Origin of the sequence: Hafnia alvei (assembly GCF_900095695.1) — a bacterium.
Taxonomy (GTDB): Bacteria; Pseudomonadota; Gammaproteobacteria; order Enterobacterales; family Enterobacteriaceae; genus Hafnia; species Hafnia alvei_B.
Genome location: NZ_FMIQ01000072.1, coordinates 1 through 82,372, shown reverse-complemented (window position 1 = coordinate 82,372; position 82,372 = coordinate 1). Strand labels below are relative to the sequence as shown.

Annotated in this window: 76 protein-coding genes and 4 tRNA genes; 21 read left to right on the top strand and 59 right to left on the bottom strand. The window is 47.1% G+C overall.

The features are described from left to right. The first annotated feature begins 476 nt into the window (after positions 1 to 476). Genes fliL through fliR form a run of 7 tightly spaced genes read left to right on the top strand, consistent with a single transcriptional unit; the run spans position 477 to position 4,629 of the window. Entirely contained in the window at positions 477 to 956 is a 480-nt protein-coding gene (gene fliL / locus BN1044_RS20005; RefSeq protein ID WP_072310149.1) for a flagellar basal body-associated protein FliL, read from the top strand. 5 nt (positions 957 to 961) lie between these two features. Then, positions 962 to 1,975, top strand: coding sequence for a flagellar motor switch protein FliM (gene fliM, locus BN1044_RS20000; protein WP_072310148.1), 1,014 nt, complete (start codon positions 962 to 964; stop codon positions 1,973 to 1,975). Further along, entirely contained in the window at positions 1,968 to 2,393 is a 426-nt protein-coding gene (gene fliN, locus BN1044_RS19995) for a flagellar motor switch protein FliN (RefSeq protein WP_025802268.1), read from the top strand. The genes fliM and fliN overlap by 8 nt, the downstream gene beginning before the upstream one ends. After that, a complete protein-coding gene (gene fliO, locus BN1044_RS19990; RefSeq protein ID WP_072310147.1) occupies positions 2,393 to 2,794 on the top strand; it encodes a flagellar biosynthetic protein FliO in 402 nt (133 codons plus the stop codon). Before fliN ends, fliO begins: the two co-directional genes overlap by 1 nt. Next, positions 2,794 to 3,540, top strand: coding sequence for a flagellar type III secretion system pore protein FliP (fliP, locus tag BN1044_RS19985; protein ID WP_072310146.1), 747 nt, complete (start codon positions 2,794 to 2,796; stop codon positions 3,538 to 3,540). Before fliO ends, fliP begins: the two co-directional genes overlap by 1 nt. 25 nt (positions 3,541 to 3,565) lie before the next feature. Then, positions 3,566 to 3,835: a flagellar biosynthesis protein FliQ gene (gene fliQ / locus BN1044_RS19980; RefSeq protein ID WP_008813840.1), complete on the top strand. Its 270-nt coding sequence runs from the start codon at positions 3,566 to 3,568 to the stop codon at positions 3,833 to 3,835. A gap of 8 nt (positions 3,836 to 3,843) precedes the next feature. Beyond that, positions 3,844 to 4,629 carry a flagellar biosynthetic protein FliR gene (fliR, locus tag BN1044_RS19975; RefSeq protein WP_072310145.1) on the top strand — a complete coding sequence of 262 codons (786 nt, stop codon included), beginning with the start codon at positions 3,844 to 3,846 and terminating at the stop codon, positions 4,627 to 4,629. A 304-nt stretch (positions 4,630 to 4,933) separates the two neighbouring features. On the opposite strand, the gene flgL is transcribed toward fliR, so the two are convergent. From flgL to flgB, 11 genes are all read right to left on the bottom strand, one after another. Continuing rightward, a complete protein-coding gene (gene flgL / locus BN1044_RS19970) occupies positions 4,934 to 5,914 on the bottom strand; it encodes a flagellar hook-associated protein FlgL (protein ID WP_072310144.1) in 981 nt (326 codons plus the stop codon). Positions 5,915 to 5,929: 15 nt separating this feature from the next. Continuing rightward, positions 5,930 to 7,615, bottom strand: a complete 1,686-nt coding sequence (gene flgK, locus BN1044_RS19965) for a flagellar hook-associated protein FlgK (protein WP_072310143.1) — start codon at positions 7,613 to 7,615, stop codon at positions 5,930 to 5,932. Between the two features lie 636 nt (positions 7,616 to 8,251). Then, positions 8,252 to 9,190 carry a flagellar assembly peptidoglycan hydrolase FlgJ gene (gene flgJ, locus BN1044_RS19955; protein ID WP_040044572.1) on the bottom strand — a complete coding sequence of 313 codons (939 nt, stop codon included), beginning with the start codon at positions 9,188 to 9,190 and terminating at the stop codon, positions 8,252 to 8,254. Beyond that, positions 9,190 to 10,311: a flagellar basal body P-ring protein FlgI gene (locus BN1044_RS19950; RefSeq protein ID WP_072310152.1), complete on the bottom strand. Its 1,122-nt coding sequence runs from the start codon at positions 10,309 to 10,311 to the stop codon at positions 9,190 to 9,192. The genes flgJ and BN1044_RS19950 overlap by 1 nt, the downstream gene beginning before the upstream one ends. Positions 10,312 to 10,376: 65 nt before the next feature. Next, positions 10,377 to 11,180 (bottom strand): flagellar basal body L-ring protein FlgH, encoded by an 804-nt coding sequence (gene flgH / locus BN1044_RS19945; protein ID WP_247650303.1) that lies wholly within the window; start codon positions 11,178 to 11,180, stop codon positions 10,377 to 10,379. 14 nt (positions 11,181 to 11,194) lie between these two features. Beyond that, positions 11,195 to 11,977, bottom strand: a complete 783-nt coding sequence (gene flgG / locus BN1044_RS19940) for a flagellar basal-body rod protein FlgG (protein WP_004092136.1) — start codon at positions 11,975 to 11,977, stop codon at positions 11,195 to 11,197. A gap of 39 nt (positions 11,978 to 12,016) precedes the next feature. Continuing rightward, a complete protein-coding gene (locus BN1044_RS19935) occupies positions 12,017 to 12,772 on the bottom strand; it encodes a flagellar basal body rod protein FlgF (protein ID WP_072310142.1) in 756 nt (251 codons plus the stop codon). Positions 12,773 to 12,840: 68 nt separating this feature from the next. Then, complete coding sequence (flgE, locus tag BN1044_RS19930; protein ID WP_072310141.1) at positions 12,841 to 14,085, bottom strand: flagellar hook protein FlgE; 1,245 nt, start codon at positions 14,083 to 14,085, stop codon at positions 12,841 to 12,843. A gap of 53 nt (positions 14,086 to 14,138) precedes the next feature. Further along, positions 14,139 to 14,840 carry a flagellar hook assembly protein FlgD gene (gene flgD, locus BN1044_RS19925; protein ID WP_025802292.1) on the bottom strand — a complete coding sequence of 234 codons (702 nt, stop codon included), beginning with the start codon at positions 14,838 to 14,840 and terminating at the stop codon, positions 14,139 to 14,141. A gap of 11 nt (positions 14,841 to 14,851) precedes the next feature. Beyond that, positions 14,852 to 15,256 carry a flagellar basal body rod protein FlgC gene (flgC, locus tag BN1044_RS19920; RefSeq protein WP_025802294.1) on the bottom strand — a complete coding sequence of 135 codons (405 nt, stop codon included), beginning with the start codon at positions 15,254 to 15,256 and terminating at the stop codon, positions 14,852 to 14,854. Between the two features lie 5 nt (positions 15,257 to 15,261). Next, entirely contained in the window at positions 15,262 to 15,675 is a 414-nt protein-coding gene (gene flgB / locus BN1044_RS19915) for a flagellar basal body rod protein FlgB (RefSeq protein WP_025802296.1), read from the bottom strand. Positions 15,676 to 15,902: 227 nt separating this feature from the next. On the opposite strand from flgB, the gene flgA reads away from it, so the two are divergent. From flgA to BN1044_RS19900, 3 genes are all read left to right on the top strand, one after another. Next, positions 15,903 to 16,583: a flagellar basal body P-ring formation chaperone FlgA gene (flgA, locus tag BN1044_RS19910; RefSeq protein WP_072310140.1), complete on the top strand. Its 681-nt coding sequence runs from the start codon at positions 15,903 to 15,905 to the stop codon at positions 16,581 to 16,583. Positions 16,584 to 16,770: 187 nt separating this feature from the next. Next, positions 16,771 to 17,070, top strand: a complete 300-nt coding sequence (gene flgM / locus BN1044_RS19905; RefSeq protein ID WP_072310139.1) for a flagellar biosynthesis anti-sigma factor FlgM — start codon at positions 16,771 to 16,773, stop codon at positions 17,068 to 17,070. A 13-nt stretch (positions 17,071 to 17,083) separates the two neighbouring features. After that, positions 17,084 to 17,509, top strand: a complete 426-nt coding sequence (locus BN1044_RS19900) for a flagella synthesis protein FlgN (RefSeq protein ID WP_072310138.1) — start codon at positions 17,084 to 17,086, stop codon at positions 17,507 to 17,509. Between the two features lie 249 nt (positions 17,510 to 17,758). Here BN1044_RS19900 and BN1044_RS19895 read toward each other — a convergent pair whose 3' ends face one another. The 9 genes from BN1044_RS19895 to efeU all read right to left on the bottom strand — a co-directional run bounded on the left by BN1044_RS19895 (position 17,759) and on the right by efeU (position 28,075). Next, a complete protein-coding gene (locus BN1044_RS19895; RefSeq protein ID WP_072310137.1) occupies positions 17,759 to 18,163 on the bottom strand; it encodes a flagellar protein FlhE in 405 nt (134 codons plus the stop codon). Then, positions 18,163 to 20,238 carry a flagellar biosynthesis protein FlhA gene (gene flhA, locus BN1044_RS19890; protein WP_046458506.1) on the bottom strand — a complete coding sequence of 692 codons (2,076 nt, stop codon included), beginning with the start codon at positions 20,236 to 20,238 and terminating at the stop codon, positions 18,163 to 18,165. The genes BN1044_RS19895 and flhA overlap by 1 nt, the downstream gene beginning before the upstream one ends. Beyond that, positions 20,231 to 21,382, bottom strand: a complete 1,152-nt coding sequence (flhB, locus tag BN1044_RS19885; RefSeq protein ID WP_072310136.1) for a flagellar biosynthesis protein FlhB — start codon at positions 21,380 to 21,382, stop codon at positions 20,231 to 20,233. The genes flhA and flhB overlap by 8 nt, the downstream gene beginning before the upstream one ends. A gap of 179 nt (positions 21,383 to 21,561) precedes the next feature. After that, positions 21,562 to 21,906, bottom strand: a complete 345-nt coding sequence (locus BN1044_RS19880) for a TehB family protein (protein ID WP_072310135.1) — start codon at positions 21,904 to 21,906, stop codon at positions 21,562 to 21,564. An 18-nt stretch (positions 21,907 to 21,924) separates the two neighbouring features. Beyond that, entirely contained in the window at positions 21,925 to 23,067 is a 1,143-nt protein-coding gene (norW, locus tag BN1044_RS19875) for an NADH:flavorubredoxin reductase NorW (RefSeq protein WP_072310134.1), read from the bottom strand. Between the two features lie 10 nt (positions 23,068 to 23,077). Next, on the bottom strand, positions 23,078 to 24,475 hold the full coding sequence (gene norV, locus BN1044_RS19870) for an anaerobic nitric oxide reductase flavorubredoxin (protein WP_072310133.1): 1,398 nt from the start codon (positions 24,473 to 24,475) through the stop codon (positions 23,078 to 23,080). Positions 24,476 to 24,696: 221 nt separating this feature from the next. Continuing rightward, complete coding sequence (gene efeB / locus BN1044_RS19865) at positions 24,697 to 25,995, bottom strand: iron uptake transporter deferrochelatase/peroxidase subunit (protein WP_072310132.1); 1,299 nt, start codon at positions 25,993 to 25,995, stop codon at positions 24,697 to 24,699. A gap of 65 nt (positions 25,996 to 26,060) precedes the next feature. Continuing rightward, positions 26,061 to 27,185 (bottom strand): iron uptake system protein EfeO, encoded by a 1,125-nt coding sequence (gene efeO / locus BN1044_RS19860; protein WP_072310131.1) that lies wholly within the window; start codon positions 27,183 to 27,185, stop codon positions 26,061 to 26,063. A gap of 44 nt (positions 27,186 to 27,229) precedes the next feature. Next, complete coding sequence (efeU, locus tag BN1044_RS19855; RefSeq protein WP_072310130.1) at positions 27,230 to 28,075, bottom strand: iron uptake transporter permease EfeU; 846 nt, start codon at positions 28,073 to 28,075, stop codon at positions 27,230 to 27,232. A gap of 443 nt (positions 28,076 to 28,518) precedes the next feature. On the opposite strand from efeU, the gene BN1044_RS19850 reads away from it, so the two are divergent. From BN1044_RS19850 to mtfA, 4 genes are all read left to right on the top strand, one after another. After that, a complete protein-coding gene (locus BN1044_RS19850; protein ID WP_072310129.1) occupies positions 28,519 to 28,701 on the top strand; it encodes a YodC family protein in 183 nt (60 codons plus the stop codon). A gap of 281 nt (positions 28,702 to 28,982) precedes the next feature. Further along, positions 28,983 to 30,617 carry a phosphoethanolamine transferase gene (locus tag BN1044_RS19845; RefSeq protein ID WP_072310128.1) on the top strand — a complete coding sequence of 545 codons (1,635 nt, stop codon included), beginning with the start codon at positions 28,983 to 28,985 and terminating at the stop codon, positions 30,615 to 30,617. A 455-nt stretch (positions 30,618 to 31,072) separates the two neighbouring features. Further along, positions 31,073 to 33,241: a sensor domain-containing phosphodiesterase gene (locus BN1044_RS19840; protein ID WP_168780260.1), complete on the top strand. Its 2,169-nt coding sequence runs from the start codon at positions 31,073 to 31,075 to the stop codon at positions 33,239 to 33,241. Between the two features lie 162 nt (positions 33,242 to 33,403). Continuing rightward, positions 33,404 to 34,198, top strand: coding sequence for a DgsA anti-repressor MtfA (gene mtfA / locus BN1044_RS19835; protein WP_072310126.1), 795 nt, complete (start codon positions 33,404 to 33,406; stop codon positions 34,196 to 34,198). Here mtfA and BN1044_RS19830 read toward each other — a convergent pair. The 5 genes from BN1044_RS19830 to BN1044_RS19810 all read right to left on the bottom strand — a co-directional run bounded on the left by BN1044_RS19830 (position 34,191) and on the right by BN1044_RS19810 (position 37,366). Further along, entirely contained in the window at positions 34,191 to 34,844 is a 654-nt protein-coding gene (locus BN1044_RS19830) for an ABC transporter ATP-binding protein (RefSeq protein ID WP_072310125.1), read from the bottom strand. The genes mtfA and BN1044_RS19830 overlap by 8 nt on opposite strands. Next, positions 34,838 to 35,650 (bottom strand): energy-coupling factor ABC transporter ATP-binding protein, encoded by an 813-nt coding sequence (locus BN1044_RS19825; RefSeq protein WP_247650302.1) that lies wholly within the window; start codon positions 35,648 to 35,650, stop codon positions 34,838 to 34,840. The genes BN1044_RS19830 and BN1044_RS19825 overlap by 7 nt, the downstream gene beginning before the upstream one ends. Beyond that, a complete protein-coding gene (locus BN1044_RS19820) occupies positions 35,620 to 36,246 on the bottom strand; it encodes an energy-coupling factor transporter transmembrane component T (RefSeq protein ID WP_254663942.1) in 627 nt (208 codons plus the stop codon). The genes BN1044_RS19825 and BN1044_RS19820 overlap by 31 nt, the downstream gene beginning before the upstream one ends. A gap of 95 nt (positions 36,247 to 36,341) precedes the next feature. Then, positions 36,342 to 36,923: an ECF transporter S component gene (locus BN1044_RS19815; RefSeq protein ID WP_072310123.1), complete on the bottom strand. Its 582-nt coding sequence runs from the start codon at positions 36,921 to 36,923 to the stop codon at positions 36,342 to 36,344. Next, on the bottom strand, positions 36,920 to 37,366 hold the full coding sequence (locus BN1044_RS19810; RefSeq protein ID WP_072310122.1) for a PPC domain-containing DNA-binding protein: 447 nt from the start codon (positions 37,364 to 37,366) through the stop codon (positions 36,920 to 36,922). The genes BN1044_RS19815 and BN1044_RS19810 overlap by 4 nt, the downstream gene beginning before the upstream one ends. 175 nt (positions 37,367 to 37,541) lie before the next feature. On the opposite strand from BN1044_RS19810, the gene BN1044_RS19805 reads away from it, so the two are divergent. The 4 genes from BN1044_RS19805 to BN1044_RS19790 all read left to right on the top strand — a co-directional run bounded on the left by BN1044_RS19805 (position 37,542) and on the right by BN1044_RS19790 (position 39,299). Next, positions 37,542 to 37,617: transfer RNA gene (locus BN1044_RS19805), tRNA-Asn, on the top strand. A 594-nt stretch (positions 37,618 to 38,211) separates the two neighbouring features. Continuing rightward, positions 38,212 to 38,287, top strand: a tRNA-Asn gene (locus tag BN1044_RS19800). A 286-nt stretch (positions 38,288 to 38,573) separates the two neighbouring features. Next, positions 38,574 to 38,649, top strand: a tRNA-Asn gene (locus BN1044_RS19795). 574 nt (positions 38,650 to 39,223) lie between these two features. Further along, positions 39,224 to 39,299: transfer RNA gene (locus BN1044_RS19790), tRNA-Asn, on the top strand. A gap of 190 nt (positions 39,300 to 39,489) precedes the next feature. Here the strand turns inward: BN1044_RS19790 and tmaR are convergent. The 18 genes from tmaR to rfbA form a co-directional block, all read right to left on the bottom strand. Then, complete coding sequence (gene tmaR, locus BN1044_RS19785) at positions 39,490 to 39,813, bottom strand: PTS system regulator TmaR (RefSeq protein WP_025798203.1); 324 nt, start codon at positions 39,811 to 39,813, stop codon at positions 39,490 to 39,492. A 252-nt stretch (positions 39,814 to 40,065) separates the two neighbouring features. Further along, positions 40,066 to 41,478 carry an NADP-dependent phosphogluconate dehydrogenase gene (gndA, locus tag BN1044_RS19780; RefSeq protein WP_072310121.1) on the bottom strand — a complete coding sequence of 471 codons (1,413 nt, stop codon included), beginning with the start codon at positions 41,476 to 41,478 and terminating at the stop codon, positions 40,066 to 40,068. Positions 41,479 to 41,709: 231 nt separating this feature from the next. Further along, entirely contained in the window at positions 41,710 to 42,876 is a 1,167-nt protein-coding gene (gene ugd / locus BN1044_RS19775; protein ID WP_072310120.1) for a UDP-glucose 6-dehydrogenase, read from the bottom strand. A gap of 124 nt (positions 42,877 to 43,000) precedes the next feature. Continuing rightward, complete coding sequence (locus tag BN1044_RS19770) at positions 43,001 to 43,903, bottom strand: sugar phosphate nucleotidyltransferase (protein ID WP_072310119.1); 903 nt, start codon at positions 43,901 to 43,903, stop codon at positions 43,001 to 43,003. 35 nt (positions 43,904 to 43,938) lie between these two features. Further along, entirely contained in the window at positions 43,939 to 45,369 is a 1,431-nt protein-coding gene (locus BN1044_RS19765; RefSeq protein WP_072310118.1) for a phosphomannomutase, read from the bottom strand. After that, entirely contained in the window at positions 45,366 to 46,781 is a 1,416-nt protein-coding gene (locus BN1044_RS19760; RefSeq protein WP_072310117.1) for a mannose-1-phosphate guanylyltransferase/mannose-6-phosphate isomerase, read from the bottom strand. The genes BN1044_RS19765 and BN1044_RS19760 overlap by 4 nt, the downstream gene beginning before the upstream one ends. Positions 46,782 to 46,846: 65 nt before the next feature. After that, positions 46,847 to 47,335 (bottom strand): glycosyltransferase, encoded by a 489-nt coding sequence (locus tag BN1044_RS24025; RefSeq protein WP_254663943.1) that lies wholly within the window; start codon positions 47,333 to 47,335, stop codon positions 46,847 to 46,849. Positions 47,336 to 47,382: 47 nt separating this feature from the next. Beyond that, entirely contained in the window at positions 47,383 to 47,967 is a 585-nt protein-coding gene (locus BN1044_RS24020) for a glycosyltransferase (protein ID WP_254663941.1), read from the bottom strand. 4 nt (positions 47,968 to 47,971) lie between these two features. Beyond that, a complete protein-coding gene (locus BN1044_RS19750) occupies positions 47,972 to 49,042 on the bottom strand; it encodes a glycosyltransferase family 4 protein (RefSeq protein ID WP_072310116.1) in 1,071 nt (356 codons plus the stop codon). A gap of 31 nt (positions 49,043 to 49,073) precedes the next feature. Then, a complete protein-coding gene (locus BN1044_RS19745) occupies positions 49,074 to 50,123 on the bottom strand; it encodes a glycosyltransferase family 4 protein (RefSeq protein WP_072310115.1) in 1,050 nt (349 codons plus the stop codon). Positions 50,124 to 50,150: 27 nt separating this feature from the next. Beyond that, positions 50,151 to 51,290, bottom strand: a complete 1,140-nt coding sequence (locus BN1044_RS19740; protein WP_072310114.1) for a glycosyltransferase — start codon at positions 51,288 to 51,290, stop codon at positions 50,151 to 50,153. Positions 51,291 to 51,302: 12 nt separating this feature from the next. Continuing rightward, positions 51,303 to 52,550, bottom strand: coding sequence for a hypothetical protein (locus BN1044_RS19735; RefSeq protein WP_072310113.1), 1,248 nt, complete (start codon positions 52,548 to 52,550; stop codon positions 51,303 to 51,305). Positions 52,551 to 52,580: 30 nt separating this feature from the next. Then, positions 52,581 to 53,510, bottom strand: a complete 930-nt coding sequence (locus BN1044_RS19730; RefSeq protein WP_072310112.1) for a glycosyltransferase family 2 protein — start codon at positions 53,508 to 53,510, stop codon at positions 52,581 to 52,583. A gap of 49 nt (positions 53,511 to 53,559) precedes the next feature. Then, entirely contained in the window at positions 53,560 to 54,810 is a 1,251-nt protein-coding gene (locus BN1044_RS19725; RefSeq protein WP_072310111.1) for an O-antigen translocase, read from the bottom strand. After that, a complete protein-coding gene (locus BN1044_RS19720) occupies positions 54,807 to 55,910 on the bottom strand; it encodes a DegT/DnrJ/EryC1/StrS family aminotransferase (RefSeq protein WP_072310110.1) in 1,104 nt (367 codons plus the stop codon). Before BN1044_RS19720 ends, BN1044_RS19725 begins: the two co-directional genes overlap by 4 nt. Continuing rightward, entirely contained in the window at positions 55,907 to 57,103 is a 1,197-nt protein-coding gene (locus BN1044_RS19715; RefSeq protein WP_072310109.1) for a formyltransferase family protein, read from the bottom strand. Before BN1044_RS19715 ends, BN1044_RS19720 begins: the two co-directional genes overlap by 4 nt. After that, positions 57,100 to 57,498 carry a sugar 3,4-ketoisomerase gene (locus tag BN1044_RS19710; protein WP_072310108.1) on the bottom strand — a complete coding sequence of 133 codons (399 nt, stop codon included), beginning with the start codon at positions 57,496 to 57,498 and terminating at the stop codon, positions 57,100 to 57,102. The genes BN1044_RS19715 and BN1044_RS19710 overlap by 4 nt, the downstream gene beginning before the upstream one ends. A 25-nt stretch (positions 57,499 to 57,523) precedes the next feature. Next, positions 57,524 to 58,402: a glucose-1-phosphate thymidylyltransferase RfbA gene (rfbA, locus tag BN1044_RS19705; RefSeq protein ID WP_072310107.1), complete on the bottom strand. Its 879-nt coding sequence runs from the start codon at positions 58,400 to 58,402 to the stop codon at positions 57,524 to 57,526. A gap of 639 nt (positions 58,403 to 59,041) precedes the next feature. Here rfbA and BN1044_RS19700 point away from each other — a divergent pair. Next, positions 59,042 to 60,625: a TerC family protein gene (locus BN1044_RS19700; protein ID WP_072310106.1), complete on the top strand. Its 1,584-nt coding sequence runs from the start codon at positions 59,042 to 59,044 to the stop codon at positions 60,623 to 60,625. Positions 60,626 to 60,703: 78 nt separating this feature from the next. On the opposite strand, the gene dcuC is transcribed toward BN1044_RS19700, so the two are convergent. The 5 genes from dcuC to apbC all read right to left on the bottom strand — a co-directional run bounded on the left by dcuC (position 60,704) and on the right by apbC (position 67,071). Next, the gene (dcuC, locus tag BN1044_RS19695; RefSeq protein ID WP_025798173.1) at positions 60,704 to 62,062 is read right to left on the bottom strand and encodes an anaerobic C4-dicarboxylate transporter DcuC; all 1,359 of its coding nucleotides are present in this window, start codon (positions 62,060 to 62,062) and stop codon (positions 60,704 to 60,706) included. A 322-nt stretch (positions 62,063 to 62,384) separates the two neighbouring features. Further along, the gene (gene asmA / locus BN1044_RS19690; protein WP_072310105.1) at positions 62,385 to 64,250 is read right to left on the bottom strand and encodes an outer membrane assembly protein AsmA; all 1,866 of its coding nucleotides are present in this window, start codon (positions 64,248 to 64,250) and stop codon (positions 62,385 to 62,387) included. 95 nt (positions 64,251 to 64,345) lie between these two features. Beyond that, the gene (gene dcd, locus BN1044_RS19685) at positions 64,346 to 64,927 is read right to left on the bottom strand and encodes a dCTP deaminase (RefSeq protein WP_025798169.1); all 582 of its coding nucleotides are present in this window, start codon (positions 64,925 to 64,927) and stop codon (positions 64,346 to 64,348) included. A gap of 199 nt (positions 64,928 to 65,126) precedes the next feature. Further along, a complete protein-coding gene (udk, locus tag BN1044_RS19680) occupies positions 65,127 to 65,768 on the bottom strand; it encodes a uridine kinase (RefSeq protein WP_072310104.1) in 642 nt (213 codons plus the stop codon). Positions 65,769 to 65,958: 190 nt separating this feature from the next. Continuing rightward, on the bottom strand, positions 65,959 to 67,071 hold the full coding sequence (gene apbC / locus BN1044_RS19675) for an iron-sulfur cluster carrier protein ApbC (protein WP_072310103.1): 1,113 nt from the start codon (positions 67,069 to 67,071) through the stop codon (positions 65,959 to 65,961). Between the two features lie 340 nt (positions 67,072 to 67,411). Here apbC and metG point away from each other — a divergent pair, with 340 nt between their 5' ends. Beyond that, positions 67,412 to 69,466, top strand: coding sequence for a methionine--tRNA ligase (metG, locus tag BN1044_RS19670; protein ID WP_072310102.1), 2,055 nt, complete (start codon positions 67,412 to 67,414; stop codon positions 69,464 to 69,466). Between the two features lie 145 nt (positions 69,467 to 69,611). Here metG and cirA read toward each other — a convergent pair whose 3' ends face one another. The 11 genes from cirA to BN1044_RS19615 form a co-directional block, all read right to left on the bottom strand. Continuing rightward, the gene (gene cirA / locus BN1044_RS19665; RefSeq protein WP_072310101.1) at positions 69,612 to 71,576 is read right to left on the bottom strand and encodes a catecholate siderophore receptor CirA; all 1,965 of its coding nucleotides are present in this window, start codon (positions 71,574 to 71,576) and stop codon (positions 69,612 to 69,614) included. A gap of 240 nt (positions 71,577 to 71,816) precedes the next feature. Then, the gene (locus BN1044_RS19660; RefSeq protein WP_072310100.1) at positions 71,817 to 72,605 is read right to left on the bottom strand and encodes an ABC transporter ATP-binding protein; all 789 of its coding nucleotides are present in this window, start codon (positions 72,603 to 72,605) and stop codon (positions 71,817 to 71,819) included. Next, complete coding sequence (locus BN1044_RS19655; protein WP_072310099.1) at positions 72,602 to 73,684, bottom strand: FecCD family ABC transporter permease; 1,083 nt, start codon at positions 73,682 to 73,684, stop codon at positions 72,602 to 72,604. Before BN1044_RS19655 ends, BN1044_RS19660 begins: the two co-directional genes overlap by 4 nt. A 56-nt stretch (positions 73,685 to 73,740) precedes the next feature. Further along, positions 73,741 to 74,886: an ABC transporter substrate-binding protein gene (locus tag BN1044_RS19650; RefSeq protein WP_302622583.1), complete on the bottom strand. Its 1,146-nt coding sequence runs from the start codon at positions 74,884 to 74,886 to the stop codon at positions 73,741 to 73,743. A gap of 255 nt (positions 74,887 to 75,141) precedes the next feature. Continuing rightward, positions 75,142 to 76,626, bottom strand: coding sequence for an amino acid permease (locus tag BN1044_RS19645; protein ID WP_072310098.1), 1,485 nt, complete (start codon positions 76,624 to 76,626; stop codon positions 75,142 to 75,144). 199 nt (positions 76,627 to 76,825) lie between these two features. After that, positions 76,826 to 77,689 carry a DNA-binding transcriptional regulator YeiE gene (gene yieE / locus BN1044_RS19640; RefSeq protein ID WP_072310097.1) on the bottom strand — a complete coding sequence of 288 codons (864 nt, stop codon included), beginning with the start codon at positions 77,687 to 77,689 and terminating at the stop codon, positions 76,826 to 76,828. A 318-nt stretch (positions 77,690 to 78,007) separates the two neighbouring features. Next, positions 78,008 to 78,448, bottom strand: a complete 441-nt coding sequence (locus tag BN1044_RS19635; RefSeq protein WP_072310096.1) for a universal stress protein — start codon at positions 78,446 to 78,448, stop codon at positions 78,008 to 78,010. Positions 78,449 to 79,027: 579 nt separating this feature from the next. Beyond that, a complete protein-coding gene (locus tag BN1044_RS23465; protein WP_072310095.1) occupies positions 79,028 to 79,480 on the bottom strand; it encodes a lysis protein in 453 nt (150 codons plus the stop codon). After that, positions 79,477 to 79,917, bottom strand: a complete 441-nt coding sequence (locus tag BN1044_RS19625; protein ID WP_072310094.1) for a lysozyme — start codon at positions 79,915 to 79,917, stop codon at positions 79,477 to 79,479. The genes BN1044_RS23465 and BN1044_RS19625 overlap by 4 nt, the downstream gene beginning before the upstream one ends. Beyond that, positions 79,904 to 80,197, bottom strand: coding sequence for a phage holin family protein (locus BN1044_RS19620; protein ID WP_072310093.1), 294 nt, complete (start codon positions 80,195 to 80,197; stop codon positions 79,904 to 79,906). Before BN1044_RS19620 ends, BN1044_RS19625 begins: the two co-directional genes overlap by 14 nt. Further along, positions 80,194 to 80,556 (bottom strand): putative holin, encoded by a 363-nt coding sequence (locus BN1044_RS19615; protein WP_072310092.1) that lies wholly within the window; start codon positions 80,554 to 80,556, stop codon positions 80,194 to 80,196. Before BN1044_RS19615 ends, BN1044_RS19620 begins: the two co-directional genes overlap by 4 nt. 362 nt (positions 80,557 to 80,918) lie before the next feature. Here BN1044_RS19615 and BN1044_RS19610 point away from each other — a divergent pair, with 362 nt between their 5' ends. Next, a complete protein-coding gene (locus BN1044_RS19610) occupies positions 80,919 to 82,007 on the top strand; it encodes a YeiH family protein (protein WP_072310091.1) in 1,089 nt (362 codons plus the stop codon). Positions 82,008 to 82,372: the final 365 nt, after the last annotated feature.

The following is an 82,372-nucleotide window of genomic DNA, read 5'->3' as shown; positions in this document are numbered from 1 at the left end:
GTAAAGGTCAAACCCAACAGACAACAGACAACAGACAACAGACAACAGACAACAACTCTATCTGTTTTTTAGTTTAAGTCTTGGTAGGGAGAGCCGCCGGTACAGGGATGTACCGGCGGAGTTTGGGGCGCCCTGGATGGGCGATACCAAACCGGAGCGGAGATGGCATCTCGGATAAAAGCGCGCGAGTTGAGAGCCCCCGCGCAACGGGGCTCTCATCGGACGCCTTCGACTGGGCTACATATGAAAGCGGTTATTGATAGGCGGTCGAAACCTTACACCGCACTCCCCTATCTCCACCGTCGAGCAAATACCCAAGATTGCACAACAACTGCCCAAGGCATTAGCTATCCACCACAATTAACCCCATTTTCACCCTCTATTCCCCCCATTGAACACCCGCGAGGCAAGGATAATAGACAGCACAAGCAAAATTCATGTGCGCTTCTTCGCACCGTAACAGGAATCATCCCCTTATGTCTGAAACCACACTCCCCAAGAACACTAAGCGGCGTGCCAAATGGGTATGGATACTGTTAATTCTTATTGCTGCGGGTGCGGGGGGCGGTTTTTATGGCTGGAAATATTATCAGCACCAAGAAACCCTCGCCGAAAGCAAACCGGTTCCACCGCCGATGCCGGTATTTATGCCTCTCGATACCTTCACCGTTAACCTGATCAGCGACGGCGAAGATGCCGATCGTGTGCTTTACATCGGCTTAACCCTGCGTTTGCCCGATGAAGCCACACGTAAACGTATGAACGATTATCTGCCTGAAATGCGCAGCCGTTTACTGATGCTGCTTTCGCGCCAACACGCCGCCACACTAGCCAGTGAACAGGGTAAAACTCAGTTAATGACTGATATTAAAGCCGTGCTCATGCCGCCAATTGCTCCCGGTCAGCCAAAGCAGATCGTTAGCGACGTGTTGTTTACAGCCTTTATCCTGCGGTAATCACTATGTCTGATAGCATTCTGTCACAGGCCGAAATTGACGCGTTGCTGAACGGCGATAGCGACAATGGAAAGCCTGACAACGAAGTTCCGCTCGCGGGAAGCGAAAGCGACGTTCGCCCCTACGACCCGACCACTCAGCGTCGGGTGGTACGTGAACGTCTGCAAGCACTGGAAATTATCAACGAGCGCTTTGCCCGTCAGTTTCGTATGGGGCTGTTTAACCTGCTGCGCCGTAGCCCTGATATCACGGTCGGTGCGGTTAAAATTCAGCCCTATCATGAGTTCGCCCGTAACCTTCCGGTGCCAACCAACCTCAACCTTATTCACCTCAACCCGTTACGCGGCACCGCGCTCATGGTGTTTGCGCCAAGCTTAGTGTTTATGGCGGTGGATAACCTGTTTGGTGGCGATGGTCGTTTCCCAACTAAAGTCGATGGCCGTGAGTTCACCCATACCGAACAGCGCGTGATTAAACGCATGCTGCGCTTGGCGCTGGATGCCTATCGCGATGCGTGGAGCGCCATTTATAAACTGGAAGTGGAATACGTTCGCTCTGAAATTCAGGTGAAATTCACCAATATCACCACCTCACCTAACGATATCGTGGTCACAACGCCTTTCACGATTGAAGTGGGTGCGCTGAGCGGCGAGTTTAATATCTGTATTCCTTTCTCGATGATTGAGCCGCTGCGCGAGCTGCTGGTTAACCCACCGTTAGAGAACTCGAAACAAGAAGATCAGCACTGGCGCGATACGCTCAGCACACAGGTTCAGCACTCTGAGCTGGAGCTGGTGGCCAACTTTGTTGATATTCCTTTACGCCTGTCGGAAGTGCTTAAGCTTCAGCCTGGCGATGTATTACCGATTGAAAAACCTGAAAAACTTATCGCCAATGTGGATGGTGTGCCGGTTTTAACCTGCCAATACGGCAGCCAAAACGGCCAATATGCACTGCGCGTAGAACGATTAATCAACCCTATTTTAAATGCTCTGAGCGAGGATCAGCCCAATGAGTGACGTCAACAAGCCGTCTGCCGAAGGTCATGACGACGCCGCCGACCTGTGGGCGGAAGCGATGAACGAACAGCAAACCACCGAAAATACCTCGGCGGGAAATGCTGCGGATGAGATTTTCCAAAATCTTGATAATCCATCACCGTTGGCCGGCAATCTGCACGATATCGATTTGATTTTAGATATTCCGGTCAAACTGACGGTGGAACTAGGCCGTACCAAGATGACGATCAAAGAGCTGCTGCGTTTGTCGCAGGGTTCAGTGGTGGCGCTTGACGGTCTGGCCGGCGAACCGTTGGATATTCTGATTAACGGTTATCTGATTGCCCAAGGTGAAGTGGTAGTGGTTGCCGATAAGTTTGGCGTCCGTATCACCGACATCATTACGCCGTCTGAACGCATGCGTCGCCTGAGCCGCTGATGATCCCCGCCACTTCAACGTCCACCAGCGCTCCCGCGGCACCCGCCGTGGCAACGGGCAGCGTGCTGACACAGGTTGGCAGTACGCTGGGCGCCATACTGCTGCTGATTTTGATAATCGGTTGGCTGGTTAAACGCTTAGGTTTCGCGCCTAAAAACAGCCGCAGCAGCATGCTCAACGTACGTGCAAGCTGTTCGCTCGGCGCACGTGAACGCGTGGTGGTGGTTGAAGTGGATAATCAATGCTTGGTGCTCGGCGTCACCAGCCAGAGCGTCACGCATCTGCATACTTTCACCGCTCCCCTTGCTGAAGATGAATCCGTTGAGAAAAAACAGGACTTCAGCCAGATCTTCAAGCAGGTGATACAGCAACAATTTGGTAAGCGCGGAGATAAGTCTTAATGCGCACTCAGCGTTTAATCCTTGGCCTTGGTGCCGTAACATTACTTCTGGCTAGCCCACTGGCGCTGGCACAGCTGCCCGGCATTATTTCACAGCCGCTGGCAAACGGCGGACAAAACTGGTCGTTGCCGGTTCAAACGCTGGTTTTCCTCACCTCGTTAACGTTTTTGCCCGCCGCATTGCTGATGATGACCAGCTTTACCCGCATCATCATCGTGTTGGGATTATTACGCAGCGCATTAGGCACACCGTCGGCGCCACCCAATCAGGTGATGCTAGGGCTGGCGCTGTTTCTCACCTTTTTCGTGATGTCTCCGGTGTTTGATAAAATATATCAGGATGCCTATCAGCCTTTTAGCCAAGACAAAATCACCATGGACGTCGCCATGGATCGCGGTGCCCAGCCGCTGCGCGAATTCATGCTGCGCCAAACCCGTGAAACCGATCTGGCGCTGTACGCTAAATTAGCCAATTTGCCACAGATGTCGGGGCCAGAAGACGTACCGATGCGCATTCTGCTGCCCGCTTATGTCACCAGCGAGTTAAAAACGGCCTTTCAGATTGGCTTCACTATTTTCATTCCTTTTTTGATTATCGACCTGGTGGTTGCCAGCGTGTTGATGGCGCTCGGGATGATGATGGTTCCACCGGCCACCATTTCGCTGCCGTTCAAATTAATGCTGTTTGTCTTAGTCGATGGTTGGCAGCTGTTATTGGGCTCGCTAGCGCAGAGTTTTTACAGTTAACCGCCCCACTCACTGAGTAAAAAATATGACTCCAGAATCCGTAATGGCGCTCGGTTATCAGGCAATGAAAGTGGGGTTGGCTTTGGCAACGCCGTTGCTGTTGGCTGCATTAATCAGTGGTTTGGTGATCAGCTTGCTGCAGGCTGCCACTCAGATTAACGAAATGACGCTGTCGTTTATTCCTAAAATTCTGGCCGTATTCGCGACCATGGTCATTGCTGGGCCGTGGATGCTCAGCCTGTTACTTGATTACATGCGCACCCTTTTCACCAGTATTCCCTCCATCATCGGCTAACGCGCACGATGATCTCATTTGATACCTCCCAACTGGCCTTATGGCTGGGGCAATATTTCTGGCCGTTTGTGCGTATGCTGGCGTTGATCAGCACCGCACCGCTGCTGAGTGAAAAAGCCATCACTAAAAAGACCAAGGTTGGTTTGGCGATGGCAATTACTTTTCTGCTGGTGCCTAATTTAGGCAGCAATCCAACGCCGGTAGTCAGCATTAGTGGTCTATGGCTGGTTACCCAGCAAATATTGATTGGTGCCGCGCTCGGCTTAACCATGCAGTTTGCGTTTGCCGCCGTTCGCCTCGCGGGTGAAGTGATTGGTTTGCAAATGGGGCTTTCATTTGCCACGTTCTTTGACCCTTCCGGCGGCCCCAACATGCCGATTTTGGCGCGCCTGCTTAACCTGCTGACCATGCTGTTATTTCTTAGTTTTAACGGTCATCTGTGGATGATTTCAATTCTGGCAGACAGTTTTCAAACCCTGCCCATCAGCGAACAACCGCTTAACGGCAACGGTTTTTTGATGCTTGCTCAGGCCGGTAGCCTGATTTTCATTAATGGGCTGATGTTGGCGCTTCCCCTTATTACCCTACTTCTGGCGCTCAACACCGCGCTGGGGCTGCTCAATCGCATGACGCCACAGCTCTCTATTTTTGTGGTGGGTTTCCCCCTCACGCTCACCATCGGCATGCTTTCGCTTAGCCTGATGATGCCGATGCTGGTGCCCTTCAGTGAGCATCTCTTTAGCGAAATTTTCGAGCGCTTAACCCAAGTGATCGGCGGCATGCAGGGGTTGTAATTTCACCGCTGCGCGTAACTCGCTTGCATAAAAAAGCCCCGCTATTGTTAGCGTAATGACGTTCGTTTAAGCGTTCGAGATACACGGGGCTAGCACACCGCGGGGCGCTCCGGCAGCTAAAGCTGCTACGACCCCATCGGTGTACTTCCCCTAAAATCACGCTTAAGTGAACAGCATTACACTATTGCCAGCGGGGGCTTTTTGTTTATACCAAGCAGGAGGGATACCGTCTAAATCATTGGCGCTGCGGCAAGGCAGCAAGAGTACACAGCCAACACAGGCGCTGCGCCAAGTATGACGGAGATTAGCGAATCATCTGGAACAGAGACATACCCTGCATATCCGTAAACGCTTTATACGAAGCCTGCAGCGAAACCTGACGCAGGCTGTAGTCTGAAATCGCTTGATACCAATCTACGTCCTGCGTTTGGCTAATACGACCGGTGTAGGTCATCGCCCGCTCGCTGCCGACCGCATCCAGGGAATCCAGTTCTTTGAGGTTAGTTCCGAGCTCGGCACGCACCTGCGAGACGTTATTCAAGGAGTTACGCAGACCGCGGTTGGCTGAGTCAAGCGCATCGCTCACGCCCTTTTTCACCGTTTCATCCGCACCGGCGATAGGCGTTTTCAGCGCATCAATCGCCTTTTGTAGGGTGCTAAAGATATCGCTATTCACCGAGCCATCGGGTTCTTTTACCGGATTGCTGGAAGCCTGTTGGAAAACATCTGAACCGGTGTGGCTGATGGTCATATCGCGCGCCGCATCAACTTTTTGCGTCACGGCGGTATCACCGCCCTTATAAGTCACGGTCACGCTACCGGTCACCGGATCGGTCACTTTCTCGAAAGGCGCAGTATCATTTTTGAAACCAGCAAACACGTAGCGGCCATTGCCGTCGGTGCTGTTGGCCAGATTCAGTAGCTGATCGCGGATACCTTCCAGCTGTTTGGCAATAGAAGCGCGGTCATCGTCGCTTTTGCTGCCTGAAGAGGCACCGTCGACCAACACCGGCGTGGCGTCTTGCAGGGAGGAGGTCACCTGCTGCAATACGCTCTCTTCTAGCGACACACCCTGACGCGCATAGCCGCGCGCCATTGTATACTGGTCGTTTTGAGCCTGAGCTTGCTTTAAACCCACCAGTTGCGATGCCGCTAGCGGATCGTCTGACGGGTTGATCACCCGCTTGCCGCTGGAAAGCTGTTGGCCAACGCGCTGCCATTCAGACTGTGCATCGGTGATACCACCCATATTCTGTTGGTACATCATGCTGGTGCTAAGACGCATGGAATAACATCCTTCTTATCGAATATTAAGCAGAGCGCTAAATAGCGTCGTCGCCGTCTGAATAACCTGCGCATTTGCCTGATAATACTGCTGGAAACGCATCAGATTGCCGTACTCTTCATCAAGATTCACACCTGAAACCGACTGCTGTTGCAGAGTCAGCTGTTTCACCACGTTGCCCTGTGCGGTGCTATCCACTTTTGCACTGTTGGTTTGATTACCCACCGTACCAACTAAACCCGCATAGGCTTCGTTGAAGGTTGATTTGCCCCCCACGGTTTGCGCTTTTTGCAGATCCAGCATTTTCTGGGCGTTGGTGTTATCACCTTTGCCGGTGGAATCAATCACCAAGTTGCCGCCTGCATCATACTTCGGCGTACCCGCACCGATTTTAGCGGCATCTGTGATCGCCACACCAAAACCCTGTACGGCGCTCGAGGTGGTTTTCAACGTGAAGCTATCGCTTTTTGACGCGGCTGGCGCAACCGTCACTTCCAAACCATCAAATTTCAATTTGCCATTCGCATCAGGCGCTAAATTGGTGATTTTGCTGTTGTCGGAAAGGCGCGTTATCTGCCACTGGCCATTTTTGTCATATTCCAAACGGTAGTCCGTTGCCTTGGTTTGGCTAATGTCTGTATAGGTGGCCGAAATGGATGCACCTGCCGCTTGGTTATTATTGCTGTTCGCGTAAGAAGAAGGCTGACCGATGGTGAAGAAAGGCTCGTTGGTCGTGAGATCGCCATTCAGATCGACACCGGCCTGCTGAACTTTATTAAAGCTATCGGCCATAGAGAGCGCGATTTGCCCAAGCTGGTTACGCGCGTTATCCAGCGCGCCGCTGCGGAACTGCAATATGCCGCTCAGACTACCGCCGGTGATGCGGCCTTCAGGCACTTCGCTGGCCGCTCCTGACCCGCGGTTATAGCCAACCGTCAGGCGCTGAGGGTTGGCGCTCGACGGAATAGCTTCTAGCTTGTAGCTAGTTCCACCCTGTACCAGCGATAAACCACCGGCAAACGAGACGCTCATTGAGCCCTCTTGCATGGTGATTTCTACATTCGCAATCTGATTGAGCTCAGTAGCCATCTGATCGCGCAGGTCGAGAAGATCGTTTGGCGCGTTGCCACCGCTTGCGCCGGTAAGGCGTGAGATTTGATCGTTAAGGCTGGCAATCTGTTTGGTGTAATTATTGATCTGTTCAACGCTGTTACGGACGGTCAGGTTGGCGTTGCTTTCAAGATTCTTCAGATATTCATCTGTGGTTTTAAACTGATTCACCAAGCCGTTAGCTTTGGCTAATACGGTTTGGCGCGCGGCCGGATCGCTAGGGTTGCTGACTAAATTTTGCAGGTTAGAGAAGAAGTCCTGCATATTCGCCGACAGGCTGTTGTTGCTATCCGCCAACAGGTTATCAATTTGCGATACCTGCTGGTAATACGCGGTGGTTGAGGCGTAATCGCTCTGCCCTTGGCGCAGTTGGTTAACGATAAACGAGTTATATTCGCGGTTAATCCCGCTCACGTTAACCCCGTTACCGATAAAGCCCGTTGGCGTGCTGGTTCCGCCGCTCTGTGCAAAGCTGACGGTTTGGCGGTTATAGCCTTGGGTGTAAACATTGCTCAAGTTATTACTCGCGACGCTCAGCGCGGTCTGTGCGGCGCTTAGTCCACTCATTGCGCTGTTGATTAAGTTAGCCATTCGGGTTCCTTTAAACTTAAAAAAGCCTCACGTCATCACGCGGCAAGGCTCTTGTTGTTGAAGTTGTTATCGGCGGGGTGGAGGGAAACTTGAGGGGAAAATCATCGCCTCTAACGATTTTTCCTCCCACCGATGGTGATCAATAACGGTGTGATATTCCGCCGCCTTCGTGTATGCAACGGCGGTGTAAGGTTTCGTTCGCCGGTCAGTATTTGTGTTTGCATAAAAGCGCTGGCGTAGGCGACCGAGTCGGGTGCGCCAGCGCGCGCACCCAACACCCGCGCGCTTTATTCGAAACGCCATTTCCGCTCCGGTTTGGTATCGCCCATCCAGGGCGTCCCAAACTCCGCCACGACATCCCTGTCGTGTCGGCTCTCCCTACCAAGACTTAAGCTTTACAAATTGTTCGTCTTTTTGTGTTCAATGAAATTCATTTTAGAACTGCCAACAGGGATGTTGGCGGTAGGTTGAGGGCGCACGGGACGTGCGCTCCGAGACCGGTCGGTCAAACCACTCGGTAAAAAGCGCGAGAGTCGAGAGGTTGCGCGCTGGCACCCTCTCGTCGGACGCCTACACCAACGGCTCCACGGGAACTCAAATGCTGACCGGGGTACGAAATCCATCACCTCTCAGCCCCTAAAACAACTTCTCCAAATCCGTGGTATAAGCCTTCACCGCCTGTGCGCCGGCGTTTTTAATCTGCCCTATCACCTGCACCAGTTTGCTGGCGTAGTTCGGGTCAGTGGCGTAGCCCGCTTTTTGCAAAGCGTGCGCGGCCTGCTCTGGCGTATTGGCATTGGCGACGTTGGCATAGCGTGGATTATTGGTAATCAGCTGAACGTAATCGCTGATCGCCTCCAGATACGATCCATAAACACGGAACTTGGCCTTCACTTTGTGCGCCGCCCCGTTCTCATATTCGGTGGTGGCGATCTCCGTGGTTGGGCCGTCCCAGCTTTTCCCTGCTTTAATCCCAAACAGGTTGTAGCTGCGCGAGCCATCCGGCGTAGGAATTTCACGCTGCCCCCAGCCGGACTCCAGCGCGGCCTGCGCCACAATCAGCTGATGTGGTATCCCGCTTTGCTGGCTGGCGACCCGTGCCGCACCGCTTAACTGGGTGACAAACTCCCCGTTGTTGGTTGGCATCGGTGAACCATTCTGCGGAATACGCGGCATCGCTCGGCGCATCACCTGCTCGAGCGCCCGAACCGGCATACTTTGGATAGTCTCGCCATCCAGCGCCATCGGGGTGCTTCCCACGCTGTCTGGAATAGTTGTTTTACTGCCGGAAAGCTGCTGAACCAGCATATCGGCAATGCCTAAGCTGCCCGACATCTCCTGCGCGATCTGCTGGTCATACATCGACGTATACAGCTTGGTTTGTTCGGTGCTTAGCTCCCCATCCTGAGGCAAGGCCGCACGCATGCTTTTCAGCATCATTTGCACGAACATCCCTTCCATCTGCTTAGCGGTTTCACGAATCGCTTGATCCGACCCCGCAGCCGTATGGCGTTTGAGCTGGTTTAGCGCCTGCGCGTCATACGCCGCACTTCCTAGAGAGAAGCTATCATTCATCAGATAATTTCCAATTTGGCACGTAAACAACCGGCACTTTGCATGGCTTGCAAAATCGACATCAGATCGTTAGGCGTTGCGCCCAACGCGTTCAATGTGCGAACCACGCTGTTGAGGTTGGCGCTAGAGCGAACCTGCTGAAGCGAGCCCTGTCCCTGCTGAACCGAAATCTGCGTATTTGGCGTTACCACGGTTTGCCCACCGCCAAACGGAGTATTGGGCTGGCTGACGGTGTTTTGACGATCCACCACCACCGACAAATTCCCCTGCGCAACGGCACAGGAATCCAGCTCAACGTTACGGTTCATGACCACCGAACCGGTACGCGAGTTAACGATAACCTTGGCGTCAAAGCTGCCGACAGAAACTTCAATGTTCTGAATATTCGCCAGCGCCCGCACCTGATTACTGCTGCCCTGCGGCACCAAAACCTGCACGGTACGGGCATCTAACGGCGTAGCCGACCCCATTCCGCCAAAACGGTTAATCGAATCGCTGATCCGCTGTGCCAGACTGAAATCTTCGTCATTAAGCTGAAGATTGATGATATTGCTGTTACCAAAGGTGCTGGCAATTTCACGTTCAATAGTGGCACCACCGGTAATACGCCCCCCCGCCAGCTGGTTCACCTGTACGCTGCTGCCGCCCGCCGAGGCTCCGGCTCCGCCAACTAAGACGTTGCCCTGCGCAAGCGCATAAACCTGATTATCAACCCCTTTCATCGGCGTCATCAGCAACGTACCGCCGCGCAGGCTTTTCGCATTACCCATCGAAGAAACGACGACGTCAATGTTTTGCCCCGCACGCGAAAACGCGGGCAGCTTGGCGGTCACCATCACCGCCGCCACGTTTTTGAGCTGCATGTTGGTCCCCGCCGGCACGGTAATTCCCAGCTGTGACAGCATGTTATTCAGGCTTTGGGTAGTAAACGGAGTTTGCATGGTTTGGTCACCCGAACCATCTAACCCAACGACCAACCCATAGCCGATAAGGGCGTTATCACGTACGCCCTGAACGGTCGTGAGATCACGAATACGCTCGGCGCTCGCGCTTTGTGCGGCGAGGCCAAGACACACTATCAACCCAACCAATAGCGTTTTTGTCTGGTATGCCGCACGCATAGAGCCATATTTCAGTAAGCTCATTTTTATAAAACCATTCCTTATCAACATAGGGTCAGACCTTATTAATACGGTGAAAGGTTGAGGAAGAACCGCTGCAACCAACCCATGTTTTGCGCTTCGTTGATATACCCGCTGCCGACATATTCGATGCGAGCATCAGCCACCTGCGTGGAAACCACGGTATTGCTGCCGCTGATGGTGCGAGGATTCACAACGCCGGAGAAACGAATAAATTCGGTGCCTTGGTTAATCGCTATCTGTTTTTCGCCCACCACTTTCAGGTTGCCGTTGGCTAAAACTTCCGCCACGGTCACGGTAATAGTGCCGTTAAAGGTGTTGTTGGCGTTGGCTCCGCCCTTGCCGCCAAACTGGTTGTCGCCCGACATATTCATATCGGCACGCGCATTGCCGAACAGCCCTTCCAGATAGCGCGGCGTGGTCGCCACTTCAAAGCTGGATTTGCCGTTACGGCTGGCGTTCGCCGAAGAGCTTTTGCTCGCGCTGACGTTCTCTTGCAGCGCGATGGTGAGCGTATCGCCAACGTTGCGCGGGCGGCGATCTTCAAACAGCGGCTGGTAGCCGTAGTTCATCGGCTGCACGCTTTGGAAAATAGAACCATTGGCAATTGGCGGTGCCGCCGGTGCCGGTGAGGCCGTGGTGGTTCCCTTCACGATTTGATCGTGTGGAATGTAGGCACAGCCGGAAAGCAGTAAAGCCGCACTCAATGCGGCACTGATAATAAGTTTGCTTGAAACCCCCTCCCAGCCTCCCCCTTTACAGGGGAAGGAGCCGATCGCGTTCCTACCGTCCCCTGACATACGGGGTAAGGTGGGGTTATAGCGTACGTCTGATGTCTCAATAAACATGCGGCTATCAGTCCTTAGAGCTGCGTTAAGCGCTGCAGCATCTGGTCAGACGTTGTCACGGCTTTACTGTTGATCTCATAGGCGCGCTGAGTTTGGATCATATTGACCAACTCTTCGGCCACATTGACGTTCGAGGTTTCAACATAGCCTTGATACAGCATGCCAGCACCGTTCAGGCCAGGCGTGCTTTCGGTCGGTGCGCCGGAGCTTTCTGTTTCTTGATACAGATTTTCACCCACGCTTTCCAAACCCGCATCGTTGATAAAGGTGGTTAGCGTCAGCTGCCCAACCTGCGTGGTCGCGGTTTGGCCTTGCTGATTCACGCTCACAATACCGTCACGGCCGATGGTCAGCTTGGTGGCGTTAGCAGGGATAGTGATCGCGGGAACCACTTGGAAACCACTCGAGGTTACCAACTGACCATTTTGGTCAACCTGAAATGATCCATCACGGGTATAGGCCAGCGTGCCGTCCGGCTGCTGGACTTGGAAGAAACCTTGGCCTTTGATTGCAACGTCGCGGCTGTTGTCGGTTTGCGACAGGTTGCCTTGGCTATGCAAGCGCTCGGTGGCAACAGGACGCACACCGGTACCAATCTGTAAACCCGATGGCAGCGTAGTTTGCTCGGAAGATTGTGCTCCCGGCTGACGCAGCGTTTGGTACATCAGATCTTCAAATACCGCACGTTGGCGTTTAAAGCCGTTGGTGCTGACGTTCGCCAAGTTGTTGGCGATAACGTCCATGTTAGTTTGCTGGGCTTCAAGCCCGGTTTTTGCGATGTACAGTGAACGGATCATTCAAACACTCCTACAGTTATTCAAATCGCGCAGCGGCTATTAACTCAATGACAACAGCTGGTTGGCTTTTTGTTCGTTGTCATCCACGCTGCGAATGACCTTCATCTGCATTTCAAAACGACGGGCGTTGGCGATCATATCGACCATGGTATCCACCGGTTTAACGTTGCTTCCTTCCAACACGCCGGGCATCAGACGAACCTCAGGGTCGAGCGTCAGCGTGGCACCGCGTTGCTGCTGTGCTTCAGCCGTGAGATGAAACAGGCCGTCGTCACCGTGCTGAACTTCCTGCGCCGTGGCTTTCACCAGCTTCAAACGCCCGACCTGAGTCGTGGTGTTGGGCTGGTCGCCCGCGCCGAGCGCGGTGATGGTGCCGTCTGCCGCAATAGTGACTTCCGCGCGATCGGGGATTGCGATCGGGCCGTTATCGCCTATCACTAAGTTGCCCTGCGAGGTCAGCTGCCCTGCGGTGTTAATCTGTAAACTACCGTTGCGGGTATAGGCTTCCGTACCGTCAGCATTACGCACCGCCAGCCAGCCATCCTGCTGCAAAGCCACGTCCAGAGGGCGCTCGGTGTAGTCCAGCTTGCCCATGCTCATGTCGTGCATCGGCGTTGACGCAGCGACCAGCGTGCGGGTTTCAATGCTATCGCCTTCTACCGGCACCGCGCGTAGCGCTGCCAACTGAGCACGAAAGCCGGGCGTGCTGGCGTTCGCCATGTTGTTGGCGGTAATTGACTGCTGTTCGAGGGTTTGGCTTGCGGCCCCCATCGCGGTATAAATCGCGTGATCCATAGCATCTGCCTGTTACCTCTGAGCGCAGCGAGTTTCCTCTGCGCCCAGAAGATGTGGGTAAGTGATAATTAACGCAGGTTAACCAGCGTTTGCAGGATCTGATCCTGCGTTTTGATGGTCTGCGCGTTGGACTGGTAGTTACGCTGGGCAACAATCATGTTGACCAGTTCTTTACTCAGATCGACGTTTGACGCCTCTACCGCCCCGCTGGTCAATGCGCCCAAGCCGCTTGCGCCGGGAACACCCACAATCGCCTGACCGGAAGTCGCGCTCTCTTTCCACATGTTGTTGCCCTCAGACTGTAGGCCTTCTGGGTTGGCAAAGTTGGCCATCACAATCTGGGCAAGCAGCTGAGTTTGCTGGTTGGAGTAGGTACCGGTGATGGTGCCGTCGTCGTTAATCTGATAGCCGGTCATCTCACCAGCGGCATAGCCGTCTTGGCTCTTGGCGGTCACACCGTCTTTACCGGTGTTTTGCTGCATGGAGCCGGTGAAGGTCAGATTGAAGTTTTGCGCTGGCGCACCGTTATTAGCCGCCATGTTCAGCGCTAAAGGCGTGCCAGAATTTTGCAGCGTACCGTTTTGGTCAAACTCTAACTTACCTGCATTTTGTGGTGCCGCACCCGTTGCAGCCGCGCTGTCCACGCTGTACACCGTCCACGGCGTGACGGTGCCCGTTGCAGGTGGCGTCGCTGCTGTAGGTGTGCCCTTCACAAAATAGAGATTCATGTTGTGGGAGTTACCCAGCGAATCGTAGGTGGTGATGGAGGTGGCGTAGGTATAGGAATCAACGTCATCCACTTTGAACGGGGTATTCTTAGGTGCGTCATGCGCCGAATTCAGGTTCATGCTCATGTTGCCTGAGCTACTGGCCTTGGCGGGCATCATGCCGGTTGGGATCTGAATCGCTGAAGGCTGCGCACCCTGCTGAATGGTTGGCGGTGAGCCCGCAGCCGGATAGCCGGTCAGGAATACGCCCTGCGCATTGGTCAGGAAGTTGTCCTGGTTTTTGGTGAACTGTCCATTACGTGAGTAATACACGCCACCGTTGGCATCTTGCATGCGGAAGAAACCGTTACCGCTGATAGCCACATCCAAACCACGGTTAGTGGTGGTGGTGATACCGTCGGTGAAGTCCTGCTGCACGCTGGCGACTTTTACGCCTAGACCCACTTTAGAGCCGGCAAACATATCGGCAAAGGTCACCGAGCCGGATTTAAACCCTACGGTTTGCGAGTTGGCGATGTTGTTGCCGATAACGTCGAGGTTACTGGCGGCGGCGTTTAATCCGCTGACTGCTTGGTTGAATCCCATGTGAGGTCCTGTATCTGAAGGTCAAAATAAGCGATTAGAAAAATCCGTCAGCGCTACAAAATCTGGCGCACGTCATCAAGCGAAGCCGTGCCCGCCATACCAAGCTCCAGCAACGCGCCATTGCCGTTTTTGGTTACGCCGTTAACCATGCCAAAGTGCAGCGGCTGAACCACCATCGGCTGGCCTTGATTGGTTGCGCTAACGCTGAAGGTGTACGCACCGTTTGGCACATTGGTGCCGTCGGTTTGGGTACCATCCCAGGTGTAGCTGTGAACCCCAGCGGTTTGGGTGCCCAAATCAATTTGCTTAACGACCACGCCGTTGGCATCGCTGATGCTAACCACAACGCTTTGCGCGCCACTTTCTAGCTCAAACCCAAACGGTGTGGTGCTGGTGGTGGTATCGCCTTCGTTTTTGCCAGCCAAAATATTTTTGCCTGGGATCATCACGCCATGACCAATCAGGCTGCTGGCCTGTAAAGACTGGTTGCTATTGATCTGGCCGGAAATAGAACCCAGCGTGGTATTGAGTTTTTCAATGCCGCTGACGGTGTTGATCTGCGCCAGTTGGCTGGTTAGCTCATTGTTTTGTAGCGGATTGGTAGGGTCCTGATTCTTTAGCTGCGCAACCAAAAGCGTCAGGAAGCTGTTGCTTAAGTCCTGACTGTTTTGGCTGGTTAGCCCATTGCTGCTGTTGGTTTTGTTGGTTGCGCTGGAAATATCAACCGGATCATTTAGCGAGACAGAAACTGCCATAGCGCCTCCTGTTATTGACCAAGCGTTAATGTTTTCATCATTAACGATTTGGTGGTGTTGAGGACTTCGACGTTGGCCTGATAGCTGCGTGAGGCGGCGATGGAGTTCACCATTTCCCCCACCACGTCGACGTTAGGCATCCGCACATACCCTTTGGCATCGGCTAACGGATTACCCGGTTGGTACACCAAACGCTCTGGCGACGGATCGTCCACCAGCTGCGAGACTTTCACTCCGCCGGTTTCCTGCCCTGGCGCAGCCTGAACTTCAAATACCACCTGCTTGGCGCGGTAGGGTTCGCCGTCAGGTCCGGTAACGCTGTCGGCGTTAGCCATGTTGCTGGCCGCCACGTTCATACGCTGCGACTGAGCCGCTAGCGCCGAACCGGAAATATTAAAAATGTTGAGCATCGACATGGTCGTTATCCTTGTTGCAACACAGACATCATGCTTTTGATCTGCCCGCTGATAACGGTGAGATCGGTTTGGTAACGCAGACTGTTATCAGCAAACTCGGTACGTTCACGATCCATATCTACGGTATTGCCATCCAGCGAAGGCTGATCGGGCACGCGGTAAAGCATGTCCAGCTCAGGTGGCTGGAAATTCTGGGCTGGGATATGACGGCTGGAGGTGGTGGTGAGGGAAACACCACTGCCGTTCACTCGGCCTTGTTCAATGGCTCGCGTGAGCTGTGATGAAAAATCAATATCTCTGGCTTGAAAACCAGGGGTATCAGCATTGGCGATATTGGCAGCCAGGATTTCCTGACGCTGTGCGCGTAGGTTTAAAGCTTCTTGCTGAAAACGTAACGCAGCATCCAGTTTATCGAGCATACCTTCTCCGCTAAGTGGTTTAGGACGCGCTGCCGCCGCATACAACGGGCCAGCAGATCGTCAAGAATGACAATTTGGAGTGGATAGCATAGACGTGGGTGAATACAGACGATGGGAGGAATAAGCGCATAATGCGGCGCTATTTGTGGCCTTTATTTTGCGATGAAGACGTTAGACTAAGGAACTTAAGTTATCCGAATGCCGTCATCATCGCCCGCGGAGGCCATATGCGTTTTGGCTCATTGAAGCCGCTGTTCATTCTGAATGCAGCCCTATTAGGGGGTTTATTCTTGCCAGCCGCTCAGGCGGCATCGGCGCTTGAAGAGGGGTTACACCAATTTTTTAGCCAGCAATACAGCGCTGAGAATCAGCAGGTCAACGTTAATATTCGATCCCCGCAGTCACAGTGGCCAAAGTGTGAAATACCACAGTTTTCCATGCCCTCTTCGGCGCGTCGTTGGGGAGTCGTGAGCGTGCTTGCCCAATGTCCGCAGGATAAACGCTATTTGCAGGTTGAGGTTCAAGTCACGGGAGAATACCCCGTTGCTCAGTCGCCGCTCACTCGCGGTCAGCATATCAGCCCGGCTGATTTCAAAATGACACAGGGCCGTTTGGATAAGCTCCCAGCTGGCAGCATTATGGAAATAAGCCAGCTCGATAGCGCGGTATTAACGCGTGATTTAGCCGCAGGTCAAACGGTCACCGCGTCAATGATACGCCGTTCGTGGATAATCAAAGCGGGCCAGTCGGTGCAGATTTTAGCGCAGGGAGACGGCTTCAACGTCACCAGCGAAGGGAAAGCACTCAACAATGCGGCCATCGCCGACAGCGTTCGAGTACGCTTAGCATCAGGGCAAATTATCACCGGCAAGGCCACCGAGCAGGGTTCAATAACGCTGCTAATGTGATTATTTCAGCCAATGGCCGCGTTTTTTTGGTGTTTTTTGAAAAAAAAGTGCAATAAATCGATCGAAACAAGCAATTATGACTAAAGTTATTGGCTGCCGGGCCGATGGTACAAACAGAGAAAAACACGTTGTCGCTGTGTTTAATGACAGAACAGGCTAGCGCCAACTAACCAGTGAGATAATGACAATGAGCATAGATCGCACCCATTCGCTGAGCGGTGTAACTCCGATTCAGCCAAGAGAAGCATCCGAAATTCAGCAACAAAAACGCAAAGAGGCGACCAGCCAACCTGCGGTTGACGGCGCACAGGTTAAATTAAGCGATGCGCAATCACGCTTGATGCAGCCTAACGGCCAAGATATCAACGTGGAACGCGTTGAAGCATTGAAGCTGGCTATCCGTAACGGCGAGTTGAGCATGGATACCGGTAAAATTGCCGACGCGCTGTTGCAGGACACCCACGATTTACTGAAATCAAACGACTGACAGGTAGTCATCTATGCCCGGAACGTTAGACGTGCTGCAACACATGTTGGACACCCTGAAAACGCTTGAAGTTGAGCTTGAAAACGAACAGTCACTATTGTGTGCCGGTCGTGTAGACGCAGTGCGTTTGCAGGCCGCCACCTTAGAAAAAGAGAATCTGCTCGCCACGCTTCGCCATCAGGAACAGCATCGTCATAATACCGGCGATCAAGCCCCCTATTCAGAAGATGCCGAACTTTCAACGCTGTGGCAAAGCATCATGGATCTCACTAAGAGATTACACGATATGAACCAGCACAACGGCATGCTGCTCAACCAACATCTCACCCGCAATCAAGGCGCACTCGATACGCTGAAAAGCCGCCATGGGCAATCGCTGTATGGCCCCGATGGACAGGCGCAAAGCGGGATGATTACGGGCAGGAAGTTGAGTATTTAGTTCGTATTTTCAGCAATACCCCCTCCCAACCTCCCCCTTCGCAGGGGGAGGAGCAGATCGAGATATTCTTATATTTCAAAGACAGCATTTGTACTTCTCTACCTACGGCGTGGATAGCCTCCCTTTTTAGAAAGAAAAGTAGATCGAGCTTCCTAGATATCTACACGGTTTGGTTCCCTCCCCCATTAAAGGGAGGGTTGGGATGGGTATTAGTGCTCGTCTATGTTTAAAAAGGTGAGATGGTTCGCCTCAGCGATAATTCACAATCACCTGCTGACTCACCACGCGCACCGGTGGGTAAATTACGCCCTTACCGGGGATCTGTAGCGTCATCGTTAGCGGGGATGCGGCGGATTCGCCTTGCAGCGCAGGGCTTTGCCCATTGGCACTGTCTAGCCAAAAGCAGCGTTGCGGGGAGCAAAGCTGTACCGCCAATCCTGCTGGCGCAGGATTGAGCAGTTGATAGCGCCAAACCACATCTTGGATCGTTGCTCCGGCTGGAATTCCCACCGTAGGACTTAACGGGCGTGACGTGACGCTCACGCCTTTATGGCTAAGCGTTGCACCCGTGCTGTCCGCCGACCAACTGCCGCCAGCGGCGCTGGCAGAGCAGGAAATTGTCATCAGAAGTGTGAGTGAAATGGCGCGTTTCATTAGGCAGAACCAATGGTTGAGGTCATACGTATCTGGCGGTTGTCACTGATTTCCATGTTCGACAATACCACCAGCTGCGGCAACGAGCGGTGTAGGAAGCGCGCTAGCAGCGGGCGCAGCGCGTGGTTGACCAGCAACACCGGCGGTGCGCCGAGCAATTCCTGACGCTGTAATGCCTGCTGCGCCTGCTCTAACAGGCGATCGGCTAAACCAGGTTCTAAGCCGCCACCGCCTTGTAGTGCCTGCAATAACAAGCGCTCAAGCGGTGTGTCCAGACCAATGACCTGAATCTCGCCTTCGCCGGGGAACCACTGTTGGGTAATCGCACGGCCAAGCGCCACGCGGATCACCGACGTCAACTCATACGGATCGCTTTGCGTCGGCGCATGTTCAGACAGCGTTTCAATGATCGTGCGCATATCGCGAATCGAGACTTTTTCCGCCAGCAGATTTTGCAGAACTTTGTGCAACGTCGTGAGGGTGACGGTGCCCGGAATCAGATCGTCGGTCAGCTTAGGCATTTCCTGCGTAACACGTTCCAACAGCTGCTGGGCTTCTTGGCGACCAAACAGCTCGCTGGCGTGATTTCCAACCAAGTGGTTGAGGTGGGTTGCCACCACCGTGCTGGCTTCGACCACGGTGAAACCTTGAATCTGCGCCTGTTCACGCAGGGCGTTATCAATCCAAATAGCAGGAAGCCCAAACGCCGGATCGACCGTGGCTTCGCCTTCTAAGGTTCCCGCCGCGCTGCCCGGATTAATCGCCAACCAGCGGCCCGGGTGTGCCTCACCGCGTCCCGCTTCAATCCCTTTGAGCAAAATACGGTAACCAGACGGGCTTAGCTCCAGATTGTCACGGATATGTACCACCGGCGGTAAAAAGCCCATGGTTTGCGCAAACTTCTTACGAATGCTGCGGATGCGCCCGAGCAACTCGCCGTTTTGTTGGAAATCGACCATTGGAATCAGGCGATAACCCACCTCCAGACCCAGCGGATCTTCAAGCTGAACGTCTTCCCACGTGGCTTCAACCACCGGTGGCGCTTCAGGAATAGCTTGTTCAGCCTGCGAAGGTGCCGCGCGCCCTTCTCGCTTGCTGATCCAATAGGCAATACCCAGCAATGCGGCGGTGAACAGCAGAAACACCAGATTTGGCATTCCCGGAACGAGGCCAAGTAGACCCAACACCGAAGCACTTAAAATCATAACGCGCGGATTGCTAAACAGCTGGGTGACCATCTGCTCGCCAACGTCTTGGTCGGTACTGACGCGGGTCACGATAACACCCGCTGCGGTGGAGATGACCAGCGCAGGGATCTGCGCAACCAGCCCGTCACCGATAGTCAGCAAGGTGTAGGTTTCAGCCGCTTGCCCAACCGGCATACCGTGCTGAATAACCCCCACCAGCAGCCCGCCGACCACGTTGAGCGCCATGATCATCAAGCCTGCAACGGCATCACCGCGCACAAATTTACTCGCACCGTCCATGGAGCCGTAGAAGTCGGCTTCCTGCGTCACTTCGGAGCGGCGTTTTTTCGCTTCATCTTCACCAATCAAACCGGCGTTGAGATCGGCGTCAATCGCCATCTGTTTACCCGGCATACCGTCTAAAACGAAGCGAGCCCCAACTTCAGCAATACGCCCAGCACCCTTGGTGATAACCATGAAGTTGATCAGCACCAAAATGATGAAGACCACGATACCAATGGCAAAGTTGCCGCCCACTAAGAAGTGACCAAAAGCTTCGATAACCCGCCCCGCCGCGGCACCACCGGTATGCCCATCCAGCAAGATAACGCGCGTTGATGCCACGTTCAGCGAGAGTCGCAGTAAGGTGGAAAACAGCAGGATGGTGGGGAACGCCGCAAACTCCAGCGTACGCTGGGTAAACATGGCTACCAACAGCACCATGATCGACAGCGCGATATTGAAGGTAAACAATAAATCTAGAATGAATGGCGGCAGCGGTAGCACCATCATGGACAGGATCATCAGGATCAGGATCGGGCCAGCCAGCACCTTCCACTGCGATCCATTCATTCCCTGTATGCGTAACAACGCAGCCAAATTACTCATCGGTGGTCTTCTCTCCGGCAAAATCCAGTGCTTCCGGCACTGGCAAGTTTTGTGGTTTCTTCGGTGCTAAGCCGCCCTCTTTCTGCCAACGTTTTAGCTGGTAGACCCACGCTAAAACCTCGGCAACCGCGGCGTAAAGCGTGGCGGGAATATGGTGTCCAATCTCGCTGTGTTTATAGAGCGCACGGGCGAGCGGCGGTGCTTCTAGCTGAGGAATTCGATGTTGATTGCCCAATTCTTTAATGCGTAGCGCAATCTCTCCGGCCCCTTTCGCTAATACTTTGGGCGCGCTCATTTTGTTTTCCTGATACTGCAAGGCCACCGCATAGTGCGTCGGGTTGGTCACAATCACATCGGCCTTAGGCACATCGCTCATCATGCGGCGACGCGCGGCAGCACGTTGCTGCTGGCGAATGCGTCCCTTGACGTGGGGATCGCCTTCTTGTTCTTTAAACTCGTCTTTGATTTCCTGCTTGGTCATTTTGAGTTTGCTGATGTTGCTCCAAATCTGGTAGAAGACGTCGAACGCCACCATCGGCACCAAGCCCAATACAATCAACAACCCGCACATGCCAATCAGATGCAGCGCATCGCCCATCGCATCAAGGGGCGACTCTGCAATGAGCGCCAGCATTTGCCCCCAGTAATGCCAGATAAACCAGCCGGCAACCCAGCTAACCAGCACCACCTTCAGCACGCCTTTCAATAGCTCCGCTAAGGCCTGACTGGAAAACAAGCGCTTTAACCCTGACAGCAGGCTCATCTTGCTTAAATCAAACTTGATCGATCCCGGATTAAAGAAAAAGCCGCCGATCAACATCGGCGCGGCCCAGCCGACCATCATCAGGCCGAGCAAAACAGGCATGAGCGCCGTTACGGCCTGCTGCAATAAATTACCAAGCTGGCGCAGCATCTGTTTGTCATTGCTAATGAGTAACTGGTCAAACTGTAAACCCTGCGAAATCATCGCCGAAAGCTGGCGAGCCAAATGCTCTCCGCCGATCAACAGAATAGAAATACCCGCCGCCAGCATCAGCATCGAGGTGAGCTCACGCGAACGCGGTACTTGTCCCTTCTCACGCGCTTTTTCAAGCTTATGGGATGTGGGGTCTTCTGTTTTTTCTAGATCGCTATCTTCTGACACCGCGCAATCCCAAGGCTTTTGCTAAAGATGAAAATTAGTCAGTGCATAGGATGACAGATGAGAAAAAAAGCCATGGCGAGAATAAAGGGGGGAAATTTAGGTTTATTGCGGGATCGTTTGGGGTTACTCCTCCCCTTGTTCGGGGAGGAGATAAAACGCAGGAGGCACCGTGCGAGAGGTTAGCAATCAACCACTTTGGTTAAATCGCTCTTATCTGCATCTGCGCTATCTTGAGCAAAGAAATCCAAGTTGAAATAGGTGTCTTCGGTCAGCAGTTCGACTTTATGCCAGTACTGCGGCGGCGAAACGCCGAACTGTCCAGCATTGATAGTGACTTCAATCTCTGGAGTTTGTGCCTGTTCGTTGGCAAAACCATAATATTTGACCGCGCCCTGCATCACGGAGAGTCGGCCATACACACCGGCTTTGGTGTTGTGATGGCTTAGCAACGCCGCAGGTACAGTCTGGCGATTGAAGAACGGTGTGCTACGAGTTACATGATAGTTTGCTGGGATCTTGAACATAGTCTTCACCTTTTCACTTTATATTGAGAGCTGACGCAGCAGCGCCAAGCCTTGCATTTGTGCGGTGCCGCCCGCGATATAACCCACTAATTTTTCGTCGCGATAAGCTTTTGCCAATAGGCTGTTGGCATCCTGTTCTATCTGCCAATCAACGTCGGCAGCCCGTGTTTCCCCCGCTAGCTGTAGCGGGTAACGCGGCGTTTTTACATTAACCGGCATCACCGGCAGCGTGACGTGAGTCGGTTCACCCGCGATCGTTTTTGCCAACGCCGCGGCACACTGCGAAATCGGCTGTAAGAACGGCCATAAGCGACCCTCGATCTGCGCCACATCACCCAAGGCGTAAATATAGGGATCGGAGGTGCGAAGCTGGTTATCAACCACGATGCCTCGTTCGACGTTCAGCCCCGCCTGTGCAGCAAGCTCGCTGTTAGGGCGTAGCCCCGCGGCGCAAATAACATGGTCGAATTCGCGAGCTTCTCCGTGGGTGAAAGTAGCCCGCACGCCGTGAGGCAGACGCTGTAGCATCTCCAACGTATTGTTTAGCAACAGCTCACAAGATAGCGCCTGTAACGTTTCTGCCAGTCGCTGCTCGGCAAACTCTGGCAAAAGGCTCGCCAGAAGCTGTGCGGAAGGATCGCATACACTGACCTGTTTACCCGCCACGGCAAGATCGTGCGCAATTTCAGTGCCGATCAAACCGCCGCCGAGCACCAAAACTCGCTCGCCCTGCATCATTCGTTCACGCAGGTGGCGATACTCTTGCAGGCTGTTGAGCGTTTTGATGTCATCACTTGCATCTCCCGCTACCGGAGGAACAAAAGCGCGAGCCCCCGTGGCTAAGACCAGTTTGCTGTAGGCTAAAGTGCGTCCATTGACCACAATCGTTTGTTCTACGGGGTGGATCGCCTCTACGCGCTGTTCAGTGAGCAGCATCATTTTCAGTTCTTGGCGCAGTTCCTGAGCCGTTTTACGCGTCAGCTGCTCTGCGCTTTGTTGCTGGCTAAAGGCATGGCTTAGCTGTGGTTTGGCGTAATCCACGCCGTCATCGGCGCAGATCATCACTAACCCTGAGGTCGGCTGCAGACGGCGCAGGTTACGCGCCAGCTGCAGCCCGGCATGACCACTGCCAACAATAATGACAGGATGATTCTCAGCCATAATATGTTCCTCAGTCGGCAGGATAGAAGTCGTCTTTGCCCATCAGGCACACCGGGCAGAGGAAGCTGTCTGGCACGTCTTCCCATGCGGTACCTGCCGGAACCCCCTGATTTGGCTCACCGAGTTCAGGATCGTAAACCCATGAACAGGTGCGGCAGATCCATTTACCTGAAGAGGATTTTTCTGCGCCTGCACAGCCGCTGTCACAACATGCCGGAGCGCCAAGCTGACGGGCAAATTCAGCGCCGAAGGCTTCGCACTGAGCAACCGCATCCTCGGTCGGTTTCCACTCTGCTTTGATGCCGCGCATCATCATGAATCCACAATCTTGCAGACGTGAAGAGATACGGTCGACGGCACCACCGCTCCAGCCGTGGCTACCAAACGCCGCCGCGGCTTTGCCGGTAAAGCGCAAGCCCTGCATCTCTTCTAATAACCCTGCCACCTGCGGCAGCATTACGTTATTGACCGTTGGAGAACCGACTAAAATGCCCTTGGATTTGAACACTTCGGTCAGTACGTCATTCTTATCTGAGTTTGCCAGATTGAACTGTTTGACCACCACGCTAGGATCGGCCAGATGGATACCGCGAGCAATCGCCTCCGACATGGTGCGCGTGCCGTTCCACATGGTGTCGTAGATCAGGGTAATTTGGTTTTCCTGATAGCTGTCTGCCCATTTGAGATAGTTTTCAACGATCTGCGCCGGACTATCGCGCCAGATAATGCCGTGCGAAGTGCAGATCATATCGAGCGGCAAATTCAGTGATAATACTTCTTCAATCTTTTTCGTGACCAGTTTGCTGAACGGCGTCAGGATGTTGGCGTAGTACTTGATGCATTCGTTATACAGTTCGTTTTGGTCAATTTCGTCGTTGAACAAACAGGCGCTGGCAAGATGCTGACCAAAAGCGTCGTTGCTAAACAGCAGCGCATCTTCCGTCATGTACGTCATCATGCTGTCTGGCCAATGCGGCATTGGCGCTTCAACGAACACTAATTTTTTGCCGTTGCCGATATCAATAGAGTCACCGGTTTTTACCACGCGGAAATTCCAATCTTGGTGGTAATGACCTTTGATGGAGTTCACCCCATTGGCGGTGCAGTAAATTGGGGTGTTCGGAATTTTGGCCATCAGCGCAGGCAATGCGCCGCTGTGGTCGCTTTCTGCGTGGTTGGCAATGATGAAATCAATTTTGTCTAAATCGATTTCGCGCTCTAAATTCGCCACAAACTCGGCGGCGTAAGGCGTCCAGACGGTATCGATCAGAACGTTCTTTTCTTCTTTAATCAGATAGCTGTTGTAGCTAGAGCCTTTGTGAGTCGAGTATTCGCTGCCGTGAAATTCGCGCAGTTCCCAGTCTTGTTTACCCACCCAGTAGACGTTGTTTTTTACCTGAATAGCCATGACCCACTCCTGATTCTTGTTCTTTTTTAAATATGCATTTCAAATGCGCCTTTGCAATTATAGTATTTAATATGCATTTCAAATGCAACTTAAAGGGTGCACTTTTTCTTGGGGTAACCCTTGAGGAGTATCCGCGAGTTTTAGCGGTGAAAACAAAAAACGCCAGCAAGATGCTGGCGTTCGAGTTGTGAGTTTAGGCTCTTATCTCATTAATATTTAAACTAAACCTTCTGGAACAGTCCCTCACCTAGATAGTGGTTTTTATCTTTCACTCCCGGCAGAACAAAGAAGTATCCACCGCCGATCGGTTTGATGTACTCCTCTAACGCTTCGCCGTTCAGGCGTTTTTGCACGGTAATAAAGCCTTTATCCAGATCGTGTTGATAGCACACAAACAACAATCCCATATCCAGTTGACCGGAGTTAGATACGCCCTGCGAATAGCTGTAGCCACGACGCATCATTAAGCTACTGTGCGTTTCTTTTGTTCGAGGGTTAGCCAGACGAATATGTGCATCCAGAGGGATCACTTTTCCTTCAGGATCCTGCGTGTAATCAGGTTCATCGTGTTCATGCGCCATGCCGAGTGGTGCACCGCTGGCTTTATCACGACCAAAAATGGTTTGCTGCTCTTGCAGCGGTGTGCGATCCCAAAACTCCACGCGGAAACGAATAATACGTACCGCCTGATAGCTGCCGCCCACCGCCCATGCGGGCTCTTTTTGATCGGCGGTGGCCCACACGATGTCGTTCATCAGAGGCTTGTCATCGGCGTTTGGGTTCGCCGTTCCATCTTTAAAACCCAGAAGATTGATCGGCGTTTCTTTGCCATGGCTTTGCGCCGCATGGGTTGAGATAAAACCTTCTCGCCGCCAGCGCACGCTGAGTAAGTCGGGCGTGTATTTGATAATATCTCGTAGCGCGTGGATCACGCTGTCGTTGCTGTTGCTGCAAATTTGTAGCAACAGGTCGCCGTGGCAGATCGCCGCGTCCAGCGAGTCATTAGGGAAACGCGTCATTTTTTGCAACTGAAGCGGCTTCAGCGCAGCCAAGCCGAAACGCTGATCGAACAGCGAATCCCCGACTGACACGGTAATCGTCAAATTATCAGGATAAATTTCTGGCCCCATAATGCCGGAGTCCATCGGTGGCAATTTGGCATCTGCGTGCGGCGCTTCTCCGCCGTGCGTCAAAAAGGCAATCCGCTCGGTGAGCAATTTCATTAAGCGCTGTAAATCTTCAGCATTCGTCGCGAGCACGTCAAAGGCCACCAGCATGGCCGAAGCCTGCTGCGGCGTCAGTACGCCGGACTGATGTTCCCCATAGAAGGGCTGTTTCTGCCAGCGCGCATTCTCGGGGGATTTATCCGTCGCCAGCGGTTTGGTGCCGGTATCTGCTTTTACTGCTCCACCTAATACCAAGGCGCCGCTTAACGCGCCGGCGCCTAACAGTAAACGGCGGCGGGAAGGCATTTCTGCCTCCCCTGTCAGCCCGGTGATCGGGCATCCTTTACCACTCATTTCTCTAACCCCAGTATTTCGAATTCCAGTTTTGTGCAACTAGCGTTCTAAGCGCATCGAGGATCTTAATCGAGCCCTAACACACCGCGCAGCTGTGCCAAATCTTCTGCCAGCGCAGTGATCGGCCCTTTCATCGCATTGCGATCTGCGGTGGTGAGTTTTTCGTAAGACTCATAGCCGTCTTTGGTGCGGTATTTGTCTAAAATGGAATCGACTGTTTTAAAGTTGGCGTCAATTTTGGCGAGCAGCTGAGGATTCGCTTTTTCCAACATCGGACGCAGCAGATTCACAATCTTTTGCGCACCATCGACGTTGGCACGGAAATCCCACAGATCGGTGCGGCTGTAGCGATCTTCTTCACCGCTAATTTTGCTTGCCGCCACTTCTTCGATTAGACCTGCCGCGCCACCGACAACTTTGCTTGGGGCAAAGGTGAGCGTCGTCACGCGGTTTTGTAGTTCGAGCACGTCCTTCATCAGACGATCCGCATAACCGTCCATTCCTTTGGTGGTTTTGTCACCAAACAACACTTTTTCTAGACGGTGGAAGCCGGTGAAATTAGGATCTTGAGCCTTTTGTTCGTAGTCGTCTTCACGCGCATCGATGCTGCCATCGAGATCGGAGAACAATTCTGCGATCGGTTCGATGCGCTCATAATGCTGACGCGTTGGGGCATAAAGTTTTTGTGCCGTTGCCAGATCGCCTTTTTTCACCGCATCGGTGAAGGCTTTAGTCTGCTCAACCAGCTGTTTAACTTCTTGTATGACATAAATTTTGTATTCTGCAATCGGTCCTACCAGCGCCATTGCGTCAGTCTTCGCCGCGGCTGCACCGTCAGCGGCTTGAACAATAATTTTTCCTTTCGGATTGCTGAGCAGCCCGCAGGTCATATCGTATTCACCCGCTTCAAGGGTTGCCGTCATTTTTTGGGTAAATCCAGGGGCGATGTTTTCACGCTCTTCTACCACCATGACGCCTTTAAGGATTTCCCATTCCAGACCTTTTTGGCTGTTGTTATGCACGATGAACTGGGTTTTTCCGGCAGGAATAGTGAGCGTCATCGGCTCACACTGTTTGTCATTGACCGCGATTTTCACCTGCGGCAATGCGTCGGCGGCAAGCGCCGCGGTCGCAGGTAAAGTCAGTAAAGCCAAAGACAGCGCGGTGCGGCGAAAAGTCGTGCTAGACATAGAAATAACTCCCTGAAAAATAGGATAATAGTATTGAAAACTCATTAACGTGAATGACCCGCTTTACCGTTCACCGCCGCAACATCTGCGCGCTGTGGCATGAAGAAGAAAATCAGTGCGGGGATCAGATACAGGAAATAGACCAACACTTCGCTCACCGAAGGAGCTTCTTGATAGCCTAAAATGCCTTCTAAAAAGGTTCCTAACAGTGAATGGGTTGAAAGCACGTCGGTGAGATTGAAGGCGATATCTTGCAGATAATTCCATAGCCCAGCCTCATGGAAAGCGCGGATAGCGCCTGCGGCGAGGCCTGCAGCAACAAACAGAATGAAGAGGCTGGTCCATTTAAAGAACTTAGCCAAGTGCAGTTTCACTCCACCCCAATAGATCATCATGCCAACGAGAATGGCGCAGACCAGCCCCAACACCGCGCCGATGGGCGCCTGAATGCCAACGTCTTGCTGGAATGCCGCCAATAGGAAGAAGACCGACTCTAGCCCCTCTCGCGCCACGGCAAAAAACACCATCGCCACCAGCGCCCAACCCTGCCCTTTACCTGCGCTGAGTGCGTTATCAATCGCCCCTTCGAGATGTGTTTTTACCGAGCGGGAAACTTTGCGCATCCAGAACACCATGTAGGTCAGAATGCATACCGCGACCACGGCAACCAGTCCTTCGAACAGTTCTTGCTGCTTTTGCGGGAATTCGCCGGTAGTTTCATTGATGAAGATACCCAATCCCAAACAGAGCGCAGCGGCGAGGATTACACCAATCCAGACAACGCCCAACCACTGCGAACGCTGAGTTCTCTTTAAATAACTGGCGATAAGGCTGACGATCAGCGCTGCCTCAAGGCCTTCGCGGAACATGATGAGGAATGGAACAAACATGTTTTTCTCTCTTGCCTGCGCAGGTTGCGCATGTAAAGAACCGTAAGAATAATGATACCGATTATCATTACGGTTAATAAAAAAACAAGCGTTCACCTCATATTATTTGTGAATTAAAGTGTGGCCAGTTGTTACTTTCTGGTATTTGAAATGAAAATAACTCTTAAAAACAAAGCAATGAGTTTTTAAAGTAAAATTTTTTGTGGCATCAGAAAAATTATTCGAGTGAAGAAATAGGCATCCACACTATCGGAGAGTTATTCACGGAGAGTTATTCACGAAGAGTTATTCAATTTTTATCACCATAGGCATCGGTTCTTTTCACTATTTATCTGGGCTAGCTTGGTCTATTTTATAAAGCATACTTTATTTGAATATCTGAACATTCAATAAGATAAACGGATTCTGTTTGTTATTTAACCCGATTTATTGAGGAGAGAAGCATGAGTTTTTCAGTGGGTGATAGCGTACAAAAAACCAGCGGCGGCCCGCGTATGACGGTTGTCGCGGTGAGTGGCGATGATATTACCTGTTCTTGGAATGAACTAGGAAACGAAAAACAGGAAAATATAGCGGCTTCCCATCTGGCGCTCTACCAAGAAGACGGTGATTTTGGCGTTTGCTAAATATCGCTGATATCTTCATCTCACCACACCACACCAATGATTTAACGCCGCATTGATAATCAAAGCGGCGTTTTTTTATCAAAAAATATTATTCACTTTGGTGGCATTCCGCGATTTTTACTCACTGAGCTTTCATCATTTTAAGCCTTGATGGCTTAAGGCTATCTTAAGTTTGGCTCGCTAATCTGCCCCACAATAAAGCGGTTTTATTTATTACGCTTAATTCTTGGCCACTATTTCATCAAACATGGTCATTTAACGGTTTTTGGGGAGCGTTTACCTTGCAGCGAAAGGCGTTGAGAGTCAGTTTTTTATCACTGACCATTATTTTGGCAGTTTACTTCACTCTCGTAGTTAACCTACCGATTCTACTGCATTTTTATCGGATACTGACTTCGTTAGATAACTATAAGCTCGGCTTTGCATTTTCAATTCCACTGGTGCTGATTGCCGCGCTGAACTTTGTTTTTACACCGTTCACGTTTAAGCCAATTTTCAAGCCTTTCTTTTGCCTCATTCTGGTGGTTAGCGCCTTTGCTAGCTATGCGCAATTGAAATACGAGATCATTTTCGATCGTTCAATGATTGAAAATATTTTTGAAACCAACCCCGCTGAAGCCTCGTCTTACTATAATTTCTCGGTGGTATTGTGGGTGCTGTTCACCGGCATTCTGCCCTGCGTGATATTAATGCGAACACAGATTATCTATGCGCACGGTTTTCTCGCCCGCTTTGGGCTGCGTTTAGTTTCTATGCTGGTCTCGCTTTTAATTATTGCCTTGGTCGCTAGCCTCTATTACCAAGACTACGCCTCCGTTGGGCGTAATAACCGCACGCTAAATTTGGAGATTGTGCCAACTAACTATCTCTATAGCGCTTCGCAATACATAAATCGCCGCTATATGACCAAGCCGATTCCGTTCCGTAAGATCGGTGACGATGCAAAACTAGTGCAAAAAACGGGCAGCAAACCAACGCTGGTCTTTTTAATCGTGGGTGAAACCGCTCGCCATCAAAACCAGCAGCTTCAGGGATATGCGCGCCCAACCAATCCCTATACCAGCCAAGAACCCGATCTGATTTATTTCTCTAAGGTCAGCTCATGCGGCACAGCGACCGCCGTTTCGGTGCCTTGTATGTTCTCGAATATGCCACGTACGCACTTTGACAATAACATTGCGCGCAACAGCGAAGGATTGATGGATATCCTGCAAAAAGCAGGCGTGTCTACTTACTGGAAAGACAATGATGAAGGCTGCAAAGGCGCCTGCGATCGCATTCCGACACAGATAGTGCCAACGAATAGCGACAAAAATCTTTGCGATGGAGAAACCTGCTACGACGCCGTGCTATTAAACGATTTGGATAAACTTATTCCGAATGACGGGAAAAATAAAACGCTAGCCTTTCATCTTATCGGCAGCCATGGTCCAACCTACTACAAACGCTATCCTAAAGAGTTTCGTTTCTTTGTACCGGACTGCCAGCGCAGCGATATTGAAAACTGCACCCAACAGGAATTAGTCAATACCTATGATAACACCATCAGGTATACCGATTATGTTGTCAGCCAGTTCATTCAACGGCTTAAGGGATATGAAAAAGACTATAACGTCGCACTGTATTATGTGTCTGATCACGGTGAATCGTTAGGCGAAGACGGTCTGTATTTGCATGGCACGCCTTATAAGTTTGCACCCGATGAGCAAACAAAAGTCCCAATGGAAATGTGGCTATCGGATGGTTTTGTTCAGGCCAATGGGATAGATCGTGATTGTGTCGCCAAGCTTGCCAAGACGAACGACTATTCACACGACAACCTGTTCCATACCATGCTGGCAATGATGAATGTTCAAACCAAGGAATACGATCCTAGTTTGGATATCCTTAAAACCTGCCGGACAGTCAAACCGTGATGACACCATGAATAAGATGATTGTTATCACAATTTGAGCCATTAGCAGAGCCACGGATACATCGTGGCTTTTCTATTTGAATTAAATTACTCATAACAAATACACCACATCTCTGCTGTTAAATGAGCAGAGAAAAATCCGGCAATAAAACTTCCGCCATAATACCCTCGCCACTATAAGCAATTAATCTCCAGCGGAATAATTTCTTCCGCTGAATACCAGAGTGAATGAATACTCCCTCACTTCAAATTTGTTTTTATATTGTAAATTATTAGTTTAATTGAAAAAATAGATAATAAATGTAACAATTAAGGCATTCAGAGAATATACAGCTCTACTGTAATCTACAGATATCATTCTCCCACACGTTTTAATGTATGCGGTGAAATTATATTCTTACATTAACTCTAACCGACTAATGCGAACTCGCGATGGCTTTTAAATTCAGATCAGACTTGAGAAAACAAATAACGGCGTTTATTGTCACTCTGCTTTTTTTCCCCATCGCTCGCAGTATCTCTCCGCATGCCGTTATCTATTACGAGAATGTTCATTTAGCCTATTTACCCGTCAGTTTGGCGACGGCAATGATCCTGCTGTTTGGGCGAAACGTATTAATTCCGCTGACGGCCGCGTACTGTATCAGCTATCTGATGATCCCCTTCTTCACGCCCTCATCGGCAGTGGTGATGACCTTGAGTATCGTCATCCCTCTGGCTGGCTGTTCATGGATCGTTGAGATGATTTTGGGCAAACGCTGGCGCTATAACATCGGCAATAAAGGGATCGGCGTCCGTCTATTTTGGTTGGGATTAATAGCCCCCTTCTGGATGAAAGTCATGATTGTGGCTTCCGGCACGCTCATTGATGCACCCCCAACGCTCGAGCGCTACTTTAGTCTGAGTGCTGATATCTATACGCTAATTAATATTCAAAATCTGATCATCGCAGCGGTTATTTTTAGCGTTATATTCTATTACGGCATAAGAATGTTGCTAAATTGGCGCTATGCCCGAACCTTTTTCTTATTTGACCTAAAGTCGGCCGTGAGCAATGAAGGTCGCCTAATCAATATCTGTTGGTTCGCGTTACTTGCTCTATTCTTGATTATATTTTGCCTACCCTTCAACACCGTATTGTTTTCAGGGTTTGTTGCCCCAGCCATATTTGTTCATTTCAACTACGGCATCAAACGTTTGAGCACCCGTTTGATTATTATGCTGTGGTCGTTTACCGCCCTTATGCTACTGACCTACAGCAAAAGCTTTTTACACATCGCCAATAATGCCTTTGAGCTGACCTTTATCTCCTCGGTATTTATCGCCTTCACCGTTTCTATTTTTTATCTGTCGATGATGTTTAAGAAAAGTGACTGGATGCAGAAAGTCTACGCGCTAATGGCATTAACCGATCCCATGACGAAGCTACCCAATTTGCGTGCGCTTGAGCACCATGTCCGCGCTCATCCGAAGGGCGTGCTATGTCATCTACATCTTTCAAGTCTTGAGCTACTGAGTCGCCATTATGGACTTCGCATGCGGATCCATTGTAAACAAAGCATTGCTACCATAATCAATAACCATCTGGGCAGCGGTGAGCATGTATATCAATTGCCTAGCTGCGATTTGCTCATTTTTCTGTGCGGTAGCGAATACGAGAATATTCCCCGCTTAAATGCACTCCGCCAGAAGCTTAAGGAATATCCGCTAAGCTGGAACAATATTCAGGTCGAACTGCACTATGGTTTATCTTATGGCGAATTCAATCGAGAGGCAGATAACCTTCACCGCTGTATTGGCCAGCTAAGTTATCTGTGTGAAAAAGCCTGCCAAGAGGATCGCCTGCTATGCCTCAATGAGGGGAATCAGGTCGTCGCGAGTCAGGTGTCAGACCGGGTCGTATTGCTGCAAAAAATCAAAAATGCCCTTAATGAAAATAACATCGTGCTGCATGCTCAGCCGATTGAGCATAAAAATGGTACCCGCTATTACGAGATTTTAGCGCGCCTAAAAGATAACAATGACATTATTACGCCAGATAAATTTATTCCTTTGATCGCAGAATTTAACCTTAGCCCACGCTTCGATCTGCTGATGGTAGAGAACGTAGTCAAATACATACGAGCGCAAAACCTAGATACGGAAGAAATATGTTTCTCCGTTAATCTGATGCCTCTATCGTTAATGCAGCACGGGATTGCCGAGCGCATTATTGCTATATTTGAGCAGCACCAAGTCCCCCCTTCCGCCGTTGTTTTTGAAGTAACCGAAGAGCAAGGCTTCATCAATGCGGCCGCTGCCCACCACTGCATCAGCACGCTACGCGACTATCATTTTCAAATTGCCATTGACGACTTTGGCACTGGATTTGCCAACTACGAACGATTAAAAAAGTTGAATGCCGACATCATCAAAATCGATGGTTACTTCGTCAAAAACATTACTAGTAACCGCGTTGATCAGATGATCATTAAATCTATCTGCGAAATTGCCGGTGAGATGAAGCTAAAAGTCGTCGCGGAATATGTGGAAACACCAGAACAGCGCGATGTATTAATTACATTGGGCGTAGAGTATCTGCAGGGATACCTTTTAGGTAAACCGGAGCCTTTAGTTCTCGCGTAGCCAACGTATTGATTTATTTATGCAAGCGAGCAACAAGCGTGGGCTTAATCACAGACTCATTGGAAAAAAAATGATTATCTACGCGCTGAGTTTACTGTTTTATCCTTACGCTTTTTCATGATAAAACAGTGGTGAATAACCCATCATGTTGCGAGCATTCTAATGATTAAGTGGCCTTGGAACGCAGGTGAGAATCGCCCTCTTGCCAATTATCCCTGGGAAGACGCGTTAGCTATTCCTCTGCTTGCAACGCTCACACCCGCCGAATCGCATAAACTCACGCTGATTGCCTCGAAGTTCTTGCAGGTGAAACGCATCGTCCCATTACAAGACCTGTGCCTTTCTCCTCTGTTTGAGGCTCGTATCGCTTTACTCTTTTCACTGCCGGTACTCGAACTTGGCATTGACTGGCTTGATGGGTTTCATGAAATTCTGCTCTATCCAGAGCCTTTTATTTTTCATGAAGAATGGCAAGATGACATCGGCTTAGTTCATACCGGCCCAATGGTGCAAGCAGGACAATGTTCGGCGCAGGGACCGGTTATCTTGAATTTGATGGATGTGAAAGACTCTTTCGACCTGTCTGGCTACAACCTTATCATTCATGAGACGGCACATAAGCTCGACATGCGTAACGCCGGCGTCGCTACCGGCATTCCGCCGATTGCGCTTAAAGATGTTGCGCAGTGGGAATATGACCTACAGGCGGCCATGAACTCCATTCAAGATGAAGTCGACGTTGTCGGTGAGGCGGCCACCAGCCTTGATGCTTATGCAGCAAGCGAACCGGCAGAATGCTTTGCCGTGCTTTCTGAATACTTTTTTAGCGCACCTGAACTGCTCTACGGGCGTTTTCCCGCCATGTATGCGCATTTTGTTAAATTCTATCAACAAGATCCACTTGCTCGGCAGCAGCACGCGCAGGCAAGCGATCTGTCTGCCATGAATGCTAGATAGCGATTCGCGCGGTTCCCTCATTGACCAAAATAGTGCGTTTGAAGTGTCGTTGGGAAAATTCAGGATCGTGACTTATCGCTAACACAGTTGTTCCTTGCTCACGCCGTTTCTTCAACCAAGCGTCAAAAACCCCCATCCAATACGGATCAAAATCTCGGCTCGGCTCGTCTAAAAGTAGTAAGGGCGACTGCATAGCACATAGGCACGCAACGGCGACCATACGGCGCTGTCCACTGTGTAAATCGAGCGGGTGTTTATTCGCAACGGCAATTAGCCCACATGTCTCGAGGGCATTCTGTGCTCGCGCCTCAATCAGTGCCGATGGCAAACGCTGTAATCGTAGCCCAAACCGGATTTCATCGAGTACTGAACTATGGAACAACTGGCGTTCAACTTCCTGAAACAGAAAACCAATCTGGGCGGCTTTTTCTAGCGATTTCATCTGTGCAAGATCTACGCCGTCCAAATAGACACTCCCACGACTCGGTTTGAGCAAACCCGCTGCCAGTCGCAGAAGCGTCGATTTTCCGGCACCGTTTTCTCCGGTAATCACCCATTGCTCACCACGTTTGATATGCAGATTTACGCCTTGAAGGCAGTCCTTTTCTGCCTCCCAGCTAAACCCCATATTTTCTATGTTTAGCATGGCTGACAGCCTCGCATAAAAGGAGAAAACACCAGTGTGACATCATTAAGATTCTGAGTTTCTTGCAGCAGCGCCGTTTTCAATTGTTCAGGTAATACGACTTGTTGCACTAATGACGACGGAAGGATCTCATCAAAAAAGCTCGTACTTCCTTCTTTCAGCAGTACACGCTGCGGGCAATAATCTGCCGCAGGGAAAAGACGATGTTCAAGCATAACCACCGAGCACTGCAGCTCTTGCGTATAGCATTGAATAGCATCAAGCGCTTGATAGGTCGCCTCTTGGCTTAATCGCCCCAACGCCTGATCCAGTACTAATAATTTTGGATGCATGACCAGAGCACAGGCGAGTAATACCCGCTGCGCTTCACCTCCCGATAGCGTCTGGGGGTTGCGTAAGCGCAGGTGCAGGCAATTGAAACGCGTCAGGGCAGTTTCAACTCGCGTCATTATTTCAGCGGCAGGCAGCGCTAAATTCTGTGGCCCAAATGCAATTTCGTCTTCAACGGTAAAACAACAACCGGAAAACTGTAAATAGGGCGACTGCTGAACCCATTGGCGGGTATATTTCACTTCATGCTCGTGCAAAATGTTGCAACCCAACACCTCGCCCTGGCCTTGAATATGCCGCAATGCGTTTTCTTCAAGGGCTCCAACCAAAAATTTAGCCAGCAGGCTTTTTCCTGAACCATTCCCACCGAGAATGGCAAGCCAGTGCCCTTCTTCCAGCGTCAGGATTATTGGCCCTAGCTGAAAAACGCCATGCACATCCACCACTAACCGATCGATATCGAGTGATAAAGCCAAAACGCACCTCCTTCAACCAGCAAACAACAGAGTAAAACAGCGCGCAAAAATGGCTCCCAGCGATGTTCGAAGATGGGTTTAAGAACGGTGCGATGTGGATAGAGACGAAATGCCCGCGCATCTAACCCAGCACTTCGCGTGGTTAAATCATTGAGACTTTGCAGTAGTAGAGGTGAAAGCAACGGTACGATCGTTTTCAATCGCTGAATAAGGGTGCCATCAAAACTCACGCCACGCGCGCTTTGTGCTTCTTTAATCGCGGCTAATTGCTGTTTAAGTTGCTCTTTTAGCAGTAGAGGGCCAGCGCACAAATAAGCGATGCCGACAGGTAAGCGACTAGATAATAAAGCAGCAACAAAGCGCTGAGTTGAGACTGTTTGCAGCCACAGTTGAGCGGCTGCAAAGAAAACGAGCAGACGTAACCACAGTGCAATGGCAAATATGGGAACGGTAAAACTGATTTTGTCACTATGAGAAAACAGCGACTGGAGCCAGTGGCTGTGAACGAGCCACAGCCCTATTCCCATGGGGATCATAAAGGCCATCACCACTTTGATACGCCAGCGTGCCGCAGGCCAGATTATAATAATTGCCACAGGCAACAAGCCCCATCCAACAAGAATTGGCAGAGGTAAAAATAGCGCGCTGACGGAATACCAAAACCAGAGCGCTAGCCATGTAAAAGGATGCATTAACGAATCGGTGCCATATGCGGGAAATTATGGCGCGTGCGCTCAGGCATGCGACGCAGAAGCCCCCATACAATCAGCACCGTTAGAATTTTATCTATAAGATTAACGCCGACAACGGTGAAAGCCACGGACTCTTGCAACCCTTCACCGACAGCATGTAAATAGGCCACCACGAAGTCAGCGCCACTTCCTGTCGCACCGCCAAACAGATAAGTCCGAATAGGCACCGCCACTACCGTTAAGCACAGCGTGATTACCACGCCGGTAATCACGACGCGGCCAAACGATTTAAACCACCCCGCTCGCGCCATCACACCAGCTACGCAGCCAATGACCATGGAAACAGGCGCAAAAGCAGCTGCAATCGGACCGGTTAGAAGTCCCCAGAGCAAATTAGTCACTAGCCCCGTAAATAACGCAACCCAAGGTCCCGCCAGCACTGCGCATAGTACGGTGCCAATCGAATCTAAAAAAAGGGGGAGTTTAAGCATAGAAATCATCTGCCCTGCGATCATATTAATCGCAACACAAATGACGATCAGAACTAAGCTACGACTAGAAAACTGGTATTTCTCTTTCATTTATTCTCGTCCTTAAGAGCGCTGCGGGGCGTGATAGCTAATTCTTCGTAGCCGGATAAAACACAATCCTGACGTGAAAAATCGACATCACACAACTCACCAATGATGAGCTCTAGCGTGGTTCTAACAATATTTCCAGGCATAACATGGCCACCGAACATCCGACCGGTTTCATCGGCAACCGACATATGCAGATGTTCGAATTGGCTATCCAGAGTCCCGCCTAGGGCGATAACTTCAAATGTTCCTTCAATTAAGCTAGTGCGTTCGCACCCGGCGTATCGAAGCGAAACGGTTGAAAGGCTTCCAACCACGGAGGCGATCCAGCCTGCTTTGATGTGATGTGTGGCAATAAACTGCCTTAACTCGGCAATTAACTCTGTTCCCGGCAGAAGTCTGAGGGGGTAGAACTGGCTCGATGAGACTAAATCCTTAGCACGCATAAGTATTCCAGTATGTGATTCAACCGCACAATAGTAAGAAAAATAAAAGGGTTACTTTGCGATAAAGAACAAAGTTTTAGCTTTTTGTGCACTTAATCAGCAATCAGTCTCACTATTTTAATTAGCCGTTGACAGTCACCTCCACGCTCGCTAATATCTGCCCCGTTCAAACGATTCCTCTGTAGTTCAGTCGGTAGAACGGCGGACTGTTAATCCGTATGTCACTGGTTCGAGTCCAGTCAGAGGAGCCATATTTAAGAAGCCTGCTTAGGAAACTAAGCGGGCTTTTTGCTTTTCTGCGTATGCCGTCTGCGTATACCGAAAGAATTTGGTGGTCAGATTTGGGGTCAATCAGGTTCGATAACAGGTTCAGGCAATCTTCAAGGCAGTAACACAGCGCCTACCTTTCACCCAGAAAATAGCATTCCATTAGCGAAGCGCTCGCAGTAGTCGGCTAATGCGGTGAAATCGGTTTGGGCATTAAATGAAAGTGTGAATGGAAAGCTTTCGGACGAATATGCTTGGGTGAGGATAGTAGCCATTTGGCAACCTTCAGTCGGATTTCATGCTTGAACGTTACCGTTGAATTATTTCTTGCAATGCTTGTGCGCTATTCACCTCGCTGACGTAACTTAATCAAAGTGATGTTGAGAACGCCTGAGAAGGCATTTCCCGCAGAGAGGGCTATTTGTGCGAACAAAGGATCGTGCTCTGCAACAAAACTAAAATGAGATTAAGACAAAAACTCATCATTATGCTTAGAAGATAAGCGAACAGTGCAAAAATAGTAATTTAGGCTTTACAGCCTCGTGAGAGGCCGCTATTATCTGCCTCGTTCAAACGATTCCTCTGTAGTTCAGTCGGTAGAACGGCGGACTGTTAATCCGTATGTCACTGGTTCGAGTCCAGTCAGAGGAGCCAAATTTGAGAAGCCTGCTTAAGGAAACTTAAGCGGGCTTTTTGCTGTTTGCATTCAGCTATGCAATCTATTGATATTTGTTGAGCTACTCGTTTTTTCATCCTGTATGCTTCTACTTTCGTCGGTTTTACGTCTCAGATACTTACAAACTCACAAATGGTGGTAAATCATCCATGTAATCCTAAAAAATCAACATGATGACGATAAATCAATCAAACAAATCACATTTTATGTTTAACACTTTACAGTGGAATACTCCCTCGCTATTATGCGCCTCGTTCACACGATTCCTCTGTAGTTCAGTCGGTAGAACGGCGGACTGTTAATCCGTATGTCACTGGTTCGAGTCCAGTCAGAGGAGCCAAATTCAACGCCTTGCACTTCGAAAGAAATGCGAGGCGTTTTTCATTTCTAGACTTTAAATCTCATTGTGCATAAGACATAGAGTGTCGATTCACTATTGCCTACTCATTGAAGAGATGGGCAATGCTAACTCGCTCTAGTGAGCAAAGACTCCCACAGCCAGCGAGTGGCGAAATCTATCAGTTAGCGACGAGATAATTTTCTTATCCCACTAGAGATTGAGCAACTTGCCAGCCTCGCACATGTCGGGCTCCCCCAGCCATCACTATTTCAGTAAGATCGCTTCTTTTAGCCCTGCCCTTTAGTTTAAAGCGCCGGTGCTTGCATGAAGCTCAGCGGTTGATGTTGGGTGAACATGTTGAGGCACTATCGCTGCATGGCGTCTACTAGATACCAGCGGCAGGCATATTGAATAGTTCAACCATGCTATAACCAGAACCACAGAGTGGATGTTTTTGCGATAACTTGTTAAAAAAGCGGCATTTTGCTGATTTGCTAAGCAATCAACTCGGATAATCGCTTTTGGGCTTTACAAGATTGGGTAAGCTCGCTAATATTCGCCTCGTTCAAACGATTCCTCTGTAGTTCAGTCGGTAGAACGGCGGACTGTTAATCCGTATGTCACTGGTTCGAGTCCAGTCAGAGGAGCCAAATTTGAGAAACCTGCTTAGGAAACTAAGCGGGTTTTTTGCTTTTTATCCCTTGGGTTTTTCGAGCTGCCCCATACGCATATTAAGATTTAACCGCTAGCGAAATTTGTTTAACTTGATTGGAAGGTGAAGCAAGAATTTGCATTTGAAGTGCAGGCAGAGCGAGATGCCCTGCCTGTGGGATAGGGATCTTACTTAGCTTCGCCTTCGCCCAGCGCTTTAAGCTTTTTAGAAAGCTCACGACGCTCTTTAGACAGATCGGCGTTCTTGATGATGTAGTCATCAACACGATCTTCGTAGTTGCCACGCATGTCGGCAATAATCGCCTGAATCGCTTCAACACTCATACCTGGCTTGATGTATTCGCTCAGGTTGTCTAACAGCAATACGCGTTTCTGGTTATCACGGATTTTTTTCTCGTTATCCACGATTTCGCGCTGCAGCTTGTTTTTACGGCGGAACATACGCACAAATTCCAGAACGTTTTGGAAAGTCGGCTTATTCACATTTTCCATCTTGATACCTTTGCTTAAGTAGAAAACTTCAAATCAGGCTGTGACTAACAAGATACCGTTTCACGGCTTCGAGGTATAGCCTCTCACTATTCTTATATTACCCAGTTTAGCCATCCGGCAACATGATAAAAACACCTCAAATAGTGAATAAAGATGACTAAATGCTGAAATTTCGCGCAAACGAGTCAATTTGGGGCGAAAAAAATCCGGGCAAGCCCGGATCTTGATTTCTACGTTCAATGACGCCGAATGTTAGTCTTGCAGCCACTCAGTGTGGAATACACCTTCTTTATCAGTGCGCTTATAGGTGTGCGCTCCAAAGTAATCACGCTGAGCCTGAATCAGGTTAGCCGGCAACACTGCTGAGCGATAGCTATCGTAGTAGGAAATCGCCGCAGAGAACGTAGGCGTTGGGATACCATTCTGTACAGCGTAAGACACCACGTCACGCAGCGCTTGCTGGTACTCATCAGCAATTTTCTTGAAGTACGGAGCCAGCAGCAGGTTTGCAATTGAGGCATCCTGAGCATAAGCGTCAGTGATTTTCTGCAGGAACTGTGCACGAATAATACAGCCGGCGCGGAAAATCTTAGCAATCTCGCCGTAGTTCAGATCCCAGCTGTATTCCTCTGATGCAGCACGCAGCTGAGAGAAGCCCTGCGCGTAAGAAACGATTTTGCCGAGGTACAGCGCACGACGAACTTTCTCAACGAATTCTGCTTTGTCACCGCTAAAGACCTGAGCCTTCGGACCAGACAACACTTTAGATGCCGCAACGCGCTGATCTTTCAGTGAAGAGATATAGCGTGCAAACACGGATTCCGTAATCAGAGACAGTGGTTCGCCCAAATCCAGAGAGCTCTGGCTGGTCCATTTACCGGTGCCTTTGTTAGCCGCTTCGTCCAAGATCACATCTACCAGATATTTACCCTCTTCATCTTTTTTGGTGAAGATATCTTTAGTGATGTCGATCAGGTAGCTGTTCAGTTCGCCTTTATTCCATTCGGTAAAGGTCGTTGCCAGCTCGTCATTAGACAGATTCAGGCCATGTTTCAGCAGAGAATAGGCTTCAGCAATCAGCTGCATATCACCGTATTCGATACCGTTGTGGACCATTTTCACATAGTGACCAGCACCATCAGAACCGATGTAGGTTACGCACGCCTCGCCGTCTTCTGCAACCGCAGCAATTTTCTTCAGGATAGGAGCAACCAGTTCATAGGCATGTTTCTGGCCACCAGGCATGATAGATGGGCCTTTCAGCGCGCCTTCTTCACCACCGGAAACACCGGTACCAATGAAGTTAAAACCTTCAGCAGACAGTTCGCGGTTACGGCGAATAGTGTCTTGGAAGAAGGTATTGCCGCCATCGATCAGAATATCGCCTTTTTCCAGATAAGGCTTCAGGGAATCGATAGTCTTATCAGTAGCTTCACCAGCCTTCACCATCAACAGGATACGACGAGGCTTCTCAAGGGATTCAACGAATTCCTGTACCGTGTAATAAGGTACTAAATTCTTGCCCGGGTTCTCAGCAACGACTTCGTCGGTCTTGTCCGTGGAACGGTTAAAGATGGATACGGTATAACCGCGGCTTTCGATGTTGAGCGCGAGGTTACGCCCCATCACTGCCATACCGACAACGCCGATCTGTTGTTTGGACATTGGAAACTCCTGTCTAAGGGATGATACCTGCGAGGACTCTCCTCACAGCACATGTGTGGCAGCTATGTTAACTCAGCTTGCAGTTAATGGGATAGCGATTGATGCGATAGATGTTTCAAGCGTTCAGAAGGTGTACGCATACGTTTGCTAAAACTGGGAGTTTAAAATATAAAAAAAGCCCGCAAGCGGGCTTTTACATTTAGTTTACGAACTCACTGTGCTCACAACGGATTAATCACCACCGAAAAGATCACGGGTATAGACTTTACTTGCAACATCCGCCAGCTGTTCATCCATGCGGTTAGAGATAATAATGTCAGAACGTGCTTTAAATGCATCCAGATCGTTCATCACTGGCGAGTTAAAGAAGCTATCTTCTTCCATCACCGGCTCATAGATCACCACCTCAACGCCTTTCGCCTTGATGCGCTTCATAATGCCCTGAATCGATGATGCTCTGAAATTATCTGAGCCACTCTTCATAATCAAACGATAGATACCCACCGTTTTAGGCTGGTGCGACAAAATAGATTCGGCAATGAAGTCTTTACGCGTGCGGTTCGCATCAACGATAGCGCCGATGAGATTATTCGGTACCGATGAATAGTTTGCGAGCAGTTGCTTGGTATCTTTCGGCAAGCAATAGCCACCATAGCCAAATGACGGATTATTGTAGTGATTACCAATGCGCGGATCTAAACAAACCCCGTCAATAATCTGACGCGTGTTCAATCCGAGGGCTTCAGCGTAGCTATCCAGCTCATTAAAGTAAGCCACACGCATCGCCAGATAGGTATTGGCAAATAACTTAATGGCTTCCGCTTCAGTTGAGTCAGTGAAAAGAACCTGGATATCTTCTTTGATTGCACCTTCAACTAACAACGCGGCAAATTTTTCTGCACGTTCTGAACGCTCACCAATCACAATCCGTGATGGATAAAGATTATCGTAAAGCGCCCGCCCTTCGCGTAAGAATTCTGGCGAGAAGAAAATATTCTCAACACCTAGCTCTTCACGAATGCTCTGTGTATAGCCAACCGGCACCGTTGATTTGATCACCATCACCGCATTAGGGTTGATAGCCATCACATCTTTAATCACAGACTCAACCGACGAGGTATTAAAGTAGTTAGTTTTGGGGTCGTAATCAGTTGGCGTTGCAATGATGACAAAGTCTGCATTTTGATAGGCGTCTTCTTTGTCGATCGTTGCACGGAAGTTGAGGGGTTTATGGGTTAAATAATGCTCGATTTCTTTATCAACGATAGGCGATTTTTTTTGATTTAATAACTCTACCTTTGATTCAACGATATCTAACGCAACAACTTCATGATTTTGAGCGATCAAGAGACCATTAGATAACCCAACATAACCCGTACCACTAATTGCAATTTTCATGAAAATTTCTCTGAAAAAATGAATTGTTAAGGTATCGAATAATATATTAAAAAATCAGTAATATATCTAACGAACTCTAAATCGCGAGAGCCTTTTAACAAATCATTTCATTCTTAATTAATACCTAAAGTGATTTCTGCAGTTGTTTTAACCAATTTTTGAATGCAGTCCCCTGTGATGGATGATTCAGACCATAAGCGACAAACGCCTCAGCATAGCCAAGTTTCTCACCACAGTTATAAGCTTTGCCCACCATGCGATAGGCTTCAACAGGCAGATGCTGCAACATTGTTGCAATAGCATCAGAAAGTTGAATACGCTCCCAAGCGCCATAGCCCGTAGTTTCCAGAATAGGCCAAATAGCACCAGACAGAACGTAGCGCCCCACCGCAGATAGATCTGAGTTATACATTTCTGCATTTTCAGGTTTCTCTACGATAGACGTCATACGAGCGGTTTGCCCTTGCTCAAGAACTTCGTTGTCACAGTTAATCACCGAGTACTCTGACAGCTCTTCAATTGGTGTTGATTGCACAAGTACCTGACTGCGGCCAGTTTCACTGAAACGCTGTACCATCGATGCTAAATTCTCTCTCGAAGCATCATAGGTAGAGTCGTCCAAAAGGATATCCGGCAGCACCACCACAAACGGGTTGTCACCGACTAATGGTTTGGCGCAAAGAATTGCGTGGCCCAAACCAAGTTGTTTGTGCTGACGTACGCTGTTGATAGTGACGCCCTTCGGACAGATCGACTGTACTTCAGCCAATAACTGACGTTTCACACGTGCCTCAAGCAAAGCTTCAAGCTCGTAAGAAGTATCGAAGTGGTTTTCAATAGCATTTTTAGATGAGTTAGTGACCAAAATAATTTCTTTGATACCCGCAGCTACGCATTCATTCACGATCTTCTGAATAAGCGGAATATCAACGATTGGTAGAAGCTCTTTAGGAATTGCTTTGGTAGCCGGCAGCATTTTCATGCCAAGGCCAGCGACGGGGATGACGGCTTTTAGGTTAGTATTCATGCAAATCGCCTTCTGATAAAAATAAAAATCTCTTTCTAGATAGATTGCACATTCTTAAGGCATACAGAGACATATTCTTTTGATACTTCAGCCGAATCAGATTCTGCATAACAACGTAATTCCGGGGCATTACCTGATGGCCGTAAATGAATTATATTACCATTCTCGAATGTAACTCGCAGTCCATCAGTATTATCTACACAGCTGACTTTACAGTCATTAAAACCTATTTTCTCAATAAGTAACTGTGGTGATTTTATGCCAAGCTCAATAATTGACTTACTACGTTGTATTGGGAAATTTTGAATTCGGTCAGAGTCTGTATAGCGTTTCGGCAGTTCATTAACCAGAGACGATATGCTACTTTTTTTAGCTAAAGCAAGAAGCATTAGTGCCGGAAGAAGAGCATCGCGAGTTGGCAAGGCAGCCAATGGTTTTCCATTGATCTCAGTAGAGCTACCCAGTAAAAAACCACCATTGGCTTCAAACCCAGCTACTGAATTGTACTTATCTAATAACATTGAGCACTTTTCAATAACGTAAGGGGAACCAATTTTAGTTCTTTCAACGCACGTAAACTTATAACTAAGTTCTATCGCCGTATTACAACTAACAGGAACCGCAAGCGCCTCAATACTCAATGCCTCAGCACAAAGCAATCCTAATATATCACCACGCAGCCAGTTTCCCTTTTCATCCGCAACCAAGGGGCGATCTCCATCACCGTCAGTTGAAAAAATAAAATCCAAGCTATACAAAGAGGACCACTGCTTCGCTTTTTCAATATCCGCGTGAGAAACGGCTTCTGTATCAATTGGGACAAATTCATCACTTCGATCAAGCGAAATAACTGTTGCACCAAGCTGTTCAAATAATGGTTTATATAGGTCTCGGCCAGCACTGGAGTGTTCATAGATGCCCACACGCTTCCCTGCTAATAAATCAGGGGTGAATAAAGACCGGTAGCGCGAACAATACGTTTCACTTGCGCGAGTACTGACAATTAATTGTGGAAGAGGTGGTAATTCATGGAATTTAGCCTCTATTGCAAGAATGGCTAACTCATCGGTCTTAGTAATTTCTCCATCTGGCCGATAGAATTTTAGGCCATTTCGATCAAAAGGAATATGACTCCCAGTAACCATAATGCACGGCATATTATCCTGCATAGCTTGATAGGCCAGCGCCGGCGTGGGAATTACTCCATAATAGATCGCCTCAATGCCAACTTGTTGTAAGGCAGCAGCGCAAGCTTGCGCTATGGCATAGCTGCTTGGGCGATTATCAATTGCAAGAGCCAACTGAGTTACAGCAAATTCATCGCGTAGCACAGCGACAAAAGCATGAGTAAAGGCCGCGCATACTTGAGGTGTAAAATCCACCACTAAGCCGCGGGCGCCGCTAGTGCCAAAAGAGATACTACTACTATTAATCACATCTCTAGAAACTAGTTTTTGGACAATCATTTCTGTTCCTTACTCATGCCATTACTTACAAATCGGACGATATCGTCTTCATTCAAATATGTGCCTGATTGAATTTCAATTAATTCAAGTGGAATTTTCCCTGGATTTTCTAATGAGTGTAATGCCCCAACAGGAATATACGTAGATTCATTTTCAGTAACTAAGAATGTCTTATCCCCATTAGTAATTTTAGCAGTGCCCGATACGATAATCCAATGTTCGGCTCTATGATAATGGACCTGAGTATCTATTTTTTTCCCGGGTTGTACAATTACATATTTGACATGATAACGACTTCCATTGGCTATCTCTTCATGCATCCCCCATGGCCGATAAACTTCTTTATGCTGTATATATTCGTGTCGATTAAGGCGCTTTAATTCGTTCACTACAGATTTAACTTCTTGCACAGAGTTCTTATTAGCAACTAGAACAGCATCTTTTGTTTCAACAATAATCGTGTTATCTAGGCCAATCGCAGCTACAAGACGGCTCTGTGAGTGCACATAGCTATTAGATGTTTCGAACAATAAATTGTCGCCACGAGAACTATTTCCATTTAAATCCTTATCGCTTATATCCCACAAAGCAGACCAAGATCCAACGTCATTCCAATTGGCATTTAATGGCACAACTACCGCGTTTTCTGTATGCTCCATCACTGCGTAATCAACCGACTCATCGCTGCACTCTCTGAATTCAGATTCATCCAAGCGGATAAAGTCGAGATCTTCTTTGCTATTATCAAACGATCGCTGACATGCTAACAGAATGTCTGGTCTGAACTTACCTAGTTCTCTCAAAAAGACTGATGCCTTGAACATAAACAACCCGCTATTCCAAAAATAATCGCCTGAATCAATATAGTTTTGAGCAATAGCCAGATTTGGTTTTTCCACAAATTTGTCGACAGCAAAGGAATAATCAGATACAGGCTTACCTTTTTTGATATATCCATATCCTGTTTCTGGCGAAGTTGGAGAAATACCAAAAGTAACTAGATTACCTTCGGAGGCTTCATTAATAGCTTGATTAACAGAGAGGTTAAATGCATCAATATCAGTTATAGAATGGTCGGCAGCTAGAATAAATAAAATTGGGTCATTACCAGAGGCAATGGCATGTAATGCACCTAAAGCTACAGCCGGAGCAGTATTCCTTCCCACAGGCTCCAATATAATCCCATTGTGCCTATAATTCTTCGCCCTAAGCTGCTCGGCAACAATAAATCGATGATCTTCGTTGCATATAATTATAGGATCATCATGAGCAACACCGTCTAACCTTGAAACGGTGTCTTGCAGCATCGTGTTAGTGCTAATTAACGATAAAAATTGTTTGGGATGGAGCGTTCTAGAAAGAGGCCAAAGGCGACTACCAGTACCTCCTGCCATTATTATAGGTTGTATCATAATACTTTCCAATAAGTCAGCATAAAACAAGTGTTAGGAGTTTATATTGCGCTATTTAAAAAAGCTCATTTAGATAGGGAATCATAAAGCTCCTTTATTTTTTCAAACATCACTTCTCGTTTGAATATGTTATTAAATCTTGCTTTTGATGCTAAACTATACTTCGAATAAACTTCTTCATTTTTTGTAATAGCGCATATTGCTTGGGAAAGTTCTATTGGATCGCGTATTTCAACATTCAAACCACTAACTCCATGTTGATTAACCCAACTAGTACCTGAGCCTTTAATGTTAGTTGCTACAATAGGCTTTCCGAAGCTCATAGCTTCAATTTGAACAACACCAAACGCTTCAGATTTAAGTATTGATGGCAAACAAAATATGTCGCAAGCTTCGAAATAACTACCTAATTCATGATTAGGTATTTTACCAACTAAATAAACCTTACTTTCCAAACCCTCTGCATTTATTTGCTTTTGCAACTCCGACCGCAAAGGTCCGTCTCCGCCAATTAACACGACAAAGCCTTCATCCAATAGACTTGCCGCTGAAATTAGGTATTCAAACCCTTTGTAATAAACATGTCGTCCAAGAGAGAGGATTATTTTTTATTTTTATACTTTTCTTTAATATTTTTCACAATATCTGGATCAGATTGCAATCGTGAATCATCTATTCCTATTGGGATAGGAATACATTTTTCACTATAAGGCTTAATTTCTTCTGACTCGCTAATATATTTTTCAGATGTGCCGATTATGGCATCAGCACGCTTAAGAAGCCAAGTTTGCAGAGGCCTATAAAGCTTTAATAATTTTTTTTGTTTAATAATATCACTATGCCAATGCAGGACAACTTTTTTTCCTTCCAACTTCGATGCTAATAATGCAATATTAGCTAGTGGATTGGGTAAATGAATATGTATTATATCATATTTCTCTATTATATTCCTAAGTATAAAAATATACTCTAATGATATTGAGGTTGAAAAAATATTTGTTAACGAAGCAGCACGATAGATATTGTAGCCATTGAATGACTCTACGCTACTTTTCCTACCTATATCAGTACACAAAACATCGCACGTAACCCCATTACGATTAAGCATCTCTGTAATATCAAATGCTACGGTTTCAACACCACCGATAATGGGATAATAGAATTTCCCGACTTGAAGAACTTTCACTGTATCACCCAATAAGATTTTTAATAACGTTTATTGTATTTTGTGCGCAATTTTTCCAAGTAAATTTAGACATAATATGTTCATAGCTGGCGATATCACATTGCGCATTGCCACGAACAACTTCAAGTATTTTTTTACTTATATCCGATATATCTTCAGGGTTGATGTAAACTATCGCATCCCCTCCAACTTCAGGAATTGAAGCCCTATCAGAGGCAATAATTGGAAGATTAAATGCCATTGCCTCTAAGATAGGCAACCCAAACCCCTCATATAAAGATGGAAAAAGAAGAACTGATGCACCGGCGTAATACTCTTTAAGTTCTTCAAATGAAACAAAGCCAGTAAATACGACTCTGTCAGAATTTTTTAATATATCGCTTAAACCAACTTCTGGTGAATAGAAGCCTTCAGACTTTCCAACTAAAATAAGTTTATAATCTGGAATATTATCCATAACATCCAAGAACGAGATAATAGCGCGCTTAAGATTTTTATGCGGTTTAATATTCCCGACACACAGGATATATTTGCTATTTTTTTGTGATTGAACGCTATCCAAGGTAAAACCCGGATCTACACCCAATGGGAATGAGTGTATTTTTTCAGCGTTTATGTTCAAATATTTAATTATTTCATTTTTAGAGAAGTTTGATACTGTAAATATTTTGTCACTTAACAAGCATGTCATTTTAATAAGTGCGTGTATATAAAACCGCTTAAAAAATGAGAAATTATTTCCATATGCAAAAGGAAACATATCATGTATTGTTGCGACTCTTGCTTTGTATTTTCTTGGAGGTAAAAACATTGGACTATTAAAATGAGGAGTCCAGAAAACATCGCCTTTTGGTAATCTAAAAATATATTCGATCTGTTCAAGAGGTGAGAAATACTTAGATTTAAAAATAGTATATTCTGTTACACCTAAGCTTAAAATTAATGCACGGTCCTCATTACTAATTATGCAATGAATTTTAGCATCACCTGACTCTATGATTTCTCTAATCAAATTTTTAATATAAGTTCCAATTCCTGATGCACATATCATCCTAGCATCAATAACAATTAACATGGTCCTATCCTATTTAGACGCAATAACATACTTACTGCGAATTTATTTTTTCAATTAATTTATTAACGATTATTTCGACAGAATATTCAGATAAGACTTTTTGGTAACCAAAAAAACCTAGTTTTTTTGCTAGTTCATTATCTGACAAAATATTGTCTATGGTTAATGCAAGCTCTTCTACATTTCCTTCGGATACAAGAAAACCATTTATGCCGTTGTCAATTAGATAGCTTGGCCCACCACAGTCAAATGAAACAACTGGCTTTGAGAAAGCCCACCCTTCAATAATCGTTCGACCAAATGTTTCAGGTCCGCCAAAATCAGAAATTGATGAGTTCACAACTAAAGTACATTGACTATAGTATGAATCGATGTTTTTTGAATATGCTAAGAAGAGGACTCTTTTATTTAGATCGAGTTGTTCGACAAGAAGTTTAAGCTCACTTAGATAGGCTCCATCAACATGGTTACCAATAACAATCAACTGACAGTCATTTTTTGTAAGCGAAAGCGATCTAATTAACAAATCAATACCTTTCCATCTAGATATCATCGCAGGACATAATATAATCGGAGGATGTGATTTTTGATTTGGCTCTAAATGAGAAGGTAAATTTACCGGGTTAGATATAATATCAGAATGGATACCCTGATTGAGTAAATACTCAAAGGCAGCCTTTGTAGTGACACAATAACTGGCATTATTCCCTAAGGCGAATCGTATAAAACGTAAAAAACGCCACTGAAAATCTCTAACAAAAATCAAAGTCCTTTTCCGTCGCATAAAAGGAAACAGACAATTCATTATAGCAATGTAAAAACCAGCTTTATTAGTATTCCCTATGACGCAATCACTCTCTAATAATTTTTTTCTCATAAAATATAAATTGCTAATCATTCCAAGAATACCAGATTTAGTGGTATCAACGCTTAGACCATGCCCCAACAAAACTTTAAAGTGATTCTTATTCTCGGCATATATATGAACATTATGCTGCTCAGCGATTTTTTTTGCTATAATTTCTATAGTTCGCTCGCTCCCACCATAACCAGAAGCATTGGACAAAATAACAATATTCATAATAATAACTCAGCTATCTGACGTATTTTATTTAGATTCAAATATCGACTTCCATTTCCGAAGAATTTTCTGCGAACTAAAGCGCTCTCGCTCAGCCAAGCAGTTTTGTGCCATTCTATTTAGAATATCATCATATTTCATCAATGTTGTCAGTTTATCTACAAATGCTGCTTTGTCTCCATTTTTAACTAAATAGCCAGTCTCACCATCCTTTATTATTTCTGAAGGCCCAGAGGGTATATCGTAAGAAACTGCTGGTAGACAAAATGATTGGCCTTCAACCAACACCATAGACAACCCCTCGAAATATGAAGTTAAGACTTGTATTTTTGACTCCTGGTATAAATTCGCCACATCTTTTTTAAATGGTAAGATTGAAACGTTCTTCATTTTTTTATCATCAACAATATTTTTAAGATGTTTTTCTAAAGGCCCCTCACCCACTATTTCCAAAGTATAATCATAGCAATTATTCTTTTCAATCTCATACCATATATCTAATAACCGTTCAAAACCTTTGACCTCTACAAATCTGCCAAGAGCGATGATTTTTCTCTTTTTAATCTCTGGATTAAATAATATCCTATGATGCTCACCGGCATAAGGTGAAGGATTGTAGATCACTGACACCTTTCTGCAGCGCCAAGACTCAGCATCTTGATAAGTCAATACGACGATATTATCCGCAAAAATCCTAGACAAAAAACGGCCACGGACTGCCCAACTCTCTTTCCTAAGAAAACTAGTGTGATCACAACAGATGTATTTGCAAGGTAAACGAAGTTGCGCTAGACAAGACCAAACAACCGTGCCCATGCCGATGCTGAGAAATACGCTGATATTATTTTTTTGAATATACTCTCTGATACTTTTTATTATTAAAGGATAGTTTTTAATTTTATTGAAAATAAAAAATTTTTCGTAAGAACAGACTTCGGAAACTAAGATGTTTTCCTTTTCAAACTCATAAGGTATGTCAATATAGCCACTTGAATTTGGGAATGTCAAAATATGTACTTCATAGTCAGTCTGCATGCTATTGGCTAATTCAACAACTACTCGCTGCATTCCACCTTTTTCGACCATATCCAATGCAAAGAAACATATTTTTTTCTTGGTATTTATATTTCCATTTTTCTTATCACTCAAATATGAAATTTTGTCCACTTCACGACCTCATTAATCAAGCTCTCTAGTCAACAAAGAGAAAAACAGTTGCATAGATATAACAATCAAAACGATATAATTTGTGACTATAAACTCGCCTTTATACTGTAATAAAAGAGATAGCATAAATAAAAAAATAAAATAATACTTACTTTTTTCAGCGCGTGCGATTCTTTTCAACCAAAAGAACCAAACTAGAAGCATAGCTACCATAAGACCAATCCCGCTAAATAGCGTTGGTCGCATATAACCAGCATCAGTATCTAGGTAATATGATCCTTGCGATAGACCGGCATAACGGCCATCACCAAAAATAAGAGTTGACTCACTCAGTGGAAAATACATTTGGCTTAATTGATCAGTTGAGGCTGTAGAAATACTCCCATTCTCTTGGTACCGATAGATAAACTCGAATGCCCATGGCAATACTTTTTCAGTAATTATAATCATTTTGTCTGGTACTATTAACAAAGCCATTAATAGGGTGCATACAAAAAACAAAGAGTAAACAAGCAGTAAAATACATGACCGCCTCTTACTAAACCCGGCTAATGGATTTAATAAATAAGCCCAAAATATCAAGACACCCAAAAGGCTAGTTCGACTGACAAAAATTGCTGAAATACTCAACAATATTAATAGAATAGATGTATTTCTAATTGAAACTTTATTGTTTACAAAATCATTTGCCAAAAAAACGAGAACCAAGCAATAAAAACATGCTAAACCATAGTACTGCATGCTAGAAAGAGCAATCCCTCGTAATCCTTCGCTAACCAAAGATGAAGAATTAGAGTCATTATTCTGAAAAATTTTTACAATTTCCCCAACACTAGGAAAAAGAACGGCGCAGATAATTATTAATGATTGAACTGCAGCGGCAATATAAATATATTTGTTAAAAATAAATATATCGTTACATTTATATTTTGAGCAAAAAATTGCTAGAGGAATCGAAAGTGTCAGAATACAGAAAATAAAAGATTTTATCATTAAAAAAACATAGCTAGAGTCTACTCCACCTGTAGCAATGGTTCTTATCGAAATGATAAAAATCAAAAAAATGAACGGGATGAGGAAATAAACTAAATAACAGCGCAGTGCATTAAGAACTGTACTTCTATTTTCTATGAGTTTATTTACCCGAATAAAAAGATAGGTACAACTTATGAACACTGATATATATAAAGCAGGACCAACATTAGGTATATAAAAATTAAAAACTGCCATAAAAAGCATCAAAGCAAGCAGGGAATTCATAATATTGCTCCATAAAGATTACTGTTATTATTATTTTTTTGATAACCTATCAGCTAACCAATATGGCTTAATTAATAATCCAAGTCTATATATAAACCTCGATAGGATGCTTGGTTTTGCATCAAAGAAAACATAGACACATAATACCGCCATTGTGTATATATACTTCCTTATTTTATTTAAGATAGATATTTTTTTATTTGTTAGCATTAGCTCAATTGTCAGATGCTGCAAAAAATGTCTAATATTAAATAATAAGGAGGTCGATTGTGATACCGAGTCTCCTTTTCTATATTTAACTGTAATTTCATTTAAAAAATAAAACTTCTGACCACTCTCAATTATTTTTATCCAGAGGGGGTAGTCCTCGATCATTGGAAATCGCTCATCTGCAAAACCAACTTTGGCAAGTAATTCGCGATTGATAAAAGAGGAAGGAGTTACAGCTAGGCCACCTGCGTTAATCAGATAATTATACAGCCTTTTACTGTCGCTTTGTAAAATGTTCTGTTGAAAAGTCGAAGGGTATACCTCAAGATTATGATGTGTGCCATCAGCATTGCAACTAAACGCTTGCATTTTCGAAAAAATAACACTTTCAATATTATTTTCGTACATGAAATCGATATTTTTCTTTAAACATGCTGGCGTCAATATATCATCTGCAGCAATACTTTTTACCCAACGCTGCGATGCTGCTTTCCATAAAGAGTTAAAGTTTTTGGTGACACCAACATTATATTTATGTTTTATGAAAATTAAACGCTTGAATTTTGATTCATGCTCACGAATCCATTCATCAACAACACTTACTGTATGATCTGTTGATGCATCGTCTGAAATCAGTAGTTCGATATACTCAGCGCCATACGTTTGGGCTAGTATACTTTCAAGCGTTTCCAATATTGTAGACGCGGAGTTATATGAGGCTACGCAAACTGATATTAATTCTTTTTCCATTTTTTCCTACTAATACATAGAGCATTTAAATATGTTCAAATCACATTAATCATCGAGCAAACTTTTTAATATTAAATATAACAAATAAAAGATATAGTATATAGTTTACGCAATACGCAATATTCGCACCTTGAACACCATAATTTCTGACAAACAACCAGCACAATAATGTTAAACTTACAGCAAAAATTATTTCTGAGGGTACAAACCATTTTACCGCCCCGCGAGAAAGCATAGGGTAAGCATATAACCAAGAGAATATTTTTATTACATCACCAATAAGTTGAATTGCAAATAAATCACGAGCGGCTTTAAACTTCTCAGTAAACAACAATGATATTGCCACATCTCTAAATAAGTAGATACCTACGGCCATAAAAAGCACTATCGGCATAATAACTTTGGCCGTGGAATTGATTTCTTTTTTTATTTCAGCATAGGTATGAAGTTTTGATAATTGTGGGAAGTAATATGTTGATAGTGATAGAGTCACAATAGCAAGATATGCTTCAGATATTTTCCATACTGATTGCCAATATCCAGTAACTTCCCAACCGACATATGCGACTAATATTTTCCTAATATATATCATTGCCATTGGCATGGTAATAGCAGAGGCAACTGCCATCAATATATATCCACTAATTATTTTAACTCGATGCCGGTCTACAGCACCAAACCAATATTTAATTTTGAACCACGGCTGTCTCAGCGCAAATACTAATATTGCAATCCCAATCAAGCCATTTTGAATAGCAGCAGCCAAGAGGGCCCCCACTAATCCTTTTGATATTACTAAAAACAACATAACTGATGATGATATAAGCACTGACAACATGCCTAAACATACAAATTGCTTATATTTCTGCTGCCCATTTATGACAGAAGTAACTAAAGTGCCTATAGCTGTAAATGGTAAAGTAAAAACTGTGACCATTACAAGCCAACTGAATTCAGCATCGCCGAAGAGCCAAATTGAAACCTCACGAGAAAAATACCCAATAACAGGCATAATGAGAATAGATAGGCATATTACACCACGGAGGCTAACCCTCCACCATGGTGCACATGAAGTATAGCCATCCTCGTGATTTTCAGCTGTAAATCTTACAACTGAACTCCCCACCGGGGAATTCATTAATCCAGCCAAACCATTCACTAAATTCTGAAGCTGCCCAACCATTGCAATCCCTGAAGGCCCGGCATAGATGGCAACAACCTTCGCGGTTACAAATCCGGCAAGCATCCGTAAGGCAGTTAATAGCGCAGTGAAAAACGTCACTGAAAGCAATGCTTTCATGGTCTAAACTCATTTAATGCATCAATTACGGTAGAAACCATATCATCTGTCATAGTGGGATCCATCGGGATCGATAAAACCTGTTCATGGATTCTTTCAGTAATTGGTAGAGAAATGTTATTCCACTCTGAATATGCTACTTGCTTATGTGGTGGAATTGGATAATGCACCAATGTTTGAATTTTTCGATCTTCTAAAAATTTTTGTAGCGCCGTTCTATGTTCTGTTTTTATTACAAATAGATGCCATACATGTTCTTCGTCCGCAGAAAATTTAGGGAGATTAATAAATTTATTTCTTATTTCATTACAATATTTTTTTGCTATGTTTCTGCGAATCTCTGTATCTTCATCTAAATATTTTAGCTTCACATCGAGTAATGCTGCTTGTAGTTCATCAAGCCGACTATTTACTCCTTGGTAAAGATTTTCATATTTTTTATGGGACCCATAATTTGCTAGTGCTCTAACCGTTCTCTCAAGATTTTCATCACTTGTAGTAATCGCACCAGCATCGCCTAGCGCACCTAAATTTTTCCCAGGATAGAAACTAAAGGCGGCTGCATCCCCCCAAGAACCGGCTCGCCGCCCATTAATTGATGCACCATGAGCTTGCGCACAGTCCTCCAACACAAGAAGATTATGCTTCTTAGCAATTAGATTTAGTTCACTCATAGGGCTAATTTGTCCATACAGATGAACAGGCAGCAAAACTTTCGTTCTAGAATTTATTGCCTTTTCAACATTTTCAGGACACAAGTTAAATGATTCACTGTTAGGCTCAACAAGTACGGGGATGAGGTCATTCGCAGTAATTGCAAGAATTGAAGCGATATAAGTATTAGCAGGCACAATAACTTCGTCACCAGCTTCAATTTTTCCCATTAATTTCCAAGCACGTAGCACTAGACTTAACGCATCAAGGCCATTCGCGACGCCGATGGTATGTTCCACTGCACAGTACGAGGAGAAGTTTTTTTCGAAGTTTTTTACTTCATCACCTAGAATATACCAGCCTGATGTAATAACACGCTTGCAAGCATCAACGAGTTCATTTTCGTATTTGCCATTTATCATTTTTAAATTAAGAAAATTTATCATTTACGAAATCCATCGAAAACATTTATTAATAAAGAATCTGAGCTATTATTTATATAGTCAAACACAGTTTTTCCTGCGTGATCTGACAATGACAAATCAGCACCTAGGTTTATAAGTTCCTCTAATCTTGAGAAATCTCTTGAACGCGACATGTATTCTTTGTAATACATAATAACCGTTGTACCATTGTTGTTACGATCATTTATATCTGCCCCTGCTCCAACAAGCCACTTTACTAAATCAACATTTCCATTATAGGCAGCGACGATTATAGGGCTCCAACCCTTTTGGTTTTTTTCAAACAAAATTCGATCTGTAAAGCTTATTTTTTTCAATTCTTCTATAGTACCAAACTTGCATACCTCAAGAATATCATCCAAATTATCTTTATATAATTCAACATCATAATCTATTGTAGCAATCTTTATTTTTTGCTCTTCACGTTCAATTACTACCCCAGGCCTCGCAGTCGATTTTTGTTTTAAAATACTTCCGCCATAAATGCAAACCCCATGGACGACTGGTAGTTGAAAATCTCTAAATGTAAAAGCATTGATTTGTTTTATGACCTCAAATGCAGTTTTATTTAAATCAATATTAATACTTTCATAATTTATAGAAGCTCTGGAGTAATAGCTCGAATTTTCAGGTGACTGTGGACTGCAAGTATAACTATCGTCGAGCAACCCCTCGATATTGGCAATAACCAATTCTGTACCAAATTTTATATATTTGAGATATAAACTTTTCGCAGTTTCGTCACAATCTAATTCGAAATTTTTCTGAGCTATAATCGGCCCAGTATCAATACCGCTATCTATTTTATGCAATGTAACACCGCTGTGGCTTTCATTATTGAGTATTGGCCATGCAGATGTGAACATTCCTTTATATTTTGGTAAACTTGAAAAGTGTATATTGAAGATTTTCTCATGTGAAAACAATGTCGGTTTTACAATCCGGTCAAACTCAAGAGATAAAAAAATTGAGTTTTCAATTTGATAACTTTCATTTAAGCTAATTTCTTGTATTTTTTTCTCATAGCAAAATTTTTTAAATGAACGTTGCCCATAATCGATGCCAGAATCATTTTTATTAAAAATAGCATAAACATTGACATCTTTGATGTTATTTAAGATCCACTCAGTTACATTTACTGCTATGTTATTTTTACCTGCAATTACAATATTCACTTAGCTGCCTCAGAAATAAATGCCTCATAGTCTCTGATATAGTCAGATTCATTGTAAAAATCATCTGCAAGAACCATCAAAACACAGTCGCTGGAAAAATCATACATTTCATGCCAAATCATTGGATCAATAGATAATCCTTGAGCTGGATTATCGAGGTATACCTCGATTTTTTCGATTCCATCATCTAATATTATTCGACAAGAGCCACGTACTGGAATAGCTAATTGACGCAATTTATAATGAGCATGAAACCCCCGCCTCACCTCATCACAAGTCTCAAACATATAATATACGCGCTTAATCGGGAATGGGATGTTTTTTGTTTCCTCTAGTGCAACTAACTTCCCTCTTTCATCACCGTGTTTTTGTAATTGAATTAATTTTATATCCATTCTACCAGCCTCAAATAAGTCAAAACTAAAAATTATTTGTATTTTTTAATAGCCTTGATAAATATATGCCATACTCATTTTTTTGTAACGTCTTAGCTATCGCACCTATTTCTTCATTGCTCAACCACCCATTACGCCAAGCAATTTCTTCTGGGCAAGCAACCATCATACCTTGTCTTTTTTGAACTGTTTCGACGAAGCTTCCTGCTTCAATTAAGCTGTCATGAGTACCTGTATCCAGCCATGCAAAACCTCGACCCAGAAGTTCAACACTTAAATTATTGTCATTGAGGTACATTTCATTAAGAGATGTTATCTCTAACTCACCTCGCATAGAAGGTTTTACCTTTTTAGCATATTCAACGACTTTGTTATCATAAAAATATAGCCCGGTAATTGCCCAGTTTGATTTTGGATTTTCTGGTTTTTCTTCTATAGATAGGACTTTATAATTGTCATCAAACTCCACTACGCCAAATCGTTCGGGATCCATAACCTGATACCCAAAGACCGTAGCACCTTCAGTTTTCTGTGCAATTGCTCGAAGCCTAGGACTAAATCCTTGGCCAAAGAAAATATTGTCGCCTAATACTAAGCAAACAGAATCTGTTCCTATAAAACTTTCACCTATAATAAACGCTTGCGCTAATCCATCTGGACTAGCTTGGACTGCATAGGTTAGCTTCACGCCTAATTGGCTTCCATCACCCAGCAAACGTTCAAAACTCGCTTTATCTTCTGGAGTAGTGATCACTAAGATATCTTGTATTCCAGCCAGCATGAGTACTGATAGCGGGTAATAGATCATGGGTTTATCGTAAATTGGCAATAATTGCTTTGATACGCCCATTGTAATTGGATAAAGGCGAGTACCTGAGCCACCAGCTAAAATAATACCTTTCATATCTTAAGTCCTGCTATGTCCCCGATGAGGAAGCTAAATGATTAATTGGATGAATTAAGTTGCTAAATAGAGCTTTCACTGCCATTTGGAATTTATGTGATATCTAAGAAGAACTTCAAAATTATTATCCCTATAAAGCTATCCGCCGCTATAGGAGAGTCCAGCAATAAGACGGTGCACTGTATGTAGAATTTAGATTTGTACTAATGATGAACTGCATTATATAGATAGTTATAGCAAGCACGCTACCGCCCTTGGCTCGTCAGCTACCAATGCACTGTTCAAACTCGCGGCGATGTGGGTCCTATGAGACTGCACGCAGAGTACACTCCTGTCGGATGCCCCCACCTCAGATAATTCTTAATCCAGCCCCTTTTTAGGAACTTTCCCTCTATCACTATTTCTTACATTTTTCGATGCGGGCTAATTCTCATACTTCTGACGGTCTGATACAAGGATAAATACGCACAAAAAGTTTAGCTGTTTTAGAAATGCGCAAATTGACATACAAATTGAACCTTTTGCTGAATATCCATAGTTATCGCAAGCCCTTCTTATGCTTATACTTGAATTTATCGCGCCAACCACCGATCATTCCCTAAGAATAACTGTAACAACTCTAAAGGTATAACGAAGCGTATGGAATGGATCGCCGATCCGACTATTTGGGCAGGGCTAGCAACACTGGTCGTGCTTGAGATTGTGCTAGGTATTGATAACCTAGTTTTTATTGCAATTTTGGCAGAGAAACTCCCCCGTCAGCAGCGTGACAAAGCGCGTGTAGTTGGCCTATTGCTGGCGCTCGTGATGCGCCTTGTACTACTGGCCTCAATCTCTTGGCTGGCGACGCTAACCAAGCCAATCCTGACTCTCAACGGGCACGGCTTCAGCGCACGCGACCTGATTATGTTGACCGGCGGGATATTCTTGCTCTTCAAAGCCACCGTTGAATTGAACGAACGGCTGGAGGGCAAAGATCATGAGAGCCACAGCCAGCGTAAAGGAGCCAAATTCTGGCCAGTGGTGATCCAAATCGTTGTGCTCGATGCGGTGTTCTCACTGGATTCAGTTATCACCGCAGTGGGTATGGTTGAGCATCTTGCCGTTATGATGGCAGCCGTATGTATTGCCATCAGCCTGATGCTGCTTGCCAGCAAACCGCTGACAAATTTTGTTAACGCCCACCCCACCATCATTATTTTATGTTTGAGCTTCCTGCTGATGATTGGCTTCAGCTTGGTCGCTGAAGGCTTTGGCTATCTGATTCCGAAAGGTTATCTCTACGCCGCTATCGGTTTTTCAGTGATTATAGAAGTCTTGAATCAGCTTTCTCAGTATAACCGGCGACGTTTCCTCTCTTCATCGCGCCCGCTTCGTGAGCGGACTGCTGAAGCCGTTTTGCGCTTGCTAAGTGGGAAACATGAAGAGGCGCAGCTTGATGCCAATACATCCAGCCTGATTGCCGATAATCGCGGTGAAGCCGACCTGTTTATTCCGCAAGAACGCATGATGATCGAGCGCGTATTAGGCATGGCGCAGCGTACTGTGAGCAGCATTATGACATCCCGCCACGACGTGGAGCAGCTGGACCTAAGCGATCCGCAAAGTAAGCTGGATGAGTTATTACAGAAAAACCTGCATACGCGTATTGTAGTAACAGATGATAATGCCGCCGACGAACCGCTGGGCGTTATACATGTTATCGACCTACTGAGGCAGCAGTTGCAAGGCGAGAAACTCGATCTTCGTGCGTTGGTTAAACAACCCCTAATTTTTCCTGAAGGCGTGTCGCTGTTGATGGCTCTGGAGCAGTTCCGACAGGCACAGACTCATTTCGCCTTTGTGGTTGATGAGTTCGGCTCCGTTGAAGGCGTGGTGACGCTTACTGACGTCATGGAAACCATTGCCGGTAACCTCCCCGTTGCCGGTGAAGATATCGACCCGCGCCATGATATTCGGCAAAACGAAGATGGCACGTGGATCGCCAACGGCTACATGCCGCTGGAAGACTTGGTGCTTTATATGCCTTTGCCAATCGATGAGAAACGCGAATACCATACGTTAGCGGGTTTATTGATGGAGTACTTACAACGCATTCCACACGTGGGTGAGCAAATTAGAATTGGTGACTATATGTTCGAGCCGTTAGAGATTAACAGCCACAGAATCCTGAAAATTAAAATCACGCCGCTTGTGGTGCCTGACGATGATTATGAAGTCTAAATCGCCTTTCAGATAATATTTATCGATTAAAAAAGCGGGCTTTGCCCGCTTTTGTTTATCCGTGATACCTAGCCATTATTACAAATGAATAGGAACTAGAATTTCAGTTGCAACGATAACTACGATCAGACCAACCAGTACAGGAACAGAAGTACGCTTCACCACCTCAAACGGGGAGATCTTCGCCATCCCTGCCACGGCAACGACTACGCCAGAAACAGGTGACAAAGTACGGCCAAGGTTAGAGGCCTGTAGCATAGGGATGGTTAAATAAGCAGGGTTAACACCCATCTGTGCTGAAAGTTTTGGGATCAACTCCACGAACGCATAGAAAGGCGCATTGCCAGACCCCGTGGTCATAGCGGCCAGCATCGTGATCACCACCAGCACTAGCATCATGATAATTCCACCGGTGCCAAACGACTGTGCTAAATCTATCAGGCTGCTGATAAAGCCCACGGTGCTTAACCCTTGCGCGAAAACGCCCGCAGCGACTAACAGCATCACCACGCTAGCAAAAGCGTCCGCCATACCTCGATAGGCAACTTCCAGGCCTACAAAAACTTTCTGCGCATCAAAGCCACGCAGGAATTCAATGATTGCGGCACCAAGCATACAAATCACAAGCACGGTAATAATGTGCAGCTCTGGACCCCATTTACCGTCGAAAATTAAAACCCCCAGAATAGGCGTAAACGGGAGCAAGGCGTAGAAGCTAGGTGCGTTAGTTTTGATTTCACTCACGTCCAGCATTTCATGAGAGACGTTTTCTTTTTTATCTAAATAACGCTGCCAAAAGAAATGTGCGATAGCCATGCAAATGATGGCGGCAATAGAAATTGGAAGCGTAGTTTTGAAAGCAAAATCGATCAACGGCATTTCAGATGCTTTGGCAGCCAGCACAACGTCTCCCGACGTTGGCGCAAGGATAATCGCAGCCGGCGATGCACAAATAGCAGCCGCTGCACCTCGACTAATCCCAACGTTCACCATCACAGGGAACAGTGTTGCCATCAGTAAAACGCCTAGCCCCGTAGCCGAGGAAACAGCCAGTGACATCAGACAAGCAACGAAATATGCCGCGATCATCAATAAATAGGGAGAATTGATGTACTGCAGAGGACGAGATGCTAATTTCACCACCATATCATTTGCCCCGATATGGGTCATGTAGGCAGCAAATCCACACAGCATCATAATCATCATGCCTAAATCGCCACCGCGGCTCATAAGCAAGACTTTAATATATTCAACAATATCGGTTGCGCTCAGTCCTGTCGGCTTGGCGCTCGCCGGTAATATCTGATGCCCCATCAACGCACTAATAATCAGCAGTAGGATCCCACCAACCATTAATACCCCGGTAGCCGAATAGCCCTTGATGATGTATCGACCAACCCCCGTCGCCACAATGACACCAATTAACAACTCAATCATATGAAAGCCTCTATAGGTATTGCTTTAAATAAGTTCTCTACGGAACTTGAATAGCCTCAATGGCGAAAAAATAAACTAAACTAGCGCTACTGCGCCAGTTAGCCGATTAAACCATCGAACTCTGCCGAAAAAAGCAGACGATTTTACTGACTTTGGTCAACGATTTCCCGTGTTTGTTTTTGCCATGACAAGTTTGTGATTGGCCGCTTGGTTCAGGAAATCCCAATTGCATTTCAACTTTTTTTAGAAATAGAAAAGGATTAGAAATAGAAAAGCCGCAGCAAACTTGCTGCGGCTCGATGTGAAACTAAACCTTAAGTACTTAAAGCTTCTTCAACAATCGCTCTAAGTCTTTCTTATCTTTTGAATCTTGATGCTTTCCAAGCCAATTATTCAATGCATCTTTGGCTTTTTGCTCAAGCTCACTACGCAAGACTTTATCCACATCCAGCGAGTAACTTAGCTCTTGCCAAGGGCCATAAATCCGTAATGGGATCACCGCTTTTTGCAGTGTTTTAACCACGTTGCTTTTGCCCTTCCACCCATCAAGAACGCGGACATTTAGGCTCATATCACAACGTTGTTTATTCAGGTTTATCAGCCCAGAACCACCCGCCGTTAAGATTTCAGAGCGACCAAAGAACTGAGTAATGCGTAAATTACCCTGTCGCAGTACCGTGTCCGCTTTGAGTTCCTGAATTTTAGTGTAATCCGTATAGCTATCTGCAGCGGTAACCTCTGAGTGGCTACGGACCACAGCTTGCTGTATTAACTGCTGAATATTCATGCCGTTAAGACGTGCGTTAGCCATCGATATATGTGCGTGACCATCCCAACGCTGCATGATGTCGGCTAAGGTTATGCCAGAGCCACTAAATTTTCCGGTTAAAGTGAGGTCGCCTACAAACGTTTCTGGCTGTCCAAATGCATGTAAAACCGGCCCCATCGCAATGTTTTCTATCTGCGGCGTCAGCGTGATTTGCGCAGGTTGATTATTATCAACGACAGAAATTGCCCCTTGCGTCTTAAACGTTCCATGCCCAAGCTTACCGCTGAGATCCTGCAACGTCGCCGTCCCCTGCTGGTTTTGCACCTGCAGAGAAAAATCAGCAATCGTCAACCCATGGTAGATAATTTGTTTGGCCTGAATTTTTACGTCAGCATTAAAATCACGCAAAAATGCCATTTCGCCTGGCTGAGAGACAGATTGAGAATTAGAGGTAACAGGCGAGCGAGGGCCACTCTGTTGTGATGTATTGGCACTGCCTGCGTCTGAATCACCCGGCGGTTGCCAGCCCAATAAATTATCTAGGTTGAGCGCCGCGGATTTTAAATCAACTTGGTACGTAGACTCGCCATCGGCCTGCATTGAACCTTGGACCCGCCCCTGAAGCTGACTCTGGTTAGCGGTTATCTGCAAATTCGAGATGTCTAACAGCTGCGGTTGTGACTGATAACTGACCGTTGCACTCCCCTGCCCTGCAATCCCGTCCGCAGGCAATCCCACACCTGCCAAGTGATAGTCAAAACTGGAAACAACGGCGCTATAGCGCTGTGGATAGCTACTCAAATCCACATTTGCGGCCAGTTTAAAGCTAAGATCGCGTTGGTTACGATTTATCCTACTCGAAAACTCAATATAGGCCTGACGTTCACTGTCTTGATCGATCGACAAATTAATGTCGCGCATATTAATTTGGTCATCTTTATCTTGCTGCCAAATTAACAGGCTGTCTTTGACCTGAACTTTTTTGATATTCAACTTCCACGCAACGTCTTTAGACGGTTCGCGTGAGCCCGATGGAGCAATCGGTGAATTATCAGGCTTCTGCGCATCGCTATCTGGCGTTAAGCGAATCACCGCGCCCTTTAACATCACCTGCTTAACGTCAAGCTGATGAGACAAGAGTGGCCACAACGCGACGTCTAACCGCATGTTTTCCGCACTAACAACGGGTTGTGCCGCGCCTGGGGCAGTCAACGACATGCGCCCAGATAAAATGCTAAGGCGGGGCCAAACATGCCAACGCAGAGAGCCATCTAGCTGCAGATCATAGCCTGTACGCTGCTGCACTTCTTTCGCCATATAGCTACGAAAGTCATTGGGATTTACCAGCAATACCAGCGCCGTCATACCAACAGCTAACACAACCAACAAAATAACTATGGTCGTCTGAAATCGTCTCATGCCATCCTCTATCTCAAGGCAAGCGTTGTAAAACCGTGGTGTTTAAGTTCGAGATGAACTACGTCGAAAACGAACACCGTCGGCAATGATACACATTAATCTTTATCGATACGGCTCGCGACTGCGCCCTGTTGGTCACGATATTTTGCATCTTGGCGGCTGTTGTAAGGGCGTGCCGCAGGGCCGGATAACGGTTCGAAACTCAGCGCGCCAATCGGCATTCCCGGGCGCAATGCCAAAGGTAATTTCCCAGAGTTATAAAACTCTAACACGATACATCCCTGCCAGCCTGGATCGATGCGATGTGCGGTGACGTGCACCATTAAGCCTAGGCGTGCAAGCGAAGAGCGTCCATCCAACCAACCAACTAAATCAGCGGGTAATGTCACAGACTCTAGCGTAACGGCTAATGCCAGCTCGCCCGGATGTAGGAAAAAGGCCTCTTCTTCGCCGAGGATGATCTCATCGCTCATGACACGTTCTAGCGCTTCGGCAACTTCCGCCTTCGGCCCACTCAGATCGATATAAGGTGCTGTATGCCCGCGGAAAACACGAAACTTATTTCCCAAACGCACGTCGACGGTGGCACCGTTAATACGATCTACCGGTGGGCGAGGTGAAATAGTGAGTTTTCCCGCGTCTAGCCAAGCTTCAATATCGCGGTCACAAAGTCTCATGGTTTTCTCTCCGTTACAGGCAAAGCAGCAATGGCTGCAAACTAAGAAGACATAGTACCTGAACCCCTAATATTCTGAAATGATTCAAACTGTTTGTTGCTTTTAAAATAGGCATCGTTTCCCAAATATAACGACAATTAACAAAATTGACTGACAAAAAAGCCCGCATTAAGCGGGCTTTAATAGAAAACGAAATCGGTTATTCAAAAAACTGGCTGATCTTAGCTTTCAGAATATCAATCGCAATACGGTTTTTCCCACCGCGTGGCACGATAATATCGGCATATTGCTTAGACGGCTCAATAAACTGAAGGAACATTGGGCGCACCGTTTTTTGATACTGAGCCATAACAGAATCCATTGAGCGGCCACGCTCGTTAACGTCACGCTTCATTCGACGCATGAGGCAAATGTCGAGCGGAGTATCAACAAAAATGGAGAAGTTCAATTCATTGCGCAGGCGTGCATCTGTCAGCAATAAAATGCCTTCCAGAATAATCACTTTCTTGGGTTCTAAATGAATGGTGCCTTGCTTGCGGGTGTGTTCAACGTAGCTATACTGCGGAAGTTCGATGGCTTGACCTGCTTTTAACATTTGTAAATGCTGAAACAGCAAGCTGTGGTCCATCGAGCTTGGGTGATCGTAGTTCGTTTTAACCCGCTCTTCCATCGTCAGATCGCTTTGGTCTTTATAATAACAATCTTCCGGGATCACACCGATGTGCTCCTCACCCACTTGTTCACGTAATTCACGATAAAGTGTGCTGGCGATCAAACTTTTGCCTGAGGCAGATGCGCCTGTGATGCCAATAATGACGCACTGATGGGAGTTGTCAGTCATATAATTTTTAAGACCTGGTGTTAAATGTTCGACGGGAGGCTAAGCAGAGACAGCTCAGGGCTGCGTGCTTGGGACGCGGCAATTATAGGGAGTTACGCGGGCTGATACCAGAATTTTGCAGGTTTTAATCAGTGAAAATACGGACATCTGCTGGGATGCCCGTTTTATATTCAAAATGTCACAGCCACGTTTACAGTGCGCGGAATGCAATCTCGGTTGGGATTGATTCGCCCTGCCAGTACAGCTGAGCCGCAACGTTAGCCGCTAACTGACGGTAAATGAGCGAGAATTCGCTGTCTGGACGGCAGGCCATGGTTGGTTCACCACGGTCTAAATCCTCGCGCAGTGAAATATGCAGCGGCAGTTGACCAAGCAGACGGATCTTATATTTCTCTGCCAGTTTTTCTGCGCCACCGGTGCCAAAAATCGGCTCGTGGAATCCACAGTTACTGCACACGTGGATACTCATGTTCTCAACCACGCCCAATACTGGCACATGGACTTTCTCAAACATGACAATACCTTTCATCGCATCCAATAGCGCAATATCCTGCGGTGTGGTCACAACCACTGCACCGGTTACTGGGATGTTCTGCGCCAGCGTAAGCTGAATGTCACCGGTGCCCGGAGGCATGTCCAACACCAAATAATCCAAATCAGGCCACAGCGTATCTTGCAGCAATTGCAGCAAAGCTTTGCTCGCCATTGGGCCACGCCATACCATGGCGTTATCGTCGGTAACCAGATATCCGATGGAATTCGTTGCCAGACCATGCGCCATGATCGGCGCCATATGTTGACCGTCAGGTGACGTAGGACGCTCGTTTGGTGTACCTAGCATCATTGGAATTGATGGGCCGTAGATATCGGCGTCCAAAATCCCGACCTTCGCGCCTTCTGCGGATAACGCCAGCGCCAGATTCACAGCGGTGCTGGATTTGCCTACCCCGCCTTTGCCGGAACTCACGGCAATAATATTACGAACGCCCTTCACTCCGGCCTGATCGTTGGCTCGTTTCAAGGTTGCAATATTATGTGAAAGACGCCATTCCACCGCTTTTGCGCCGCTCACGCGCAACAGTTCAGGGCTGGTTGCCTCTTTCAACGCGGCAAAACCACTTTGCCACGCAAACGGCATCATCAGTTCAATATGCAGGGTGTTATCAAGCAGTGCACAATGGTGCAGGGCCTTAAGCGCACTCAGCGGGTGATTCAGTGTTGGGTGGGTAAAGGCAGCGAGAATTTCACTGACCTGCGTCCGCAGTGCTTCGGGAGTGGACGTTTGATGGGATTTATTGCTCATCCCGGCTCCTTGTGTCATTCATTTTTATCTTCAGATGGTGCTGTAAAGCGTATTTATACCCCGAATAAATCGAGTTACATGAAGGTGGCCACGCCCATGCAACTTGAAGTGAGACGGGTATATATATGTTCGCTGACATAATTCACTTATACAGCCATTTTGCTAATCGACAGAACATTAATAAGCATACCAGAACTCCATTCACTGCGCGTTATGCAACTTACTTTCCCTGCATTAACAAAGAAAATGACTTAACAAACACAGCAGCCTAGCGGCATCGGACTCAATCAGGTAACATCTTTAGCACCGTTCCATTCTTAAAAGAGACAGCAAATCCACTATGGCTTCAGTCACCTCCCAAGCAAGCGCAAGAAAAATTCTAGTGACGTGCGCGCTTCCGTACGCCAACGGCTCAATTCACCTCGGCCACATGCTCGAGCACATTCAGGCAGACGTATGGGTTCGTTTTCAGCGAATGCGCGGCAACGAAGTGCACTTTATCTGCGCGGACGATGCCCACGGGACACCTATCATGCTGAAAGCTCAGCAGTTAGGCATTGAGCCTGAGCAGATGATTGCTGCCGTGAGTCAGGAACATCAAAAAGACTTCTCCGACTTTAATATCAGCTACGACAACTACCACTCTACGCACAGCGAAGAGAACCGTGAGCTGTCGAACCTGATTTATGGTCGTCTGAAAGAAAACGGTTTTATTAAAAACCGCACTATCTCTCAGCTTTACGATCCGGAAAAAGGCATGTTTCTGCCAGACCGCTTCGTGAAAGGCACCTGTCCGAAATGTAAGTCACCAGACCAGTATGGCGATAACTGCGAAGTTTGTGGCGCGACCTATAGCCCAACCGAGCTTATCGAGCCTAAGTCTGTTGTCTCTGGCGCCACGCCGGTTATGCGTGAATCAGAGCACTTCTTCTTCGACCTGCCGTCGTTTAGTGAAATGCTACAGGCATGGACCCGTTCTGGTGCATTACAGGAACAGGTCGCGAACAAAATGCAGGAATGGTTTGAGTCTGGTCTACAGCAGTGGGATATCACCCGCGACGCACCTTATTTCGGATTTGAAATTCCTGATGCGCCGGGTAAATATTTCTATGTTTGGTTGGATGCGCCTATCGGCTACATGGGCTCGTTTAAAAACCTGTGCGATAAGCGTGACGATCTGGACTTCAACGAGTTCTGGAAAAAAGACTCATCTACCGAGCTGTATCACTTTATCGGTAAAGATATCGTCTACTTCCATAGCCTGTTCTGGCCAGCCATGTTGGAAGGCAGTAACTTCCGCAAGCCAAGCAACGTATTCGTCCACGGCTATGTCACCGTTAACGGTGCCAAAATGTCCAAATCTCGTGGCACCTTTATTCAGGCGCGCACTTACTTGGATCATTTGGATGCCGATTGCCTACGCTACTACTATGCAGCGAAACTCTCCTCGCGAATCGATGATATCGACCTGAATCTGGAAGATTTCGTACAGCGCGTGAATGCCGATATCGTTAACAAAGTGGTGAACTTAGCCTCGCGTAACGCAGGCTTCATCAACAAACGCTTTGGCGGCAAGCTGTCTGAACACTTAGCCGATCCTGCGCTTTATCAGACCTTTGTTGACGCTGCGGATGAAATTGCTCAAGCCTATGAAAACCGCGAGTCAGGCAAAGCCATTCGTGAGATCATGGCGTTAGCCGATCTGGCCAACCGTTATGTCGATGAACAGGCTCCGTGGGTAGTGGCAAAGCAAGAAGGCCGTGATGCCGATTTACAAGCCATCTGCTCAATGGGTATTAACCTGTTCCGCGTTCTGATGACTTACCTGAAACCGGTTCTGCCTTCATTAAGCGAGCGCACTGAAGCGTTCCTGAATACCGAACTGACCTGGGACAGCATCTCTCAACCATTGCTCAGCCATCAGGTTAACGCGTTCAAAGCGCTGTTTAACCGTATCGAAATGACCAAAGTTGAAGCGATGATTGAAGAAGGCAAAGCCGCTGCGGCAGCCGCCGTTGCAGCATCCAAGCCGGCTACCGGTCCATTAGCCGACGAGCCGATTCAAGACACCATCACCTTTGACGATTTCGCCAAAGTAGATATGCGCATTGCTGAAATCAAAAGCGCCGAGTTCGTTGAAGGTTCAGATAAATTGCTGAAGCTAATACTGGATCTGGGCGGTGAAACCCGTCAGGTATTCTCCGGTATTCGCTCTGCCTATCCAGATCCAAGCGTGTTAGTTGGCCGTTTAACCGTGATGGTGGCTAACTTGGCTCCGCGTAAAATGCGCTTTGGCATGTCTGAAGGCATGGTAATGGCTGCGGGTCCTGGCGGAAAAGACATCTTCCTGCTCAGCCCTGACAGCGGCGCACAGCCGGGTCATCAGGTTAAATAATTGCCTGAACCAACCAAAAACCCGCCAATCTGGCGGGTTTTTTATGCACTACGTTCAACTAAATAATGTTCAACTAAACAATGTTCAACTAAACAATGTTCAACTAAACAATGTTCAACAAAGCAACGTTCAACAAAACAATAAATTAGAACGTGTAATCCGCCGCAACAAAGTAACGACGCCCTTCTTCGTTATAGCTGTAATCATCACGGTTCAGGTCTTTATCCAACAGGTTCAACACGCCCGCGCGCAGCTTCAGATCTTTGGTCATCTGATAAGCACCACCGGTGTTCCAAACGGTGTAGCCACCAGATGATTTATCAGCGCTAGTCACGACGCGACGCTTACCGGAATAATTAGCCGATACGTAGAATGACCAGTCTTCGATTGGTTTCCAGTCTAACGTGCTGTTCGCCGTATGGAACGGTTGGGTGCTTAATGGACGGTCGTTGGTTAGGTCACGTGCATCGTTGTAGGTGTAGTTCATACTCATGCTTAACGCATCGGTAAACGGCACTTTCAACTCGGTTTCAACGCCTTTAATTCTTGCTTTATCAACGTTGTAGTAACGGAAAATGGGCTTACCATTCTTATCAAAATCAACAAAGTTTGGATAGGAAGGCGCTATCGCTGCATTGGCAGTACGAGTCACGTTAATCATATCCTTCACATTGTTTTGGAACACCGTCACGCTGGCATTTACGCCATCCAGCATCCCTTCATCACCGGCATAGTACAAGCCCAGCTCGAAGCTTTCGGAGGTTTCAGGATCCAGATCCTTGTTACCGACAATAGTACAATCCCCGCGGCAAGAAGCCGACTGCCAATCAGGGCTCAGTTCTAATAGCGAAGGCGCTTTAAACGCAGTTGCCCAACCACCTTTCACCGTCACCGTGTCCGTCGCGTTATAAACTAAATAGGCACGCGGGCTCCAGTGAACACCATAATCTTCATGGTTATCCATACGAATGCCGCCGGTGAAGGCCAACGGCTCGAAGATCCGCCATTCATCTTCCACAAACAGCGCGTATTGATTGGCTGACGTTGAACCGCTGCCCTTCAGATTACCCGGATCGCTCAGTTTATCGTTACGGTATTCGCCGCCCAGTGTGAATAGCTGATTCAGCTCGCCGAGAGGAACAACAACTTTGCCGTCGATGGCGTTATTTTTCGCCGTGATGCGGTTTTCATTGTAGTTATCAATCTTTTCGCCATAAGCACGGATTTCCGTATTGGCTAAATCCCAACGTCCATTGTGGCCAATTGAGTAGTTTTGACGTTCCAGACGGTTTTTATCCAAAGAGTCAGAATCACGATCCTGACGATCAAAACCGTAGCCAAAGGTCATGTCCTGATTCGCTTCTGGCGTCCATGCAAATTCAACGTTAGCGTCGCGCGTCGTGTAGCCCTCAATACGCCCCGATTCGCCCGTTTTGCTGGTAGCCGATTTTTGGGCATCATCTTTTTCACGCTTGCCCAAATTGCCAAAGACTTTCACTCCCAGCACATCATCAATCAACGGGCCGCTGGTGTAGAAGCTACCGTTATAGCTATCGCCGCGATCGCGATGCTCTTGGATGGTGCTATCGGCACTCAGGGAACCGTGCCACTCTTTACCCACTTTGCGGGTAATAATGTTCACTACGCCGCCTAAGGCATCAGAACCGTAAAGCGAAGACATCGGGCCGCGCACCACTTCGATACGCTCAATCGCCTCGGCGGGCACCCAGCTTAGGTCATAATCGTTATGTCGGAACACCGCCGTGCGCGAACTCACGCGTTTGCCATCCACCAAAATCAGCGTATAGCTGCTGTCTAAACCACGAATACTCACACCTTTACGGTTATCGCCCTCGTTAGTCAGCTGCACACCCGGCACTTCCTGCAGAATATCCTTCAGGTTCTGAATCGGCTTTTTAGCCAAGTCTTCACGCGTAATCACGCTAATACTGGCGGGTGCATCTTTCAGATTTTGTTCAGTTGCTGAAGCGGTGACAACCATCACATCATCCCCTTCCGCGGCCATCACAGGTGCTGCTGCGATGAATAACGGTACGCAAAGCCCCCCGCGCAATAAAGTTGCTAACGGGTTAAGTTTTGCCTTAGCCATTTGGTCAATCTCCATGAGGTTAAATTTAAATAATTATTAGAATGATTATTATTTACTAGATGTGACGCTCTTATGGCGCCGTTCAGCCCACTTTTTCACTTCAATAAAAATGCCAACTTCTACAAAGAACGTCTGTTCTAGTGATAGACAAAAGCTATCGCATCGGGCTATCCGCTATGGATAAGCCCTATTGATTGATTAACAGACAATGCCGTTATTAATGCGCTGGCAGAGAAAGGGTTAGATGGAGGGTTCCGCAACCAATCCGTCGATCACAACCTGAGGCATTCCCTGCGAACAGTGTTCTATGCGTCCACGGACGCCATACACGCGAGCCAAACTTTCTGGCGTAATCACTTCTGCGGGTTTGCCATCCGCGATCAGCTTCCCGTTTTCAAGCATCAACACATGATCGCCATGGCGCAGTGCGATATTGATATCGTGCACCACCACCACGGTGACGATATTGCGGCGGGCGGTCTCACGGCGCACCAAGTCCATCACGTGGAACTGATAATTCAAATCCAACGCACTCAGCGGCTCATCAAGCAGCAACAGCGAAGGCTGGCGAATCAATGATTGAGCCAATCCCACCAGCTGCTTCTGCCCACCAGACAGCTGATCCAAATAGCTCAGCGCTAAATGGGAAATCCCAAGCTGTTCCAGCAAACGCATCACTTCTGTTTCATTGCCTTGGCGACCCAGACCAGCGGACGCCCGCTGCGCCACGATAATGGACTCCAACACATGAAGATGAACGCCCGCCGGCAAAGACTGCGGCAGATAAACTACCTGTTTTGCCCGCTCGCTGAATGGCTGTGCCATCAGATCGTTGCCATCTAGCAAAAGATGGCCAGAAGCGCGATTTAGTCCTGCTAAAGAGCGCAACAGCGTAGATTTACCGCAGCCGTTAGGGCCTAGTAGAACGGTAATTTTCCCGCGCGGCAGCGTGGATACGCACAGGTCCTCAATCACCGCACGGCGTGGATATCCCGCATTAAAATGCGAAATATCTAAACCAAGATTCATACATTCCCCCTATGACGCAAAATGATGCTGAGGAAGAAAGGTACGCCCACCAGCGATGTCACAATGCCAACAGGAATAATCACGCCTGGGATCAGGTTTTTTGACGCCACGGACGCCATCGACAGCACCAGCGCGCCAATCAATGCACTCGCGGGTAAATAGAAGCGATGATCTTCACCGAAAATCAAGCGGGCAATATGGGGAGCCACTAAGCCGATAAAGCCAATCGGGCCCACGAATGCCACCGCTAATGCAGACAGGATACTGATGCGCAGCAATGTGCCTAAACGCAGACGTTTAACGTCGATGCCAAAACTCACAGCACGATCTTCGCCTAAGCGCAGCGCGGTTAGCTTCCACGAGCTCATCATTGAAATCGGCATCAGAATGGCAAAGGCCAGCAATAAAATGCCCAGCTTTTCCCATGACGCACGCGCGAGGCTACCCATGGTCCAGAAAACCAAACCTTGCAACGTATCTTCAGTGGCGATGAACTGCATCATTGAAACCAACGCGTTAAAGGTGAAAACCAGCGCAATACCAAACAACACCACGCCCGACGTTGCAACCCGTGTCCAGCGCGTAATACCGTCCAGCATCAGGGCGGCAAACAGCGCAAAAATAAAGGCGTTTGCCGAGATAAACCACTGATCGGGGATGCCCGGAAAACCGATACCCAAAACGATAGCTAATGCGGCACCGAAGGCCGCCGCGGAAGATACGCCCAACGTGAACGGGCTGGCCAGCGGGTTATTCAGAATGGTTTGCATCTCGGCACCGGCTAAACCTAATGCCAACCCAACAACGATAGCCATCAGCGCATACGGCAAACGAATATCCCAAACAATAACGCGGGTGCCTGCATCAGCGATTTCTGGCTGCCACAGCGTTTGCCATAGCGTACTTAACGACAAACCGGAAGGCCCCATAGTGAAATCAAGGATTAGCGATCCCAAAATGGCTAACACGATGACGCCCATTATGATCAAACGATGACGCACAATGCGCTGGTAGTGACCTTTGACGTCGCTGGAGTCGTAACGTTTCGCAGCGCTCATTGGCTCAGTGGTTGAACTCATGTTGTTACCTGTGACAGGTCAACCCTACTGGCGGCGGCTGGCAGGGTTGATTCTTATTACTGATTCGACGCTTTAGCATCAACCCAATAGGTGCCGCTTGGGTCGACAGCAAGGAACTGCTGATACATGGAATCCATGGTCTTTTTAGGATCTGACGAGGCAAACTTCTCCGGATAAATCCATTTAGCAAAGGCCTGAACCGCCAAAACGTTATACGGCGAGTTGTAGTAGCTATGCCAGATAGCGTGAGAATTGCCATCCTGCACCGCTTTCAACGTGCTGATACCGGTGCGTTGCATCGCTGAGTTCAAGCTGTCTCTCGCCTGCTGCTCGGTGACCTTCGCACCTAATTTAATACCGGGCTCTTTAGCATCAGGCGCTTTCGCGCCGCTGGCGATATAAACATCTGGATCCGCAGACAACACTTTTTCGAGGTTGATTTGCCCAAGCGCACCCGGCAGTAAGCCTTTCGCGATGTTGTTACCACCAGCCAAATCAATGAAGTCACCCATATTGCCATTGCCCGCGGTGCCGCAGCAGTCGTCGCTGGTCGCAGCTTTTAGCTCAATGAAAACGCGAGGCTTTTGGCTATCAGGGATCTTGCTGGTGACATCGGTTACCAAGCGCACATTATCTTGATAGAAATTGATGTAATTCTCAGCCTGCTGTTCGCGGTGCAGAACCTTGCCTAGCAAACGCATGCTCGGCAGCGTGTTTTTCAGCGGAGAAGTGCGGAAATCGACAAATACGACCGGCACACCGGCTTTTTCCAGCTGTTTCACCAGTTGGCTATCGCGGCCAGGACCATGACCAGAGAGGCCGAAGATCGCCACGTCAGGATTTAGCGTCAATACTTTTTCGGGGCTGACGCTATCTGCGGTGGTGTTACCAATCAGAGGGATTTTATCGATTTCAGGGAATTTAGCCTGATAGACAGAGTAAGTCTGTGGATCAAGTTTGCGGAAGTCACCTTGCCAACCCACAATGCGGTCGAACGGTTTTTTGCCTTCAAGCAGGGAGACTGCATAGAATAAACGCCCTTCTCCGAGGAGAATTCGGTCAACCTTAGCGGGGATTTCTACGCTACGCCCGGCGATATCCGTCACCGTGGCAGCCCAAGAACTGATACTTCCCATCAGAGTCGCCGCAGCAAGTAATTGAATACCCCAACGCGATTTTCTTCCTTTTACGGTGTCTTTCACCTTCACCACTCCTGCTCTAATTCCATAAGTGCACAAAATGGTAAAGCAAATGATAATACTTATCAATGTGATTTATTGATTTTATTACCCCTATTTCTCATAGTGTTAAGTCGGATAACTTATTCATTTCACAGCGCTTTTAATTAGAAAGATTATTATTCTTTTTTTAGCCATTTTTCACTGGTGATGTTTAGCCTGCCCCAATACGCAAAAAGGCGACCCAAAGGTCGCCTTTAAAATGATTAACGATCAGTATTAATCGTCGATCTTAGTCACTGGAAATTCCATCTCACTATAGGGAACAAAATGCGTTCCTTTCGCTAATTTGTAGCCGAACCAAATAATCAGGAACAGCGGCAAACCGATGTAAGTTGCGGTTACACCATACCAATCGATTCGGTCGTCGAGGAACGCTTCGTAGTTCTGACCTAGCGTAATAATCAGGCACAGTATAAAGGCAAAGATTGGCCCAATTGGGAAGAAGCCTGACTGATAAGGCAGTGCATTCAGATCCAACCCTTTTCTCACATAGCCGCGACGGAAGCGGTAGTGGCTGATGGCAATCCCAAGCCAGGCAATAAAGCCCGTCATGCCTGAGGTATTCAGCAACCACAGATACACTTCTTGGTTACCAAACATCGAGGTTAAGAAGCACAGGCCCGCAACAACCGTGGTTGCATACAGCGCGTTACGTGGAACTCCGCCCTCAGAAAGCTTGGCGAAAATACGCGGCGCTTTCCCTTCGGAAGCCAGCGTAAACAGCATACGCGTTGACGCATACATTCCCGAGTTACCCGCAGACAGTACCGCTGTCAGGATAACCGCGTTCATCACCGCTGCTGCAGACAGCAGGCCCGCATTCTGGAATACCAACGTGAACGGACTCACCGAGATATCTTTCACGTCGTTACGCAACAGGTTTGGATCGGTATATGGAATAATCAGGCTGATAATCAAGATCGCCAGCACATAGAACAGCAGGATACGCCAGAATACCTGACGGATCGCCATTGGAATGTTCTTGCCCGGATCTTTAGATTCACCCGCTGCGATACCGATAAGCTCTGTCCCTTGGAACGAGAAGCCCACAATCATCGCCACACCGATCATAGAGGCAAAACCTCCGGCAAACGGCGCATCACCAATCGTCCAGTTATGGAAACCGGCCTGCTCTCCGCCTTTCAGGATACCCGCGATCATCGCAACACCGACAATGATGAAGATGATGACCGTTGTCACTTTGATCAGAGAGAACCAATATTCCGCTTCACCAAAACCTTTAACGGAGATGTAGTTCAGCAAGAACATCAAGCCAAGGAACAGCGCACTCCAAATCCAGCCTGGCGTATCGGGGAACCAATACCCCATCACAAGCTGCGCTGCCACCAAGTCAACCGCGATAGTGACCGCCCAGTTGTACCAATAGTTCCAACCTAGCGCAAAGCCGAAGCCTTCTTCTACGTAACGCGAGCCGTAGGTCGAGAATGAGCCCGATACCGGCATAAATGCCGCCAGCTCACCCAAACTGGTCATTAAGAAATACACCATCAAACCGATGATGATATAAGAAAGCAAAGCGCCGCCTGGCCCTGCTTGTGAAACGGTAGCACCTGATGCAACAAATAGCCCAGTACCGATAGAACCGCCGATAGCAATCATCGACAGATGCCGCGCTTTTAATTCCCGGCGCAGCGCCGGTGCTCGCCCCGTGGAGGAGGTCTTAGTGTTTGTCTGAGCCATTAGAACCCTATATCTGCTCTATAATTAGTGAAGAGGCCGGATTGTAACAAATCCCGCCCCTGCATAAAGTAACAATCTGATCTTATTAGAGAGCTTCATGATTGCCGGTAGATTATTAGCATCAGCTGTTAATCCACTGTTAAGTGTAGCGTCTATTTGTTCATCTGCTATTGCTAAAAGATGAATCGTCTCTGGCCGCCTAGCTGCAATAGCTTAAGAAACGTTCGAGCGCCTTGGACATATGCTTTTGACGATGATGGATAAGGTAAAGTGCACGATTTAGTCGCGGCAACGGCACCGGAACTTCCACCAGTACCCCGGCTTGCAACTGCTCTTCAATAACTCGGCGCGACAAGCAGCTAATGCCGATACCATAGCGTACCGCATGCTTAATGGCCTCAGAATTTCCCAGCTCCATGACTAAATCAAAGTGTGAAAGATGCGACAGCAAAATATGTTCGACCACCTCACGCGTGCCCGATCCCGCCTCACGTAAGATCCACGGTGCCCGCGCGAGCGCATCTAGCGTAACAGGCGCTTGCAACAGCGGATGGTCAGGCGCGGCGAACACCACCAATTCATCTTGTTGCCATGTCTGGGTCAATAAATCAGGCATATGGCATGGCCCCTCTATCAGCCCTAAATCAACGCGAAAATCGGCAACCGCGTTAATCACATCTCGGCTATTCCCCACATTCAGCTCAAGCGGTACCGCAGGAAAATCTCGGCGATAGCCTGCAATCATTTTCGGCAGAATATAGTTACCAATCGTACTGCTCGCGGCTATGCGCAACGCACCAGCTTCACTCTGAAACAATGCTTCAATTTCGCCGGCCTGTTCCAACAAAGCCATGGCTTTAGGATACAACAAACGACCGTGCTCATTGACCACCAAACGCTTTCCCACTCGGTCAAACAGACGCACCGAGAGCTGGGTTTCCAAATCAGATAGCGCAGCGCTCACCGCGGATTGAGAAAGAGAAAGCGCGCTCGACGCTTGGGTTGTCGAACCACACTTAAGTACTTCGGTAAAAACTTCCAGCTGGCGCAAGGTAATGTGCATAAAAAAGATCCAAGGCAGTCAAAGTATATTTATAAAATGTATGCCCTATGCCTGTCTGCGCAGCATAAATCAGCCTCCAACATAGATGGCTAGGGATAATTGAAGTATAACGCGAATGTCCCTATTTATAGGAGGCTTACCCATAATTTTAGATTTAAAGCTAATAATTACTATAAGAGACTACCGAGTACTGACGGCAGCAATGGGATAGGAGCAGATCAATTAACATGGTAATAATCCTATTCTCCGTGATTGCACGTATGCCAATCAACCAGCAACCACGGAGTACGCAATATCTAGACGCGAGGCAATAACCCCCTAGCGAACGACAAGCACCGAGGTCTTAGCATGTCGCACAACACGCGCTGCATTAGAACCAATTAAATAGGTAGACATGCTTGGACGACGAGAACCCACAACAATTAAATCTGCCTTGCACGCCTCAGCCTCTTTCAAAATTTCATCGTAAATCGAGCCCCACGTCACCATAACCGAAACCTGATCTGACGACAAATCAAGGGAGGCCCCTAGTGCTTCTAACTCTTTATGCACTTTATTCGTGGCGTCATCTTGAATTTTCATTAATTGCTGAGGATGCTCGCCCATATAATACGTCGGGATGGAGGGACGTACGTTCATCAAGCGAATTTTTGCATGTGATACTTTGGCCAAATGAGCCGCATGGTGAAGCGCTCCTTCGGTAAGCTTCGGTTCTTCAATATCAACAGGAACCAGAATAACTTTATAGGCGTAATCCATTTCACTTCTCCTTTTGTTCAACATGTGTCGTTCACCTCCCTTGTAATAACACATTTGAACAATCAATTGATATTTCAGACACGAAAGTGTGAAGTTTGGCTTAATTGCCGTCGCACGCAATTCACATGGTTAGTTTTCAATCAAACACTTCCACAATAAACACATTATTTCTCCATATTCCCCACACATTTGATTAAATCATTTATTCAAATTAATCAGTAGATTATGTGTTTATTGGTTTAGGATAAAACCTATATTTGAGCTAAATTTTAAATACTATTCTGCTGCCAAAATAACTATTCTTATAGGTCTTATAAAATGAAAACCATGGTTAAAATAGCTGCATTGCTTTTAATATCGGCATCATTAAGTGGATGTATTGTTAGAGGCCACAGCGGTCATTCATCCCCACCACCGCATCAAGATTGGCATCAAGGAAGTGGCTCCCATAACAATGGCGGAAATCACGGTAATCATCATGGTAACGGCGGTCATAACGGAGGCCATCATCGTTAAAACCCGTGTCTCTATCTGATGAATATCACTGAAAAATACCCAATATATGCTAACGCAGAATGCTTATTGTAAGCACTGATGGTTAATGTAATCCTGCAGCCCTTCAATCATGGTATTGGTCACCCTGATCCGCTCTCTGAGACTGAGATAATCCCGTTCAGCGGAGTCATCAAGTCTGGCGCCGGCTGCATCAGACTTGCGGGTGGTGGTGGTGGCTTCGGACAACGTTGGGCAATGGGCGTTGACGCGCAGCCGTTTAACATTATTCCCAAGGTCAGTGCGAAGATGCTCAATTTCATTTTTTGCATAATTCAGCTCCAGAGTCACTTTATTATCAAGTTCGCTGGCCTGCATACGTTGACGCTGAATATTACCAAGAGCAACTTTTTGTTGTTCGGCCACTTGGCTTATTTCTTTCAGTTTAGCGTTAATTGTTTGCAGCCGATTTGTCAAGTACCACATTCCAATAAGCAGGCCGATAATGACCAAGATCAGTGCGGTAGTGGCTCGACTCATGACAGGAACAGAGATTTCTCTGCCCCACGCCGCCGAGTCAGTCCTGCGAGCTCTTTACCGCTAGCTTTATTCCATTTCTGAAATTCGTTAGCTGCACCAATATAATCACCAACGTTAATTTTTTTTAGCAAAGTCGAGCCCTTTAATGCATTAACGCCTAGGTTGTAAGCAAAATCGACCAGAGCATCAAATTGATGCTGATTGATTGAATGATGTACCACGTTATTCACACAATTTTCTGACTGTTCAATGCCCTGCATTAATAAAGCATCCGCTTTCTGTTGACTAATAACCATCCCTTTAGCGATGCTCTTGCCGCCTATCGGCTGAGTCCACCCATAGCCGATAGTCCATACACCAATACAATCTTGATAGGCCGTTAATCGACATCCCTCATATTGTTTAATGAGGTTGATGCCATTTTCACTGATTTGCACGATTACCTCTCCTTTTAAAAAAATGCATCACGTTTCCACGTGATAAAAATAAGGAAACGCATAGCGTGATATTAATAAGAGTTTCCGCTGGATTTATCTTAATAATGTCGCCCGTAATAATTCGTATCGTCACAGCAGCACACGCAACGATAAGAACATACGCAAATACAGATCCAACCCAATTATGATCGCTGTCTTTACGTTGAAAAGTCATCATCCGCAAGGCTGTAAGAAAACAAACAATCGCGTTAATGTTTAATAACAAGGTGTTAATTATCATTTACCATCACCTTTGAGCTTGAGGGTTGAATTCTTAGCTTTAGAGATAACGGCGATCAGTATCCAAACAATAGTTGCTGAGGAAACGAGTGCGCCAATCGGTTTTTCTACCATAACTGAAGCAGGAATAACCGTGCTCAGCATAGCGGTTGAGAACCCCGCGGTGAGAACTCCGAGCACAAAGGCGACGACAAAGAACGCCACACGTTTCCAAACTCGAAACTCTGTAGCAGATAAAACAAATACCACTGCGCCTGCAAATGCACCGATAACGACGCCAGTATCAAGCCCAGAAAGCAGACCGACTAACGTCACACCAGTAACAGCCGCTACGCCCGTGCTAGCAGTTAGCTCTAACATGGGAATGACTCCATTTTTTGTTTTCGGGATAGTTTTAGCTATTTCACTTCATACTAAAAAGCCCACATGGTGCGCCTTACGGATTCAGATAATGCGAGTTGATCCAGCCCGTCTCAATTGAATTTATATAAATAAAGTTTTTAAAATTAATCCGTGAAAATTGGCATTGAAAATAATGCGTAAAAGCTAATGAAGATCGGCAACACGTCCGTTTTATTCAACGCATAGCGCAGGGCTTAAGGGATCCAGCAGGCTCATTTACCACTTATACCGTTAGGTTATAAATATATAATCAATTTCTTTTTTAAGCGATGTGCCGCTACTCTATTCGCATCGGTAATACAGCAATAGGTACGATAGCCATGCACGCAAACAGTGCTTTCGAACAAAAAAATTCTCCTCATTATTTCCACGCGCTTGGAAATTTGCTTCCCGGACTCATTCTTGCGGGGGCCATCACTGCGGTTGCCATGTGGGCTGGCAATATCGCTTGGGTTGAAAATCTCGGTTTCGGTGCTCTAACGCTGGCCATCATCTTCGGGATTATTCTAGGTAATACGGTCTACCCCAGCATCGAAGCCCCTTGCGCCGTCGGGGTGCATATTTCCAAGCAAAAGCTCCTACGATTGGGGATTATTCTGTATGGTTTTCGCCTGACGTTTCAGCAAATTGCCGACGTCGGTATGACTGGGATCGTGACCGATGCCATCACGCTGACATCCACGTTCTTGCTGGCTATGTGGGTCGGACGTAAAGTTTTTGGTATGGATAGCCAGACCGTTATGCTGATCGGCGCCGGCAGCAGCATTTGTGGCGCAGCGGCCGTCATGGCAACAGAACCCGTAGTGAAAGCCGATGCCAGTAAAGTCGCTGTTGCGGTATCTACCGTGGTCATTTTCGGTACTATCGCGATCTTTTTCTATCCGTGGCTGTACCGGCTCAATGAGCATTATCAGTGGCTGCAAACGACGCAGGAAGGCTTCGGTATTTACATCGGTTCAACGATTCATGAAGTTGCACAGGTGGTTGCCGCTGGGCGAGCCATCAGCGATGAGGCGGGTAATGCGGCCGTCATCACGAAGATGATCCGCGTGATGATGCTGGCTCCGTTCCTCGTCATTTTATCCAGCTTTATTGCACGCAGTGTGCCAAGCAACAAACGGAGTGCGACTAAGCAAAAATCAGCGATCACCATTCCATGGTTTGCGGTGTTCTTTATCGTCGTCGCCGGTTTTAACTCCTTCGATCTGCTGCCTGCGGCGCTGGTGCATCAACTTATTACCTTGGACACCATTTTGCTGGCCATGGCGATGGCTGCGTTAGGCCTAACCACCCATATCAGCGCAATCCGTCAGGCAGGGATCAAACCTATTTTGCTGGCGAGTATTTTGTTTGTTTGGTTGGTGGTGGGTGGTGCGTTGATTAATCATTTTGTGGGAATGTGGATTTAAGTAACGCTTGTATAAAGCTGTGGTGTAAGGTTTCGGCAGCCAAGTGCCTATGCTGAATTGGTGTAAGGTTTCGACCGCCTATCCGCTCCGGCGGTTATATGCAGCATGAGTGGAGGCGTCCGAGTCGGGTGCGCCAGCGCGCGCACCCAACACCCGCGCGCTCTTATCCGAGATGCCATCTCCGCGCCGGGTCGGCATGCGCCATCCTTGGCGCCTCCTCCCCTAACGCTAACATCCTGTTAGCGTTGCTCTTTCTCCCAATACATAAACAAATAAAATCTTTTGAATTTGATTTTGACCTTTTCCGGCACGTTACCGGACAGCCGAGTGAATCATGCAGGTTAGGATTCGCCGACAGGGACGTC

What these genes read in the sequence shown, in the direction of transcription:
- fliL (WP_072310149.1), top strand. Translation starts at nt 477, where the DNA reads ATGTCTGAAACCACACTCCCCAAGAACACTAAGCGGCGTGCCAAATGG.
- fliM (WP_072310148.1), top strand. Translation starts at nt 962, where the DNA reads ATGTCTGATAGCATTCTGTCACAGGCCGAAATTGACGCGTTGCTGAAC.
- fliN (WP_025802268.1), top strand. Translation starts at nt 1,968, where the DNA reads ATGAGTGACGTCAACAAGCCGTCTGCCGAAGGTCATGACGACGCCGCC.
- fliO (WP_072310147.1), top strand. Translation starts at nt 2,393, where the DNA reads ATGATCCCCGCCACTTCAACGTCCACCAGCGCTCCCGCGGCACCCGCC.
- fliP (WP_072310146.1), top strand. Translation starts at nt 2,794, where the DNA reads ATGCGCACTCAGCGTTTAATCCTTGGCCTTGGTGCCGTAACATTACTT.
- fliQ (WP_008813840.1), top strand. Translation starts at nt 3,566, where the DNA reads ATGACTCCAGAATCCGTAATGGCGCTCGGTTATCAGGCAATGAAAGTG.
- fliR (WP_072310145.1), top strand. Translation starts at nt 3,844, where the DNA reads ATGATCTCATTTGATACCTCCCAACTGGCCTTATGGCTGGGGCAATAT.
- flgL (WP_072310144.1), bottom strand. Translation starts at nt 5,914, where the DNA reads ATGCGTCTTAGCACCAGCATGATGTACCAACAGAATATGGGTGGTATC.
- flgK (WP_072310143.1), bottom strand. Translation starts at nt 7,615, where the DNA reads ATGGCTAACTTAATCAACAGCGCAATGAGTGGACTAAGCGCCGCACAG.
- flgJ (WP_040044572.1), bottom strand. Translation starts at nt 9,190, where the DNA reads ATGAATGATAGCTTCTCTCTAGGAAGTGCGGCGTATGACGCGCAGGCG.
- BN1044_RS19950 (WP_072310152.1), bottom strand. Translation starts at nt 10,311, where the DNA reads ATGCGTGCGGCATACCAGACAAAAACGCTATTGGTTGGGTTGATAGTG.
- flgH (WP_247650303.1), bottom strand. Translation starts at nt 11,180, where the DNA reads ATGTTTATTGAGACATCAGACGTACGCTATAACCCCACCTTACCCCGT.
- flgG (WP_004092136.1), bottom strand. Translation starts at nt 11,977, where the DNA reads ATGATCCGTTCACTGTACATCGCAAAAACCGGGCTTGAAGCCCAGCAA.
- BN1044_RS19935 (WP_072310142.1), bottom strand. Translation starts at nt 12,772, where the DNA reads ATGGATCACGCGATTTATACCGCGATGGGGGCCGCAAGCCAAACCCTC.
- flgE (WP_072310141.1), bottom strand. Translation starts at nt 14,085, where the DNA reads ATGGGATTCAACCAAGCAGTCAGCGGATTAAACGCCGCCGCCAGTAAC.
- flgD (WP_025802292.1), bottom strand. Translation starts at nt 14,840, where the DNA reads ATGGCAGTTTCTGTCTCGCTAAATGATCCGGTTGATATTTCCAGCGCA.
- flgC (WP_025802294.1), bottom strand. Translation starts at nt 15,256, where the DNA reads ATGTCGATGCTCAACATTTTTAATATTTCCGGTTCGGCGCTAGCGGCT.
- flgB (WP_025802296.1), bottom strand. Translation starts at nt 15,675, where the DNA reads ATGCTCGATAAACTGGATGCTGCGTTACGTTTTCAGCAAGAAGCTTTA.
- flgA (WP_072310140.1), top strand. Translation starts at nt 15,903, where the DNA reads ATGCGTTTTGGCTCATTGAAGCCGCTGTTCATTCTGAATGCAGCCCTA.
- flgM (WP_072310139.1), top strand. Translation starts at nt 16,771, where the DNA reads ATGAGCATAGATCGCACCCATTCGCTGAGCGGTGTAACTCCGATTCAG.
- BN1044_RS19900 (WP_072310138.1), top strand. Translation starts at nt 17,084, where the DNA reads ATGCCCGGAACGTTAGACGTGCTGCAACACATGTTGGACACCCTGAAA.
- BN1044_RS19895 (WP_072310137.1), bottom strand. Translation starts at nt 18,163, where the DNA reads ATGAAACGCGCCATTTCACTCACACTTCTGATGACAATTTCCTGCTCT.
- flhA (WP_046458506.1), bottom strand. Translation starts at nt 20,238, where the DNA reads ATGAGTAATTTGGCTGCGTTGTTACGCATACAGGGAATGAATGGATCG.
- BN1044_RS19880 (WP_072310135.1), bottom strand. Translation starts at nt 21,906, where the DNA reads ATGTTCAAGATCCCAGCAAACTATCATGTAACTCGTAGCACACCGTTC.
- norW (WP_072310134.1), bottom strand. Translation starts at nt 23,067, where the DNA reads ATGGCTGAGAATCATCCTGTCATTATTGTTGGCAGTGGTCATGCCGGG.
- norV (WP_072310133.1), bottom strand. Translation starts at nt 24,475, where the DNA reads ATGGCTATTCAGGTAAAAAACAACGTCTACTGGGTGGGTAAACAAGAC.
- efeB (WP_072310132.1), bottom strand. Translation starts at nt 25,995, where the DNA reads ATGAGTGGTAAAGGATGCCCGATCACCGGGCTGACAGGGGAGGCAGAA.
- efeO (WP_072310131.1), bottom strand. Translation starts at nt 27,185, where the DNA reads ATGTCTAGCACGACTTTTCGCCGCACCGCGCTGTCTTTGGCTTTACTG.
- efeU (WP_072310130.1), bottom strand. Translation starts at nt 28,075, where the DNA reads ATGTTTGTTCCATTCCTCATCATGTTCCGCGAAGGCCTTGAGGCAGCG.
- BN1044_RS19850 (WP_072310129.1), top strand. Translation starts at nt 28,519, where the DNA reads ATGAGTTTTTCAGTGGGTGATAGCGTACAAAAAACCAGCGGCGGCCCG.
- mtfA (WP_072310126.1), top strand. Translation starts at nt 33,404, where the DNA reads ATGATTAAGTGGCCTTGGAACGCAGGTGAGAATCGCCCTCTTGCCAAT.
- BN1044_RS19830 (WP_072310125.1), bottom strand. Translation starts at nt 34,844, where the DNA reads ATGCTAAACATAGAAAATATGGGGTTTAGCTGGGAGGCAGAAAAGGAC.
- BN1044_RS19815 (WP_072310123.1), bottom strand. Translation starts at nt 36,923, where the DNA reads ATGAAAGAGAAATACCAGTTTTCTAGTCGTAGCTTAGTTCTGATCGTC.
- BN1044_RS19810 (WP_072310122.1), bottom strand. Translation starts at nt 37,366, where the DNA reads ATGCGTGCTAAGGATTTAGTCTCATCGAGCCAGTTCTACCCCCTCAGA.
- tmaR (WP_025798203.1), bottom strand. Translation starts at nt 39,813, where the DNA reads ATGGAAAATGTGAATAAGCCGACTTTCCAAAACGTTCTGGAATTTGTG.
- gndA (WP_072310121.1), bottom strand. Translation starts at nt 41,478, where the DNA reads ATGTCCAAACAACAGATCGGCGTTGTCGGTATGGCAGTGATGGGGCGT.
- ugd (WP_072310120.1), bottom strand. Translation starts at nt 42,876, where the DNA reads ATGAAAATTGCAATTAGTGGTACGGGTTATGTTGGGTTATCTAATGGT.
- BN1044_RS19770 (WP_072310119.1), bottom strand. Translation starts at nt 43,903, where the DNA reads ATGAATACTAACCTAAAAGCCGTCATCCCCGTCGCTGGCCTTGGCATG.
- BN1044_RS19765 (WP_072310118.1), bottom strand. Translation starts at nt 45,369, where the DNA reads ATGATTGTCCAAAAACTAGTTTCTAGAGATGTGATTAATAGTAGTAGT.
- BN1044_RS19760 (WP_072310117.1), bottom strand. Translation starts at nt 46,781, where the DNA reads ATGATACAACCTATAATAATGGCAGGAGGTACTGGTAGTCGCCTTTGG.
- BN1044_RS19750 (WP_072310116.1), bottom strand. Translation starts at nt 49,042, where the DNA reads ATGTTAATTGTTATTGATGCTAGGATGATATGTGCATCAGGAATTGGA.
- BN1044_RS19745 (WP_072310115.1), bottom strand. Translation starts at nt 50,123, where the DNA reads ATGAATATTGTTATTTTGTCCAATGCTTCTGGTTATGGTGGGAGCGAG.
- BN1044_RS19735 (WP_072310113.1), bottom strand. Translation starts at nt 52,550, where the DNA reads ATGAATTCCCTGCTTGCTTTGATGCTTTTTATGGCAGTTTTTAATTTT.
- BN1044_RS19730 (WP_072310112.1), bottom strand. Translation starts at nt 53,510, where the DNA reads ATGGAAAAAGAATTAATATCAGTTTGCGTAGCCTCATATAACTCCGCG.
- BN1044_RS19725 (WP_072310111.1), bottom strand. Translation starts at nt 54,810, where the DNA reads ATGAAAGCATTGCTTTCAGTGACGTTTTTCACTGCGCTATTAACTGCC.
- BN1044_RS19720 (WP_072310110.1), bottom strand. Translation starts at nt 55,910, where the DNA reads ATGATAAATTTTCTTAATTTAAAAATGATAAATGGCAAATACGAAAAT.
- BN1044_RS19710 (WP_072310108.1), bottom strand. Translation starts at nt 57,498, where the DNA reads ATGGATATAAAATTAATTCAATTACAAAAACACGGTGATGAAAGAGGG.
- rfbA (WP_072310107.1), bottom strand. Translation starts at nt 58,402, where the DNA reads ATGAAAGGTATTATTTTAGCTGGTGGCTCAGGTACTCGCCTTTATCCA.
- BN1044_RS19700 (WP_072310106.1), top strand. Translation starts at nt 59,042, where the DNA reads ATGGAATGGATCGCCGATCCGACTATTTGGGCAGGGCTAGCAACACTG.
- dcuC (WP_025798173.1), bottom strand. Translation starts at nt 62,062, where the DNA reads ATGATTGAGTTGTTAATTGGTGTCATTGTGGCGACGGGGGTTGGTCGA.
- asmA (WP_072310105.1), bottom strand. Translation starts at nt 64,250, where the DNA reads ATGAGACGATTTCAGACGACCATAGTTATTTTGTTGGTTGTGTTAGCT.
- dcd (WP_025798169.1), bottom strand. Translation starts at nt 64,927, where the DNA reads ATGAGACTTTGTGACCGCGATATTGAAGCTTGGCTAGACGCGGGAAAA.
- udk (WP_072310104.1), bottom strand. Translation starts at nt 65,768, where the DNA reads ATGACTGACAACTCCCATCAGTGCGTCATTATTGGCATCACAGGCGCA.
- apbC (WP_072310103.1), bottom strand. Translation starts at nt 67,071, where the DNA reads ATGAGCAATAAATCCCATCAAACGTCCACTCCCGAAGCACTGCGGACG.
- metG (WP_072310102.1), top strand. Translation starts at nt 67,412, where the DNA reads ATGGCTTCAGTCACCTCCCAAGCAAGCGCAAGAAAAATTCTAGTGACG.
- cirA (WP_072310101.1), bottom strand. Translation starts at nt 71,576, where the DNA reads ATGGCTAAGGCAAAACTTAACCCGTTAGCAACTTTATTGCGCGGGGGG.
- BN1044_RS19660 (WP_072310100.1), bottom strand. Translation starts at nt 72,605, where the DNA reads ATGAATCTTGGTTTAGATATTTCGCATTTTAATGCGGGATATCCACGC.
- BN1044_RS19655 (WP_072310099.1), bottom strand. Translation starts at nt 73,684, where the DNA reads ATGAGTTCAACCACTGAGCCAATGAGCGCTGCGAAACGTTACGACTCC.
- BN1044_RS19645 (WP_072310098.1), bottom strand. Translation starts at nt 76,626, where the DNA reads ATGGCTCAGACAAACACTAAGACCTCCTCCACGGGGCGAGCACCGGCG.
- yieE (WP_072310097.1), bottom strand. Translation starts at nt 77,689, where the DNA reads ATGCACATTACCTTGCGCCAGCTGGAAGTTTTTACCGAAGTACTTAAG.
- BN1044_RS19635 (WP_072310096.1), bottom strand. Translation starts at nt 78,448, where the DNA reads ATGGATTACGCCTATAAAGTTATTCTGGTTCCTGTTGATATTGAAGAA.
- BN1044_RS23465 (WP_072310095.1), bottom strand. Translation starts at nt 79,480, where the DNA reads ATGAGTCGAGCCACTACCGCACTGATCTTGGTCATTATCGGCCTGCTT.
- BN1044_RS19620 (WP_072310093.1), bottom strand. Translation starts at nt 80,197, where the DNA reads ATGATAATTAACACCTTGTTATTAAACATTAACGCGATTGTTTGTTTT.
- BN1044_RS19615 (WP_072310092.1), bottom strand. Translation starts at nt 80,556, where the DNA reads ATGTTAGAGCTAACTGCTAGCACGGGCGTAGCGGCTGTTACTGGTGTG.
- BN1044_RS19610 (WP_072310091.1), top strand. Translation starts at nt 80,919, where the DNA reads ATGCACGCAAACAGTGCTTTCGAACAAAAAAATTCTCCTCATTATTTC.